Raw genomic sequence first — 113,278 nt, 5'->3', positions numbered from 1 at the left:
TCGGCCTCCACCACCAGCCAGCCCCGATAGCCGGTCTCGCGGAGATACTCGAGGGTGGTCAGGAAATCGATATCGCCGTCGCCGGGCACGGTGAACATGCCGTCGAGCACACCGTCCAGGAAGCTCTTGTCGCGATTGCGCACCGTATCGAGCACCAGGCAGCGCATGTCCTTGCAGTGCACGTGCCGGATCCGCGAGGCATAGCGTTTGGCGATAGCCAGTGGATTGCCGTCAGCCCCGACCAGATGACCGAAGTCGAGCAGCAGGCCTACCGAGTCGCGGGTGCTATCCATCAGCCGCTCCACGTCGGCCTGGCTTTCCACCACCGTGCCCAGATGATGATGGTAGGCCAGGTGCACGCCCTGGTCCGCCAGGTAATCACCGACCACATTCAGCCCCTCGGTGAGGCGCTGCCACTCGTCATCGCTGAGGTGCGGCCGACGGGACAGCGGGGTGCCCTGATCGCCGTGGATACACTGGGAAACCTCGCAGAACACCATCACCTTGGCGCCGCAGGCCTTGAGCAGTTCGAGGTGTTCCTTGACCGCCTCGATCTCTTCCTCCGGGCTACGCTCCAGCAGTCGACTGGAATACCAGCCGGAGACCAGAGACAGATCGTACTCGCCCAGGACCCCCGACAGGGCGTCCGGGGTCCGCGGGAACTTGTGGCCCATCTCGAAGCCACTGAAGCCGGCCACGCGTCCTTCCGAGAGGCACGCCTCGAGCGGTGTGTCACTCCCCAGGCTCGGCAGGTCGTCGTTGGTCCAGGTCAGGGGGTTGATGCCCAGTCGAACGGTACTCATTGGCATACTCCATCTTCGGGGGGCCTCCAGGCCCGCCCCTCTTGTTCGGGTAAACGGGAAGGTCGGCGAACCATTAGGCAATCGGCGATCAACGGTGCTGACGTCGCTTGGCCTCGCGGTAGCCCGCATAGGCCGCGTTGACCTGCTCGCGCGACGACACCTCGGGCACCGCCACGTCCCACCAGGCACCCCCCTCGTCGGTACTGGGCAGGGGGTCGGTGTCCAGGGCAATGACGTAGGTGGTATCGGCCTGACGCGCACGCACCAGCGCCTCTTCCAGTGCCTGAATGCCGTGCACCTTCTCGGCCTCGCAGCCCAGGGCACGGGCATGGGCGGCGAAATCGGTCCGGGGAGCGCCACCCTCGACGGTCAGGCAGTCGTCGAGCAGGTTATTGAAACCGGCCCCCCCGGTGCCTCGCTGCAGACGGTTGATACACCCGTAACCGCGATTGTCGAGTACCACCACGACAAGCTTCCGGCCCAGCATCACCGAGGTGGCGAGCTCCGAGTTGTGCATCAGGTAAGAGCCATCGCCGACCATCACGAATACCTCGCGCTCGGGGCGAGCCATCTTGACCCCAAGGCCCCCGGCAATCTCGTAGCCCATGCAGGAGTAGCCGTATTCCACGTGATAGCTGCCGGGACCGGCACACCGCCACACCTTGTGCAGTTCCCCCGGCAGGCCGCCGGCAGCGCAGACAACGGTATCGTTCTCGCCGGTCTGCCGGTTCACGGCGCCGATCACCTGGGCATCGGTGGGCAACGCACGCCCCTCATCGGCCGTGACACGCGCCACCACCTCGCCCCATTCATGCTTGAGACGACAGGCCTGCTCCCGCCAGGCGGCGGAGGGTCGCCAGTCGGCCAGGCCGTTATCCAGCGCCACCAGCCCGTCGAGGGCATCGCCGATCACCGGCAGGGCACGGTGCTTCTGGCTGTCGAAACGCCCCACGTTCAGGGCCACCAGGGTCAGACCGTCCCGCTCGAAAAGCGCTCGCGAGCCGGTGGTGAAATCCTGCAGACGGGTCCCCACGGCCAGGATGACGTCGGCCTGCTCGGCAAGTTGATTGGCGGCCTCGCTACCGGTGACGCCGATGGCCCCTACCGAGCAGGGGTGAACATCGGGCAGAGCGCCCTTGCCGGCTTGCGTCTCGGCCACCGGCACGCTGTGCGTGCGGGCGAACTCGCCGAGTCGCTCGCAGGCCCCGGCGTAGTGCACCCCGCCACCGGCGATGACCAGGGGACGCTCGGCGCGCGCCAGGGCAGCGATGGCCGTTTCCAGCTCGCTGGGGTCCGGCTGAGGACGACGGATCCGATGTACCCGGGGCGCAAAGAAGTTCTCGGGATAATCGTGAGCGAAGGTCTGGACGTCCTGAGGCAGCGCCAGGGTCGCCGGGCCGCAGTGTTCCGGGTCGAGCAGGGTCGCGATGGCCTGGGGCAGGCTGGTCAACAGTTGTTCCGGCCGGGTGATGCGATCGAAGTAGCGCGACACCGGCCGGAAACAGTCATTGACCGTGATGGTCGGATCGCCGAAATGCTCCACCTGCTGCAGTACCGGATCAGGATCACGCGTCGCGAACGTATCCCCCGGCAGCAGCAGGATCGGCAACCGATTAGCATGCGCCAGCCCGGCGGCGGTCACCATGTTGGTGGCGCCGGGCCCGACGGAACTGGTGGCGGCCATCAGCCGACGCCGTCCCTGCGCCTTGGCGAAGGCAATGGCGGCATGCGCCATGGTCTGTTCGTTGTGGGCGCGGTAAGTAGGGAGATCCTCCCGGGCGTGATAGAGCGCCTCGCCCAGGCCGGCCACGTTGCCGTGGCCGAAGATGCCGAACACGCCCTCGAATAGCGCCACCTCACGGCCTTCGCACTCGATACGCTGAGCCGCCAGATACTTGACCAGGGCCTGCGCCATGGTGAGTCGAATGGTGCTCATGTCAGACTCCCTCCCCTCGTGACCGGGACGCTGTGCAGGCGTCGCCACTCCTCGATCAATTCGGCGTAATTGCCGGCGACCTTGTCGATCAGCCGAGCGTCGTCGATGGTCCCGGCCAGCCATTCACGGCTGGGCCCGGCAAACAGGGTGCGGCCCACGGTGAAGCCCTTGCACCAGTCGTTACGGGCGGCGGCCGCGAAGCCGCGCTTCATGTCGTCCATCGGGGCATCCAGGCCCAGCAGCACCACACCACGGCAGTGTGGGTCATTGTCGTCGATGGCCTGACTGACCGCCCCCCAGGCGGCGTCCGACATGGACGGCAGCTTCCACCAGTCGGGACGGATCCCCAGGTGATACAGGCGTCGCAGGGAGCGCGCCAGGGTCTGGTCGTCCACCTCCGAGGTATCGGGCGGAATCACCTCGATCAGCAATTCCAGGGCATTGGCGCAGGCCGCCTGATAGAGCTGACGCAACCGCGCCTCCTGTTCCAGGCGCAGCGCTATCGGGTCATCCGGGTGATAGAACAGCAGGCACTTGATGACATGCTCCCGCGGCCAATGCCGCAGGCGACTGCCCAGGTCATCGCCATGCTGGAAGTGCAGCGGCCGGGAGCTCGGCAGTTCCACCGGACGGCCGATCCACCAGCCCTTGCCGGTGGCATCGTTCAGCGCATCCTGACCGAAGACGTCATCGACCAGGATCGCCGGCCTCTCGAGCCCGGTGCGTCGCGCGCCCTCTTCGGCGGCCTGGACGAGCAGCCGCTTGAGCGCCGGGATACGAGCCGGATCGGCCTTGACGTCGCGGGCCATGTCGGTGAGCTGACGGCGATGGTCGAAGGCCAGGCCGCAGACCTGAGGCCAATCCCTGACAGTGCGGGTGGTCACTCGATGAAGATGGTTGAGGCGTTCATCCTGATCGGGTCGAGGCACCTCGGCGCGGCGGCCCAGGTAATCGAACAGCTCTTCCTCGGTAGGCATCGCCGGAGCGCAGCCGTGACGCGAGACCACCAGAGCACCGCAGGCGTTGGCATAGCCGGCGCTGGTCTCCCAGTCTTCCCCGCGTAACCACCCCCTCAAGAGGCCGCTCATGAAGGCATCGCCGGCGCCCAGCACGTTGAGCACCTCGACCTTGACGCCTTCCACCAGGATGCCGTCTTCGATGCGATCGGGAATCTCGTCCTCGAAGACCACGCAGCCCAGGGCGCCGAGCTTGCAGACCAGGGTGGCATCGCTGACGTTGCGCACCGCGCGCAGCGATTCGAGGGTATCGGTGCTGCCGCCAGCGATATGGAATTCCTCCTCGGTACCGACGATCAGGTCGAAGTCGCCGAGCCAGGCCTGGAGATCCTCGGTCACCTTGTCGTCGGCGACAAAACGGGTTTCCCCGTCGCCCGGCGTGGTCAGGCCCCACAATACCGGCCGGTAGTCGATGTCCAGTACTCGCTTGACACCGTGCTCGGCGGCGGCGTCGAGCGCCTTGCGGCAGGCCCGCCCGGTCGTCTCGGTGGAAAGATGGGTACCGGTGATCGCCAGCGCTCTCGCGCGGGCGATGAAGGCCGGATCGATGGCCTCGGCGTCGATGGCCATGTCGGCACAGTCACGACGATAGAAGAGCAGCGGAAAGGAGTCGCGATCCTTGAGCGCCAGCAACACCAGACCGGTATGCCGCTCGGGGTCGGTCTGCAGGGCACTGGTATCGACGCCCGCGCGCTCGAGTTCCTCGCGCACGAAGTTGCCCATCTGCTCGTTGCCGACCCGCGACAGCATGGCCGACTCGAGGCCCAGGCGGGCGGTGCCATAGGCCATGTTGCCGGAACTGCCGCCGAGGTACTTGGCGAAGCTCGAGACATCTTCCAGACGACTGCCGATCTGCTCCGAATAGAGGTCGACGGCGACGCGGCCAAGGCAGATCAGATCCAGTGATCGGTTATCGGGTTTCATCTCTTGCATAGCGTTTCTCCGCGTCGCTTGTCACATGGCGTCTGGGCGCCAGGACGCTGATCCAGTCAAAGAATTAAAGGGTGAACGCATCCCGGAAACGTTTCAGGGCCAGTTCATCGTCACCGGAGGCCCAGCCTTCCAGGCCGACGGTGCCCCGATAGCCGATCTCGTTCAGTGCACGGGCAATGGCCGGATAGTGGATTTCACCGCTACCGGGTTCACAGCGGCCCGGAACATCGGCGACCTGAACTTCGCCGATATAGGGGGCGCAGCGGCGCACCAGGTCGATCAGGTTTCCCTCGCCGATCTGGGCGTGATAGAGGTCGAGCATGATGCGCACCTCCGGGCGATCGACGCTCGCCACCAGGGCCAGCACGTCTTCGGCACGGGCGAAGGGCACGCCGGGATGGTCGACCGCAGTGTTGAGGTTCTCCAGCACGAAGGTCACGCCATGCTGCTCGCCGAGATCGGCCAGGCGATTCAGCGTATCCGCCGCTCTTATCCACATCGGCCCGGTCATTTCGGCCCCCGGCTTGATCGGCAGCCCCTGGCCATCCAGCCCGGTGCCGTGCAGGTTGAGCCTCGGGATACCCAGTTCCTTGGCCACGGCAACCGACGCCCGAGCCGTCTCCACCAGCCGCTCGGCGCCGCCCCTGTCCGACAGAGTGCCCTCGAGATAGCCGGTCATGGAGGAAAACGTTGCCCCGGTGGCTGCCAGCGCCTTGAGGTCGTGGCGACTCCAGTCCCAGATTTCCACCTGGAAGCCCAGGGCATCGATCCGCTTGACTCTTTCGGTGATCGGCAGGCCGCGAAACAGCATCTCGGCGCAGGCCGCCAGGGTGAAGGGTGCCGGTACCATCATGGCCGTCGCGCCTATCTCACTGGCCGGCAGCGAGGCGGGTACCGGATGCCTCGCTTCCATCGGCATCGGCTTTCCGCTCACTGTCGCTGCGTTGAAACTCGGCCAGCTCGGCGTCCAGGCTCTCCAGCTCGGCGCCGCCGGCCATCATGTTGAGCACCTCTTCGCGAGTGGTCTCCTCCTTGCGGAAGGTGCCCAGACTGCCCCCGCGGGCCAGCAGGGTGAAGGCATCGGCTACCGGGAAGGCGTGATGGACGTTGTGGGTGATGAAGATCACCGCCAGGCCATCGGCCCGCGCCTTGGCGATATAGCGCAGCACCACCGAGGCCTGCTTGACCCCCAGCGCCGAGGTCGGCTCGTCGAGGATCAGCACCTTGGCGCCGAAGTAGACCGCCCGGGCGATGGCCACACATTGACGCTCACCACCGGAAAGGGTCCCGACAGGCTGGCTGGGATCGCGCACATCGATACCGATCTTGGCCATCTCCTGCTTGGCGATCCTGTCGGCATACTTCCAGTCGATGCGCTTCATTGGCCCCCAACCCACGGTAGGCTCGCGTCCCATGAAGAAGTTACGGGTGATCGACATCAACGGGATCATCGCCAGGTCCTGGAAGACGGTGGCGATGCCGGCATCCAGGGCATAGGCCGGCGACTTGAAGCGCGTCGCCTCCCCCCCCAGCAACAGCTCCCCATGGGTCGGCTGGTGCACCCCCGAGAGGGTCTTGATCAGGGTCGACTTGCCGGCGCCGTTGTCACCCAGCAGGCACATGACCTCGCCGGAATACACTTCCATCGAGATGTCACTCAGGGCGATGACACTGCCGAAGTGCTTGCTGACGTTGCGCATCTCGATCATTGGCATACGTTCGCTCATCTCACTTGGCCTCCATCGCCTTCTTGCGCATGAAATTGTTGAAGAGCACGGCCACCAACAGCATCGCGCCGAGGAAGACCTGGAACCAGTCGGTATTGACGCCGGTATAGAAAATGCCCATCTGCACCAGGCCGAAGATCAGCGCACCAAGCGCCGCACCGATGGCCGAACCATATCCCCCCGTGAGCAGGGCACCACCGATGACCACCGCGATGATCGCCTCCAGCTCCTTGAGCAGGCCGCGAATGGTGTCCGCCGAACCGGTATCCATCACCTGGAGGCAAGCGAAGATGGTCGCGGAGAAGGCGGTGAACATGAACAGCGAGATCTTGACGCGGTGGACCGGCACGCCAGAGTTGCGCGCGGCATTGGCGTCCCCGCCGCTGGCGAAGATCCAGTTGCCGTAAGGGGTACAGAGCAGTACCCAGGTCGCCAGGGCCGTAAGCGCCAGCCACCAGACGATAGATACCGGAATGCCGGTGACCACCGGATTGCCGGCGAAGTTGGTCGCGATCCAGCCCTGGGAGGCCATCCAGGCGAAGAGCCCCGTGGCCACCTCGCCCGAGAACAGGGTGGCGAACCAGTCACCCGGGATATGGTCATGGACGCCGCCGACCTGGGTACGCCCGGTCAGCAGTCGGCTCACGCCGATCGCCAGGCCACGCAGGATGAACAGAAAGCCCAGGGTCACGATGAACGATGGCAGGCCCGTCCTGTTGACCAGGTTGCCGTTGATCCAGCCGACGAGCGCTGCACAGCAGAAGGCCAACAGGATGGCCGCCCACAGGGGCCAGCCGTACTCCACGGCGGGAATGGCGATCAGGATCCCCGCCAGGCCGATCATCGAGCCGATGGAGAGGTCGAATTCACCACCGATCATCAACAGGGAGGCGGCGGTGGCGATGATGCCCAGCTGTGCCGCCACCTCGAGGAAGTTGAGAATGCCCGCCGGGGTGAACATGCCGGTGCCACTGGACGCGACGATGAAGAAGGCGAGCACCAGGACAGTACCGGCCAGGGCGCCGAACTCGGGACGGCTCAAGGCCTTCTTCCAGAACGACACCTTCTGGATACGCTCATCCTGCGGTTCCACCGCGTCGGCTTGGGGGGATGGATTGGACTTCATGACGGTCGACTCCCGGGGCCCGACGGACGGGCCCCTGCATACATGGTGGTGTTCAGCGGATGCCCTGCTCGCTCAGCTCAATGACCTGTGCAGCGTTTTCCGGCGTCACGAAACCGGGGCCGGTCGGCACATCGCCCGCAGGGAGCAAACCGTTCTCGGCATACTGGTCGAGGAACATCACCGGCAGGTAACCCTGCAGGTACTGTTGCTGGTCGATGGCGAAATTCAGATCTTCGGCCTCGAGGGCCTCGAGGATCCCGGGCGACAGATCGAAGGTACCGAGCGTGAACATGTCGGTGGCACCCTGTTCGCGCATGGCCTGAAGCATGGGTTCGGCGGCCAGGGCGCCCAGCGTCAGGATGCCGCGCACGTCGCTGTTCTCGTTGAGGTAGGCGACGATGGCATTGCGGATCGACGTCGGGTCATAGGTCGTCGCCAGCTGCTCGGCGTTGCCGTCGAACCCCTCGAGGAAGCCGTCGCAGCGCTGGTCGAGCCCCTGGTTGCCCTGTTCATGATTGACGCAGACCCCCTTCTCGACGCCCATTTCCTGCATGCGCTCGGCGGCCTGCTTACCTGCCTCGTACTCGCTCTGGCCGATATGCAGGCGAGTCCCGTACTTGTGCGCGACATCGCCACCGGAGTTGATGGTGAGCACCGGAATGCCATTGTTGGTAGCTTCCTGGACAATCCCTCCCAACGCATCTTCATCAGTAAAGGAGACGATCAACCCATCCGGGTCCGAGGCCACCGCCGCTTCGACCAGTTGCTGCATCTTGGCCATGTCGAAGGAAGAGGGCGCACGATACTCCAGCTCCGCTCCTACGGTGTCGGCCGCGGCCTCGGCGCCGTTCTTGACCACGGACCAGAAGGGATCGGAGGGAACGCCATGGGTCACCATGACGAAGCGATTCGGTTCTTGTGCCTGAGCGGTGCCGGCCATGAGTGCCGCAGCAGTGGTCGAAGCCAGCAACCAATGAGATAGACGTGCCATGGATGAACTTCCTCTCTCGATTATCGTTGTGTGGGAGATACGTCAGCGCGATGACGTTATGGAATATAGATTCCACCATAGAGTTTTTCCAAATATTTTGTTCTATACTTTGGTATGAATGGAACATCCATTTCATTTCGCCTAGACTGCCTCCAGACGAACGCACCGCAAGTCAACGCCACCACGGCGACGGCGAGGAACCTCACATGAACCAAACGCCCCAGGATTTCGAGGAACTGGAAACTCGCATCACGGCCGATTACCCGGGCCTGAGCCGCCGTTTGCAACAGACGGCCCGTTTCCTGCTCGACCACCCCCAGGAAGTGGCCTTCGCCACCGTCGCCCAGCTTGCCGAGCAGGCCGGCGTCACGCCCTCGACCCTGATTCGCTTCGCCAACAGCTTCGGGTTCACCGGATTCTCCGAGATGCAACGCCTGTTCCGCTCGCGTCTGGTGGACGAGCTCCCCAACTACAACGAGCGTATTCGCGCCGTGCGTTCTGCCACCGGGGAGACACCGGACAGCACCCAGCTGTTGTGGGAGTTTGCCGATGCCAATCGCGAGGTACTGGAACACCTCCCGGGCCGCACCGACCCTCGCCACCTGGAGCGCGCCCTGGACATCTTCGAACAGGCGAATGCCATCCACGTGATGGGCGTACGGCGCAGCTTCGTGGTGGCCAGCTACATAACTTATGCACTCCACCACATCGACAAGCGCACCTTCCTGGTCAATGGCCTGGGGGGCATGTATGGCGAACAGCTCAAGGCCATCGGCGATGATGATGCCCTGCTGGTGGTGAGCTTCTCGCCCTATGCCCAGGAAACACGCGAAATGGCGGACGAGGCCCGCAAGCGTGGTATCCCGCTGGTCGTGATCACCGATTCCAACCTCAGCCCTCTGGCCCGCATCGCCGACGTCTCGCTGGTGGTGCACGAGGCAGAGGTCAAGAGCTTCCGCGGTCTGACCGCCTCGCTGTGCCTGACCCAGACCCTGGCCATTTCGCTGGGCATTCGACAGGACAAGGCTCGGGATCAACCCTCGTCTGACGGCGCACAGCCATTCACCGACAACCAGAGGACACCGCTATGAGACTCGCCCTGATCGGCGCCGGTCGCATCGGCAAGGTGCATGCACAGGCCATCGCCGCGCACCCCGAAGCGACCCTCTCGGCCGTGGCCGACTTCCACGCTCCCGCCGCCGAGGCCCTGGCCGCCGAGTGCGGCGCCCGGCCGCTCGATGTCGACGCCGTCTTCGAAGACGACGAGATCGATGCCGTGCTGATCGCCTCCAGCACGCCGACCCATGCCGACTACCTGGAGCGTGCCGCTCGCGCAGGCAAGGCGGTACTCTGCGAGAAACCCATCGCGCTCGACCTGGCCCGCACCGTCGAGGCCATCCGGGTACTGGCGTCGCACCCCGTGACCTGCTCCCTGGGCTTCAATCGTCGCCATGACCCGCAATTCGCCGCCCTCAAACACGCCCTGGAGGAAGGACGGATCGGGGATCTCGAGACGCTCACCATCATCAGCCGCGACCCGGCACCGCCGCCTGCCGAGTATGTCGGCGCCTCCGGCGGCATCTTTCGCGACATGACGATCCATGACTTCGACATGGCCCGCTGGCTGCTCGACGAGCCCATCGCCACGGTCCACGCCGAGGGTAGCTGCCTGATCGATCCGGCCATCGGCGAGGCAGGCGACATGGATACCGTCATGGTCACCCTGACCACCATCAGCGGCCGGCTCTGCCATATCAACAACTCCCGCCGGGCCTGCTACGGCTACGACCAGCGCATCGAGGCATTCGGCAGCGCCGGCATGCTCCAGGCCCAGAACGAGACCGAGACACGCCTGCGCTTTACCGGTACACCCGGCCAGATGGAGGAGACTCCCAAGTGGTTCTTCCTCGAGCGCTACGCCGACGCCTATCGCCTGGAAATCGGCGACTTCGTCGGTGCCTGGAAACAGCAGCGAGCCCCGCTGGCCGGCGCCGACGACGGCCTCCAGGCACTGCGCCTGGCCGAGGCCGCCGAGCGTTCGCGACAAGAAGGCCGCCGCATCGCGCTGGACGAGATCGACTGAGACCCACGACGATTCGAGGAGAGTAACGATGACTTCGCTTCTGGTTCGACCCCACGCGCCCGATACCCAGGGCAAGGTACTCGAGGTGACCCCGGAATCCGCCGGCTGGAACCATGTCGGCTTCCGCGTGCATAGACTGGCCAAGGGACAGACGATCGAGGGCAACACCGGCGACCGGGAACACTGCCTGGTGCTGTTGTCCGGGCACGCCACCATCGCCAGCGGCGAACATCGCTGGGAGAATATCGGTGAGCGCATGGATATCTTCGAGAAGGTGCCGCCCTATGCCGTCTACCTGCCCGACGAAGCGGACTACGCCGTCGAGGCTACCACCGACATGGAGCTCGCGGTGTGCAGCGCTCCCGGGCACGGCAACCACGAACCGCGACTGATCGCCCCCGACCAGATCAAGAAAAGCACCCGCGGCGGGGGCACCAACACCCGCCACATCCAGGACATCCTGCCGGAGACCGAGCCGGCCGACAGTCTGTTGGTGGTCGAGGTCTACACGCCGGCGGGCAACTGGTCCAGCTACCCGCCGCACAAGCACGATGTGGATAACCTGCCCGAGGAATCGATCCTCGAGGAGACCTACTACCACCGCCTGGCCCCGTCACAAGGCTTCGCCTTCCAGCGGGTCTATACCGACGACCGCAGCCTGGACGAGACCATGGCGGTGGAGAACGGCTGCTGCGTAATGGTACCGCGCGGCTATCACCCGGTCGGTGCTCCCCACGGCTACGAGCTCTACTACCTCAACGTGATGGCCGGCCCCAAGCGGGAATGGAAGTTCCAGAACGATCCGGCCCACGAGTGGATCGTCAGGCAGTAACCATCCGGGTCATTCGGACGTCTCTCTTGCCCCGCCTCGGCGGGGCCTTTTTCGCCCGAGCCGACGAACCGGGCCACCTCAGGAAAGCGCCTTGACGATCAACTGTACGCCGACGAGCGCCATGGCCAGCACCACCAGCCGATAGAACAGCCGCTCGTTGACCCGATGCTGCAGCCACAGCCCGCTGCGCACCCCGACCCAGGCCACCGGCACCAGTACCGCCGAGGCCCAGGCGCTGGTCAAGTTGATCTCGCCGAGCCACAGGTAGGGCGGCAGCTTCATCAGGTTGACGGCGGCGAACACCAGGGTGGTGGTGGCGATGAAGGTCATCTTGGGCAGGCGCCGGGGCACCAGATAGAGATTCATCGGCGGCGCCCCGGCATGGGCGATGAAGCTGGTGATGCCGGTGGCGATCCCCGCCGGCCAGGCCCAGAAGGCCCGGATCGGCCGTGATGCGGTGGGCTTGACGATCATGTAGGCCACGAACAGCAGCGAGATCACGCCCAGCAGCAGCCGCACGTGATTCTCGTCCAGGCTGCCCGCCACCAGCGTCGCCGCCACCACGCCGATGGCCAGGCCGGGAATCAGGCGTTTCACCTCGGCCATGTCCTGGTGGCCCCACCAGGCCTTGACCGCCAGCACATCCATTACCAGCAACAGCGGCAGCAGTAGCCCCGCCGCCTCGATGGGACCGATGGCCAGGGCCATCAACGGTACCGAGAGGGTGCCGAAGCCACCGGCGAAGCCGCCCTTGGACACACCGGTCAGATAGGTGGAGAGAATGATCAGCGTCCAGGCCAGCCAGCCATAGTCGGGCAGCATGAGAGTCGTCCTTGCACACGATTGACCCGACATGACGGCTTGCCGGATGCCGGATCAACAAGACGCCGGGGCGGCAACCGCCCCGGCGTCGGGTCGTTCGATGGCGAACGGGGATCAGGCGACGTTGCGCTCGCCGTTGCTCGCGGCGTGCATGGCCAGGGCGGTATCGAGCATGCGGTTGGAGAAGCCCCACTCGTTGTCGTACCAGGCCATCACCTTCACCAGACGCCCGTTGACTCGGGTATGGTTAGCGTCGAATGTAGACGAATTGGCGTCGTGATTGAAGTCGATGGACACCAGCGGCTGGGCGTTGACGCGCATGACCGGAGACGCCATCGCGGCTTCCTCGACGATGGCATTGATCTCCTCGGCGCTGGTCTCCCGCGAGGCGGTGAAGGTCAGATCGACCAGGGAGACATTGATCACCGGCACGCGCACCGCCAGGCCATCCAGCCGTCCATCGAGTTCAGGCAGCACCAGCCCCACGGCCGCTGCCGCACCGGTCTTGGTCGGGATCATCGAATGGGTGGCACTGCGGGCGCGATAGGGGTCCTTGTGATAGACATCGGACAGGTTCTGATCATTGGTGTAGGCATGCACCGTGGTCATCAGGCCATTGTCGATGCCGACCTTCTCGTGCAGCGCCTGCGCCACCGGCGCCAGGCAATTGGTGGTGCAGGACGCATTGGAGACCACTTTGTGCTCCGGCGTCAGTACGTCCTCGTTGACGCCGAACACGATGGTGGCATCGGCATCGGGGCTGGGCGCCGAGACCAGCACGCGGTCGGCGCCGGCGGTAATGTGCTGGGCGGCAGCATCACGCTTGGTGAACAGGCCGGTGCACTCCATGACCAGATCGACGCCGAGATCGCCCCAGGGCAATTTCGACGGATCACGTTCGGAGAGGATCTCGATACGCTGACCATCGACGCTGAGGCTCGTTTCGTCGTGCTCCACCGCGAAGGGGAAGTGGCCATGGACCGTATCGTGACGCAACAGGTGCGCGTTGAGGGCGGGATCCCCCAGATCATTGATGGCCACGACACGCACACGGTCGCGATAGCCCCCTTCATGCAGCGCGCGTAGAACGTTGCGGCCGATGCGGCCGAAGCCATTGATGGCGATCTTGAGTGTCATGGTGTCGTCCTCTCGATTCGGTGCCGTCTCATGGATGTGGCTGAGCCGATGGGCGGAAGGGCTCCGGGGTGTCCCGACATCCCCGGCCGGACAGGCCGACGGCTCATGTTTCCCCACAATGTGAATCACGATGGCGCTGGACACAAGCCATTTTTAGTAACTTTACAACAAACCATAAAACCATCTTATCCCCGCCTCTGGCGCAAAATGCTATAAAACAAGAAAAAAATCCGAAAAATCGGCTATCACATAGCACGCCTAGACCTTAGTCGAAAGACTCGTCCTTAGTAAAAAAACCACACATAGGCTATGGTGACAGGATTCTGCACCACCGAATGGCCGATACCTTTCGCACGGCCCACAGGAGACCCCGGCATGCCTCATTCCGCCCTACCCGCTCGCCGCACCAAGATCGTCGCCACCCTCGGGCCCGCCAGTGACAGGCCCGGCGTGCTCGAACGGATGATCGCCGCCGGCGTCGATGTGGTACGCCTCAACTTCTCCCATGGCGTCCCCGACGACCACCGCCGCCGGCTCACCGAGGTGCGCGAGATCGCCACGCGCCTCGGCCGCAGCGTCGCCGCCCTGGGCGACCTGCAAGGCCCCAAGATCCGCATCGCCCGCTTCCGCGACGGTGTCGTGGACCTCGAGGAAGGCCAGGCCTTCGTGCTCGATGTCGCCCTGGACGGCGAGGCCGGCGACGCCGGTCGGGTCGGCTGCGACTACAAGGCCCTGGCCGACGATGTCGTGGCCGGGGATCGCCTGCTGCTCGACGATGGCCGTCTGGTGCTCGACGTCGTGCGCGTGGCCGGCAGCGAGATTCACACCACCGTGGTGCAGGGCGGCCGGCTCTCCAACAACAAGGGCATCAACAAGCAGGGCGGCGGGCTCTCCGCCCCGGCGCTGACCGACAAGGACAAGGCCGATCTGGAGACCGCCATCGACATCGGTGTCGACTACCTGGCGGTGTCCTTCCCGCGCAGCGCCGCCGACATGCACGAGGCCCGCGAGCGGCTCGGCGAGGCCGGCGCCGAGATCGGCCTGGTGGCCAAGCTCGAGCGCGCCGAAGCCGTGGCCGATGACGCCACCCTGGACGGCATCATCGAGGCCAGCCAGGCGGTGATGGTGGCCCGCGGAGATCTCGGTGTGGAAATCGGCGACGAAGCGCTGATCGGCACTCAGAAGCGCATCATCAAGCATGCCCGCAGCCACAACCGGGCGGTGATCACCGCGACCCAGATGATGGAGTCGATGATCGAGTCGCCGCTGCCGACCCGCGCCGAGGTGTTCGACGTGGCCAATGCCGTGCTCGATGCCACCGATGCGGTGATGCTCTCCGCCGAGACCGCCGCCGGCGACTTCCCGGCGGAGACCGTGGAGGCCATGGCACGGGTCTGCCTGGGCGCCGAGCGCGAGCGCATCGCCCAGGAATCCGGGCACCGCATCCACGAGGGCTTCTCGCGGATCGACGAGACCATCGCCCTGTCGGCGATGTACGCCGCCAATCACCTTTCCGGCGTGGCGGCCATCGCCTGCATGACGGCCACCGGCTATACGCCGCTGATCGCCTCGCGCATCCGCTCGGGCCTGCCGATCGTCGGCCTGGCCCACAACCCCGTCGCCCAGCGCCGCATGGCGTTGTATCGTGGGGTGATATCCCTGCCCTTCGACACCAGCGCGATGTCGGCCGGCGAGCTCAACGATCGCGCGCTGGAGCGCCTGGTGGCCCAGGGCATCGCCGAGCCGGGCGACCACGTGATCCTGACCCGAGGGGATCACATGAACGCCCACGGCGGCACCGATACCCTGAAGATCCTGGCCGTGGAGACCCGCCATGCCTGACGCACGCCCGCAACGCAACGCCCGTCGCACCCTGCCGGCCCGCAAGCGTATTGCCTTGATCGCCCACGACGGCAAGAAGGAAGAGATGCTGGAGTGGGCCGGACGCTGGCGAGACACCCTGGCCGAACACGAATTGGTCGGCACCGGCACCACGGCCAACCGCATCTCGCGCCAACTGGAACTCGAGGTGGAGCCATTGATGAGTGGCCCCCTGGGCGGCGACCAGCAGATCGGCGCGCGCATCGCCGAGCAGGGGCTCGACCTGCTGGTCTTCTTCTGGGACCCCTTCGCGCCCCAGCCCCATGATCCGGACGTCAAGGCCCTGCTGCGCCTGGCCGCCCTGTGGAACATCCCGGTGGCCTGCAACCCGGCCAGTGCAGACTTCCTGCTCAGCTCCCCCTGGCTCGCCCGGGACTACGAGATGAACGTGCCCGATGCCGGCAGCTGGGTCTCGGCACGCAATCCCTGACATCACGACATCGGTGCACGACAGCAATCCCGACAACAGTCCACGACGACAACGCACGACAACCGAGAGGAACATTGGCATGTTTCAGCTCACCCGCAGCGTCACCTGGCAGGCGCTGAAGCAGCTCCAGGCCCAGACCGCCGGGGACCGCATCCGCGACTACTTCAGCGCCGATCCGCAACGCTTCGAACGCATGAGCCTGCGCGTCGGCGGACTCTTCCTCGACTATTCCAAGCACCACATCTCGGACGCGGTGCTCGACAAGCTGCTCGAACTGGCCGATCACTCCGCGCTGGTCCAGCGCCGTGCCCAGATGTTCTCCGGCGACATCATCAACGTCACCGAGAACCGGCCGGTGCTGCATACCGCGCTGCGCAACCTGAGCGAAGGCCCGCTGATGGTCGACGGCCAGGACGTGATGCCGGAGATCCACAGCACCCGCGAACAGATCAGGCGCTTCTCCGAAGCCGTGCGCAGTGGCGAGTGGAAGGGCTACAGTGGCGAACGCATCCGCGACGTGGTCAACATCGGCATCGGCGGCTCGGATCTCGGCCCCAACATGGCCTGTCGGGCCCTGCTGAAGCAGCGCCATCCGGAGCTCAGCTTCCACTTCGTGTCCAATGTCGATGGCACCCATATCCAGAAGGTGCTGTCGCGCCTGGACCCGGCCACCACCCTGTTCATCGTCTCGACCAAGACCTTTTCCACCCAGGAAACGCTGCTCAACGCCAAGACGGCGCGCCGCTGGTTCCTGGAAAACGCCGGCGAGGATGCCGACGTGGGTGCCCACTTCGTCGCCGCCTCGACCAATCGCAAGGCCGCCATGGAATTCGGCATCCGCGAGGAGAACGTCTTCGAGTTCTGGGCCTGGGTCGGCGGGCGTTACTCCATGTGGTCATCGATCGGGCTGCCCATCGCGCTTTCCATCGGCTTCGACGGCTTCATGGAAATGCTCGAGGGGGCACACGAGATGGACCAGCATTTCCTCAACGCGCCCAACGACGCCAACATGCCCGTGCTGATGGCGCTGATCGGCATCTGGTACATCAACTTCCAGGGTGCCGAAACGCACGCCATCGTGCCCTACGATCAGGCACTGCATCAGCTTCCCGCCTTCCTCCAGCAGCTCGACATGGAGTCCAACGGCAAGTCGGTGGATATCTTCGGCCATCCTGTCGACTACAAGACCGGCCCCATCGTCTGGGGGCAGACCGGCTCCAATGGCCAGCATGCCTTCTTCCAGTTGCTCCACCAGGGCACCCGCTATGTGCCGATCGACTTCATTGCCTCGCTGAAGCCGGAACCGGGAGTCGAAGATCACCACTTCGCGCTGCTCACCAACATGCTGGCCCAGGCCAACGCCTTCATGGAGGGCAGCCAGGAGAGCAGCCGACTCGACCCCTACAGCTGCCCGGGCAACCGCCCCTCCAGCACCCTGCTGCTCGACGAGCTGACGCCACGCAACCTGGGTGCTCTCATCGCCCTGTACGAGCACAAGGTATTCGTGCAGGGCGTAATCTGGAACATCAACTCCTTCGATCAGTGGGGCGTCCAACTGGGCAAGCGCATCGCTGGCGAGATCAGCGAGCGCATCGACGAACAGAGTCAGGACTTCGATGCCTCCACTCAGGGGCTGCTGAAGCTGGTCCGCGAGCGGTTCACCACGAGTCAGGGTGCCGGTGGCGACACGACACCCGCGGATCCGCCTGCCAAGAAAAACACGCGGAGCAAGCGAAAGGCATGACGACCGGCCGGCACGCCACTCAATGCGGCGTGCCGGCCCGCTGCCCGAGCCAGGCCGCACCCAGCCACAAGGGCACGCTGCCGACGCCATGGCTCAGTGCCAGCCAGGGGTGGCCGGTATTCAGCAGATAGAAGGTTTCCAGCCCGAACAGCGAGAAGGTGGTGAAGCCCCCACAGAAGCCGGCGACCAGGAATGGCTGCCAGCGTGCCGCACGCCCGGTGATTCGGTGGGACGCCCGGGCGGCGAAGGCGGCGATCAGCCAGGAACCGAGCAGATTGACGACCAGGGTGCCCCAGACGAAGGCGCTGCCCCATAGCGTCCAGGCCCCCTGGGCGACCAGCAGGCGCAGAGAAGCACCCAGACCGCTGCCCAGCCCGACGGACAGGTAGCCACGCCAGCCGGTCATGCACCGCCTCCCATGACCCGCCAGCCCAGGCCCGCCAGGGCGACACCCGGCACCAGAGTCGCCACGATATTGACCATGGCGGTGCCATGCCGGCCTTCCTGGAAAAGCGTCAGGGTCTGAAGGCTGAACGAGGACACCGTGGTGAAACCGCCCAGCACGCCGACCGCCAGGAATCCCCAGGCGGCCGCCCCCCCTTCGGGCCAACCCACCAGGGCGGCCAGCATACCGATCCCCAGGGTTCCGCTCAGGTTGACGACCAGGGTGCCCCAGGGAAAGGCGCGCCCCCACCATAGCCCCGTCAGTTCCGTGACGGCCAGGCGCGCCATGCCGCCCAGGGCGCCACCGAGCGCCACCAGCAGCCAATCCATCGGGCCGAGAGTCATCGTGGTGTCCTCCAGAAATCCGTCGTCATGTTAGCGAAGCTGATGGACGGGAACAAAGCCACCCCATGCCATGTCTGCACGACGCCACAGTATTCTTGTCTTGTACAGGTTTCGTACACTGCTTTAGGGTCATGTGGGAATGCCCGTCCGTGATAGCCTGGCCGGCTTTTATTTCCACCCACTCTACGCCCTGACACGGAGGCCATAGCGTGAGCAAGACACGACTCCTACCCCTGGCCCTCGGCTGGCTGATGCTCGCCCTGCTGGCGTTTGCCGGCCCGGCCCTGGCGCAGTCGGACCCGGGAGCCAATGCCCCCGCCAACGCAGCCCTGGCCGACATGCTCGAGAACCCCGAGACACGCCAGCAACTGATCGACCAGTTGCGCGGCATGGCCGATGCCAGCGCCGACCAGCCGGATGGCGAGCAGGCCGACGCCGGCACGACCCCCTCGGTGCAAGAGCCCTCCCTGCCTCGCCGGCTGGCGGAACTCACCAGCCATGTAGCGGGTAATATCGGCCTCCAGGTCAGCCTGCTGTACGGCAGCCTGGCCAACCTCTTCACCGGCGGGGAAGAGGGGGCCTCCATCGACCTGAGTGTCGTGACCAGCGCCGTCATCAACCTCGGCCTGGTCATCCTGGCCACCTTTGCGCTGTTCCTGCTCATCCGGCGACTGGTCCGGCCGGTGTTCGCACGGCTGAGCCTCTGGTCGCTCAACGGGCCGGCCCTTCAGCCCCTGCTCCGGCTGGTCGTCTGCGTGGCACTGGCTGCGCTGGCCGACGTCCTGGTCGTGGCACTGGCCTATGTCGGCGGCAACCTGCTGGCCACCTTCGTGGTGGGGGAAAGTGGGGAGCTGACCACTCGCGCCTCGTTGTTCCTCAACGCCTTCCTGGTGATCGAGCTGCTCAAGGCCGGCGTCCGCATGTTGTTCGCCTCGCGCTACGAAGGCCTGCGCCTGATGCCCGTGAGTGCCGGGGACGCCTCCTACTGGAATCGCTGGATCGCTCGCCTGATCGGCCTGGCCGGCTATGGCCTGATGGTGGTGGTGCCCCTGATCAATGCCTACCTCTCGCCGACCCTGGGCCAGAGCGTCGGCACCCTGATCATGATCGGCGCCTTCATCTATGCCGTTGCCGTGGTCCTGCGCAACCGCCAGCGCCTGCGCGACGCCCTGCATCGCCAGGCGGCCCGGGCCAGCCTGTCCGCTTCGCGCGTGGCACTGACCCTACTGGGGCGCATCTGGCACCTGCTGGCCATCGCCTATTTCTTCATGGTGCTGGTGCTGACCCTGACCCGTCCCGAGGATGCCCTGCCCTTCGTTCTGCTGGCGACTCTGCAGACCCTGGCCGCGATCCTGGTGGGCCTCGGTCTGTCGAAACTCCTGACCCAGACCATCGGTCGTCGCATTACGCTCAGAGACGAACTGCGGCAGAAGCTGCCGCTGCTGGAAGCGCGCCTCAATGCCTATGTTCCCAAGGCACTCAGGGTCGTGCGCATCGTCCTGCTGGTCCTGGTGGTCATGGTATCGCTGCATGCCTGGCAGGTCTTCGACCTGACCGCCTGGTACGCCTCCGAGGCAGGCCGCGGCCTGGTCGCGCGCCTGTTCAGCATCGCCGTGATCCTGGTGGTCGCGCTCGCCATCTGGCTGGTCCTGGCCAGCCTGATCGAGCACAAGCTCAACCCCGCCACCGGCAGCGGCGAGCCGTCCTCACGTGCCCAGACGCTGCTCTCGCTATTCCGCAACGCCATTGCCATCGCCCTGATCACCGTGACCATCATGGTGGTGCTGGCCGAGATCGGCATCAATATCGGCCCGCTGATCGCCGGCGCCGGGGTGCTGGGTCTGGCCATCGGTTTCGGCGCGCAGAAGCTGGTTCAGGACATCATCACCGGTGTCTTCATCCAGGTGGAGAATGCCCTGAACGTCGGCGACGTGGTGACGGTCGGTGGCATCACCGGGACGGCCGAGCGCCTGAGCATTCGCTCGGTGGGGATCCGCGACCTCAGCGGCACCTACCACATCGTGCCCTTCTCCAGCGTCGACACCGTATCCAACTACATGCGCGAGTTCGCCTATCACGTCGGCGAATACGGCATCGCCTATCGCGAGAACATCGACGAGGCGATCCAGGCCCTGCATGCGGCCTTCGATGATCTCTCCGAAGACGAGGAGCAGAAGGTCAACCTGCTCGAGCCGCTGGAGGTGGCCGGCGTGATCGCCCTGGCCGACAGCTCGGTGAACATCCGGGTACGCATCAAGACCACGCCGGGAACACAATGGGCCGTGGGTCGCGCCTACAACCGCCTGGTCAAGTATCACTTCGACGATGCCGGCATCGAGATCCCCTTCCCGCATACCACCCTCTATTTCGGGGCGGACAAGGAAGGCGGTGCACCGCCCGCCAACCTGCGCATCATGCAGGAGGATTTCACCATCGACGGCAGCCCCGCCGGCCAGCCGAAGCACCCCGAGACGCCGACACGCACCACGCCACCGGTATCTCAGGAGGTCCACAATCAGGACGACGATGGTGGCGTCGACAACCCGGGTGGCGGCAACTGAGCCACCCTCCCCGCCGCGCCAGCGGCGGGGCACCCACCAGAGAACCCACGACAGGGGCCGCCGACAGGCGGCCCCTTTTCATGGTGCGCTGACGTGCACGACGCGCCGGGTGCCGCTCGCCCCCGAGACACCGTCACGCGACGGCGCCCGGTCAAGACGGAGTGCCCGGTGATGCGTGCCAACGCCGGAAACGACGACGGGGCGACCCGAAGGCCGCCCCGTCGCGGGCAATGTCATGCCGAAGCGGCATCGGAGGGCATCAGGACGCTTTCCGTGTGCTCCGTGACAACGTGTCTTCCGGTTCAGTGGGTTGCGGCAGCGAGGGAAGCGACTTGTCGAGCAGTTCGACACTCTGTCGATAGTAGAGCTGACTCTTGTTGTGCTCGCCCAGGCTGGCATAGAGCCGCGCCAGCTCCGCGCAGACCACGCCGCTGGGACGCTGGCGATGGCTGGCCTCGAAATACTCCTGTGCCTTGCCCCAGTAGGCGTTGCGCAACGACAGGCGCCCCAGGGTCAGCAACAGGTCCGGATCATTGGGACGCTCCTGCAGCCATTTCTCGGCCACCACCAGCTGACGCGCCGCATCCACCTCGAGCAGCCCGTAACGCAGCACCAGGCGGCTATCCCAGTGGTCCTTGAGCGACTGGCGCAGCAGACGCTCGGCGATGGCCTGCTGATCGCCACGCACCAGGGCCTCGGCATAGAGCACGACCAGATCGACGTTGCCGCGCAAGTGATCGGGCATATCGGCCCAGAGGGTACGCACCCGCTCGATATCGCCGGCCTCCCTCGCCTCCTGGGCGATCAACTCGCGATAGGCCCGTTGCTCGAGCTGATCGCGCTCTTCCTGGGAGATCAGCTGCTGGGCGCCCAGGCGAGGCATCAGGCGACGCAGGCCGTCCCAGTCGCTGACGCTGAGGTAGGCCTGCTTGAGTTGCTTGAGAACCTGCGGATGGTTGGGCAGATGGCGGTCCAGGCGCGTCAGGATCGCCAGGGCTTCTTCGTACTGCTGGCGGTCCAGCATCAGTTGAGCCTGCATCATGCCCACCGCCGTATCGGCGCCCTCGGTACTCAGATGGGCCCGCTTGAGCAGGGTATCGGCCTGCTCATAGCGCCCCTGGTAATGGGCCGCCAGAGCGGCGGAGAGGTAGTTGACCAGCGGGGTGCTGGAGTCGTCGGCGGCCTTGACCAGCGCCTTCTCGGCACGCTTCCAGCGCCCCTCGGCCAGGGCCACCAGGCCACGCACGGTCCGGCGCATGGCGCTGCGATTGCGCGACCGACTGCTCCAGCCCTTGAAACGGCTGACCGGCCGGGAGAGGCGCATGAGCAGCCTCAGCACGAAATGCAGCACCACGAAGGCCGCCAGCAACAGTACCAGGCCGAACCAGAAGGTGGTCTGGTAGGAGGTGTCACCGACCCGCACCAGCCAGTAGCCGGGTACCGACATCATCAACTGGCCGAGCAGCGCCCCGATCGCGAGGCCGACGACCACGATCAGAATCAGCTTCCTCATGCCTCGTCTCCCTGGCCGTCGCCACCCGCCTCGAAGCGGTTCTCGATGAATGTCTGCAGCGCCTGTTGCGAGCCGCTGATATCCGGCAGTTCAGGACGAATATGGCGCCCCTTGAGTTCCTCGAGCCGTGACAGGACGCCTTGAACGCCGCTGTCGTCGGTATCGTAGTAACCGCGGATCAGCGTCAACGCCTTGTCGAGGCTGGCGTCATACAGTTCCTGTTCTTCCTTGAGCAGCGCCAGCTGGACCTGTTCCAGCACCAGGCGCACGCTCTGCCGCAGGTAGGACTCCTGCTCCGGCGAGATCAGGGCCTCCAGCGCCTCGTCATGCTTGCGCACCGTCACCAGGTCCTTGAGCTCCCCGCCGACCTTCGACAGCTGCTCCTGCCAGCCACCGGAAGGCGCCTCCTCGATCGAGGCATCGCCGGTGACCTCCTCGACATCCTGGGCCAGGGGACGCCCGGCGATCTGTTCCTGAAGGGCGTTGAGCGAAAGGTACAGGCCGGTACGGTCGATATCCGGCACCGAACGCAGGGCGGCCAGTTCCGAGGCGATCTCGCGGCGCACCGGCATCAACGCCGGGTTGTCGGCTTCCTTGAGTCGGGCGTCGGCGGTACGCAGCAGCGCGGCGGAACCCTCGACGTCGCGCTCCAGTTGCAGACGCTGGTTGGCCAGGCGCAGCAGATAGGCGGCCTCGGCGTGCAGCCATTCCCGCTCGTCGGTCTGCTGCTGCCGGGACAGTTGCTGGAGGACCCTGTCGAGATTGGCGTCGACGTTGCCACGATACGACTCGAACTCCTCGCGCAACGAGGCAACCGCCGATTCACGCTCGCTCTGGCCGCTCTGCAGCCGGTTCGAGAGCTCGCTCACCTGCCCCTGGGTCGCCGGCTGCTCGGGCACCTCGGCCAACCGCTGCTGCTGGGCCTGCAGTCGCTGCCATCCCAGCCAGCCGAAGATGCCAACGGCGATCGCCAGCAGGATCACCAGCACCAGGGCCAGGGCTCCGGCCTTGCCACGCTTGTCGCCATTGCCATCGCTGCCGCTGCCGCTGCCGCTGCCGCTGCCGCTGCCGCTGCCACCGGATTGTCCGGTGCCGGCGCTCGTCTTGCCACTCGCCGATCTGCTCGTTCCCTTGCCGGCCGTGCTCTTGCTGCCACCAGAGCGGGAAGCGCTCGCGGCGGCTGCCGAGCCGGACGACTTGCTGGCGTCCTTTTTCTCGGCACTTTTCTCTGTACCCGTTGCACCGGCCTTCTCGGTATCGCCAGCGGACGTGGCGGCCGTTCCACCGGCCTTGTCCGACGGTTGGGCAGAGACCCCGGCATCGCTGGACGCGCTACCGGCCTTGGCATGGGTCGTGGAAGACGTCGTCGCCTCGCCACCCCCCTTGCCGCGTCGACGCGAGCGTCGCGACGGCGATGAGCTCCCGGTCTTGCCGCTCTCTTCCGGCTGGCGCTCCGTGGTCCCTGCATCGGCACCGCCCTGGGCTTCGCCGGAGGGCGCCTGCTGTTCATCCTGATCTTGTGATTGCTTGCTCATCTGTCGCTAGCCCTTTTCGAGATCGTCATGATCGACATCGGCCTCCTCCGGGTCCCGGGCCCGTGCCACGGCGGCCGCGAGTGCGGCGGGCGTGGCTCCCGATGCCACGACGGGAACACGAAACCCCAGTGTGCCGGCCAGTGTAGCCAACCGGTGACTGGATACGATTAACGGTTGGTCCAAGGCGGTACGCGAACACCATCTTGCCAGATGTTCGAGGATTTCTCCGCTACTCACCACCAACGCATGATAGTCGCCCTCGCGCAACCGACGCTGCAACACCGGCGACGGCTCGAGAAGACGCCGCCGATAGATCGCCAGATGCGTCAACCGCGCACCACGCTCGGCCAGCGTCTCGGCCAGCAGCGTGCGTCCCCCTTCGCCGGCGACCAGCAAGGTACGCTGCCCCTCCAGCCGTTGCAGCGACCCCAATGAGAGCAGCGTCTCGCTGGAGTGTTCCCCGGCCCGTGGCGGCGGCACATGAACACGCGCCCCCAGCGCGTCGTGCAGGGCCTCGGCGGTGCTCGGTCCCACGCCGTAATATTCGATCCCCACGGGCAACTGGGGCCAATACCGGTCCAGCGCCTCGGCGAGGCATTCGGCGGCGAAGGGGCTGGTCACCACCACTCGCTGGAACTGGTCGAAATCCAGCCAGGCATTGCGCATCGCCCGGGTCTCGGGCAACGCCTCCAGCGCCATCACCTCGCCGCGCTCGACGGCGAAGCCCGCAGCCTCGATGGCCTCGGCCAGCGGGGCGGCACGCGCCCCCGGGCGGCAGATCACGACCGGCATGCTCACCATCAGCCGGCGCCGTAGACCTCGGCGAGAATTTCACCGGCGCCCTGATCGAGCAACTCTTCCGCCACACGGATGCCCAGGGCCTCGGGTTCGTGGATGGAACCGCGCCCCTCGGCACGCAGCACCTGGGTCCCCTCGGGGTTGCCGACCAGGGCACGCAGCCAGAGCGTCTGGCCATCGTCCTCGAACACCGCATGGCCGGCGATCGGCACCTGGCAGCCTCCCTCGAGGCGGGTATTCATGGCCCGTTCGGCACGCACCCGAGTCGCGGTATCCGGGTCATCCAGCGGCGCCAGCAAGCCGATCAGCTCGGCGTCGTGCATGCGACACTCGATACCCAGCGCCCCCTGCCCGCAGGCCGGCAGGCAGACCTCCGGCGGCAGCTCCTGGGTGATGCGCGCCTCGAGTCCCAGGCGCTTGAGGCCTGAGGTGGCCAGCAGGATGGCATCGAACTCGCCATCGTCGAGCTTGCCGAGCCGCGTCTGGACGTTGCCACGCAGGCTCAACACTTCCAGGTCGGGGCGTCGTTCACGCATCTGCAGGCCGCGCCTCAGGCTCGAGGTACCGATTCGTGCGCCCTCGGGCAGCTCGTCGATCGAGGCGTAATGATGGGAGATGAAGGCATCGGTCGGCTCGGCCCCGGCCAGAATCACCGACAGGCCGAGGCTCTCGGGAAACTGCATGGGCACGTCCTTCATGGAGTGCACGGCGATATCGGCCCGGCCGTCGAGCATCGCCTCCTCGAGTTCTTTGACGAACAACCCCTTGCCGCCCACCTTGGCCAGCGGCGTGTCGAGAATCTGGTCCCCGCGAGTGGACAGGGCCACCAGTTCCACCTTCAGCGCCGGATGGACTTCCATCAAACGGTCGCGGACATGTTCGGCCTGCCACATGGCCAACTGACTCTTGCGAGTGGCGATACGCAGCGTCTGCATGGCTTGCACCTGGTTCCCCCGTACCGGTTCGCGCATCGCGGCGGTGCCGCGACCGGGCCCGGTGGTGATGACATGATTTTCCATCATCATAAAGTACCGGAGGGAACAGGAAAAATCGCCGCCTGCGGGCAATGTCGGCGATAGCCGCCCCTCGCCTGCCCTTCGGACTCTGGTACACTTCCGGCATGTCAACCAGCGCGGCCGGGGGCACCGCCGGCACCGTCACCCACCGAACAGTCAGCAGGATGTCAGCCGATGAGCTCAAGCCCGACGAGCAACAGTACCAACCAGTCCTGGGGCGGCCGCTTCAGCGAGCCCACCGACGCCTTCGTCGCCCGCTTCACCGCCTCGGTCGACTTCGACCGTCGTCTGGCCCTGCACGACATCCAGGGCTCGCGCGCCCATGCCACCATGCTTGCCCGGGTGGGCGTGCTCACCGAGGATGAGCGCGACGCCATCCTCGGCGGCCTCGACGAGGTCGCCGGCGAGATCGAGGCCGACAGCTTCGCCTGGTCGGTGGATCTCGAGGACGTGCACATGAACATCGAGGCGCGCCTGACCGAGAAGATCGGCATCATCGGCAAGAAGCTGCACACCGGTCGTTCGCGCAACGATCAGGTGGCCACCGACATCCGCCTGTTCCTGCGCGACGAGATCGACTCCGTGGCCGCCGAGCTGGCCCGACTGCGCGAGGGGCTCATCGAGCTCGCGGATCGCGAGGCCGATACCATCATGCCCGGCTTCACCCACCTGCAGACCGCCCAGCCGGTGACCTTCGGTCATCATCTGCTGGCCTGGCAGGAGATGCTGGCCCGCGATCACGAGCGGCTGCTCGACTGCCGCAAGCGGGTCAACGTGCTGCCGCTGGGCGCCGCCGCCCTGGCCGGCACCACCTACCCCATCGACCGCCATGTCACCGCCGAGCTGCTGGGCTTCGAACGCCCCGCCGAGAACAGCCTCGATGCCGTGAGCGATCGCGATTTCGCCATCGAATTCACCAGCTTCGCCAGCGTGCTGCTGATGCATCTGTCACGCATGAGCGAGGAGCTGGTGCTGTGGACCAGCGCCCAGTTCGATTTCATCGACCTGCCCGACCGTTTCTGCACCGGCTCGTCGATCATGCCGCAGAAGAAGAATCCGGATGTGCCGGAACTCGTGCGCGGCAAGTCCGGCCGTGTCTACGGCCACCTGATGAGCCTGCTGACGCTGATGAAGTCGCAGCCACTGGCCTACAACAAGGACAACCAGGAAGACAAGGAGCCGCTGTTCGATACCGTCGCCACCGTGCAGGACTGCCTCAAGGCCTTCGCCGACATGGTGCCGGCCATCGAGGCCAAGTCGGACAACATGTTCGAGGCGGCCCGCAAGGGCTTCTCCACCGCCACCGACCTGGCCGACTACCTGGTGCGCAAGGGCGTGGCCTTTCGCGATGCCCACGAGATCGTCGGTCAGTCCGTGGCACATGGCCTGCGCGAGGGTAAGGATCTCTCGGAGATGAGCCTCGAGGAGCTGCAGGGCTTCTCCGCCACGATCGGCGAAGACGTCTTCGAGGTGCTGACGCTGGAAGGCTCGGTGGCCGCCCGCAACCACATCGGTGGCACCGCCCCGGATCAGGTACGCGCCGCCGCCCAGCGGGCCCGCGAAGCACTCGCGGCGCCGAGGAGCCGTGACTGATGCGCCGGCTCGTGCCCATTCTCCTGTTCCTGGCCGTCGCGCTGGCCGGCTGCGGCCAGAAGGGGCCGCTCTACCAGCCCGACAACGAGGCCGCCGCGGAGCGCTACAGCCCGCGTGACGAGGCCACGACCGAACGCAACGACGCCACCACGCCCGAGCGGGCCGCCGACGAAGAAGGCGACTAGACATGGATCATTTCGACTACCGGGACGGCGTCCTGCACGGCGAGGATGTCGACCTCACGCACATCGCCGACGCGTTCGGCACGCCCTGCTACGTCTATTCCAAGGCCACCCTGGCGCGCCACTTCCGCGCCTATACCGAGGCACTGGGCGGCCATCCCCACCTGATCTGCTATGCCGTCAAGGCCAACGCCAACCTGGCGGTGCTGGGCCTGCTGGCACGCCTCGGCGCCGGCTTCGATATCGTCTCGGTGGGCGAACTGGAGCGCGTGCTGACCGCCGGCGGCGACCCCGCCAAGGTTGTCTTCTCCGGCGTCGCCAAGCAGGAGAACGAACTGGCCCGGGCACTGGAGGTCGGCATCAAGTGCTTCAATGTCGAATCCCGGGCCGAGCTGGAACGCCTCGATGCCGTGGCCCGGGGGCTCGGCAAGGTGGCGCCGGTGTCGCTGCGCGTCAATCCGGATGTCGACGCCGGCACCCACCCTTATATTTCCACCGGTCTGAAGGACAACAAGTTCGGTATCCCGGTGGACGAGGCCTTCGAGGTCTATCGTCAGGCCGCCGCGCTGGAAAACGTGCGCGTCGCCGGCCTGGACTGTCATATCGGCTCCCAGCTCACCGAACTCTCGCCGTTCCTCGACGCCCTGGACCGCCTGCTGACTCTGCTCGAGCGCCTGCGCGATGCCGGCATCGAGGTCGAGCATCTCGACCTGGGCGGGGGGCTGGGCGTGCCCTATCAGGACGAGAACCCTCCCCAGCCCTTCGACTACGCCACCTCGCTGCTCGAACGGCTGTCGCGCTGGCCGGGCAGCGAGCGGTTGACACTGCTGTTCGAACCGGGGCGTTCCATCGCCGCCAACGCCGGCGTCCTGCTGACCCGGGTGGAATTCCTCAAGCCCGGCGAAACCAAGAACTTCGCCATCGTCGACGCTGCCATGAATGACCTGATTCGCCCGGCGCTCTATCAAGCCTGGCAGGCGATCCTGCCGGTGGATACCCGCCCGACGCGAGAGGCCGACACCTACGATGTGGTCGGCCCGGTCTGCGAGACCGGCGATTTCCTCGGCAAGGAACGCCGTCTCGCCATCGCCGCCGGCGATTTGCTGGCGGTGCGCTCCGCTGGCGCCTACGGTTTCGTCATGGCCTCGAACTACAATAGCCGTCCGCGTCCTCCCGAAGTGATGGTGGACGGGGACCGCGTTCACCTGGTGCGCCGCCGCGAGCGCCTCGAGGATCTCTGGGCCGGTGAATCAACGCTGCCGGACGACGCAACGACCGGGGGAGACTCGCCCTGATGTTGCTGCAGTTCACCAAGATGCACGGCCTGGGCAACGACTTCATGGTCGTCGACCTGGTCACCCAGCGAGCCAGGTTGCGCGACGAGCAGATCCGCAGCCTGGCCGACCGGCGTTTCGGCATCGGTTTCGACCAGCTGCTGGTGGTCGAGCCACCCCGTGACCCGGACATGGACTTCCGCTACCGCATCTATAATGCCGACGGCAGCGAGGTGGAAAACTGCGGCAACGGCGCGCGGTGCTTCGCGCGCTTCGTGCTCGACCAGCGCCTGACCCACAAGCGGGAAATTCGCGTCGAGACCGCCGGCGGCCCGCTGACCCTGGTCGTCGGCGATGACGACCATGTCAGCGTGGACATGGGCAGGCCACGCTTCGCACCGCAGGACCTGCCCTTCGAGGCCGATGGCGAGCGCCCCTTGCACGACCTGGAGGTGGACGGACAACGCCTTTCGATCGGCGTGGCCTCGCTGGGCAACCCCCATGCGGTGCTGCGCGTGGATGACGTGGCAATCGCCCCGGTCGCGACCCTGGGCCCGGCCATCGAGGGCCATCCGCGCTTTCCCCGGCGCGTCAATGCGGGCTTCATGCAGGTCGTGTCTTCCCACGAGATACGCCTGAGGGTCTACGAGCGGGGCAGCGGCGAGACTCTGGCCTGCGGCACCGGCGCCTGCGCCGCCGTGGCCTGCGGTATTCGCCAGGGCCTGCTCGAGAGCCCGGTCACCGTGCATCTGCCCGGCGGCCAACTGAGGATCGACTGGCCCGACGCCGGGGCGAACCTGATCATGACAGGTCCCGCCGAGCGCATCTTCGAGGGACGCGTGGCCATCAACTGATGCCCAGGCCCGACAGCCACACCAAGGAGAACCCGCCATGACTCGAGCCGCTCCCGAGCCGCGCAAGACCCTGGACCCGGATGTCGTGGCCCAGTGGCTGGCCCGGCACCCCGACTTCTTCGTCGGCCGTGAAGGCCTGTTGCAGCAACTCCGGGTACCTCACCCCGAGGCCCGGGGGGCGACCTCCCTGCTCGAACGCCTGGTGGCCGACCTGCGCAGTCGCGCCGAGCATGCCGAGGGCCGCCTCGAGCAGCTGCTGGACTCCGCCCGTCACAACGAGGCCCAGTATCGTCGCACGCGAGAGCTGGTCCTGGCGCTGCTGGAAGCCGAGGATGGCGATGCTCTGGGGCAGGCCCTGGCCACTCAGTTGAGCGAGCACTTCCAGACACCGGCGGTGGCCCTCTGGTGCTCGCCCAGCCTCACCGACCGCGAGCCCCAGCCACCTCAACCGCCGCGCCATGTCCTCGACGACCATACGGCACAGCGCCTGTCCGCCCTGCTCGACGACCGCACCAGCCGCTGCACCCGGCTGACGCGTTCCGACTGGCAACGCCTGCTGCCCCATGCCACGCCACCCGAGAAGAGTGGCTCCTGCGCCCTGACACGACTCGCGGTGGGTGAGCCCGTGGGCTATCTGGTGCTGGCCAGCCCCGCGTCGGATCACTTCCGCGCCAGCATGGACACCCTGTTCACCGAATATGTCGGGGATGTGATGGCCCGGCTGCTGGTGCGATTGACGCCACCGGATCATGGCTAGGCTCCTTGACGCCTCGACGCCGCTCGGGCGAGAGGCGAACGCCTTTCTCGAGGCCCTTGCCCGCACCGCCAGTCCGGCCACGGTGGACGCCTACCGTCGCGACCTGGCGGCGTTGCTCGAGTTTCTCGAGCGGCATGACGTCGAGGACCCCGCCGCCCTGGACGCCGCGCTGCTGCGTCGCTTCCTCGGTGGCGAGCGAGCGAGGGGCCTGGCCCCGCGTAGCCTGGCGCGGCGCCGCGCGGCCCTGTCGCGCTTCGCCGAGCACCTGATGGCCCAGGGGCACCTGGATCACAACCCGGCATCGCTGGTCCGCACGCCGCGCGTGCCCCGCGATCTTCCCCGCCCCGTGGATGTGGATGCCCTGGCGCACTTTCTCGACACGCCCCATGATGGCTCGCCCCTGGCGTGCCGCGACCAGGCCATGCTGGAACTCTTCTATTCCAGCGGCCTGCGCCTGGCCGAACTGGCCGCCCTCGATCTCGACGACCTCCATGCCCAGCGGGTTCACGTACTCGGCAAGGGACGCAAGCCTCGCCAGGTGCCGGTAGGTCGACGCGCCGATCAGGCCCTCACGGCCTGGTTGTCGCTGCGGGGTGCCCTGGCCGCCGACGGCGAATCGGCCCTGTTCGTCGGCGCCCGAGGCCACCGCCTCGGCCATCGGGCGATCCAGCAACGCCTGAGGCAACTGGCGCTCACCCGAGGGCTCGCGGAGCATCTGCATCCACATCGGCTGCGCCACTCCTTCGCCAGCCATCTGCTCGAATCCAGCCAGGATCTGCGCGCGGTTCAGGAACTGCTCGGCCACGCCAACCTTTCCACTACCCAGGTCTATACGCGACTCGACTGGCAACACCTGGCGGCCGGCTACGACGCCGCCCACCCTCGTGCCCGCCGTCGACGCGACACCGACGACACATGACGCGATATCTCGATACCCGGCTCCGCGCCCTGACCTTCGACCTCGACGACACCCTCTGGGACAACCAGGGCGTGATGGCCCGCACCGAGGAGGCACACTACGCCTGGCTCGACGAACAGCTGGCCGACTGGCTGGCCCACCATGACGGCGAGTGCCGGCGATTCTCGGCGGCCATGCCCATCGAGCGCTATCAGGCCCACCGCCAGCACCTGGCCAAGGCGCATCCACTGCGCCGCGGCGACTTCACCTGGATACGCGAGCGTGCCCTGGTCGACCTGCTGGAGGCGTTCGGCCTGTCGCGGGCGTCGGCCTGGCTCTGGGCCTCGCGCACCATGGCACGCTTCCATGCCCTGCGTCTGGAGGTCTCGCCCTATCCCGAGACGGAACCGATGCTCGAAACCCTCGCACAGCGGTTCCGCCTGGGGGCCATCACCAACGGCAACCTGGCCTTCCATCGATTGGCGCTGTCGCGTCACTTCGACGTGGTCATCGCTGCCGGCGAGATGCCGGCCCCCAAGCCCGACGCCCGCCCCTTCCTTGCGACGCTCAGCCGCCTGGGCGCGACACCGGCCCAGGCACTGCACGTGGGCGATTCCTGGCAGGAGGACATCCTGCCGGCGCTCCGGCTGGGCATGCAGGCAGCCTGGATCGCCCCGCACGCCCCGGCCGACACGCCCATGCCCGCGGGCACGTATCGGCTGGAGCATGTCAGGGAACTACCGGACCTGCTGGAGTGGATGGAGCGGGAGCAGGACATCGCCACGGGAGACTAACTGGCTGATGAAAACAGCAGGCCAAAAACACAGCGCCTCTGCACGACACCGACCTCCGGAGGCAGGTGTAGCGAGGGTCATCCGCCATGGATGGCGGATGTAGCGCCCAGGGAAGGGTTCACAGCGCCCTCACGAAAGCCTGCCTCCGGATGCCCCAATGCACTAGCTGGTAGGTGTTTCGCTCAGCAACCAGTCGTCGAGGCGCTGATGCACCTCGTCGACGCCTTGCTTCTTGAGCGCCGAGAACAACTGGATGGAAACCAGGTCCTCCCACTCGCGCAGCTGGGACCGCACCTGCTGCAGGGCGTTCTTGGCGGCGCCGCTCTTCAGCTTGTCGGCCTTGGTCAGCAGGATGTGCACGGGCATGTCCTGCTCATCGGCCCACCCCAGCATGGTCTGATCGAATTCGGTGAGCGGATGACGCACGTCCATCAGCAGCACCAGGCCACGCAACGAGGCGCGACGTTGCAGGTAATCGGCCAGATGGCGTTGCCACTCCAGCTTGACGGAATCGGGTACCTTGGCATACCCATAACCAGGCAGGTCGACCAGACGGAGCTCGGTGTCGTCTCCCAGCGTGAAGAAGTTGATCAACTGGGTTCGGCCGGGTGTCTTGGAAGTTCGTGCCAAGGCCTTCTGACGAGTCAGGACGTTGATGGCACTGGACTTTCCGGCGTTGGAGCGGCCAGCGAAGGCGACCTCGGCACCCGTGTCCGTCGGGCATTTCGCCAGGGTCGGCGCACTGGTGAGAAAACGGGCGGCCTGGTAATTGAGTCGCGACATGGCAGATCCTGATGTTGGTCGAGGAAAGCGTGAAACGGTGTCGTTTCCGCGTTCCGGGGGCTCCGTTATACTGCAGCATCATGTGTCTGCGACCCGGGCATCGAGATTATATCACCGGGTCCGCGCCGACGACGACCGGCGAGGCAAGTGTCGAAACCATAATAATCCGGACGCCCCGGCGGCCGGGACAAGACAACGACATAAGTGGAACAGCGATGAGACAGCTACTGGCAAGCCTGGTCATGTTCATGGCCGCATGGAACGCCGTCGCGGCGGACACCGTCATGGAAGCGGATACCGCTGCCGGCCGCGAAAAGGCCGCCCCCTGCGCCGCCTGCCACGGCCAGACCGGCGTCAGCCCCTCCGGCCTGTTTCCCAACCTCGCCGGCCAGAAGGCCACTTACCTGGTCAAGCAACTCGAGGAAATCCGCGACGGCGACCGCCAGGTGCCGCAGATGACCGGACAACTGGACGACTTTTCCGATCAGGACATCCGCAATGTGGCGGCCTTCTACGCCGAGCAGACACCGGAACTGGGTCAGGCCGACCCGGACGAGGCCCTGGTGGCCCACGGTCGCGAGCTCTACCGCGCCGGCGATCTGGAACGCGGCCTGCCCGCCTGCAGTGCCTGTCATACGCCCACCGGGGCCGGCATCGGCAGCGCCGCCTATCCGGCGTTGTCGGGCCAGAAGACCGACTATACCATCGCCGCACTGAAGGCCTTCGCCGAGGGGAGTCGCGACAACGACCCCAACGGTATCATGCGTGACATCGCTGCCAGGTTGAGCGAACGTGACATGAATGCCCTGGCGAATTATGTGCTCGGCCTGCATTGAGGAAACACTGCTTAAATGCCTGCGCATGCAAATCGCTTCGTTGCGCGGTGCTCGAAAGCTCGCCTAACCCCTCGTTATGTCTCGCTTTCTGTGCTCCGTGCGCCTTGCGCTTCACTATGCTCGGCGATTTATTCAGTATTTCCTTGAGTCCGGCATCGCCGCCGCGCAGGATCGACTCGAATGCGGCTCATGGGGAACCCCCGCGCCGTGTCGGACTCCAAGCCGGCGATGCCACCCTGATGGCTGACCCTGGAACCTGAATCACGCAAGGAGAGATTCGCATCATGCTCAAGTCCCTGATGGTCGCGCTGGCGGGCCTCGGCCTGTCCACCATCGCCACTGCCGCTCCCCTCGTGGAAGGCCAGCATTACAGCACCCTGGACGAGCCGGTGAAGACCCACGTCGAGGATGGCAAGATCGAGGTCACCGAGGCATTCTGGTACGGCTGCCCGCACTGCTATGACCTGGAAGACACGCTCAATGCCTGGGTCGATGGACTGCCCGACGACGTCGTATTCGAGCGCATGCCGGCTACCATGGGCGGTGCCTGGAACAAGCACGCCGCCGCCTTCTACGCCGCCAGGGAGCTGGGCATCCAGCAGGACCTGCATGCCGATTTCTTCGATGCCATCCATGAGCAGGACCGCCAGTTGACCGAACCCGAGGCGGTCGCGGCCTTCTTCAGCGATTACGGCGTCAGCGAGGACGAGGCCCTGGAAGCACTGAACTCTTTCGGCGTGAAGAGCCAGGTCAACCAGGCCCACGCGCGCATGCGCAACATGCAGCTGATGGGCGTACCGGCACTGATCATCGATGGCCGCTACGTGGTGACGCCGAGCAGCGCCGGCAGCCTCGACAACATGCCCCGGATCGCCGGTGACCTGGTGGACAAGGTGCGCGAGGAGCGAGCGAACTGACGATGGGATCGTCCCTGGCCGAGGCACGATGGCCGGCCCTCGAGGATGGCCATCTCAAGCTGCTGACCTTCAATCTTCAGGTAGGCATCCAGACCTCGGCCTACCATCATTACCTCACGCGTAGCTGGCAGCATCTGCTGCCGCACCCGCAACGACTCAAGCGGCTCGACATGATCGGCGAGGTGTTGAGTCGCTTCGACGTCGTCGGCCTCCAGGAAGTCGACGGCGGCAGCTTCCGCTCGGGTCGCGTCAATCAGGTCGAGTACCTGGCCAGCCGCGCCGGCTTTCCCCATCACTTCCAGCAACTCAACCGCAACCTGGGCCAGCTCGCCCAGCACAGCAACGGCCTGCTGTCGAGGTTGACGCCCCGGCACATCGAAGAGCACAGCCTGCCCGGCCCGATGCCCGGACGAGGGGCCATCCATGCCCGTTTCGGCGACGGCCCGGACGCCCTGCACCTGTTTGTCGCGCACCTGGCATTGAGCCACCGCGCCCGGGTGCGCCAGCTCGACTATCTCAGCGAGCTGGTCCAGCCACTGCGCCATGTGGTGGTGATGGGGGACCTAAACTGCACGCCGGACCAGTTGCACGCCCATTCGCGTTTCCGCGACTCGTTGCCGTTGCATCCCGTTCGACCGGCGCTCAGCTATCCGTCCTGGCAGCCGCGCCGTGCCCTGGACCACATCCTGCTGTCCGACTCCCTGCAGGCCGACCGCGTCGAGGTGCTGGAGCACCTGTTCTCCGACCACCTGCCGGTAGCGATCGATGTGTGTCTGCCGGATGCCTGTCGCGATACCTTGCTGAACCGCGACACGCCTGCCTGATACCAAGATTGACCCAGGGCATCGCCTTCAAGCTTTGTCGCTCGGGCTGATCCGTCGACAGATCCCACTGCAATAGCCCTAAAGGTTAATCCGCCTCGCCTGACAGAATCTCGCCCTTTCCCGTATAGTCTGCGTTGACTGCGTCGGCGCGTCGCGCCGGTTCGACGCCAATGGCTGCCCAGCGAGAACCTCATGTCCCAAACACGCGAGTTGCCGCGCCTCCTCGCCCGGCTAGATCATCTCTCCGAATGGCTCGGCAGGAGCCTGTCATGGCTGATCCTGGCCATGATGCTGATCCAGTTCCTGATCGTGGTGCTGCGCTATGCCTTCAGCATCAACAGCATTCCCATGCAGGAATCGGTGATGTACCTGCACGCCACGGTCTTCATGCTCGCCGCTGCCTACACCCTGCGCCATGACGGCCATGTGCGAGTGGACATCTTCTACCGAGGCATGTCGGCCCGTCGCAAGGCGCTGGTCGATCTGCTCGGCACCCTGCTGCTGTTGCTGCCGGTGATGGTCTTCACGATCCTCGTCAGCCTCGGCTATGTGGGCAAGTCCTGGGCGATTCTCGAGGGCTCGCCCGACTCCGGCGGCATTCCCGGCGTCTTTCTGCTCAAGACGCTGATCCCGCTGTTCGCCATCCTGATGAGCCTGCAGGGTCTGGTAGAGGCCGGCCGCAATGTCCTGATCCTGACGGGGCGACTCGATCCCGACGACGACACCCCGAACCACGAGGAGCACCTGTGATGCTGGAATTCATGCCGCTGGTGCTGTTCGCGGTCATCTGCACCGTGCTGATGTTCGGCTATCCGGTTGCCCTGTCTCTGGCCGGGACTGCCCTGGCCTTCGCCGGCATGGGTTTCGGGCTCGAGGCCCTGGGCATCGACGCCAATTTCGACGGTGGCTACCTGTCCGCCTTCCCCAACCGCCTCTACGGCATCATGACCAACCAGACACTGCTGGCGGTGCCGCTTTTCGTGTTGATGGGCGTGCTGCTGGAGAAATCCCGGGTCGCCGAGACCCTGCTCGACGCCATGGCGCTGCTGTTCGGCTCGTTGCGCGGCGGGCTCGGTATCTCGGTGACTCTGGTCGGCATGCTGCTGGCGGCCTCCACCGGTATCGTCGGCGCCACCGTGGTGACCATGGGCCTGATGTCGCTGCCGACCATGCTCAAGCGTCACTACAGCCCTTCGCTGGCCACCGGCACCATCTGTGCCACCGGCACCCTGGGACAGATCATTCCCCCCTCCATCGCCCTGGTGCTGCTCGGCGACGTGCTGTCCTCGGCCTATCAACAGGCCCAGTTGTCCATGGGCATCTTCAGCCCCAAGACGGTATCGGTGGGCGACCTCTTCATGGGCGCCCTGGTGCCGGGCCTGATTCTGGTCGTGCTGTATATCGCTTATGTCACCGTCATTGCCTGGCTCAAGCCAAGCGCCGCACCGGCCGCCGACCGTCAGGAATTGATGGCGGAGCTCGGCCACGAAGGCGGGCTGGGCTGGCTGTTGCTGAAAGGGCTGGTGCCGCCCATCGTGCTGATCGTGGTGGTACTCGGCTCGATTCTCGGCGGCTTCGCCACGCCCACCGAGGCCTCGGCGGTCGGGGCCTTCGGCGCCCTGACGCTGGCCCTGGCCTATCGCCGCCTGGATCTGGCCACCCTCCGGGAGGCGCTCCGCTCCACGGCCAACGTCACCACCATGGTCTTCCTGATCCTGATCGGTGCGGCACTGTTCTCGCTGGTCTTCCGCGCCTATGGCGGTGAAGAGCTGGTGACGCATCTTTTCGAGAACATGCCCGGCGGGGTCGTCGGCGCGACGCTGGTCGTCATGCTGGTGATCTTCCTGCTCGGCTTCATTCTCGACTTCATCGAAATCACCTTCGTGGTGGTGCCGATCGTCGGCCCGATCCTGCTGGCCATGGGCCTGGATCCCATCTGGCTGGGCATCATGATCGCCATCAACCTGCAGACATCATTCCTCACGCCGCCCTTCGGTTTTGCGCTCTTCTACCTGCGCGGCGTGGCACCGGATTCGGTGGCAACCTCATCCATCTACCGAGGGGTCATTCCCTTCATCTTGATCCAGTTGGGCATGCTGCTGGCCCTGGCGTTCTTCCCGGAACTGGCCACCTGGCTGCCCGATCAGTTCTGAGCCAGGGCAGAGCATGGACAAGGGACAGACGGTCCAACGCTCGCGGCCGGCTATAGTGTCCCGGGCGAGCTTCATCACGAGGCAGGGATACATCACCTGTCTGACCCTGGCCCACAAGGGCCTCTCCGCAAGGCAAACAACACCAACAAGGGGAGCATTCACATGCAACCGAAAGCACTCGTCATGGCCATGGCCGGCGTCGGCCTGACCCTGGCCGCCGGCGCCACCCAGGCCCAGGAAACCTTCGAATGGAAGCTGGTGACCTCCTGGCCGAAGAACTTTCCCGGCGTCGGCCAGGGCCCCGAGCGCCTCGCCAAGCTGGTCGAGGAAATGTCCGATGGTCGACTGCAGATCGAGGTCTTCGGTGCCGGCCAACTGGTACCCGGCTTCGAGGTCTTCGATGCCGTCTCCGAGGGTACCGCCGAGATCGGCCATTCCGCCTCCTACTACTGGAAGGGCAAGGCACCGGCGGCACAGTTCTTCGCCGCCGTCCCCTTCGGCATGAACGCTCAGGAGATGAACGCCTGGCTGCATTACGGCGACGGCCTCGAGCTGTGGAACGAGCTCTATGCCGACTTCGGCGTCGACGTCATGGCGGCCGGTGCCTCCGGCGTGCAGATGGGCGGCTGGTACAACAAGGAAATCAACTCGGTCGACGACCTGGACGGCCTGAAGATGCGCATGCCGGGCCTGGGCGGCGAGGTCATGAACCGCATGGGCGTGGCCATCGTCAACATGCCGGGCGGCGAGATCTTCACGTCCCTGCAATCCGGCGCCATCGACGCCACCGAGTGGATCGGTCCCTACAACGACCTGGCCTTCGGCCTGCATCAGGCCGCCGACTATTACTATTACCCGGGCTGGCACGAGCCGACGGTGATGTTCGAGGCCATCATCAACGAAGAAGCCATGGCCTCGCTGCCATCGGATCTGCAGGCCATCCTGCGCACCGCCGTGCGCGACGTGAACCAGGACGTGCTCGACGAGTACACCGCGCGCAACAACGATGCCCTGCAGACCCTGATCAACGAGCACGACGTCGAACTGCGCCGCCTGCCGGACGATGTCCTCGCCGAAGCCCAGAAGCACTCTGCCGACGTGGTCGCCGAACTGGCCGAGTCCAGCGACATGGCGAGCAAGATCCACGACTCCTATCGGGCTTTCCAGGACAAGGTGGTGAACTATCACGCCATCTCCGAGCAGGCCTACTACAACGCCCGCAACCCGGACGGCGATACCACCCAGTAGCCGCTGGCCGTCACGCTTCCACGGGCCACCTTCGGGTGGCCCGTCGCGTTGCCGACATGGCCGGCACCCGGCCGTGTACAGTATGCTGAATGCCACTTTCGGCGACTCCCGACAGCACGGACAACGCGACCATGCCAGCCTCGAAGACTCTTCCTCATACCCTGACCATTGCCGGCTCCGACCCGTCCGGCGGTGCCGGCCTGCAAGGCGATATCAAGACCCTCTCTGCCCTGGGCACCTATGCCACCAACGTCATCACCGCGGTGATCGCCCAGAACACCCAGGGGGTGGCCCGGGTGCATCCAGTAGCCGCCGCGGCGATCGGCGAGCAGCTCGACAACCTGCTCGACGACGTGCGTATCGACGCCGTGAAGATCGGCATGGTGGCCAGTCGCGAGGTGGCCGAGACGATCGGTGCGGCCCTGAGCCGCCATCGCCCGCGCTGGATCGTGCTCGACCCGGTGATGGTCGCCAAGAGTGGCGACATCCTGGTGGACAATGCCGGCATCGGCGCGGTGCGCGACATCCTGGTGCCGCTGGCCGACGTGATCACGCCCAACCTGCCGGAAGCCGCCGTGCTGCTCGATACCCGAGCGCCCCGCAGCCCCGATGCCATGGAAACCATGCTCCCCGGCCTGCAGGCACTCTCGGTCCCCTATGTGCTGCTCAAGGGGGGGCACCTGCCGGGCGAGGCATGCCCCGACCTGCTGGCCACGCCCACCGACAGCGCCTGGCTGCCGGCCCCGCGCATCGATACCGACAACCTGCACGGCACCGGCTGTGCGCTCTCTTCCGCCATCACCGCGCACCTGGCGCACCTGCCGACAGACGCCGGCCACACCGAGGTCGTCGCCGCCATCGGCGAAGCCAAGCAATGGCTGCATCGCGCCCTGGACGCCAGCCACCGCCTCGCGGTGGGCCACGGCCGAGGCCCGGTGCACCACTTTCACGCCTGGTGGTGACGCCCGTCACTTGCACGGGGCGCCGGGGCCACCCATCCTGAAGGTCTCTCCCGGCATCAAGAGGGCTGTGCCATGACCCGCACCCTGCTGTTCGCCTGCGACCTCTCCGCCGAGAACCGTGCCGCCTTCGCCCGAGCCATTCGACTGGCCGGCGAGACAGGTGCGCGTCTCGACATCGTCCACGTGCTCGACCCCTATCTGCCGAGGCGGGTACTGCATGACCTCGAGGAAGCCGTGGTGACGGACATCGGGGTCACCCTCACCGATATCCGCGAGGACTACGCCCTGGCCGAACCGGCCAGCCTGATCCAGACCGTGGCCGGTGCTCCCTATGCCGAGATCATTCGCGAGGCCCACGAGCGCGAAGCGGACATGATCATCCTCGGTGCCCACCGCAAGCGTGGCCATCCCGATCTCGTGCACGGCACCACCCTGGCCAGGGTCCTGCGCAGCGCCCCCTGTCCGGTACTCTCCGTCAGCCAGCCTGCCAACCGTGACTGGAACGACATCCTGGTTCCGGTGGATTTCTCGCTGACCTCGCGACATACCCTGCGCGAGACCCTCAAGCGCTTTCCCGAAGGCCGCCTGACACTGCTGCACGCCTGGAACATTCCCGGCGAACGGGAGCTCGGCTCCGACACCGGTTACGCACGCTGGCGAGACCACGAGGTCGAACGTCTGAGACGCCACCTGGAGCAGGAAACCGAACAACTGATGGCCGAACTCGACGACGTGCCGGAACTCACCCTCGAGCTGCAACAGGGCGAACCACTGGAAGTGCTGATGACGCAGCTGCGACGGCAGTCGCCGGACCTGCTGGCCCTGGGCAGCCGCGGCCAGCTGGGGCGCCACAGTCAGATCACCGAACGTCTGCTGGCCGAGCCCCATTGCGATATCATGCTGTGCCGACCCTGGTGATGCCCTGAACGACCCGGCAGAGCTATCGGACGCCCTGCTGGGTCGCCGAACCGTGGCCATGCTAGGCTCTCGGGCGATACCCCAGCCGCCCGGAGTTCGCCCCATGAAAGCCCTGATCCAGCGCGTCAGCCACGCCAGTGTCAGCGTCGACAATGAATGTGTCGGCGCCATCGAGCATGGCCTGCTGGCCTTGATCGGTGTGGAGCGGGAAGACGACGAGGCCCGAGCCGATCGACTCCTGCACAAGCTGCTGCACTATCGCGTCTTCGCCGACGAAGCGGGCCGCATGAACCACAACCTGCAACAGGCCGACGGTAGCCTGCTGCTGATTTCGCAATTCACGCTCGCCGCCGACACCCGCAAGGGATTGCGTCCCGGCTTTTCCAGCGCCGCGCCACCGGATGACGGCGAGCGTCTCTTCCAGTACCTCGTCGAACGGGCCCGGGGCACCTGGCCCCACGTGGCCACCGGCAGATTCGGCGCCGACATGCAGGTATCCCTGGTCAACGATGGCCCCGTGACCTTCCTGCTCGAGAGTCGTTGACCTTCTCCCTATCGCACGTCACTCGAACCTGCCGATAACCACGGAATCGCCGAATCGGCCGTCATCCCGGCATGTCGTCATCGACCCCTCCTTTAGTTGTACACAAAATTCATGGAAATATATTACACAAAGTGGACAATGGGCCCTGGATAAATTGTGTACAAAAACAAGCGGTGATTGTCCTCATGCCAGATTCCGGCCACAGCACTTCCGTTTTCGAATTCCGGGGGCGCCCCCCCATGACACGCGCCCTGCCCCTTTCGCTCCAGCATATCCTGGCAATGATCATGGGCACGGTCACCGTCCCCATCATCGTCGCCGGTACCGTGGGGGCGAGCCTCGAAGAAAAGATGCTGCTGATCCAGATCTCGCTGCTCGCCTCCGGGATATCGACGCTGCTGCAGCTCTACGGCATCCGACGCTTCGGTGCCCGGCTGCCTACCATTTTCGGGGTCGGCTTCGCCTATGTGCCGACCCTGACGGCAGTGGGTGCCCAGTATGGCCTGGGAGGCATCCTCGGCGCCCAGATCATCGGTGGGGGGGCCATGATCCTGGTGGGGCTCTTCATTCACCGCATTCGTCACTTCTTCCCACCGGTGGTCGCCGGTACCGTGGTGCTGGTGATCGGTCTGTCGCTCTATGACATTGCCGTCAACTACATGGCGGGAGGTATCGGCCAGCCCGGTTTCGGCGAGCCTCGCCAGTGGCTGGTGGCGCTCCTCACCCTGGTGGTGGTACTGGTCGTCTCGCAGTTCGCGCGCGGTTTTCTCAAGCTCTCGGCGATCATCTGCGGCATCCTGGTGGGCTATGTCCTGGCATTGGCGATGGGCATGGTGGATTTTGCCCCGGTCCGCGACGCCAACTGGTTCAGCGCACCGACGTTGATGCCTTTCGAGCTGGCCTTTCATCCCGCGGCCATTCTTTCCATGGTGATCATCTGCGTGATCAACTCGGTACAGACCATCGGCGACCTCTCGGCCACCACGGTGGGCGGCATGGATCGCGAACTGGATCGCAAGGAACTCGCCGGCGGACTGCTCGGCAATGGCCTGTGCACCGCCGTGGGTTCGGTGTTCGGTGCCCTGCCGACCGCCTCGTTCAGCCAGAACGTCGGCATCGTGGCCATGACCAAGGTCATCAGCCGCACGGTGCTGGCTCTCGCCGCCATCTTCATCCTGCTGGCCGGCCTGATGCCCAAGTTCGGTGCCCTGATGACCACCATTCCCTATCCGGTACTCGGTGGCGCGACCATCACCGTCTTCGGCATGATCACCATGACCGGTATCCAGTTGCTGATTCGCGACGAGCTGTCATCCCGCAACGTCACCATCGTCAGCCTGGCCCTGGCACTGAGCCTGGGCATCTACGCTGCCCCGGACGCCATCGCCGGCCTGCCACAGATGCTGCAACTGGTGCTCGGCGGTTCGCCCATCGTGGTGGCGGCCCTGGTCTCGATCACCCTGAACCTGATCCTGCCGCGTCGCAGTCTCGACGACGAGCGCCGCGAGCGGGAAGCGATTGCCGAACAGATGCGTGATGAACCCGGCCCCACCTCGCCCCGTCGGGAGGCCGGTCGCGCCTCATCCTGACGCCCCAGTCCTGGGGCCTCAATCTTGCCCCCCGAAAGGATCGGTCAGGAGGCCTGAAGTTCGGCCTCCAGCCGCTCCAGCGCCTCCTCGGCGGCCAGCCAGTGCTGCTCGAGTTCCTCGAGACGCGAGGCCAGCTCACCCCGTCGCGCCAGCTGCGCATTCAGCTCATCCTTGCGCGCCTCGTCGGTATACAGGTCGGCATCGGCCAGGGCCGCCTCGACCTCCTCCAGCGACGCTTGCGTCTTCTCCATGTCATGTTCCGCACGGTCACGGTCGCGCTTGAGCGGTCGCAGCTTGTCACGCAGTTCGGCGGCGGCCCGGCGCGAGGCCTTGCGGTCCTCCTTCGATCCGACCTCGTCGCCTTGTCGCTCGGCCTTGTCGGCTCGGGCCTCGCGGCGCTGTTCCTCCAGGCGCGACTTGAGCCAGGCGCGGTAATCCTCCAGATCACCATCGAAGGGCGTCACCCGATGGTCCGCCACCCGCCAGAATTCATCCACCGTGGCCCGCAGCAGATGGCGATCGTGGGAAACCACGATCACCGCGCCCTCGAAACTGGCCAGCGCCTCGGTCAAGGCCTCGCGCATCTCCAGATCGAGATGGTTGGTCGGCTCGTCCAACAGCAGCAGGTTGGGACGCTGCCAGGCGACCAGGGCCAGCGCCAGCCGCGCCTTCTCGCCACCCGAGAAGCGTGCCACCTCCTCGAAGACATCGTCGCCATGGAAGCCGAAACCGCCCAGGAAGCGCCGAATCTCTGCATCGGCGGCCCTGGGCGAAAGGCGCTGCACATGCAGGAAGGGCGAAGCCGACAGGTCCAGTCCCTCGAGCTGATGCTGGGCGAAGTAGCCGATGGCCAGGTGCTCACCCTCGACGCGATGGCCATCCAGCAGCGGCAGCTCGGTGGTCAGCGACTTGATCAGGGTCGACTTGCCCGCGCCGTTGGGCCCCAGCAGGCCGATCCGCTGCCCCGGCTGCAGCGCCAGATTAACGGCCTCGAGCTGCCGTGTCTCGCCGCTTTCATGGCGATAGCCGAGCACGGCGTCATCCAGCACGATCAGGGGATACGACACCTTGTCCGACGCGGGAATGCGAAAGTGAAAGGGCGAGTCGGCATGCGCCACGGCAATGTCGCCCATGCGTTCGAGCATCTTCAGACGACTCTGGGCCTGGCGTGCCTTGGTGGCCTTGTAGCGGAAACGCGCCACGAAACGCTCGATCTCCGCCTTGCGTGCCTGCTGCTTGGCGGCCTCGGCCTGCTGCAGGGCCAACTTCTCTGCCCGCGTCCGCTCGAAGGTGGTGTAGTTGCCTCGATAGAGCACCAGGCAGCGCTGTTCGAAATGCACGATGTGGTCGCACACCGCATCGAGGAAATCGCGATCGTGGGAGATCAACAGCAGGGTGCCCGGATAGCGGGACAACCATTGTTCGAGCCACAGCAGGGCATCCAGATCCAGGTGGTTGGTCGGCTCGTCGAGCAGCAGCACATCGGACGGCGTAAACAGGGTACGCGCCAGGTTGACACGCATCCGCCATCCACCTGAGAACGATGCCAGGGGTCGATCCAGGTCGGCCTGGCCGAAGCCCAGGCCGACCAGCAACTGAGCGGCTCGGGCCGGCGCACTGTAGCCATCCAGCGACTCGATGGCGCCGTGCAGCTCGGCCTCGCGGTGTGCATCACCACGCTCGCGGGCCTCGTCCAGGGCCGCCTCGGCATCGCGCAGTGCCCGGTCACCATCGAGCACATAGTCGATGATGCTACGCTCGAGTGCCTCCACCTCCTGAGCCATGTGCGCGATACGTTGACCACCGCTCATCTCCAGTTCGCCGCGGTCCGGCGACAGCTCGCCCAACAGCAACCCGAACAGGCTCGACTTGCCCGCGCCATTGGCACCGACGATGCCCGCCTTGTAGCCGGCGTGCAGGGTCAGGTCGGCCGCATCGAGCAGGCTCTGGGGGCCGCGTTGCAGGGATACTTGGCGCAGTGCGATCATGCGGACTCCACTCGTCTGCGTGAGATCGCCGCCTGGAGGCGGCCACCGTGTCATGATGAATGACGATTCTACCGAATTATCCACGCACTTGCGGTCACGTCTCGACGGCGATTCGCTCTGGGACTTCGCCCTGACGCTCTATGCCCGTGACGGCGTCGAGCCGGCCTGCCTGACACTGCAGGACGAGGCCGGGGTCGAGGTCACCGAACTGCTATGGCGTTGCTGGCTGTATCACCATGGCCTGCGCGCCGGCACCATGCCCCCGGACGTAAGGGCATGGCAACACGATGTCATCTCGCCCCTGCGACACTTGCGCCGAGATCTCAAGCCGGCCGCACGGGAACGACCGAGCGTGGCCAGCCTGCGGCAACGCATCAAGCAGGCCGAACTCGATGCCGAATGCGAGTGCCTGCTTCGCCTGGAAACCCACAGCCACAACGGCCTTGTCAGCCTTTCCGAGATTTCCCCGCCTCCCCCGCCTCTCGAAAAAGTTCTGCCCTTCGGCCCCCAACTGCAGAAAAAATCACACCTTTTGGCCCTGGGAAAGCTGCAAAGCCAGCTTGACCCCTTATGACCCCCACGCTAGCCTGAAATTAACTGCGTGAACGGCGAGAAAACGGCACTTTCGATTTTGCGCCGGTCGATGAGTCATTGATTTCCCGGCAAAACCTGCAGAGGAACCACAAGAATGAAGGCATACAAGCTGCTGACTACCGCGAGCATCGGCGCCCTGATGCTCGGCATGTCCACCGCCGCCTATTCCGACAACTGGCGTTACGCCCACGAGGAATACGAGGGCGACGTCCAGGATGTCTTCGCCCAGGCTTTCAAGGGTTATGTCGAAGATAATTCCGATCACACCGTACAGGTCTATCGCTTCGGCGAACTGGGCGAGTCCGACGACATCATGGAGCAGACCCAGAACGGGATCCTGCAGTTCGTGAACCAGTCGCCCGGCTTCACCGGCTCGCTCATCCCCTCGGCTCAGATCTTCTTCATTCCCTATCTGATGCCCACGGACATGGATACCGTCCTGGAGTTCTTCGACGAGAGCAAGGCCATCAACGAGATGTTCCCCGAGCTCTATGCCGAGCATGGGCTGGAACTGCTCAAGATGTACCCGGAAGGCGAGATGGTGGTGACCGCCGACGAGCCGATCACCTCGCCCTCGGACTTCGACAACAAGAAGATCCGTACCATGACCAACCCGCTGCTGGCCGAAACCTACAACGCCTTCGGTGCCACCCCGACACCACTGCCCTGGGGTGAAGTCTACGGCGGCCTGCAGACCGGCATCATCGACGGCCAGGAAAACCCGATCTTCTGGATCGAGTCCGGCGGCCTCTACGAGGTTTCACCGCACCTGACCTTCACCAGCCATGGCTGGTTCACCACCGCGATGATGGCCAATCAGGACTTCTACGAAGGCCTCTCCGAAGAAGACCAGCAATTGGTACAGGACGCCTCCGACGCGGCCTACGACCATACCATCGAGCACATCCAGGGCCTGTCCGAGGAGTCCCTCGAGAAGATTCAGGAAGCTTCCGACGAGGTCACCGTCACTCGTCTGGACGATGAGCAGATCCAGGCCTTCAAGGAGCGTGCTCCCCAGGTCGAGGAAAAGTTCATCGAAATGACCGGCGAGCAAGGCCAGGAGCTGCTCGACCAGTTCAAGGCCGACCTCGAGGCCGTACAGGGTGAGGGCGAGGCCAGCCAGGACGAAGGCTGATCGCGAACCTTTCCCGCATCAACCGGGGGCAGCCACGCTGCCCCCGACTTGTTTACGGCCCCTGAAGCGGGCGTTGACAGACATCACGAGCAACGGCCAGGGCCTGGGCCGCTGCCGACGAGCCGTCCCCTCCCCCGTCGGGGCTCGAGGCGGGATACGGCAAGCTGTCGACACTCTTTCCAGCGTTCACCCAACGTTGACCTGACGCACACCGCGCGACGTCGGCAACGGTTACGCTGCTCAATGGGGCATCCACATTTCGCCATGTCTGCTGAAGGGAGCGCGGCCATGACCGACGATGAATCCGACAAGCACTATCATTCAGGCCTGCCCGGCATACTGGGCTCCATCGACACCCTGATCAGCAAGCTCGAAGCGATCATCCTCGCCATCGGTGTGCTGCTGATGGCCACCAATACCATCGCCAATGTCATCGGGCGCTTCTTGCTCGGCGAGAGTCTGTTCTTCACTGGCGAGGTCAACCGCATCCTGATCATCATGATCACCTTCGCGGGCATCGGTTACGCGGCGCGCCATGGCCGCCACATCCGCATGTCGGCGATCTACGATGCCTTGCCGGTAGGCGGTCGTCGTGCCCTGATGGTGGCAATCGCGCTGTTCACCTCTCTGATCATGTTCTTCCTGGCGTACTACTCGGTCCTCTACATCCTCGACCTGTACGACAAGGGACGCATCCTGCCGGCGCTCGGCTTCCCCATCTTCATCATCTATGTCTGGGTGCCGCTGGGCTTCATCATCACCGGCCTCCAGTACCTGTTCACGGCCATCAAGAACCTGACGTCGCGCGATGTCTACCTGTCGACCTCGGTGGTCGACGGTTACAAGGATACGGAAACGGAAGTCTGACGCAGGGCGCTTCGCCCGGGGGAATGCAAGATGACGACAATAATGGTTGTGACCATGATCGCCCTGCTGTTGCTGGGCTTTCCCATGATGATTCCGCTGGCCACTGCGGCGATCATCGGGTTCTTCATGATGTTCGGCGGGCTGGGCCAGATGGAGACGCTGATCCAGCAGTTGATGGCCGGCATACGGCCGGCATCGCTGATTGCGGTCCCCATGTTCATCCTCGCCGCGGATATCATGACCCGCGGCCAGTCGGCCAATCGGCTGATCAATATGGTGATGGCCTTCATCGGCCATATAAAAGGCGGCCTGGCGGTCAGTACCGCGGCCTCCTGCACGCTGTTCGGCGCCGTCTCCGGCTCCACCCAGGCCACCGTGGTCGCGGTAGGCTCGCCGCTGCGTCCACGCATGCTCAAGGCCGGCTACTCGGATTCCTTCAGCCTGGCGTTGATCATCAATTCCAGTGACATCGCCTTCTTGATCCCCCCGAGCATCGGCATGATCATCTACGGGATCATCTCCGGCACCTCCATCGGCGAGCTGTTCATCGCCGGGATCGGCCCGGGCCTGATGATCCTGACCATGTTCGCCATCTACTGCGTGATCTATGCCGTCGTGCGTGGCGTACCCACAGAGCCCAAGGCCAGCTGGGGAGAACGCTTGTCGGCCGTGCGCCTGGCACTCTGGCCACTGGGCTTCCCGGTGATCATCATCGGCGGCATCTATGGCGGTATCTTCAGCCCCACCGAAGCCGCGGCGGCCTGCGTGCTCTACGCCATCCTGCTGGAATTCGTGGTATTCCGATCGCTGAAGATCAATGATATCTACGCCATCGCCAAGTCCACCGGCCTGATCACCGCCGTGGTGTTCATCCTGGTGGCAGTGGGCAACAGCTTCTCGTGGATCATCTCCTTCGCCCAGATTCCCCAGGCCATCCTCGAGGCCGTCGGCATCAACGAGGCGGGGCCGACAGGCGTGCTGATCGCCATCTGTATTGCCTTCTTCGTCGCCTGCATGTTCGTCGATCCCATCGTGGTGATCCTGGTCCTGACGCCGGTCTTCGCGCCTGCCATCGAGGCCACCGGTCTCGATCCGGTACTCGTCGGTATCCTGATCACGCTGCAGGTGGCCATCGGGTCGGCGACGCCGCCTTTCGGCTGCGACATCTTCACCGCCATCGCCATCTTCAAGCGTCCCTACCTGGACGTGATCAAGGGCACGCCGCCCTTCATCTTCATGCTGGTGCTGGCGGCCGCGTTGCTGATCCTGTTCCCGCAGATCGCCCTGTTCCTGCGCGACCTCGCCTTCAGGTAAGCGGTTCTACCCGGACACAAGGAGTAAGGTGACGATGTTCAATCGGATCATGGTGCCGGTCGACGGCTCCAAGGGCGCCGTCAAGGCGCTGGAAAAGGGCGTGGGCTTGCAGCAGTTGACCGGCGCCGAACTCTACGTCCTGTGCGTGTTCAAGCACCACAGCCTGCTCGAGGCCTCGCTGTCGATGGTTCGCCCCGAGCAACTGGACATCCCGGACGACGCTCTCAAGGATTACGCCACCGAGATCGCCGTCCAGGCCAAGGCGCGCGCCACCGAGCTGGGCGTTCCGGCCGACAAGGTGCGGGCGTTCGTCAAGGGCGGGCGCCCTTCACGCACCATCGTGCGCTTCGCCCGCAAGCGAGAGTGCGACCTGATCGTGATCGGCGCCCAGGGCACCAACGGCGACAAGAGTCTGCTGCTGGGCAGTGTCGCCCAGCGTGTCGCCGGCTCCGCACACTGCCCCGTCATGGTCGTTTGACGCCATTACCGCATTGTCTCACCGGGCCGGATGCCTACCCGCAGGGCTATCGCAGTTAAAGCTTTGTCGCTCGGGCTGATCCGTCGACAGATCCAACTGCGATAGGCCCTACCAGGTGGGTGGATGCGGAACCGGGCCGGCCCTGTTAGAGTCCCATGGGTTCCATACACTCTTGGCGCCAAGGCGCCGGACCACAAGGCTTTTTCATGAAGACACTGCTGACTTCCGCGTCACTGGCGGCCCTGTTGACCGCCGCTCCCTTGGCACTTGCCGCCCCCGAATCCGACCAGGAGCGCCTGGGCTACAGCCTCGGTGTGACCCTGGGCCAGAGCATCCAGCAAGACGTCTCCGATCTCGACATCGACGCCTTCACCCAGGCTATCCGCGATGTCTACGCCGACGATGAGCTGGCCATGAGCGATCAGGAAATGGCCGACACCCTGGCTCAGTTCCAGCAACAGGCTCAGCAGAAGCGCGCCGCCGAAGCAGAGAAGCGTGCCGAGGCCAATCAAGCCGAAGGCGAGGCCTTCCTGGAAGAGAACGCCGAGAAGGATGGCGTCACGGTCACCGACTCAGGCCTGCAGTATCGTGAGCTGGAGTCCGGCGATGGCGCCACGCCGAGTGCCGAAGACACCGTCCAGGTCAACTATGAAGGCAAGCTGATCGACGGCACCGTCTTCGACAGTTCCTACGAGCGCGGCGAGCCGGTGAGCTTTCGTGTCGGGCAGGTCATCGACGGCTGGCAGGAAGCCCTGCAACTGATGAGCGTGGGCGACACCTGGGAAGTCGCCATTCCCTCCGACCTGGCCTACGGCGCCCAGGGTCAGGGCCCCATCGGCCCCCATGAGACACTGATCTTCGAGGTCGAGCTGCTCGACGTCACCTCCGCGGACGAGGCAGAAAATGCCGACGCCGGACAGAGCGGTGACGCTGGAAGCACCGCTGCATCCGAGTGATCATCCCTCGTAAGTGATCACGCCTCGCGCGGCCGGCTCCCATGAGCCGGCCGTCGTCGTTCTGCGGATCAAAAAACATCTCACATGGCGCCGAGCGTCTCGTCCAGGGCAGCCTCGAGCGGGCCCGACGTCGGCGAGTGGAGGACACGCCGACGAATCTCGCCATGGCGGTCCACCAGATAGAGCGACGCGGTATGGTCAACGGTATAGTCCATGGCCGAGTCCGGCGCCTCGACCTTGCGCCACACCACCCCATAACGCTCGGCGATGTCCTCGAGCTGCTCGGCACTGCCGGTCGCACCGATGAAATCGTCGCCGAAGGACGCGAGGTACGTCTCGAGCCTCGCCAGGGTATCGCGCTCGGGATCGACGGAAATCAACACCGGCACCACCTTGTCACGACGCTGGGCGGACAGCTGCTGGCGTGCCTGGCGAACCACCGCCAGGCTCATGGGACAGACATCCGGGCACCAAGTATAGCCGAAGAAAATCACCGCGAGCTGACCCTCGTCCAGTTGCGAGAGCGAAAACTCGCCATGGGTCGACGACAGCGAAATTGGCCCGCCCTCCAGTTCAGCCTCCTTTTCCCCGGCACTCCACCACTGATAGGCCAGCAGAACACATGCCGCCAGCAGCACGACGCTCCCTGCCGCCAGATATCGCCAACGCCGTGTCATCATGGCTACTCCCTGTCTCCTCGACGCCAGACCGGCGTCATGATCGGTCTCCGGCTCGAGCGTGACGATGCAGTCACGCCGCCGATGATGGCAAGATAGTTCTTCAGCGGCAGCGAATCCAAGCGATTCCCGAGCGTATCCGGCATTGCCGCCATGGAAATGAGGAGGTGTCATGGAAGGCGTGGCGGGAGCCCTGGGGCCCCTCTTCCTGTTGATCCTGCTGGGCGCGTTGCTCGGCCGTCTCGACCAGCCGGGAGGAGATTTCTGGCCGCGGATGGAACGGCTGATCTATTTCCTGCTGTTTCCCGCCATGCTGGTCTCGACCCTGGCCGATGCCGATATTCAGCAAGTGCCGGTGGGACGCATGGCCCTCGCACTGCTCGGCGCCATGGGCTTGCTCGGCGTGGCTCTCTGGCTCGCGAACCGTCGGCTGGGCCTGACGGCAGCGGCCTTCACCTCGGTGTTTCAGGGTGCGCTGCGTTTCAATACCTACGTCGGTGTGGCCGGCGCCGCCGCGTTGCATGGCGAGGCCGGCGCCACCGTCGCGGCGGTGGCCGTGGCATTGATGGTGCCGATCGTGAACGTCCTGTGCGTGGCCAGCTTCATCGCCGCCGGCACGCTCGGCACCGGCGGCATGCGCGCCAGCCTTGCCGCCCTGATACGCAATCCCCTGATCCTGGCCTGCCTGCTGGGCATCGGCCTGAATCTCAGCGGTATCGGCCTGCCCGGCTGGAGCGCTCCCATGACGGAGCTGCTCGGCCGGGCCGCCTTGCCGCTCGGTCTGGTGGCCGTGGGCGTCGCCCTGCGACCACGGGCGCTATTGCGACTCGACCCCGGCGTCTGGACCGCCAACCTGGCCAAGTTGATCCTGATGCCGGCCCTGGTGCTCGGCCTATCCCTGGTGCTCCACCTGGATCCGGTGAGTCGCGACATCGCCCTGTTGTTCGCCGCCCTGCCCACCGCGACTTCCGCCTATATTCTGGCCCGCCAGCTCGGAGGCGATGCCGAACTGATGGCCGCCCTGATTACCGGCCAGACCCTGATCGCCATGGCCTCACTGCCCCTCTGGCTACGTCTGGTCGGCTGATCATGCTCGGCCACCGAAACTTAATAAAAAAAATTCTCGTTTGCGTTGACGGAACAAATGAGAATGATTTACTCTACACCCATGGCGTTGATGAGGCGCCATGCCTGGGCAAGGTTCCTGCCAGTTTCTTGCCCAGGTTTCTCCTCCTCATTGCTAGTCACGGTCTTTTGCCGCCCCGCCCAGGGCGGCTTTCTTTTTTTTGGTCCCACGCCTTTCACAGCCCTCTAACTATCGTCATTCCCGCTGCCCGAGCTGGCGCTTGACCAGTTCGCCCAGCGCTTCCACCGCCGGCCAGGACGCGGCGGAGACCCGGCGCCCGTAGTGCAGCTGTGCCTCGCAGCCCCGCAGCACGGGCAGGCCTTCCGCTGCACCGAGCTCCCTCATGGCCGGCGTCAGGCGATCACGCTCGAGAATGCTCACCGCCAGCCCCGACTCCACCGCGGTTTCCACCGCATGGATACTGGTACTGGTGAAGACCGCGTGCCAGGGGCGATCGATCGTGCCCAGCGCCTCGACGCCCAACTGGCGGTAAGGACAATCCTCGGGATGCAGCGCCAATGGCAAGGGATGATCCGCCGTCAACACGAGTTCCCGGGCCCCGGCCCAGACCGGCGTGGAGCGCCACAGCGGCTCGCCGCCGCTGAGCCGATGGGGACGGTCCAGGGCCACGATCAGTGACAGTTCCCCCCTCTCGAGGCGACGCGCCAGCTCGCCGCTGGGTGCCGTGACCGCTTCCATGACCACGTCCGGATGCCGCGCCAGGAAATCCGGCAGCAGACGCCCGACCAGGCGACTGGCGTAATCTTCCGGCATGCCGAAACGCACCTGCCCGCTCAGTCCCCGCCCACTGATCCTTGCCACCAGGCCATCGTGCCGACGCAACAGCTCCCGTGCTTCACCCAGCAAGGCCTCGCCATTGGGGGTCGGGCTCACGCCTCGTGCACCGCGTATCAACAGCGTGGTATCCAGTCGCGCCTCCAGTCGCTTGATCTGCATGCTCAACGCGCTGACGGTGCGATGGCGTTGCTCGGCCGCCGCGGCCAGGCTACCCAAGCGCACGACCGCCACGAAGCTGCGCAGCGCCTCGAGATCCAGCGAGTCCGACAAGACTTCAGCCATATTGAATGCTCGGTCCAATAAGTTTCGATTCACGAAACACTCTAGACCCGTCAGTCTATCCAGACCACCCCCCAAGGTCCGGAGGCGCCATGACGGGCACCACCCATCGGCTACGACATATCGCGCTATCACGCTTTTCACCGGCCCTGGGCGGCCTGGCCGTGGCCATCGGCTTCGTGATGTGCTGGAGCAGCGGTTTCGTGGGAAGTCGACTGGCGGTCGCCATCGACACGCCGGTACTGGCGCTCTACGCCTGGCGTTTCGCCCTGGCCACATTGCTGGCAGGCGGCTGGTGGTGGTGGCGGTCCCGGCCATGCACCGTACGCGGCCTGAATCATCGAGCACTGGCACACGAGGCCCTGGTCGGCAGCCTGACCGTGGGCGGCTACCTGCTGACCATGCTGCTGGCCATCAAGGCGGGGGTCAGCGCCGAGGTGGCGGCACTGATCGGCGCGCTACAGCCGCTGGCTGCCATTACCCTGGCCAGCGGGTGGCTCGGCGAGCGCACCCGCCCTCTCCAGTGGCTGGGCATGACGGTGGCCACTCTAGGCGCCGCATTGAGCGTGCTGGGCGACCTGCGAAACGTCGGCGGCGCACCGTTCTGGGCCTATGGCCTGCCGTTGATGGCCGTGGCCTGTGTGACCCTGGGCAGCGCCCTCACGACGCGACAGCCGGTGACGCTTCCCCTGGAGGCCCGCCTGACCGCACAGCTGACGGCCGCCACCGGCGTCTTCTTCCTCGCCGCCCTCGGCATGGGAAGCTCCCTGGCGCCACCGGCGCCGAGCCCGGAGACCCTGACGGCCCTGGCCTGGCTGATCGTGCTGGCCACCTTCGGCGGTTACGGTTTCTTCGTGGAGAGCCTGCGGCGCTTCGGTGTGGGACACAGCGCCGGCCTGGTCGCGCTGACACCGGCCATGACGCTCGCCTGGACGGCACTGATGTTCGGCGAACTCCCGGACTCGATGGGAGCCATCGGCATGCTGCTCGGGCTCATGGGTGCCGGCGTCGCCCTGTATGCCGGCCGCCGTCAGGGACGCGGCGCCGGCGGTCATGACGACACGGCGAGTCCGGCCGGCCGCCGGAGCGAGCGCCCTGCCATTCGGCCCGGCGCCCCGGCATCGACTCTCGACCGCGGTGGCGTCAGCCGTCGTCGCGACAATGAATCAGATCCCAGACACCATGTCCCAGGCGCTCCCCGCGGGCCTCGAACTTGGTGAGCGGCCGATAGGCGGGACGCGGCACATAGGGCGCGGTGTCCGCATCGGCGATATTGGCATAGCCCGGCGCGTCCGCCATGACCTCGGCCATCCACTCGGCATAGGCTTCCCAGTCGGTGGCCATATGCAGGGTGCCACCCGGCTTGAGACGCGTACGTACCAGTTCGACGAAGGCCGGCTGGACGATCCGCCGCTTGTGATGCTTCTTCTTCGGCCAGGGATCGGGAAAGAACAGTTGAACGGTATCCAGACTGGCCTCGGGCAGGCAACGTTCGAGCACCGCCAGGGCATCCTCGCGATAGACCCGCAGGTTGGCGAGGCCCCGCTTGTCGGCCTCGTCGAGCAATTTGCCGACGCCGGGCGCGTGCACTTCGATGCCGATGAAGTCGGTATCGGGATGTGACGCTGCCTGTTCGATCAGCGACGCTCCCATGCCGAAGCCGACCTCCACCACGCGAGGTGCTCGGCGCCCGAACAGGGCATCCAGATCCTGACGCCCCGCGTCGAGCGTCATCCCCAGACGCGGCCAGACCTCATCGAGGCCACGGGTCTGGGCGGTGGTCATGCGACCAGCGCGCAACACATAACTCTTGATGCCGCGACGATGCAGCGGGGCGTCCGGACGTTCGGGGCCTGTGGTATCGGGTTCGTTCATGCGTGGTTCACTATCGGGTCGCTGAATCGGGAAACGGTGTCGGAAGACCGAACACCGGATCGGGAAAGGGAACGGGGGTCAGACGTTGATACGGCCCGCCATGGGCGACGACGCTTCGGCTTCCTGGCGGCGCGGCATGCGACCGGCCAGGAAGGCCTCGCGCCCGGCACTCACCGCCTGCCGCATGGCACTGGCCATCAGCACCGGCTGACGGGCATGGGCGATGGCGGAATTCATCAGCACACCGTCGCACCCCAGTTCCATGGCCTGGGCCGCTTCGGAGGCTGTGCCGATACCGGCATCGATCAGCACCGGCACGCCGGCCTGCTCGATGATCAAGCGAGTGTTGTAAGGGTTCTGGATACCATGGCCGGAACCGATCAGCGAGCCGAGCGGCATCACGGCACAGCAGCCCAGACGCTCGAGCTCGCGTGCGACGATGGGATCGTCGCTGGTGTACACCATGACGTCGAAGCCATCGTTGACCAGCGTCTCGGCGGCGGACAGGGTCTCCACGACATTGGGATAGAGGGTCGACTCATCGCCCAGCACCTCGAGCTTGACCAGGTTGTGGCCATCGAGCAGTTCCCTGGCCAGGCGGCAGGTACGCACCGCATCCTTGGCGGTGAAGCAGCCGGCGGTATTGGGCAACAGGGTATAACGTTCCGGGGACACCACATCGAGCAGATTGGGCGCCGACGCATCCTGCCCCAGATTGGTGCGACGGACCGCGAAGGTCACCACCTCGGTGCCGCTGGCGGCGATCGCCGCGCCGGCCTCGTCGAAGTCGCGATACTTGCCGGTGCCCACCAGCAACCGCGAGCTGAATTCACGGCCGGCGACCCGCAGCGGCGTATCCTGGGTGAAATCGGTCATGCGTGTATTTCTCCTATGGCTCAGAGGAAAGCGCTGATGTGTATGGCGAGCGAAGATGGGTCGGGTGCCGCCGGAGCGCGGCGGAGAGAACGTCCGAAGGACGGCCCCCCGGGAGCGAGAGCCGCCGGCTTCGCGTCAATACCGGCGTTTACACGCCAGCCAATGAGGATATTGACCGAGCGCGCACCAGTACCGCCGCCCGCCAGGATCGCTCCAGACGGACCAACGCACTTCCCGCATCCCCCGGGTCGTCGAGCGCAGCGATAACGTCGTGTTTTCCTTCAGCCGCCGCCGATCGCATGAACAATCTCCACCCGATCCCCATCGGCCAGGCGCGTATCACCATGGACACTCTTCGGCACGATCTCCTCGTTGATCTCCACGGCGATACGGCGACCGGTCAGGCCGAGGGTCTCGACCAGCCTGGCCACCGACATTTCGCCGTCCAGGTGTTTCGCTTCGCCATTGAGATGGATCTGCATGGCATCCTCTTGCATCTTCGACTATGGCATTGGGGAGTCACTGTACAAATGTCTCCGCGGGCAAACCACTGCGTTGCCCGGTGCTCGACCCTCTCGCCGACACCCTTGGCTCCGGTCTCCGTGCTCCCGGCACCTTGTGTGCCCCACATGGAAGCAGGACATGGATGGCCCGTCGTCGGAAAGGGCCCCGCCTCTGCGCCGCTCGTCGATCTGTTCGGCGCTTCCCTTGCGGACACTATTGTAGCGCCTCAGCCTCGCGCCGGGTACGGTATGCGCGTCACCGATGGAGGACCCACGATGCACGACCGACCCTGGTGGTTGACGACGGCGCTGTCCGGCGCCCTGATGGTGATGATCGGTGCCTTCGGCGCCCATGTCCTGACCAACGAGCTGACACCGCGCTTGATGACCGCCTTCGAGACCGGCGTGCGCTATCAGGCCTGGCACACCCTGGCGATGCTCGGCGTGCTGGCCTGGCGCTCGGTCGTGCCCTTGCCCGGCCAGCGCCTGGCACTGGCCCTCTGGGCGGCCGGCATGCTGCTGTTCAGCGGATCACTATACGGCCTGGCACTCTCCGGCCTGGACTGGCTCGGCCCGCTCACCCCGCTGGGTGGTCTGTTGCTGATACTGGGATGGCTGGCCCTGGCCGGTATCGTGCTGCGAACCCGGTCCCGTGTCTGATGGCGCTCGCGACAGGCGTCAGTCGCCGTCGGGCAACGCATAGGTCGCCGTCACCAGCGCCACCGGCGCCTCGTCCCCGGCGGAGAACAATTGTACCTCGCCGACGGCCAGGCGACTGCCCAGCTTTACGAGCCGCGCATTGGCAATGAGGTCACGATCGCCTCGAGCCCGCCGCAGGAAGCGGCAATGCAGGTCACTGGTGACCGCCATCGGCTCCGGCCCGATCTGCGCCAGGATCGCCACATAGAGACAGACATCGGCCAGCCCCATCATGGTCGGCCCGGAGACGCAGGCCCCGGGCCGCAGGTGCTCGTCCTCGATGGCCAGACTCATGGTGGCGCGCATCTCATCGACGCCCTCGATGGTGCCAGCCCGTTGCGGAAAGACCTCGTCGAGAAACTCCTCGATGGCGGTGGCGGTCATCACGGTCATGGGGCTCTCCTGCGGCGGTTGATCAAGCATTGGCCCCAAAGATAGCCCAGCGACGAGCGACGAGCGACGAGCGACGAGCGACGAGCGACGAGCGACGAGCGACGAGCGACGAGCGACGAGCATCAGGGTATCCCGCTACCCGAAGGTCGCAACCCTCATCATCTCGTATCTCGTATCTCGTATCTCGTCGCCCGTATCTCGCAGCCGATCAGGCGCCCTTGTGGACCGCTCGCCAGTGGTGCAACAGCGGCTCCGTGTAGCCAGCCGGCTGCTCGAGCCCCTTGAAGATCAGGTCGGAGGCGGCCTGGAAAGCATGCGAGGCCGAGAAATCGGCACTCATCGCCGTATAGGCCGGATCGCCAGCGTTCTGCTCGTCGACGATCTTCGCCATGCGCTCCAGGGCGTCCCGCACCCGGGCTTCGTCCACCACGCCGTGGTGCAGCCAGTTGGCCACATGCTGGCTGGAGATCCGCAGGGTCGCGCGATCCTCCATCAAGCCGACATCATGGATGTCCAGCACCTTGGAGCATCCCACGCCGTGCTCGACCCAGCGCACCACATAGCCGAGGATCCCCTGGCAGTTGTTGTCGAGCTCCTGCTGAATATCGTCATCGCTCCAGTCCGGACGCTCGGCCACCGGCACGGTCAGCAGATCATCCAGGAAGGTGTCGTGCAGGTCGGGATCACCCTTGGCTTCGAGCCCGCGCTGCACCTCGGCCACGCTGACCTGATGATAGTGCAAGGCATGCAGGGTGGCCGCCGTGGGGGATGGCACCCAGGCGGTGTTGGCACCGGCCTCGGGATGGCCGACCTTCTGCTCGAGCATGGCCGCCATCAGGTCCGGCATGGCCCACATCCCCTTGCCGATCTGGGCATGGCCACGCAGACCGCAGGCCAGGCCGGTCTGCACATTGCTGCGCTCATAGGCACCGATCCAGGCGCTGTTCTTCATGTCGCCCTTGCGAATCATCGGGCCGGCCTCCATGGCGGAGTGCATCTCGTCGCCGGTGCGATCGAGGAAGCCGGTATTGATGAACACCACCCGCGAGGTGGCCTCGGCGATACACGCCTTGAGATTGACCGAGGTCCGGCGCTCCTCGTCCATGATGCCCATCTTCAGGGTATCGCGGGCCATGCCCAGCAGGTCCTCGACACGCGCGAAGAGCGCATCGGCGAAGGCCACTTCCCGCGGACCGTGCATCTTGGGCTTGACGATATACACCGAGCCCTCACGGGAGTTGCGCGGTTCCCCCTCGCCCTTGGCCAGATCATGCAGGGCGATCAGGCTGGTGACGACGGCATCGAGGATACCCTCCGGCAATTCGTTGCTGTCGGCATCGAGTACCGCCGGCGTGGTCATGAGGTGGCCAACGTTGCGCACGAACAGCAGGGAACGCCCTGGCAGGGTCACCTCGCCACCCTCGGGATTGCGCCAGGTGCGATCGCCGTTGAGTCGACGGGTGTAGGTCTTGCCGCCCTTCTCGATCTGGGTTTCCAGGTCGCCCTTCATCAGGCCCAGCCAGTTGGCGTAGACCTCGACCTTGTCTTCAGCATCCACCGCGGCCACGGAGTCCTCGCAGTCCATGATGGAGGTCAGCGCCGCCTCCACGACCACGTCCTTGACGCCGGCGGGGTCAGTCTTGCCGATAGGATGGCCGGCATCGATCCGGATCTCCAGATGCAGGTCGTGATTGGCCAGCAGCACCGCATCGGGTGCCTCGGCCTCCCCCTGGAAGCCCACCAGCTTGCCGGGGTCCTCGAGCCCGGTCTCGCGGCCACCTTCCAGGGTCACGACGAGATGGCCATCGCGCAGCGCATACTTGATCGCCTCGCGATGAGAGCCGGTGGCCAGTGGGGCGGCACGATCCAGCACACCCCGGGCATAGGCGACGACCATCTCGGCACGCCTGGGGTTGAAGCTCTCGCCCCGCTCGGCACCCTCCGTATCGGCGATGGCATCGGTGCCATACAGAGCGTCGTAGAGGCTGCCCCAGCGCGCGTTGGCGGCGTTCAGGGCATAGCGGGCATTGTTGACCGGCACCACCAGTTGCGGCCCGGCCTGCACGGCGATCTCGCGATCGACGTTGGTGGTGGTGACCTCGACATTCTTCGGCGCCTCCACCAGATAACCGATCTCCTCGAGGAAGGCACGATACGCCGTCATGTCACGTACCGGCCCCGCATGATCACGGTGCCAGGCATCCAGCTCGGCCTGCAGGCGATCACGCTCGGCGAGCAATTCGCGGTTCTCTGGTGTCAGATCGTGAAAGAGGGCATCCACGCCGGTCCAGAAGGCTTCGGGGTCGACACCGGTTCCCGGCAGAGCCTGTTCATTGATGAAACGGTCCAGCTCGGCGGCCACCTGAAGGCGATGGCGGGTAATGCGTTGGGTCATGGGTCGTTCTCCTTATGCGTGGCGGTTCGGCGCCCCCTGGCACCGAGCGGCCGGACAGCGAAGGGTGACTGCTCGCGAATAATTTTGTGGAAAATTATTCCACATGTAAAGCCGAGGAAAACGTGCCACGCCTCGATATCGACCAAATGACGAGACGTGGCCACCCGCCTTCACTTCGATATCATGGCTGGCTCCGCCGCCGGCATGACGCTAGCATGGGCGGGCACAGCAGAGGATGCGATGAGCGACTTCACTCCCTTACAGGAACTCGGCCCCCTCGCGCCGGCCAAGCATGCCGGCCAGGCGCTGGAGCACTACCTCGACCATTATGGCCTGAGTCCGTTGCTCGCCGAGACGATGGGCCTCCACGTGGGCTACGTGGATACCCACGGCTTCCGGCTATGGACCCAGGTATGGACGCCCAGGGAGCCCATCGGCACGGTCTGGGTCGTGCATGGTTATTATGACCACCTGGGACTCTATCGCCACCTGCTCGAATGCCTGCTGGAACGCAACTGGCGCGTCGTGCTCTGGGACCTCCCCGGGCACGGCCTCTCCAGCGGCCCCCGCGCGTCCATCGGCGACTTCGACGAATACGGCGCCTGCCTGATCGACCTGCGCCAGGAACTCGAGGCCCGCGACCTGGCCGCGCCTCCCTGGGTCGGAATCGGCCAGAGCACCGGCGCCGCCATACTGGCCACCGATGCCCTGACACGAGGCAACGACGGCCACTGGCATGGCCTCGCCCTGCTGGCCCCGCTGGTACGCCCCTGGGGCTGGCCGCAGTCCAGCTGGCTGCACCGGCTGGTAGGCCCCTTCGTGCGCTCGGTACCGCGTCGCTTCCGCGACAATTCCACCGACAGCGACTTCTCCACCTTTCTGAGGGAAGGCGACCCGCTGCAGCCGGAACGCCTGACCATGGAATGGGTCGATGCCATGCGTCGCTGGATGCCCCGCCTGCTGGCCTTGCCCCCAAGCCGAGTGCCCACCCTCATCCTGCAGGGCGAACAGGATTCGACCGTGGACTGGGAATGGAACCTCGACGTGCTCGACCGCAAGTTCCCCAATGCCGAAATCTGTCGCCACCCCGAAGCCCGACATCACCTGGTCAACGAGGCCGAACCGATACGCCGCACACTGTTCGCGGATCTGGCGCGCTTCCTCGCCGACCTGGAGGAAAGTTTCGAGGCCCTGCCTCCCGAAAGGCGCCGCTGCTCATGAACACGCGCCGACGGACACTCCTGGTGCTGTTGCTGCTCGCCCTCACCGGTTGCGCCGCCGCCCCGGAGCGCCCCGAGACCATGCGCCAGGCGCTGTTCGGGTTGAGCGAACGCGTCGCCGAGCAGGTGGCCGCCTCACCGACCCTGCCCAGACCGGCTACCGACCAGGTACTGTTACTGGCCATGCCGGAGATCGACCCCGACCTGGGCCTCTCCGACGAACGCCTGATGGAAAGTCTGACCCGCGCCCTGCTGGGGCTCGATGACGGTCCCCAGGTACTCGACTGGCGCCCCTCCCTCGCCGACGGCGCGGGACGCAATCAGTGGCGCCTCGACAGCCGATTGAGTGCCTCGGCGCCACGCCTGCAACTCTCCGACCGAGAACTGCTGCCCTACCGCCTGACCCTGACCCTGCGCCGCCCCGGCCATGACCAGGCACTCTGGCAGACCCATATCGACGGCGCTCTCGACGCTACCGCGCTGTAGCCTCGCCGACCGCAAGGCCGACCACCGTCCTGTATCGGACGTCGACCGGAGAACCCTGGCGGCCCCCTGGGCCACCATCTCTTCAACGAACCTCCGAAACAGAGACCTAGCCTTGCCGGAACCGAGCCGCCTCCCCAAGCAACCAGTCGATGAATCGCTGCACCCTGGGCGGCGCCTCGCCTGTGGCGGGCAGGATCAGCTCATAGGCGAAGGGAGAGTCGAGCCTATAGTGGTCACCGAAGGGGCGCGTCAGCACACCACTGGCGAGACGGTCCGCCACCACCGGATAGCTGGCCAGCATCACGCCGCGCCCCGCAATGGCCTGATCCAGGGCCAGGCTATAGAGGGAATAATGCCGTTGGCGCGGCATCTCGATGCCTGACAGGCCGGCGGCATCGAACCAACCTCGCCAACCCGGGAAATCGCCTGCCTGTCTCGAGCACCAGCCCACCTCGAACAGGGTCTGATCGAGCAGATCAGCGGGAGTCTCGATGGAGGCGTGCTCCATCAGGCCGGGAGCGCAAACCGGGACGAGGGTGTCCTCGAACAGTTTGACGGACCGCGAGCCAGGCCAGGGGCCTCGGCCATAGCGGAGCGCGAGCCGTGCACCGTCATGCTGCCAGGCGGGCAAGGTCAATGCCTGGCTGGCATCCAGAGAAATTTCCACGCGGGTTTCGCGTGCCTCGAACGCCGCCAGTCGCGGCAACAACCAGAGCTGGGCAAACGATGGCGGCGCGCTGAGCAGCAGCGTGGTCGCGGCATGCGCCTGCTGCCCCACGGCCGTGACACCGGCCGCGATACGCTCCAGACCGACATCGACATCGTCGGCCAGACGACGCCCGGCGGCGTTGACACTCACGCCATTGGCATGGCGCTCGAACAACACGGTGCCCAACCGCTCCTCGAGCTGCCTGACCTGTCGGCTGACGGCGCCGGGCGTCACCCCGAGCCGGTCGGCGGCGGACTTGAAGCTGCCCTCCCGCGCCGCTTCCGCGAAGGCGCGCAGGGCATTGAGTGGGAGTCGCTCGATCGCCATGACGTGAGTTTTCCTGAGCCTAGAGCGGCAGAATAATCGTTTGGTCCCGAGCATCGCAAATGCTGAACTGAGCGCTATCCATCAAGAGGAAAGACGCCATGAACAGCCCTCGGACCGCGCCCGTCGACGCTCCTGCAGCATTGAGTTCGACTGATCCTCGTCGCTCCATCGACCTCTTCGCCGGCCTGGCCATGATCCTCTTCTGCCTGGCCCTCGGCCTGCAGCAGGTCGCCATCAAGGGCGTGGCCGAGGATATTTCCCCGCTCGCCCAGATCGCCTTGCGCTCATCCCTGGCGGCGATACTGGTAGGCGCACTGGCCTATTGGCGGGGCACGAGACTCACCGATTTTCGTGACCGGCTCGGCCCGGGCCTGCTGGTCGGGCTCGGCTTCACCGGGGAATTCGTGTTCGTGGCACTGGGCCTGAACTACACATTGGCCTCCCACATGTCGGTGTTCCTCTATACGGCGCCGGTCTTTGCCGCCCTCGGCCTGCATTGGCTGGTCCCCGGGGAACAGCTGGCCCGTCGACAGTGGCTGGGCATCGCCCTGGCATTCACCGGCATGGTCATCGCCATGTCACCCGAATCGGGGCAAGCCAATACGTCGGCGCTGCTACTGGGCGACGCACTGGGTCTGCTGGCAGGACTGTGCTGGGCGGCCACCACGCTGGTGCTGCGCCGCTCCTCGCTTTCCGAAGCCCCGCCGCTGCAGACATTGACATATCAATTGGCAACCGCTGGCCTGTTGCTGTTGCCCATCACGGCCCTGAGCGGGGACCTGGGTGCCCTCGAGGCCACACCGCTGGCCCTGGCGAGCCTGGGTTTCCAGGCGCTGGTGATCTCCGTCGGTGCCCTGCTGCTCTGGTTCACGTTACTACGCCGTTACTGGGCATCGCAGCTGGGCGTGTTCTCCTTCCTGTCACCGATCTTCGGTGTGCTCTTCGGCGCCCTGCTGCTCGACGAACCACTGACACTGCCCTTCCTGTTCGGGGGCGGTATCCTTCTGGGTGGCCTCGTCCTGGTCAGCCGGCAGGCTTGAACCCATCGCCGGGGAGCAAGCACCGGGGCAGCACCTCAGCCCCCCTTGAGCAGCCGGTCGAGCTGGCGGTACCCGATGGCCTCGATCAGGTGTTCACGGGCGGGCCGCGGTGCCCCGGCCAGGTCGGCGAGGGTCAGGGCCACCCGCAGCACCCGGTGAAAGGCACGCGCCGAAAGCTGCAGCCGTTCCAGCACTTCAGCGAGCCAGGCGCGATCCTCGGCACCCAGTGCACAAGCGGCCTCCAGGTCGGGGCCCGCCAGGTGAGCGTTGAGTGCCCCCCTCGCCCATTGGCGCTCGCGCGCCGCCAGGACCCTTTGGCGTACCGTCGCCGAATCCTCCCCCGACTCCCGCGAGGTCAGTTGTTCCGCCGGCAACGCCGGCACTTCCACCTGCAGGTCGATGCGATCCAGAAGCGGCCCCGACAACCGCGCCTGATAGCGCTGGATCTGAGCGGCCGTGCAATGGCAGGCCTGGCGAGGATCGCCGAGGTGTCCGCAGGGACAGGGATTCATCGCCGCCACCAGCTGGAAGCGTGCCGGATAGCGCCGCTCGTGGCTCGCCCGGGCGATATGGATCTGCCCGGACTCCATGGGCTCGCGCATCACCTCCAGCACGTGCCGCGAAAATTCCGGCAGCTCGTCGAGAAACAGCACACCATGGTGCGCCAGGGAGATTTCCCCCGGCTTGGGGCGTGAGCCGCCTCCGACCAGGGCCACGGCGCTCGCGGTATGATGCGGCGCTCGAAAGGGGCGACGTCCCCACTGTTCGGCCAGCGGCAAGCCACTGACCGAGCGCACCGCCGCCACGTCGAGGGCTTCGTCCTCGCCGAGCGGCGGCAGGATACCGGGCAGGCGACTGGCCAGCATGGTCTTGCCGGTGCCGGGTGGACCGGCAAACAACAGGTTATGCCCGCCCGCCGCCGCGACCTCCAGGGCCCGGCGCGCCTGGTGCTGCCCTCTGACTTCGCGCAGGTCCGGCTCCGCGGTATCTCGCCGTGGCGGCGCCTGTAACCGGTGGGCGACGATGGGCGCCTGACCGAGAAGATGCGCCACCACCTCCAGCAGATGCTCGGCGGGCAGGACCTCCAGCTCACCGGCCAGGGCCGCTTCGTCGGCGTTGGCGCGGGGCACGATCAAGTGCCGTCCCGCTCGCCGCGTGGCCATGGCCAGCGGTAGTACCCCGCTCGCCGGGCGCAGGCCGCCGTCCAGTGCCAGTTCACCCACGCACTCCACCTCCGCCAGAGCCTCGGGAGGAATCTGCCCCGAAGCGACCAGCAGCCCCAGGGCGATGGGGAGGTCGAAACGCCCGCCGTCCTTGGGCAGGTCGGCGGGCGCCAGATTCAGGGTGATACGCCGCAACGGAAACTCGAAGCCGGCATTGACCAGGGCGCTGCGCACCCGTTCACGGCTTTCCTTCACGGCGGTTTCCGGCAAGCCGACCAGGGTGATGCCGGGCAGGCCGTTGGCCAGGTGTACCTCGACAAGCACCTCGGGCGCCTCAAGGCCGAGGCTCGCCCGGGTGCGAATGATCGCCAGCGTCATCGGCGTTCCCTCGCGCCACTGTTGTCCTGAGTGCGACGTCCTTGTCTCGCTATCTCAGGCTAGACCAGTGACACAACACACGCCCGGGGTTTCAACGGCCTGTCTCGCCGGCACCGGCATCTTCCTCGGGGGAGTTGGCGTCCGCCGCAGTTTCCCGGACTTCTTCGGCGTCCTCGTCGGCGGCGGCGGAGGCATCCAGCGCGTCTTCCAGGGCGGCGACCTGCTTCTCGAGGGCCTCGACTCGCCCCCGTGTACGCTGCAGGACATCCATCAGGATGTCGAAATCCTCCCGCGACACGAGCTCGAGACGGTCGAAGGCCCCCTTCACCACCTGCTGCACGCCTTTCTGCACGTCCTCCGGAGCCTGGGAGGCACCCTGAAGGCGCTCACCGATCTGTTGGGCCAAGCGGCCGATGCGATCCTGGCTGACCATGCTGCTTCTCCTGAACGATAGTAGGGAACCTCACAACAGGATACGCAAGGCGTCCTCTCACCGCATTCCTCCCACCCGCCACCTTCTGGGGCACGGCCGCGCCATCGAAGCACCAAACAAGTGCACAACGCCCGTATCACCGTGCATCACCTCCGATGGTTACCGGCTTCCCCCTGACCCAGAAGCATGAAAATAAAGAACTAACCAAAAGCTTGGCACGGTTTGCGCTACATCAGGGAAAGCATGCACCGCGCGGCAACGTGCCGCACTCACCGAACAAGGGAGAATCCGGATGAAGCTGATTACTGCCGTCATCAAGCCCTTCAAGCTCGACGATGTCCGCGAGGCACTCGCCGACAACGGCGTCCAGGGCATCACCGTCACCGAGGTCAAGGGCTTCGGTCGCCAGAAGGGACATACCGAGCTATATCGTGGCGCCGAATACGTCGTCGATTTCCTGCCCAAGGTCAAGGTCGAGGTCGCGGTGGACGACGACCGCCTGGATACCGTGCTGGACGCGATCTGCAATGCCGCCAACAGCGGCAAGATCGGTGACGGCAAGGTCTTCGTGACCCCGCTGGAAGACGTCATCCGCATCCGCACCGGCGAGCGTGGCGCCGACGCCGTCTGATCGCCGACCGCCTTCCTGCCTGTTCCCGATACGGAGACCTTCGTCATGACAGAGCTTGCTTATGCGCTCGATACTTTCTACTTCCTGATCTGCGGTGCCCTGGTGATGTGGATGGCCGCCGGTTTCTCGATGCTCGAGGCCGGCCTGGTCCGTTCCAAGAACACCGCCGAGATCCTGACCAAGAACATCGCCCTGTTCGCCATCGCCTGTACCATGTACCTGCTGGTGGGCTACTACCTCATGTACTCCAGCAGTGCCGGCGGCGTCCTGCCCAGCCTGGGCTTCCTGCTGGGTGGCGAGAATTCGGTGGACGCGGTGTTGGCCGGCGGTGACGACGCTCCCTACTACTCCGCCCGCGCCGACTTCTTCTTCCAGGTCGTGTTCGTGGCCACTGCCATGTCGATCGTCTCCGGTGCGGTCGCCGAACGCATGAAACTCTGGGCCTTCCTGATCTTCGCCGTGATTCTGACCGGCTTCATCTACCCGGTCTCCGGCTACTGGACCTGGGGCGGCGGCTGGCTTGCCGAGATCGGGTTCTCCGATTATGCCGGCTCCGGCATCGTGCACATGGCAGGTGCTTCCGCCGCACTGGCCGGTGTGCTGGTCCTCGGCCCCCGCAAGGGCAAGTACGGCAAGGACGGGGCGATCTACGCCATCCCGGGCGCCAACATGCCGCTGGCGACACTGGGCACCTTCATCCTGTGGCTGGGCTGGTTCGGCTTCAACGGCGGCTCCGAGCTGAAGGTGTCCGACGTGGCGTCCGCCAACAACATGGCGCAGGTCCTGGTCAACACCAACGCGGCCGCCGCCGGTGGCGTGATCGCCGCCCTGATCCTGGCCAAGACCTGGTTCCGCAAGGCCGACCTGACCATGGCACTGAACGGCGCCATCGCCGGCCTGGTGTCCATCACCGCCGACCCGCTGTCGCCCAGCGCCCTGGGCGCCACCCTGATCGGTGGTTTCGGCGGCCTGCTGGTTGTCGTCTCCATCGTCAGTCTCGACAAGCTCAAGCTCGATGATCCGGTCGGTGCGATCTCCGCCCACGGCGTGGTCGGCATCTGGGGCGTGCTGGCGGTTCCGCTGTCCAACGGCAGTGCCAGCTTCGGTGCCCAGATCATCGGCATTCTCGGCATCTTCATCTGGGTGTTCGTGGCCAGCCTGATCGTCTGGCTGATCCTCAAGGCCGTGATGGGCGTGCGGGTCAGCGAGGAAGAAGAATATGAAGGCGTCGACCTGGCCGAGTGCGGCCTCGAGGCCTACCCCGAGTTCAACGTCGCCAAGAAGTGAAGCGACCCCGAGTGAGCTGGCGTGCTCCCACTGGCCCCCGCAAGGGGGCCTTTTTTATTCTGTTCGCAGCGGGTGTATGCTCTGTCACAATGAAGCCAGCGAGGGCGGCGCCCGGCGCCGTCGGCACACGAACCACGCGAGGACAAGACCATGAAACTGGTGACCGCCATCATCAAGCCGTTCAAGCTCGACGACGTACGCGAATCGCTCTCCGAGATCGGCGTACAGGGCATCACCGTCACCGAGGTCAAGGGCTTCGGCCGCCAGAAGGGCCATACCGAGCTCTATCGCGGCGCCGAATACGTGGTCGACTTCCTGCCCAAGGTCAAGCTCGAGGTCGCGGTGGACGACGACATGACCGAGCAGGTCATCGACGCCATCACTCAGGTGGCCAATACCGGCAAGATCGGCGACGGCAAGATCTTCGTCACGCCGCTCGAGCAGGTCATTCGCATCCGCACCGGCGAGACCGACAAGGACGCCGTCTAAGCTCGAAGCTCGAAGCTCGAAGCTCGAAGCTCGAAGCTCGAAGCTCGAAGCTCGAAGCTCGAAGCTCGAAGCTCGAAGGCAGTATAACGACCCTTGCCACCCAGACATCAAACCCTCCGAGGTGCTGCCTCGGAGGGTTTTTCTTGCCCTCTGCCCCGGTGTGATGACGACGAAAAAGTGCCGCCCCCTCAGGAGTCGGCACAAAGCAAGCTGGTCAACGGAACGTCTTGCCGTGACGTCTAGAACTGGAACTTTGCACTAGCCTGAAGGCGACTGGCGTCCACCGTCTCGCCACTGACCCTTTCGAGATCGACGTACTGGTATTCCATGCCCACGGCCAGACGCTCGGTCACGTCCCAGATCAGATTCGCATGGGAAAACTGGACAGTGTCTGCCATGCCCTGGAAGGCTGGGGCGTCGTCCGGCAGGTCCTGGTGAACCAACGAGGTCCCGATGGAGCTCGACCAGTCGCTGTTCCAGCGATGCTCCAGGGAAACGCCATAGCTGCGCATGTCGACGGTTTCGAGAGATCCATCGGCGGCCAGATAGGCATCGGGCGTACGGAACTTGGCTCCGGACGCCGGCACATAGTCCAGATAGCTCCCCAGGCCACTGCCTACCATCAGGTTGCCCTTGAGCGTCGTGTTGCCCATGGGCAAGGCAGCCTGTGCGGCCACCCCATAGCCGGTCACACTCTCGTCCTGTCCACTGACGGCCGAATCGCTGGAAACCTGACGCACCACACCGGAAAAACCGACATTGCGCTTGTAGCGGTAACGCAGCGTCAGGTCCGGCAGCTCCGTGTTCTCGTCGACAGCACCGCCGGGGCCCAGATCGGACACCGAATATTCGGGGTTCTCGAGGGCCACCGCAAAGGTGTTGCCACCCGACTCATGGGTATAACGCACCTGCTCGGGGCGCCCGGTGGCATAGCCGATCGGCCCGCCCAGCTTGAGGATGCGCGGTGTACCGAGGAAGTGCATGAAGTTGGTCCAGGACTGACCCGCCAGGAAGCCGTTGTACTCACCGTAAGCGTGGCGCAGGTTGAACGTGTTGTCGGGGGCGAAATGGCCTTCGAAGTAGGTTTTCAGCATCCCGAGACCGGTCTGCGTCTGGGTACGGAAGTTCAGGCGCGTTTCCTGAGCGGTGAAGGTGGTCTTGCCGTCGGTGGCATTGTCCTCACTGGCAACCGCCAGGGGATCGGTGATTTCGCCCAGGTTGTAATCGAAGTCATAAAGCGCATCGAACTTGACGTAACCGCCGAAGGCAATGTCGGTGTTCGTGCCGGGAATGTTGAAGGTGCTTCGATGGTTCCAGGGCGCTCCGACACGGCTCGGCTCGCCCGTGACAACGGGCTCGCCAGCCGGTACCACATCGAAGGCCTGGGATGTCATGGCACTAGTCAGCCCTGCCGGCAATATAGCTGCCAGCATCAGCGTCTTTTTATACATCATGGGACAACTCTCGTTTGTTGTGTTTGTACGTCGTTGGCAATGTGACGTGGGATGCAGTCGCTAGAAACTCTCTCTGGACACTCGGGTGTCTCGTGGCCTCCTCTTGTCCGATGAACGAAAGGACAACGCCGCTGGCTCATCAAAAGCCACGACGCATGTCCGCCTGTTCAGTAAAGCGTCTTCTGTGGAGGCCCGGAGAACTCGAGCGGCCCCACACGGCCCATGTCCACCTCGACCAGTGCCGGCCCGCTTTTCCCCACGGCTTCGGCCAGCACAGCGTGAAAATCCTCGCCCCTCTCTACCTTCCAGTGCGGTAACGCCAGAGATTCCGCAAAGGCCTGGAAGTCCGGTGTCTCGAGGTCGTTGTAGTACTGGCGACCCTCGAAATACTTGTCCTGGATGCCGCGCATCACGCCGTAGCCACCGTCGTTCATGACGAGCAGCGTCATGTCGATGTTTTCCTGGGCCAGCGTGGCCAGCTCGCCGACCATCAGCATCAGACCGCCATCGCCGACCAGGGTGACCACCTTTCGCCCCTGCGCACCCACGGCACAGCCAATGCCGGTGGCCAGTCCCTGACCGATGGCGCCCGCGAGTGAATGGATATTGGTCAAGGGCCGTTCGATCGGCAGCAGCCGGCTGCCCCAGGTGCTGCCGGAGACAGTAATGTCGCGCACGAAGATACCGTCGTCGGGCAGCGCCTCGCGCACCGCGTCACTGAGCCTGGCATACTCGCCGACCTGGTCGCGCAACGCCCGCTCAGCGGCCGCCACGGCCTGGGCGACGTCGCGATCGAGCGCGGCGTCGGGGGCACGCTTGCCTTCCAGGCGATCGGCCAGGCGCGATAGCACGTCGCCGCACTCGCCGCACAAGAAGGCGTCGGCCGGGTAGTTGCGGTGAGCCGCCGCCGGGTCGACGTCGATCTGCACCAGCGGCCGCGGCAGGGCCACCGAGTAGGTGCGGGTCTCGTTGCTGCGCAGCCGCGAGCCGGCTACCAGCATCAGGTCGCTGGCGGCGAACAGCTCCTCCACCGCCGGGGCGCTGTGGAAGGCGCGCAGGCTGCGCGGATGGCTGTCGGGCAGCACGCCGCGGGCATGGGTGCTAGAGACCACCGGGATGCCGGCGTCGGCCAGGCGACGCACGGCGTCGCCCGCCTCCAGGCAGCCACCGCCGATCCACAGAACCGGGCGCTCGGCCGACAGGACACGCTCGGCAAGCGCCTCGATCTCGACATCGGCGACCCGGGCTGGGGCGGCGGGCTCGGCGGGAGGTGTCTCTACCCACTCGACCTGGCTGGCCTGGATATCGATCGGAATCTCCAGGCTCACCGGCCCCCGGGGCAGGGTCATGGCCTCCTGGATGGCGCGGTGCAGCAGCGGCACCACCTGCTCTGGGGTACAGGCCCGATAGGCACGCTTGGAGCAAGCCTGAAGGAAGCCCATCTGGTCGCGGGTCTCGTGGATGAAGCCGGCGTCGCGATCCAGGTAGGCCTTCTCGACCTGGCCAGTGATGTGCAGCAGCGGGGTGCCGGCGTTGAGCGCCTCGAGCATGGCGCCCACGGCATTGCCGGCACCGGCGCCGGTGCTGGTCAGCGCCACGCCCAGGCTCCCTACGCGGGTGTGTCCGTCGGCCATCGTCACGGCGCCTGCCTCGCCGCGTGTCGGTACGAAACGCAGTTGCCCACGCTGACCGATGGCGTCGGCGATCGGCAGGTTGTGGATGGAAATCACGCCATAAACGGCCGATACCGCATAGGCTTCCAGTGTGCGGGCGACGGCGTCGCCCACGGTCATAGTGGTCATGTTCGATTCCTTGTTGGCCGTTGGCGCTCAGTCGCTCCAGGCGATGGGCTCGTGGTCGAGCCCCAGGTACAGGCTCTTCTGCTGCATGTAGGCCTGAATGCCCTGGCGGCCCTTCTCGCGGCCCAGACCGCTCTCCTTGTAGCCACCGAATGGCGTCGAAATGGAAAACTTCTTGTAGGTATTGATCCACACCGTGCCGGCCTCGAGCCGGCCGGCCAGACGCAGGGCGCGTCGATAGTCGGCGCTCCAGATGCCGGCCGCCAGGCCGTAGACGTTGTCATTGGCCAGGCCTACCAGCTCGTCCTCGTCGTCATAGGGCAGCGCCACCAGCACCGGGCCGAAGATCTCCTCCTGGCAGACCGCGCTGTCGTGGGGCAGGCCCTCGATCAGGGTCGGCGGATAGAAGCTCCCCGCGGCCAGCTCGCCCTCGGAGGGGATCACGCCACCGCAGCGGATGCGGCCGCCTTCCTCGCGGGCCCGCTCGACGTAGGCCGCCACACCGTCGCGGTGCGCCTCGCTGATCAGCGGGCCCAGGTGCACGCCGGGAGTCTCGGGGTGGCCGACGCGCAGCTCGCGGGCGATGGTCTCCAGGCGCGCCATGACCTCGTCGTAGCGGCGGCGGTGGATGAACAGCCGCGAGCCGGCGATGCAGGCCTGGCCGGCGGAGCTGAAGATGCCGTACGCCACGCCCTTGGTCGCCTGTTCCAGATCGGCATCCTCGCAGATGATGGTCGGCGACTTGCCACCCAGCTCCAGGGAGGTGCCGATCAGCTTGTCGGCGGCCACGTGGGCCAGGTGACGGCCGGTGCTGGTGCCGCCGGTGAAGGAGATTTTGCGCACCTTGGGATGGCGCACGAGGGCCTCGCCGATCACGCTGCCGCGGCCCGGCAGCACGCTGAGCAGCCCCTTGGGCAGGCCGGCTTCCTCGAACAGCTCGGCGAGCTTCAGCGCCATCAGCGGGGTGGCCTCAGCGGGCTTGAGCACCACGGCGTTGCCGCCGGCCAGCGCCGGGGCGACCTTCTGCATCTCGCTGGCGATCGGCGAGTTCCAGGGTGTGATGGCGGCGATCACCCCGAGCGGCTCGTACTGGCTCAGGGTCATGAAGTCGACATTGCGCTGGGTGGGCAGCTCGCCCTCCAGGGTCTCGCAGGCCGCCGCGAAGTATCGGGCGGTGCCGGCGGCGCTGGCGACCAGGCCCCGGGCTTCGGCCAACGGCTTGCCGTTGTCGCGGGTCTGCAGGGCGGCGAGTTCGTCGAGGCGCTCGCGGATCAAGTCGCTGACGCGATACAGCACCTCGGCCCGCTCGTGGGGCATGCGGTCCCGCCAGGCAGGAGCGCGCCAGGCCGCGTCGGCGGCGGCGATCGCCTCCTCGACGTCGTCGAGGCCAGCGGCATTGAGTTCGGCATTGATCGAGCCGTCGGCGGGGAAGCGCGACACCATGGGGTCGCCGCGGCCCTCGCGCCATTCGCCGGCAACGAAAATCTTCAGGGTCATCTCGGACACCTCCCTTAGAACGAGACCGGCTCGAGCGCCTGGCGACAGGCGCGCACCACCGACAGGGCGGCGAGGGTCGAGGTCTTGGGATTGCTTTCCAGGGGATGGCCGTTGAGCTCGATGGTGAACTCGCCGAAGCGCCCCCTGGCGTGAATGCGATGGGTGTTGCGCGTGGTCGCCGGATCGACGGTCAGCTTCACCCGGGTGGCGCGCATGCCAACCCCGGCCAGGGCGATGGTGGCCGCGACGTTGGAGTTGGCCGGGAACAGTCGCGCGGCCTCGCCGGCGTCGCCCTCGAAGAACACCGTCTTCTCGACGATGGCGTCCAGGTCGACGAGTTGCTCGGCGTGGCTGCCCTTCCAGCTGCGCGGCGCCTTGCAAGCCTCGTAGGTGACCTCGTCCAGGCCACCCTCGCGGGCCGCTGCCAGGCCATCCATGCCGGCGATGGCCCCCGACAGCAGCTGCATGCGCCCGCCGCCCTCGCGGGCCGCAGCGGCGAGCCGCTCATACAGGGCCTCGTCGGCCAGGGCGCCGGTGGCCACCACCGCCAGGGTCAGGCCACGGCGCAATACCGCCTCGCCATGCTCGGCGAGCCCCGGTTGGCCGGCACACTCCACCACCAGGTCGGGGCGTTCGGCGCATTGATCGATGGCGGTCAGGACCTCGGCCTGGCCGGCCAGGCGGTCGCGCACCCCGACGGCGAAGGCCTCCGGCACCACTACCCAGGCCAGCTCCAGGCCCTCGGGCAGCAGGCGATGCACCTCGCTGCCCATGGCGCCGTAGCCGATCATCATCAGTCGTTGAGTCATGGGGTTCTCCATGTCGTCACAGGTGGCGGCTGAAGCCACCGGAGACGTCCAGGGCGGCGCCGGTGGTGAAGGAAGCCATCGGGGAGGCCAGGAAGACCAGCGCGCGGGCCGGCTCCTGCGGGCGACCCAGGCGGCCCATGGGGATGCCGCGCTTGGCGGCGATGGCACCGACCCACTCCTCCCAGCTCTGGGCCGGATCGTCGCGCTGCTCGAAGCGGCGCCGCCACTGGCCGGACTCGACCATCCCCAGCAGGATGGAGTTGACCCGGATGCCATCATCGATCAGCTCGTGGGACAGCGAGTGGGTCATGTTGAGCAGCGCCGCCCGGGCCGCCGAGGTGGCGATCATGTGCGGCTCGGGCTGCAGTGCCAGCAGCGAGTTGACGCAGGTCAACGACCCGATATCGGAGGCCGCCAGCTGGTCGCGGAAGGCACCCAGCGGATTGATGACCCCGAACAGCTTGAGGTTGGCCTCGGACAGCCAGGCATCGCGCGGGGTGTCATCGAAATGGGCCACATAGCCCTGGCCGGCGTTGGCGATCAGCATGTCGGCGCCGCCGAATCGGCCACGCACCGCCTCGGCGAAGGCCGCGCAGGACGCCTCATCGAGCACGTCGCAAGTCTCGGCCAGCAGCTCGGCGGCGGAAAATTCCTCCTGGAGAGCGGCACGGGCCGCTTCGAGGCGCTCGGCGTTGCGGCCACACAGCGCCACCCGGGCGCCATGAGTCAGCAGCAGGCGCACGGTCTCGAGACCGATCCCGGAGGATCCGCCGGTGACCACCGCCACCCGGCCTTCGATCATAAAGCTCATGGTGTCGTCCTCGTCTCAGTTCCGGGTAGATGGTGCCGACAGCGGCCCGGCGAAGGCCTCGACAGCCGCGGCGAAGGCCTCGGGCGCATCGATATAGCTGGCATGCCCGGCGTGCGGAATGTCGCGATAGGGCAATCCCAGGCGCTCGGCCAGGGCCCGGGAGGCCTGCGGCGTGGTGATGGCGTCTTCGTCGCCGCACAGCACCGTGGCCGGCACCGACAGGCCCTTGGGCAGATAGCCCTCCAGATCGTCGTTGGCCAGCATCCAACTGGCCTGGGCGAAGCCCGCGACGTGCAGGCGCTGCATGCCCTCGCGCACCCGGGCGACGTCGGCCTCATCGGCGCCATCACGCAACAGCCGCGGTGCGCGCGCCGCGGCATAGGCGTCATGACCCTGCTCGACAAGCATCGTCCAGCGGCTGCGGTAGACCTGGTCACGTTTGGCGTCGTCGGCATCGCGATACCCGAGCGCCGGGTCGGCCAGGATCACCCCGGCCAGCCGCTCGGGCTGGCGGGCGGCAAAGGCGCCGGCCATCATCGCCCCCAGCGAGTGGCCGACCAGCACGCAGCGCGCGATGCCCAGGGCGTCGAGCCAGGCCTCGAGGCGCGCGGCATAGTCGGCCGCCGTGGGCTCGACCGCGGCCAGCGGCTGGCTATCGCCGTAGCCCGGGGCGTCCCAGGCCAGCAGCCGATAGCCGGCCAGGGGCGCGGCCAGCGGTGCCCAGGAGGCGGCCCCGGAGCTGATGCCGTGGAGCAGCACGATGGCGGGGCCCTCGCCCGTCTCGCGATAGGCCTGGCGGCCGGCATCGAGCGTCAGCTGCCTGGATGTCATGGCCTGGGGTGGCATGGCCGGCTCCCTCATCCGTCGCGCTTGACCTTGGACAGCGGGTGATCGTCCGGATAGGTCGGGATCTGCGGCCTGGGCGTGCCCAGCATCACGCACATCAGGGCCTCTTCCTCGCTCTCGTTGAGCAGGCCGCGATAGATGCCCGGGGGTACGGAGACCACGTCACGCTCCTCGAGCACGGTCTCGGTGTAGTGATCGCCGTCCTTGAGGAAAAGGCGGATGGAGCCCTTGAGCACGAAGAACACTTCCTCCACGTCGTCATGCACGTGCAGCGGGCCCTCGCACCTTGACGGCAGCACCATGGTCGAGAAGGTGAAGTGCTCGGCCGGGATGGTGTTGGTGTCATCGGCCACGCCGGTGGCGCCGGTGCCGATGTAACGCATCTGGGCCCGGCGGTACTTGGGGTCGTAGTCGGCCTGGAACTTCAGGGCGTTCCAGTCATACTTGCGGCCCTTGAAACGCGCAACGCGCGATTCGATCCAGTCGGCAAAAGACAGATCGTCGGGCTTTTTCCAGGTTTCAAACTGTGCGGACATGCTGTGTCTCCTCGGGATGGCGCGGTTCTCGTCGGTGTCCGGGAAATACCTTCCTGCACGCCGAATGTCGGAACAAAGGTTCCCCGGACCGGCCGCCCACGGGCGACCGGCTCTGATTCTTGTCTGTCGATTATCGGGCCGTCAGGTGCCCGACCGGATTCAGGCTTCGGGCTGCTTCTGGCGCCGGGTATCGGCGTCGATACCGCCCTCGATGGCCCATTCGGTAAAGGATTCCAGCGAATGCTGCATCTCTCTCGGCTCCCAGGCTTCGGTCAGATAGTCCTCGTTGGTGTAATACTCGAAAGCGCCGCCCAACGGGCTGTTGAAGTACCAGAAGTAGGCCGAGGAAACGGGGTGCCGTCCGGGCCCGATGAAGGTGCTCCACTGGCGTCGGTTCATGGCCAGGCCGCCCCCGATCACCTCATGAATGTCGCGCACCGTGAAGGCCACGTGGTTCAAGCCCGCCCCCCGATGCGGCAGTTTGAGGAGGAAGAGGTTGTGATGCCCCCCGCGTGCCTGCATGCGCAGAAAGACGGCGCGGTCGATATAGCGGTCGGAGACCGAGAACCCCAGCAGCTCACGGTAAAATCGCTCGCTCGCCTCCAGGTCATCGACGAAGAAGACCGCATGGCCGATGCTGGCCGGCGTAGCCCGTTCGTACACCGGACTCGGCTGATCGACCCGGCGCATGTCACCCCATTGGTTGATCGGTGTCACTTCCAGCTCGACATCGCGCAGCGACGTAGGCTGAATGCGTACGGTCAGCCCATTGGGGTCGCGACACTCGAGACTGTCGCCATTGTCGACAAAGCCCGGCTGATCGCGCAGCCGCTCGCGCAATTCCGCCAGCGCCGCCACATCGGCCACGCCCCAGGTCATGCGGCGCAGGGTCGATCCTGACTCGAATGCCTCGGGCAACGCCGGGTCATCAATGCCACGGATCACCAATTGCCCTCCGTTGAGCGCTTCGAAGGTCGCGCTCTCGGCCTCTTCCTCGATACTGGCCAGCCCGAAATCCTCGGCGAACCGCTTGCCGGTCTCGATGTCCTCGGCGCCGAACTCCAGCGCTTCGATACCCACGATACTCATGTCGATCTCCTGCTAATGTGACCTCGACCGTCACTCTTGTTGGACGTTTCAGACACACGAAGCCCCTCTTCGCGATGCATGAGCATCGCGACGACTGCGCGGTGATCTGTGGTGATGACCGGATGCGCTCCAGGTGAAGCACCCGGCGGATTGAATCAGCCCGGGGTCATCTCATCTTGTAGTGCTCCCCGGGATGGCACTGATATCCCAGCAGGTTCGATATGTTGTCGGCCGCCTCGGCAACATCGTGGCGCAGGCGGTCGCGATCACTTTCCGGAATCTCGTGCACCGGGACCATGATGCTGACCACGCCCTCGACCTCGCCGTCATGGTTGAACAGCGGATAGACGATGGAGGAGATACCGAACTGGAAGAAGGATTCGCCGATTACATAGCCGCGCTGGCGGTCCTCCTGAACCAGCTGCCAGAGCGTCTCCCGGTCCTCAGGCGCACCAGGCTCATTGTCCGGCAGCGCCTCCTCTGGATAGAGCGCCTCGAATGCCTCGCGACTCATGCCGGTCAACAGCACACGCCCGAGGGAGGTACGATGCACCGGCAGCCGAGTCCCCACGCTGACCCGCCGAATCGTGGCGTTGGCTGCACTGACCCTGGCCACGTAGATGACATCCTGCCCATCCCGAATGGCGATGTGGCTCGAGCAACCGGTCTTGTCGCGCAACGACTCGATCACCGGCTGACCGACCTGGACGACATCCAGGGACGCGACGTATTCGAACCCCAGACGAAGAACATTGACACCGAGCGTATACAGCCCAGTGGAGGGATGACGCCGGATGAACCCCATGTACTCGAGGGTCTGGATCGCACGATAGGCCGTGGCCTTGGGAATATCGACACGCTTGACGATCTCGGCGAAGCTCATCTCCCGATGGTTGCGGCTCAGCTCCATCAGGATGATCAAGCCGCGCTCCAGGCCCGGAATCATGTATTTGCGTGCATCCTTTTCGCTACCGTTCATGGCGTCCTCGTCACTTGGTGTCGGAATCCGTTCGCGCCGACCTTACTGTTCTCACATCGCATGTGGCGCTCCTGAACCCAAGATACCGGATTGCAACCTGCGAGCCGATGCACCCTGGTCGATGCCGATCCTTCATGGTTCATATTTAAAACTATATTTCTTATTTGATACAACCTAAAAATAGCCTTCTAAAGCCCCGTTGTCAAGGTGTGTTCATCTTCGCCGGAATAACTGTAACCGCATGAAATTAAAGAGATTTTGCAGAAGGCAAGGGCCCGGTCACGGGTCGGTTCTCCCGTGATCCCATCAGGCTCTGGCCGATGCCGAGAGTCGCTTGTCTCGAAGCTCAGCCATGCGTCGTGCCAGGCACTCGAGCAGTAATGCCTTCTGCGCCTGACAGCCCGGATCCGTCCAGAGGTTGCGCGTCTCATGCGGGTCCTCGGCCAGGTCGTAGAGCTCTCCGCCCGCCTCGCCCTCGAAGAGGCTGAGTCGCCAGCCATCCGTCACCAGCGTGGAGATGCCACTGCCGGCATCTCCATCACGAAACACCTCGATACCGGCATCCTCGATGAGCACCGGGGCAGCCGGCGCCTCACCGAAGAGATCGCGCCCCTGCATGCCGACCGGGATGCGCAGTCCGGCTCGCTGCAGCAGGGTCGGGGCCAGATCGATGGCACTGCCCAGCCGAGAGGACCTGCTCCCCCTCGACTCGACGGTTCGGGGATCACGCCAGATCAAGGGCACGCGCACGACACTCTGAAAGTGCAGGCCGAGCTTGAGCACGGTGCCGTGATCCCCCATGTAATCGCCATGGTCGGACGTGAAGGCCACTACGGTATCCTCGTTCAACCCCAGGGCCTCGAGACGCCCCATCACCTCACCCACGGCATCATCGATCATGCTGATACTGCCGTAGTTGAGGGCGATGATTTCGCGGATCTGACGCTCGGATAACGTCAGCGGCCAATGACTTTCCGGCTCGACCTCCCCCCAGCGGTAGGCCGTCAGCGCCGAGGCGGGCAGACCCGGGATACCATCGACGGACTCGTCGGCGTTAGGGGGCAACACGACGTCATCGGGGTCGTACATGGACCAGTAACGCCCCGGCGGCGTGAAGGGATGATGAGGGTCGGGAAAGGACACCACGAGCACGAAGGGCGTCTCGCCATCCTGCTCTCCCAGGAAATCACACGCCTGCTCGGCGACGTAGCGAGTCGGGTAGTCGGCCTCCGGCAGTGCCGTGCGCCAGCATTGTGGCGCCGTGACGCGCTCGTCGGGCAGGGCGTTGGCCGGGCCGCGCAGCGCATCCGGGTCGGCATGGCGCTCGCGCAGCCAGGCGGTATAGTGCCCCTCCACCTGGTCGCCGTGGCCGATGCACAGGCGCACATGATCGAAGCCGTAATAAGGCGTCGGCAGTTCCAGATCGGGACGGTCAGCCCAGCGTCGACGCACTTCCCAACGATAGGCATCGCCCGTGCGCTGTCGACGCAGACTATGACCGAGCTCGTCGGGCAGGGTCTCCCCCTGCCCTCCCTGGCGCCGCTCGGGCGCCGGAATGTCGGTGACGTTCTGAAAGTGGGCCTTGCCGATATAACCGGTGTTATAGCCGGCATCGCGCAACACATCGGCAAAGGTGACGCTGTCCAGATCCAGCGGAATCCCGTTCTGACGCACGCCATTGACCGACGGTTGCTGCCCGGTGACCAGGCAGGCCCGATTGGGCTGACAGATTGGTGTAGCGACATGGAAACGTTCGAAGCACACACCGTCGGCGGCCAGGCCATCCAGGTTAGGCGTCCGCACGGTCGGATCGCCATAGCAGCCCAGGTGCTCGGCACGCTGCTGGTCGGTGACGAAGATGACGAAGTTGGGACGTCGCATGATAGCTTCCTCAGACATATGTCCGGCGTCGCCCACCGGGCATCGATTCAGTCGAACATCAGGCCAACCGGCCAGGTGACGATCTCGGGAAAGGCGAAAACGATACCGATGGCCAGGAAGTCACAGACCAGAAAGGGCAACGCCGACTTGTAGATGCTGCCCATGCGGGTTCCCTCGGGCGCCACGGCCTTCATCACGAACAATGCGGCACCCAGCGGCGGTGAGGTGGAGCCGGTCTCGATGGCGATCAGGAAGAGCACGGAAAACCAGAGGGGATCGAAGCCGAACTGCTCCACCACCGGCACGAAGATCGGCAGGGTAATCATCATGATCGGCAATGGCCCCATGAACATGCCGAGCACCACGATGGTCAGCACCATGGCCAGCACGATGGTCTTGTCGTCGAAGGGCAACCCGAGCACGGCATCCATCAGGCCGAAGGTCGCCCCGGTGAAGGACAGCAACTGGGTGAAGGCGATGGCACCGGCGACGATCAGCAGTACCATCACCGAGATGGCAGCACTCTCGAACATCGAGCTCTTGAAGATATCGAAGCTCAGACGACGCTTGAACAGTGCCAGCAGCACCGTCGCCACGGCGCCCGAGGCGGCCGCCTCGGTGGGTGTAGCCAGGCCCAGGAAGATCACGCCGACCACGGCGAAGACGATGATGCCGATGGGCAGGATGTTGCGCGCCCCGGCCTCGAGCTTGACCCGTACCGAGGTGGGTGCGACGTCGAAGGACGGCGCCACCTCCGGCTGCAGGGTACAGCGACCGAGAATGTAGGCGGTATAGAGCACCGCCATCAACAAGCCGGGCAGGATGATGGCAATCAATAGCCGACCGATCGGCAATTCAGCCACAACGCCCAGCACGACGGCCAGTGAACTCGGCGGAATCATGATCGCCAGGCCGGCGGAACCGAGGATCGGCCCCAGCGACATGGGTTTCTGGTAGCCACGTTTCTCCATTTCCGGCACCAGGCTGGAACCCAGCAGCGCGATCGAGCCCATGCTGTTACCGGTCAGGGTGGAGAACAGCACCCCGCCGCCCACGGCCATGAAGGCCAGGCGACCGCGAAGCTTGCCGAACCACTTGTCGAGCGTGTCCAGCAGATCATTGGCGATACCCGATCGGAACATCACCTCGCCCATGATCATGAACATGGCGATGGGCACCAGCGTGAAACTGGTCAGCGCACCGGTGGTGTTGATCACCAGCTGTTCGACCCCCGACATGCCACCCAGCAGCACATAGGCGCCTACCAGGTTGACGACCAGGAAGGCGAATGCCACCGGCATGCCAAGCATCATCAGTAGCAGGAGCGGTCCCATGAGCAGGAGCAGCGTCAGCCACCAGTCCATATCAGCCTCCAGGGGAGATTATTGTCTTTGCGCGAGCCACTCGGGGCTCAGCGCTTGAAACTGTCGAGCGTCTGCGCCACGAACTGGATCGCGAGCAGCAGCATGCCGAGGGGGAAGACCAGGGTGATCAGATAGCTCGGCGGTCGCATCAGGGTGGTCTCGCGCATCCCGTGCTCGAGCTGGTCGAGTGTCACCACACCGCCGACCCAGGCGCAGTAGCCACAGGCCACCGCCGCCAGCGCACTCAGTGCCGCGACCAGCAGACGCCGCGGCCACGCCGGCAGGGCATCGGTCACCAGGTCAATGGCCACATGTCGATGCTTTTCGAGCAGGTAGGGGGCACCGAGGAAGGTCATGTAGAGCAACGCATACTCACTGAGCTCGACGACCCAGACCAGGGAGCGATCGAAGATCAGTCGTGACAGGATCTCCAGGAATACCAGCCCGGTCGCGATCACCAGCACCAGGCCACTGAGCCAGGCCAACCACAGGTTGAGTCGGCTGACGCCACGCATGAAGGCGTTGGACGTCGCATGCTCGACGGAGAGAGAGTCATCCATAGCGAAAGCCCCGGGAGGTGGATGAATACCGGCGCCACGACGACTGACACCGGTATCGGGTCACGTTCAGTCGACCAGCATGGCCTTGAGCTCGGCGTGCAGATCAGGGTCGACATCTTCGGCGAGATGCTGCCAGGCGGCCTCGATCGCGGTATCCAGGTACTCATCGGCGGCTTCCCCGCTCAGCCTGACCTCCTGGAACCCGGCATCCTCCATCTGTGTCTGGGCCGTGGCCATCGTCTCCTCCCAGCTCCGATCGATCTGCGGCGCCAGCTCCTCGCGCAGATAGGCCTGCACACGTTCGCGCAGCCCCTCGGGAAGCTCTTCCCAGGCCTCGGGATTGACCAGCACATTGAACCCGGCACGATAGAAACGCGGGGTGATGTAATAGTTCACCACATCCTTGAACTGATCGACCCAGCCAAGATTGCTCTGGGCGAAGCCATCGATGACACCACGCTCCATGGCGGTATAGATCTCGCCCATGGGCATCACCAGGGGCTCGGCACCCAGCGATTCCACGAACGGCAGGATGGTCGGGAAGACACGAATGCGCTTGCCCTCCAGATCATCGATGCCGGCGACTTCATCCTTGAAGAACAGGAAGAACTTCACCGGACTGGCCGGAATCTCGCCGAGGAAATGCAAGCCACGCTCTGCATGCACCTGGGTCATGCGCTCCAGGTAGTCGGTTTCGGCAATTTCCTCGTAGGTCTTGAAGGAAAGGTTGGACGCCGTGGCCGATGGCACGAGTCCTGAATAGTAACTGGGGCTGGTCAGCGCCATGTCGATGGAACCGTTGCGCACGGCATCGGCCAGCCGGAAGGGCGGCATCACCTCGGGGCCACCACGCCAGTTGATCTCGAGCTCGCCATCGAACTTCTCGTTGATGGCCGCGACGAACTCTTCGAAGCCATGGGAGACCACCGCCGTCTTGGGGGTGAAGGAGATGGCGTTGAGTCTTATCTCCTCGGCCTGAACGACACTGGTCGCCCCGATCAGGGACAGGCTCAACAGGGACTTGAGCAGGAGCTGCTTGGTCATGGTCGGTCTTTCCTCGCGTGTTGTTATTGAATTCGATGAATCGAACGCCCCGGTAGCATCAGGGCAGTTCCAGGCCCCAGGCATCATAGCCATAGACCCAGTCGGCATTGCCTTCACCCTTGAGCCAGTCATTGGCACGTGAACCGCGCTGCACCTGGGCGGTACGCTCTTTCCTGGCCAGCTCATAGCGCTCCAGGGCCGCCGGCAGATCATCGCGACCGGCACCTTCCAGGCAACGCGACAACACCACGGCATCCTCGATGGCCATGCAGGCGCCCTGGGCCATGAAAGGCACCATGGGATGGGCGGCATCGCCGAGCAAGGTCGCATCGCCCAAGGACCAGCGCTCCATGGGTTCGCGCACGTAAAGAGCCGATTTGGTCACGCTGTCACAGGCCGCCAGCAAGGCTCGGACATCGGGATGGAAATCCTTGTAGACCCCCCTCAACTCCTCGACGTCGCCGGGCAGTGTCCAGGATTCATCGCGCCAGTCGTCCTGAGGGGTGGTCGCGAAGACGAAGACCTCCTCGCCACGCGTCAAGGGGAAGACCACCACCTGGATGTCGGGCGTCGGCCCCCACCACTTGGTGAACGCATCCAGGTTCTCGACCTCGGGCACCGCGGTACGTGGTACCACGGCCCGATAGGACACCAGACCGGTGAACTCGGGCTGATCCTCGCCGAACAGCTCACGACGCACGGCCGAATGGATACCATCGCCGCCGATCACCAGGTCGACGTCATCATGGCTGCCATCGGCGAAGTGAATACGCATCGGCTTGCCGTGCTCGATACGCTCGGCCTGCTTGCCCAGCCGGATGCTCTCCTTCGGGAGCGCTTCCTCGAGGGCCCGGAGCAGATCACCACGGTGGATCGTCAGCTGCGGAGCGCCATAACGCTGCTCGGCGGCCTCGCTCATGGGCAGACGCGAGGTTTCCTCGCCGGTGTCCCAGGTACGACTGATGCGATGGGTCGGACGCGCCGCCGTCTCGCGCAGGATTTCGCCGACGCCCAAGCGATCCAGGGCGCGCACGGCATTGGGCGTGAGATTCACGTCGGCACCGATGCGCAGGAACTGCTTGGCGCGTTCGAAGACGACAGCCTCATGGCCCTGCTGGCGTAGCGCCAGCGCCGCACAAAGCCCACCGATACCACCACCACATATTCCGATCTTCAGATTTGTCATGTTCTTGTTCCTATCCACGAATGCGGACTGATAACTCATATTTGAAACTTTGTTTATTATTTGATTAACGTGAAGATAAGTCGCCCTACCTCCGTTGTCAAACGGCGGTTTCGACACGAAGCAGGCTCGACACCCTGCTGGAACATGGTCAGGCATACCGGCGGAGCGCCGGCAGGGGTACAGCCCGGTAATGATGAGCAAGGGAAGGGGCACGCCGGCCCCCATGACGTCGACGAACATGTCGCCGGGGAAGACGGAGGGCAACAGAGCAGTACCGGGATCAGAGGCCGGGGTGGTGGAATCGGGCAACTCGTGACCCTGGCACGCGGCGCCGGGCCAGGCTCAGCGCAGCTGCATCAGGTTGTATTCGGGATCCCCCAGGGCGTCCGGGTCGAGGACCCGCTCGGCGGCCAACCAGCGCTTGCCGAGCTTGATGGCACGCGGCTGGTCGAAGGCGACCATCTGTACCAGCCGCTGCTCGCCATCCAGATAGAAGAACACCGGCCCCTGGGGATCGCGACGCACCACGCAATGCAGCTCGCCGCTCGGCACGCCGAGGATCTGGATGTTGACGCCGTGCTGATCCGACCACAGCCAGGCCGGCTCGTCGTAGTGGGCCGCCTTGCCGAGCATGGCGTCGGCCACCACCCGAGCCTGATTCTGGGCGTAGGCCCAGGACTGCAGGCAGAGTCCCAGGTGGGGATGCTGGGCCACATCGCCGGCGGCGAAGATCCGCGGATCCGAGGTGTGCCCGGCGGCGTCGATGACGATGCCCTGCTCGGTCGCGAGCCCCGCCTCACGAGCCAGTTCCAGGTTGATCTCGACGCCCGCGCCCACCACCACCAGGTCGTAGGGCTCGCGGGACTCGCCGTCGGCCACGACGCTCACCCGGCCGTCGCCCTCCTCGCTCAGCGCGATGTCCTGACGGTCGAGCGCGAGGCCGACGCCATGACGCTCGTGGAGCTCGCGGATCGCCTCGGCCACCTCGGGTCCCACGCTGCGACCGCACAGCGCCGGGGCCCGCTCGAAGACATCCACCTCGACGCCCAGCTTCCGGGCACTGGAGGCCACCTCGAGGCCGATCCAGCCGCCGCCGATGATGCCGATCCGGCGGCTCTGCTCGAGCTTGGCCTTGAGCCGGGCGGCATCGTCCCAGGTGCGCAGGGTCATGACGTTGGCGATCTCCGCCCAGTCGGCCACCGGCAGCCTCGGCCGGCTGCCGGTGGCGATCAACAGGCGATCGTAGGGCAGCCGTTCGCCGTCGTCGAGCACCACTTCGTCGGCCGCGCGGTCGATCTCGACGGCCCGACGCGGGCGCCGCCAGTCGATGTCGAGGGCCGCCAGGCTGTCCGCCGGGAACAGCCGTGGCAGTGGTTCGCTGTCGGTGACCACGCCCTTGGACAGCGGCGGCCGTTCGTAGAAGTCGTGGGGCTCGTCGGCGACCACGGTCAGGCGGCCCTCGAAGCCCTCGCCGCGCAGCGCCTTGCAGGCATAGCCGCCGGCCTGGCCGCCACCGATCACCACGATGTGCTGGATATCGCTTGCCATGTGCACCACCTCAGTTGAAGACGAAACCGCCATTGACCGGAATCACCTGCCCGGTGACGAAGGTCGACCAGTCCGACAGCAGGTAGAGGATGGTGCCGTCCACGTCGTCGGGCTGCTGTTCGCGTTTCAGGGCTCGGCCCTGGGCATAGAAGTCGTAGCGCTCCCGGGGGACATACTCGGTGGCCTCGCAGTGGGTCAGCCCCGGGGCTACGGCGTTGACGCCGATGCCACGCTCGCCGAGCTCGCGGGCCATGGAGCGGGTCATGGAGATCACCGCACCCTTGCTGGCGACGTAGGCCATCAGCCTGGGGGCTCCCCACAGGGCGGTGTCCGAGGCCAGGTTGACCACCCGGCCGCCGCCATCGCCCTCGAGCAGCGGCACGGCGGCCCGGGTCATCAGCCAGGTGCCGCGCACGTTGACCGCCATCACCCGGTCCCACAGGGCCATGTCGTAGTCCATCAGGGTCTCGCCGCCGACGCCGGTGGCGATGGCCGCGTTGTTGACCAGGCCATCCAGACTTCCGCCCTCGGCGACCCGGGCCATGCCCGCCTCGATGGAAGCGGGATCGGCCTGGTCGATGACTCGCGCCTCGACCTCGGCGCCGCGCTCGCGCAGTGCCGCAGCGGTCGCTTCCAGCTCGGCCTCGAGGATGTCGCTGATCACCAGCCGCGCGCCCTCGGCGGCGGCGGCCTCGGCGACGCTGCGACCCAGGCCACGGGCGGCCCCGGTCACCAGGATGCGCTTGCCGTTGAGCATCTGGGTCATGTCAGGCCGCCTGCTGGCGCTCGGCCAGCTGCTTCTTGGCCGTCTTCAGCATCACCCGACGCAGCCGCGAGAGGCCCACGTCGTGCTGGTAGAGATTCTCGTGCAGGCGGGCGTCCGGGGCCAGGTTCTCGAGGATGATGCGATCCTGCTCCAGCACGTCCCAGTGCAGCTGCTCGAGCTTGGTGCGGTAGAAGAAGCGCCACACCTGGCGCTGCCAGCCGTCCACCTTGCGCACCCGCCAGAAGAACACCCGGGTGTGCTCCTTGTCCTCGGGCACCGCCATGCCGACGATCCAGAAGGGCCCGCCCGGGCCGAAGCGCTGCTGGTAGGGAATCGACAGGCGCAGCCAGAGGGCGTTGGTGTTGCCGAACTCCACCCAGTCGAAGTTGACGCCGGTCTGGCCGGTCTTCTTGAAGATGAAACCGCTCTCGGTGGGCTCGAGCACCATCTCGGCCTGGCGGTCGCCCTCGGCCATGGAGTGGGAGTCCGAGTGCAGGTAGGTGCCGTGCATGGGGTCCATGACATTGTCGATGGCGTACTGGTAGTTGCACTTCCAGGTGGCGGTGCACAGGAAATGACCGTAGGTCTCGCCGTCGGTCAGTTGTTCCGGCAGTTTGAGTTCGCCGGGCGCCTCGTCCGGAGTGGTGCCGAAGTAGACGAAGATGGCGCCGTGGGCCTCCTGGATCGGATAGCGACGCACGCAGGCCTGGCCGACCAGCGGGCTGTTGCTGATCGCCGGCACGTCGCAGACCTCGCCCTCGCCGTTGACTTCGACGCCGTGATACCAGCAGGCCAGGCGATCGCCCAGGTTCCAGCCCTTGGACAGGCGGGCGCCGCGGTGGGGGCAGCGGTCCTCGACGGCATGCAGGGTGCCGTCGAAGCCGCGCCACAGCACCAGGTTCTCGCCCAACCGGGTGATGCCGACGGGGTTGCTGCCGACCTCCCAGCTGGCGGCGACGGGATACCAGAGGGAACGCAGGCCGCTGTCCAGATAGTCCTGGACGGCGGTATCGACGGAGGATGCACTAGTCATGTCTCGACCTCGTTATGTCTTGTACTGGCAAAGGGGCGTAGCCCCGAGGCGGTTCACTGTCCGAGCACCGCCATCTCCTGAAGGAAACTTTCCTGGGTCCAGGACTGGCCATTGCGATCGTGACGATGGCGAGCATTGAGGCCCTCGACCACGGCGTCCAGCTCGGTCGCGCCGTCGGCGAAGACCTCTTCGAGGGCTTCCACCAGGGCGTGTTCGAAGGCGCCCGGCGCACTGGCACGGGTCTGCCAGACGGGATTGGCGAAGCCACCGGGCGCCTCGATGTAACCCTGGCCAGGTTCGCTGGAGGGGATGATGCGTTGCCATTGCTTCAGTTGGGGGTTGTAGTCCTGCTGGGCCATGGTTCAGCTCTCCTCGCTGGTCTGGAGTTGCACTTCGTCATCGATGATCCGCACCGGGTAGACGTGGAGGTCGCGGTCGGCGGGCTCGCGCAGGCACTTGCCGCTCTTGATGTCGAAGGTCGCCTCGTGCAGCGGGCACTCCACCTGACCGTCCTCGACAAACCCCTGGGACAGAAGGGCATAGGCGTGGGGACAGACGTCCTCGAGGGCGTAGTACTCGCCATCCAGCACATACACACCGACTTCCTTGCCATCGAGCTTGGCGGAATAGGGAAAGTCTTCCTGCACCTGGTCGGTCTTGCAGACGGTTGTCCAACTCATGACGTAGTCCTCATCGGTCGGATGCATCAGTCAAAATGCATCAATTATGGAACCTTGTTTTTTATATGATCCTGTACGGCAGTATAGAGGCGTCGCCACACCTGTCAATACTATATAGTATTCATGGTGCATGAAACGAGCATGACGCCTAAGCTCTGTACGAACAGTCGACGAGCGACGGCCGGGGCCAGGCCCGCTCCCGGCGGGCCAACGCATTTCCCGCCTCCATGTGGGTCACCAGGCAACAATCGGCGACAAATCGTCAGGATGAACGATCCGGGCTGCTCGAAGCGCGAGTGATACGGGTGCCACAAGTCAAAAGAGCCGAGCTGTCTCGACGATCTAACGCAGCTCGGTGTGCAGCGAGAGAGAGTAATCGTTGGCGGGGATATGCATGACCTGCCAGGCGACGGCCGAACCATCCTGGAGGCGATAGAGGGTGTCGAGCCGCAGCCCTGGTGCCGACGGCCCCGCATCGGGTGCGATGGCCTTGGCTACCGCTCTGGGGAGGCGCACCATACGTACTCGGTTATCGGCATGGTCGACGACCATACGCGTCCGCGCCTGCAAAAGGGGCAGGACACTCTCGTGCTCGAATGCCTCGACCGGCGCTTCGAGCAGGGCCTCGGCTTGATCCGCCCGCAGATAGATCTCGGTGTGGCAGTCGAAGGCGCCATCGATACGGTCCTGGCGCACCAGGCGGATATAGCCTGCCTCACAGGGCCCGAGCGCTTCGCACCACTTACCGGGACGGTCCATCCTGACCCGCTCACGCTTCATCAGGCGAATGAAGACCATGCGCACCCGCGAGCCATCGGGGCGCAGGAAGCTGAAGGCCGGCGTGGTGATCTCGCGCCGATGGTCGCCTCCGGCGACGAAGGTGCCCAGGCGGCGGCGCCGATACAGCTCGCCGCTATCCACCAGGTCCCGCAGTGCTTTCTGCACCGTACCGAGGCTGAGGGGAAGTGCCTCGGCCAATGCCTGCTCGGTGGGCAAGCGCGTACCCTCGCTCAACCGCCCTTCGACGATCAGCTCGATGAGCGCATCACGCATGCACAGATACTTGGGGGACTTGGGGAAGCGCTCGAGATGTCGCGAGACACGCTCGGCAAGCAGCGTCAACACGGCAACGTCCTGACCGGGAACATGAAGGAGAGACATGGTAGCAAGGTTGGCGCCGCGCGTAAGCTCGAAACCCAAAGCATACGAGCAGCAAGATGCAAGATCCGAACCCCGACAACCGCCTCCAGAGCGGCAACTCCCTGCTCGAAGCTCGAAGCTCGAAGCTCGAAGCTCGAAGCTCGAAGCTCGAAGCTCGAAGCTCGAAGCTCGAAGCTCGAAGGCAGCATGAACCCCGACAACATGGGGTCAAGGTTTTTCTTCAAGCTTAAGGCTTATGACTTCCAGCTCCCGGCGCAGACGGGCGGTTTTTTCTTCCAGCTTCAAGCTTACGGCTTACAGCTCTCGGAAGCTCCCGGACGAAGCCCGGGCAACGGTCATTTCTCGACGAAGGCCCGCTCGATGACGTAGTCGCCGGGGTCGCCCATGCGCGGCGAGATATTGAAGCCCAGCTCGTCGAGCAGGGAGCTGGTCTCGTCGAGCATCGCCGGGCTGCCGCAGAGCATGGCACGATCCTGCTTGGGATCGATGGTCGGCAGGTCGGTATCCTCGAACAGCTTTCCCGTCCGGATATGGTCGGTCAGACGGCCGGTGGTGTGGAAGTCTTCCCGCGTTACCGTCGGGTAGTAGACCAGCTTCTCGCTGATCTCCTCGCCCAGGTACTCATGCGCCGGCAGTTCCTTGGAGATGAAGTCGGCGTAGGCAAGCTCGCTGACACTGCGCACGCCATGGACCAGCACGATCTTCTCGAAGCGCTCATAGGCCTCGGGGTCCTGAATCAGGCTCATGAACGGCGCCAGGCCGGTGCCGGTGGACAGCAGGTAAAGATTGCGGCCCGGCAGCAGATCGTCGGTGACCAGCGTGCCGGTAGGCTTGCGGCTGACCATGATCTTGTCGCCGACCTGGAGGTGCTGCAGCCGAGAGGTCAGCGGGCCATCCGGCACCTTGATGCTGAAGAATTCCAGGTGGTCCTCGTAGTTGGGGCTGGCGACGGAGTAGGCGCGCATCAGCGGCTTGCCCTCGACCTCCAGGCCGATCATCACGAACTGACCATTCTTGAAGCGCAGGCTGCGCTCACGAGTGGTACGGAAGCTGAACAGCGTGTCATTCCAGTGATGGACGCTGAGGACCTCTTCCTCGGCAAACTTGCTCATGTCGGCACCCTTATATTCCGGAAACGCATATATAGGCTATCTACTCTTTGCAACAGATTCTAAGGAAGGCCAGAATATCTGTTAAATGAATTGTATGGATAAAGCTTATCTATACTATGGATAAACTGTCCGGGAGCCCGTCGGATGCGTTATACCCTGCGTCAGCTCGAGGTCTTCGTCGCCGTGGCCCAGCACGAGAGTGTCTCCCGAGCCGCCCGATCACTGGCGCTCTCGCAGTCGGCGGCCAGTACCGCCCTGGCCGAGCTCGAACGGCAGTTCGACTGCCGATTGCTGGACCGCCTCGGCAAACGACTCAAGCTGAACGCCCTGGGCTTCCAGCTGCTGCCCAAGGCCGTGGCGTTGCTCGATCGAGCCGAGGAGGTCGAGGAACTGCTGCGCGGCCAGCAGGGCATCGGCACCCTGGACGTGGGCGCCACCCTGACCATCGGCAATTACCTCGCCACCCTGCTGATCAGCGACTTCATGCAGCGCCATCCCGGCAGCCGCGTGCGTCTGCAGGTCCGCAACACGCGTACCATCGTCGAGGAGGTTCGGCAGCACGAACTCGACCTGGGGCTGATCGAAGGCCAGTGCGAAGAGGACGACGTCATTACCCAGCCCTGGGTGGAGGACGAACTGGCGATATTCTGCTCACCGCGCCACCCCTTGGCGAACCAGGGGCCGGTGGAACTGGATCGCCTGCTGCGGGAAGCCTGGATCATGCGCGAGCAGGGGTCGGGCACCCGACTGACACTGGAACAGGCCGCGCGTCATCGCCGCGGGCGTTTCAATACCCTGCTCGAACTGGAACATACCGAAGGCATCAAGCGGGCCGTGGAATCGGGCCTGGGCATCGGCTGCGTCTCCAAGCTGGCCCTGCGTGATGCCTTCCGGCGCGGCAGCCTGGTGCAGATTCCGACACCCGACCTGGACCTGAGTCGCCAGTTCGCCTTCATCTGGCACCGCCACAAGTATCTGGCCACCGGCATGCGGGAATTTCTCAAGCAATGCCGACACATGACGGAGGGCATTCGCAGCAGCGATCAGATCGATCTGCCCTATTACTCCTGATGGACGTCCGGCGCCGCTCATCACGGCCCGGCGACACGGGAGACGGCACCTGGCGACACCCGGCGTCGGTCTTCGCGGACACTGCCCGGCCGCCGCCGTCTAGGGTAGGATGCGGGCTCACCGGCAAGGAGCGCCGGCGCAACCTCGGCCCCCAACCGCCGACGCTATCCGGAGGACTCGACATGCGGCAATTCTTCTTTCCCCGGCACCCCCTGCCGCGACGCACCCTGCTGTTCTGCCACGCCGTCATCCAGCTCGGCCTGCTGGTGGCCGGTGGCCTGTGGCTGGCGCCGCACACCCCCTGGGTCGCCGACACGACCTGGCTAGCCGCCTGGCCACGCCTTGCCCTCGGGGGCGGCGTGCTCTTGCTGGCCATGGTCGGCGTTCGCTTGATCGCCGAACTATGGCTGTTGCCCTACCACCTGGCGAGCCTTCGCGCCGGCTTCGCACCGGGCGATGTGGTGACCCGTTCCTTCGATCGGCGCCCGGCCGTCCACGACACCGAACGCGCCTGGACGTCCTCGGCACGTCCGGTCTCGATGGACGATGAGGTCATCGGCAGCGCCCGCGTCGCCCAGTCGACGTCGACCCGACGCCAGGGTGGCGACGAACCGACATGGAACCCGAGCGACGGCGAGGCGGAGCCCGTTTCCCGTCACGAGCCCCGGCTGTGAAGACACCGCCGGTCCCGGGCCTCAGTCGAACGCCCGGCGCATGAAGGGTGGCAGTGCCAGGGCGCCCCGGTGTACCTCGGCGGTGTAGTAGTCGAGCGGCAGACCGGCGTCCCGCGCATCGCGCTCACGGAAGTCATTCACGTCGCATCCCTTGCCGGCCAGCGTGACGCTCCACCAGCCGGACGGATAGACGGGCTGCGGGAACGGCAGGGTCGCCACGCTGCCGAAACCAGCCTCGCACATGTCGTGACGCAGCTCCCGAATGATCGAACCGCTGTGGTAGAGCGGCGACTCGCTCTGCTGCACCATCACCCCGCCGGGGCGCAGGATACGATGACAACGGCGCAGGAAATCGGTGGTGAACAGCCCTTCCGCTGGCCCCACCGGATCGGTGGAATCGATGATCAGCACATCGACGCTCCCGGCCTCTGCCTCGTCGACCCAGCGCACACCGTCGGTGAAGGCCAGTTCGGCGCGAGGGTCGTCGTTCGCCTCGGTCAGGCAAGGGAAGAAACGCTCGGCGGCCCGGGTCACTTCCTCGTCGATATCGATCTGGGTGACCCTCTCCACGCCGGGATGGCGCAGTACTTCGCGCAGGGTTCCGCAATCACCGCCACCGATGATCACCACTCGCTTCGGATCGGCGTGGGTGAACAAGGCCGGATGCGCAATCATCTCGTGATAAAGAAAATTGTCGCGATCGGTCAGCATCACGCAGCCATCCAGTACCAGCAGGTTGCCGAATGACTCGGTCGCGTAGACCTCGAGATGCTGGTAGTCGCTGTGCACCTCGTGCAGCTTGTCGGTGACCTTCAGCGCGAAGGCGCTGCCCTGGCTGTCGAAGACTTCGGTGAACCAGCCGGAATCAGGAGACGTGCTCATCATGGACCCTCGAGGTAACGAATGGCGGCAGGCCGCGCCCGCATGTCCGCGGCGGCCCGCAGGATAGGTCGACCCCGGCGGGCCTTCATGCCGGGATCATGGCGATACAGGGCCCTGTTGCCGCTGGCCCGGGGCCAGCGCGAGCCCGGGGATTCCCGAGACGCGTGCCGGTCACTGCCGATGATAGGCGGGGCTCAGCTCGTGCAGGGCCTCGATGAAGGCCGTGACACGCTCGGGATCGGTAAACTGGCTGATGCCATGGCCCAGGTTGAAGACATGGCCGGGTCCCGTGCCGTAGCTGTCGAGGATTCGCGCCACTTCGTCACGGATCGCCCGAGGACGGGCGAACAGCACATTGGGGTCCAGGTTGCCCTGCAGCGCGACACGCTGACCAACCCGTTCCCGGGCGCCAGCCAGTTCGGTACTCCAATCCAGCCCCAGGGCATCGGCACCGGTTGCCGCCTGCGCCTCGAGCCACTGGCCACCGTTCTTGGTGAACAGGATCACCGGCACGCGCCGCCCCTCGCGTTCACGGATCAAGCCGTCCACGATCTGCTTCATGTAGCGCAGCGAGAAAGTCTCATAGGCCGGCGTCGACAGCGCACCGCCCCAGGTATCGAAGATCTGCACGACCTGGGCGCCGGCGCGAATCTGGGCATTGAGATAGTCCGTCACCGCCCGGGCCAGAAGGTCGAGCAGTCGATGCATGGTATCCGGCGTGTCATAGAGCATGGCCTTCACATGACGGAAATCCCTGCTCGAGGCGCCTTCCACCATGTAGGTGGCCAGCGTCCAGGGACTGCCGGAAAAGCCGATCAAGGGCACGCGCCCCTTCAGCTCACGACGGATGGTGGTGACGGCATTCATCACGTAGTCCAGATCACGCTCGGCATCGGGGACGGTGAGCGCCTCTACCGCCTCGGGCGTGCGCACCGGCTTGCGGAATTTCGGGCCCTCGCCGGTCTCGAAGTACAGTCCCAGCCCCATGGCATCAGGAATGGTCAGGATATCCGAGAACAGGATGGCGGCATCCAGCGGGTAGCGCTCCAGTGGCTGCAGCGTCACCTCACAAGCCCTGTCACGATCACGACAGAGATCCATGAAGCTGCCCGCCTCGGCGCGTACTTCGCGATACTCCGGCAGGTAGCGGCCCGCCTGACGCATCATCCAGACCGGTGTGCGGTCAACGGGCTGACGCGCCAGGGCGCGCAGCAGGCGGTCGTTCTCGAGTTCCATGCGTTCGCTCATCCACGGAAAATGTGGTCGCCATTGTAACCCATCAGGCTCGACCGTGAGCCCGACTCGCCTTCCTGATAGAATGACATCATCCCGACGGCCACGCCCGGTCCTTCATCGAGGTACATCGTGACGATTCGCTACATCGCCGCCTCCCGGCTCCCCACTCCATGGGCCACCTTCACCATGCACGGCTTCGAAGACGAAGCTACCGGCAAGGATCATGTCGTCCTCACCCTGGGCGATGTCGCCGATGGCCAGCCGGTGCTCGGCCGCGTGCATTCCGAATGTCTCACTGGCGACGCCCTGTTCTCGATGCGCTGCGACTGCGGCTACCAGCTCCAGGAGGCGCTCAAGCGCATCGCCGAGGCAGGACGCGGCGTGCTGCTCTACCTGCGCCAGGAAGGTCGCGGCATCGGCCTGCTCAACAAGATCCGCGCCTACCATCTCCAGGACCAGGGCGCCGACACTGTCGAGGCCAACGAGCAGCTTGGCTTCTCTGCCGACCTGCGCCGCTACGACCTCTGTCTGCCGATGCTCGAGCACCTGGGCATCGACTCGCTCCGGCTGATGACCAACAACCCCCGCAAGGTCGAAGCCCTGACCCGGGTCGGCGTGGACGTGGTCGAACGAGTGGGTCTGACCACGGGCCTCAACCCGCACAACGAGCACTACCTGTCCACCAAGGCCGGCAAGCTCGGCCACATGATGGCGCTAGGCGATTTCACTCCGGCCGGCGATGTGGATATAGAACGAAAGCCCTGACACCGCTTCCCGACGATATCAATAGTCTGGAACGATCGCATCGATCGATAGTTTTCTCTGGCTTTACACTTAGCTCGCTAATAAAATGCATGTTATCAAAACATCGCAAGCGAGGTACCCGAGATGAAAACCAAACTGATGACCGCCAGCCTGCTGCTCGCCGCCCTGCCCCTGGCCGCCCAGGCCGACCCGGCCACCGAGCGCGCCCTGCAGCTCAACGAGCCGCTGTCCGCCGTCAGCCAGCATGCACCGACGTCCCAGGTCCAGGCGGACGCCTCTGCCGATCTGGTCGCCAGCAGCGGCAGTGCCGCCATGGCCAAGGCCCGCCTCAAGCTGCGTGCCCAGCAGCAGCATGAGACAGACATTGCCGTGACAGAGGATCCGCTGAAGCCGGCTCGGGAAGCCACTACCTGAAAACTCCGTTTTCCGACAGGCTCCTCGACGCAAGAAGGCCCCTCCAGAAGGGGCCTTTTTCATGCTCGCAGGACAGGGCGGCGCCGTCTTCTCAATCGACGAATGCCTCGTCGCGCGATGTCGTCCTGCCCCAGAGAGCACGCAGCACTACCGCCATCACCACCAGCGCCACGACGCCGGCGAGGCCGCCGACCAGCGCACTGTCGGCGAGGCCGGCGATGAAGAAGGCCAGGATGCCGGCCAACCCGGCGCATACCGCGTAGGGCAGCTGGGTGCGCACATGGTCGATATGATCGCAGGAGGAGCCCGCCGAGGAGAGAATGGTGGTATCGGAGATCGGCGAGCAGTGGTCGCCGAAGATGCCGCCACTGAGAACGGCGGCAATCGCCAGCGACAATGACAGATCCATTGCCATCGCCACCGGCATGGCAATGGGGATCATGATCGCGAAGGTGCCGTAGGATGTCCCGGTCGTGAAGGCGACCAGGGCGCCGATCAGGAACAGCAGCACCGGTACCAGGCTGGGTGCGATGTTCGCCTCCGCCAGGGTCACCAGATAATCGGCGGTCCCCAGTTCCGAGGTCACGCTGCCGATCGACCAGGCCAGCGTCAGAATGATGTAGACCAGCGTCATGCTCTTGATACCGGAGACGACGATATCCATGGACTCACGGAAGTCGAAGAGCTTCTGCTGCATCCCCATGACCAGGCCGACGACCACCGCCACGAAGGTGGCGATCAGGATCGACAGGCCACCATTGGCCTCGCCCACGGCGGTGACCAGGTCATTCTCGGGGTAATTGCCGGTCCACAGGAACATCGGGGGAATCATCAGCACCAGCACGGCGATCGGCACCAGCATGTTGCGCTTGCGCGCCTGGGCTTCCGGGATAACGTCCATCTCGGCGACCTCCCGATCGGAAGGCGGCGTGGCATCCTTGGCCAGCACCTCGCCGGTGGTCCGGGCACGATGCTCGGCGCGCGCCATGGGACCGAAATCCCACTGGGTGATGACGATGAAGGCGATCAGTCCAAGTGCCAGCCAGGCATAGAAATTCAGCGGGATGGAGGAGAGATAGATCAGGTACTCGGACCCACTGATGTCCATCTCGGTCAACTGCGTGCCGATCAGCCCCATCACGAAGACCACCCAGGTGGATACCGGGCCCAGCAGGCACATGGGGGCCGAGGTCGAATCGACGATATAGGCCAGCTTCTCCCGGGAGACCTTCATGCGATCGGTGATCGGGCGCATCACGCTGCCCACCGTCAGGGCATTGAAGTAGTCCTCGAAGAAGATCAGCATGCCGAGCCCCAGGGTCGCTCCCTGGGCCCCACGGCGCGAGGCGACCCGCTCGGAAATGGCCCGGGCGATGGCCTGGGCACCGCCGGTGCGCTGGAGCACCGTGATCAACACGCCGAAAAGACCGCAGTAGATCAGGACGGTGACGCTCCATTCATCCCCCACGCTCGGGATGATGAAGTCGTTGAAACTGTCGTAGAGGCCAGCGGCCGGATTGCCGCCACTGAGCATGGTGGCGCCCAGCCAGACGCCGCAGAACAGCGCCGGTATCACGTTGCGCGTCGCCAGCGCCAGCACGATGGCCAGCACGGGCGGCAGGAGGGAAAGCGGACCGAAAGACATCAGGGGTCTCCTTGGAATTCTTGTCGATCACCACAAGAATGCCTCGGCATCGCTTGGCCGGACCGAGGCAGAGGCGTCGTCCCCACCGGGCCGGCGGGTCGCCGCGCATCCTAGGCCGGTCCAGGCGGCCCGGCAACCACCATGTCACATTCCGGAAAGCGCGGGCCGTCGTGACGAAAGAATGCCGCCGCAGGAATCAGGCCGCGTCGGCGGAGCGCGCCTTGCGAATACGCTCGTAGGCGTTGCCGATCTCGCTGGTGCGTTCCTTGGCCACTTCGCGCATGTTCTCCGGCAGGCCCTTGGCGGCCAGCTTGTCGGGGTGGTTCTCGCTCATCAGGCGCCGATAGCAGCGTTTGATCTCGGCGTCGCTGGCATCGGATGACACGCCCAGCACCTGGTAGGCATCCTCCAGCGAGATTTCATGCGTCGTGGCACCTCCCTCGGCAGAGCTCCGCAGCATGGCTTCGATCTGGGCGATCTCGGCCTCAGAACAGCCCAGTCCACGCACCACTCGCATCAACATGTCGCGCTCGGCGGGGTGGAGCTCGCCATCGGCGGCGATGGCCGCGAGCTGCACCTGCAGGAACACCTGCCGCAGAGCGGGCTGGGTGCCCACGATCTGCCGGATCTTGGCCAGCTCCGCCTCGAGGTCGAAATCCGCACCCTTGCCCCGGGTGAAATCGGCCCGCGCCTTAGCACGCTGCTCCTCGCTCAGCCGCAGGCGATCCCACAACTGCCGGGATGCATCGAGTTCCGCCTCGGAGACCTGGCCATCGGCCTTGCACATGCAGCCCATGACCGCGAAGGTCGATTCGAGAAACTGCGCCTGCACCCCGGCCAATCGACCCAGCATGCTCCGACGCAGACGCCGGACGAGCCAGTAGCCGAGGCCACCCCCGATCAGCAGACCCACCGGGCCGCCGACCAGAAATCCCAGCAACCCACCGATCAGCACCATGGCCAGCATGTCGACTCCTTGAAACACGTCTCGCAAAGATGGCGGGGAGCATAGCACCCCGGGCAGGACGGGCGCGATGCGGCTGTCCCATGACGCCGATCCCCCGACGGTGATGGCAGGCGTCCGTCGGAGAGCTCACGGCAATCAGCCGAGGCGATGCCTGATCGAGGCCTCGATCCCCTCGGCATCGAGCCCGCACTCGGCGAGCAGCTCCGCCGGCTTGCCATGCTCGACGAAGGCATCGGGCAGGCCGAGATGCAGCAGCGCCGTCCGGCGCCCTTCTGCGGCCAACAGCTCGCCGACGCTACTTCCGGCACCACCGGCCACCACGTTTTCCTCCAGGGTCACCAGCAGGTCATGCTCGTCGGCCGCCGCCAGTACCGCCTCACGATCCAGCGGCTTGATCGACCGCATGTTGAGATGGGTGGCATCGAGGCGCTCGGCCACCTCGGCGGCTGGCCCATTGAGGCTACCGAAGGCCAGCAGCGCCACCCTCGGGCCATCGCCATCGGCACGACGACGCATCTCGGCCTCACCGATGGGCAGCGCCTCGAGATGCTCGGGAATCACCGTACCGGGACCGGTACCCCGCGGGTAGCGCACGGCAGCCGGACCGGGATGATGATAGGCGGCACTGAGCAGCGCGCGGCACTCGGCCTCGTCGGCGGGCGCCAGCACCACCATGCCCGGCACGCAGCGCAGGTAACTCAGATCCAGCGCCCCGTGGTGGGTGGGGCCATCCTCACCCACCACGCCGGCACGATCGATGGCGAAGGTCACGTCCAGCGCCTGCACCGCCACGTCATGGATGAGCTGATCGTAACCACGCTGCAGGAAGGTGGAATAGATGGCCACGACCGGCTTCATCGCCTCGCAGGCCAGGCCGGCGGCCAGGGTCACCGCATGCTGCTCGGCGATCGCCACGTCGTAGTAGCGCCCCGGGTACTCCTGGGAGAACCGGACCAGGTCGGAACCCTCGCGCATCGCCGGCGTGATACCGACCAGCCGCTCGTCGGCGGCCGCCATGTCGCACAGCCAGTCGCCGAAGACGTTGCAATACTTGCGCGGCTTCGGGCGCGATAAATCGTTGCGCGGCTTCGAGTGCGATGCCTCGTTCTTCTCCCCGAGCGCGACAGCCGGCTGAGTCGGCTTGAGCGGCGGCGGCGTTTCGCCGTTCTTCTCCAGTTTGGTGATGGCGTGATAGCCGATGGGGTCGGCCTCGGCGGGCAGGAAACCACGCCCCTTGCGCGTCTTCACGTGAAGGAACTGGGGCCCGTCCATATCGCGCATGTTGCGCAGGGTCTGGACCAGGGTCGGCAGATCATGACCATCGAGCGGGCCGATATAGTTGAAGCCCATTTCCTCGAACAGCGTCGCCGGGCTGACCATGCCCTTCATGTGCTCCTCGGTTCGCCGGGCCAGCTCCAGGGCGCCGGGCAGGTGCGACAGCACCTTCTTGCCGCCCTCGCGCATGCTGGTGTAGGGCTTGCTGGCCAGAATCCGAGCCAGGTAGCTGGCCATGCCGCCGACGTTCTCGGAGATCGACATCTCGTTGTCGTTGAGGATCACCAGCAGGTTGGCATCCACATGGCCGGCGTGGGCCAGGGCCTCGAAGGCCATGCCGGCGGACAGGGCGCCGTCGCCGATCACCGCGCAGACCCGACGCTTCTCGTCTCGCGTGCGGGCGGCCAGCGCCATGCCCAGAGCAGCGGAAACGGAGGTGCTGGAATGCCCTACCCCGAAGGTGTCATAGGGCGATTCGCTGCGGCGCGGAAACGCCGCCAGGCCACCGAACTGGCGAATATGCTGCATCGCTTCACGGCGACCGGTGAGAATCTTGTGCGGATACGCCTGGTGACCCACATCCCAGACGAGGCGGTCATGGGGCGTCTCCAGGGCATGGTGCAGTGCCACCGTCAGCTCCACGACGCCGAGTCCAGCGCCGAAATGGCCACCGGAGACGCCCACGCTGTAGAGCAGATAGGCACGTAACTCGTCGGCCACCTGCACCAGCTGAGCCTCGTCCATGGCACGCAGCGCGGCCGGTGTTTCCAGGGTGTCGAGCAGCGGCGTGGCCGGACGCTCGACCGGAATGTCATCGAACAGCTTCATGTTGGCCCTGTGGTTCAGTGGTCACGCTCGATCATGTATCGGGCCAGGGTGGCCAGCACGGTGCCGGCCTCGCCCAGCGGCGCCAGGGCCGATACGGCCTCGTCCACCAAGGATCGGGCCTTGTCATCGGCCCCCTCCAGCCCCAGCAGAGTGGGATAGGTCGGCTTGTCACGGGCGGCATCCGCCCCCGAGGCCTTGCCGAGAACGGTCGTATCGCCGGTCACGTCGAGCACGTCATCGCGAATCTGGAACGCCAGCCCGATGGCGGCGGCGTAGCGTTCCAGCGCCAGCAGGCGCTCGTCGCCCTCGGCCACCGCAGCCAGCCCACCCAGCCGCACGGCGGCATGGATCAGCGCACCGGTCTTGTGACGATGCATGGTCGCCAGCGCCGTCAGGTCGGGATGGCCTCCCACCGCATCCAGGTCCAGTGCCTGGCCGGCCGCCATGCCATCGCGTCCGGCGGCACGGGCCAGGGTACCGACCATCGCCGAAAGACGCGGATGACCGGTATCGGCCAGCACTTCGAAGGCCAGGGTCTGCAGTGCATCGCCGGCCAGAATGGCGGTGGCCTCGTCATAGGCACGATGCACGGTGGGCCGGCCACGGCGTACGTCATCGTCATCCATGGCCGGCAGGTCGTCGTGCACCAGCGAGTAGGCATGCACCAGTTCCACGGCCATCGCCGGCCCATCGAGGGCCTCGTCACCGGCCCCCAGGGCACGGCCCGCGGCATAGACCAGCACCGGCCGCAGGCGCTTGCCGCCGACCAGTACGCCATGGCGCATGGCCGCGTCCAGACGCGCCGAGGGCGCCGCCTCGCCGCGCGCGAAGAGCCTTTCCAGACGCTCGTCCACTCGGCGCCGATCCTCGATCATCACGCGCTCAATGTTCACCGTCATCCTCCTCGGGTGACGCGAAGGGCTTGAGATCGATGCCGCCTTCCTCGCCCTCGGTCAGGGTGCGAACCTTGAGCTCGGCCTCGTCGAGTCGGCGCTGGGCATCACGGGTCAGGCGAACGCCCTGCTCGAAGGCCGTCAACGACGCCTCCAGCGACAACTCACCGGATTCCAGTTGTTCCACCAACGCCTCCAGACGCTCCACGGTCGCCGCAAAATCCGCCGGTGCCGTTTCCTCGGTGTCCTGTCGCTGCTTGTCCTGTCCCGCCATGGCTGCCCTCGTCGCCATCTCACCATGAGGGCGATAGTATACACGCTCCCCCCCGGGGGTCGTCTGCCCCGCGCCCGGACGCGCGCCCCATCATGCAAGCCGCTCATCCAGGCCACGCGGCATTTTCATCCGCAGCGGGTCGTGCTGTGGTAAGATATCGGCCCTTGTTTAGGTAAACACTGCTTAAATGCCTGCGCGTGTGAATCGCTGTGTTGTGCGATGCTCGAAAGCTCGCCTAACAGACTGTTATGTCTCGCTTTCTGTGCTCCGCGCGCCTTGCGCTTCATCACGCTCGGCGATTTATTCAGCGTTTCCTTAGCGCCTGAGGTTGCCGGGCAGATGCCCCGACAACCCAGACGTCACCTTCCTGAAACGCATGCGGCGCGCACCATAGAAGGGGTTGATTCGACCATGGCCAAAACGTCCCTGGACAAGAGCAAGATCAAGATCCTGCTGCTCGAGGGCGTCCACCAGAGCGCAGTGGACAATTTCCTGAATGCCGGGTACACCAACATCGAACACCTGTCGACCTCGCTGGACGAGGAATCGCTGATCGAAAAGATCCGTGACGTCCACTTCATCGGCATCCGTTCCCGTACCCAGCTCAACGAGCGCGTCTTCGCCGCCGCCGAGAAGCTCGTGGCCGTGGGCTGTTTCTGCATCGGCACCAACCAGGTCGACCTCGATGCGGCCCTGGTGCGGGGTATCCCCGTCTTCAATGCCCCCTACTCCAACACCCGTTCGGTAGCCGAGCTGGTGCTGGCCGAGTCGATCATGCTGCTGCGCGGTATCCCCGAGAAAAGCGCCAGCGCCCATCAGGGAGGCTGGCTGAAGTCGGCCAGGAACGCCCATGAGGCCCGGGGCAAGACATTGGGCATCATCGGCTATGGCAGCATCGGCGCCCAGCTTTCGGTGCTGTCCGAGGCACTGGGCTTCGACGTCATCTACTACGATGTGGTGACCAAGCTCGGCATGGGCAATGCCCGTCAGGTGGGCAGTCTCGAGGAATTGCTGGCGCGTGCCGATATCGTCAGCCTGCACGTTCCGGACCTGCCCTCCACCCGCTGGATGATCGGTGAAGAGCAGATCGGCCTGATGAAGCCGGGCAGCATCCTGATCAACGCCTCCCGCGGCAGCGTGGTGGTGATCGAGGCACTGGCGGAGGCCCTCCGGGCCGGCCGACTCAACGGGGCGGCCATCGATGTCTTCCCGGTCGAGCCCAAGGGCAACAACGAGGAGTTCGTCAGCCCGCTGCGCGGCCTGAACAACGTCATCCTCACCCCACACATCGGTGGCTCCACCCTGGAGGCCCAGGAGAACATCGGCATCGAGGTATCCGAAAAGCTGGTGACCTTCTCCGACAACGGCACCACCATCACCTCGGTGAACTTCCCCGAGGTCGCCCTGCCGGCCCACCCCGGCAAGCACCGCCTGCTGCACATCCACGAGAACGTGCCCGGCGTGATGTCCGAGATCAACCGGGTCCTCTCCGAGGACGACATCAATATCCTCGGCCAGTACCTGCAGACCAACGAGCGCATCGGCTACGTGGTCATCGACGTGGACAAGGAATACGGCCCCCGCGCCCTGGAGGCACTGAGCAAGGTGACGCATACCCTGCGCGTGCGGGTACTCTACTCGGAAACCAGCTTCGAAGGCTGATCCGTTGCAGGCGCTGCCACGGGCGGCGCCTGCCACTCCCTCCTAGAACGCCACCTCCACGACGACCGAATCCGTATAGACGCCGGCCGATGGCGTCGGCTGATTCTCGTCGATAATGCCGCGATAGATGAATCCCTGGGCGGTCACGCCGTCATGGTTGCCCGGCGCACTGTCCGCCTGGGTCGAATCGCGTCGCTCCGCCCCCTGGCTTCCCCAGCGTGACAGCCCGCTGGCCCCCTTGTAGAGCTCATAGCGTAGATACTCGCCCGAGGACGCCATGCGCCGCTGGCCGGAGGCGGCATGCTGGCCATCGCTCAACCCCACGCTGTAGGCCTGCCCCTTGGTGCAGCGCACCGAGAGCGTCCGGGTCACCGGGCTGAACCCCGCCACCAGCGGCGCTGAGCCGAAATCCAGGTCGGAGGCGTCGATCACGCAGTCCGGCAGGACCTCGAGCTGCAGGGTGATGGTGCTGGTGCCGCTCCCGTTGTCCCGGCCGAGGCAGAGCCCCCCGATGCCGAGTCCCTCGCAGACGGACCAATTCCAGCTGACGGTCAGGGTATCGGTATAGAGACCGGCGGCGACATTGCCGGCGGAGCCCGGCAGAGTGCGGTAATACATCGGCAGCTCGATCGGGCCATTGCTCCCCAGCAGGCCGAGCAGATCCAGCAGGGTGGTGTTGTAGTAATCGTAGGTGGTGCCCAGCGTCAGCGGCACCTGACCGCCGGGATCGGCAAAGATGTCATAGTCGATGGCATCCCCCGTGGGTGCCACGAGCTGACCGCCACTGGCGCTGGAGAGCGTTGCATTCACGTAGTCGGTATCGAGTACCGACAGCAACGGTGCCGAGCACTCCACACCGGCGTTGGGCTGCGCCGATGTCTGCTGGACACTGCTGGCCACCGTCAGCGAGCTCACGTTACCGAAACTCGCCAATGGATTCGGCGCCACCACATCGCAGGCTCGGGCGGAGGTCGCACCGAACGCCACGACCAGCAGCAGGAAGAGGGTAATGCTCCCCCGCCAGGCAGGGTTGATGAAGGTCCCCATCACGTCTCCTCGTCATGGCAGGTCACGGGCGCCAGATCCAGGCGCCCCTCCGCATCATCGGGCAACGACGGTGTCGCCAGGCACTGGCGACCATCCGGCAGCGCCACGCGCAGGCGCATTCCCGCCGATACCGTCTCGAGATAGGTCATGCCGTCCCAGCCAACCACCGCATGCTCGCCATTCGATGCGTGCACCCTCGCACCGAGCGGAAGCTCCTCGCCATCGACATCCACCAGGCGCAGGCTGACGGACGTGCGACGCGGCAGCTCGAACGACAGTAGATAGCCGCTACGCGACGCGACGGCCACGCGTCGCTCGACCTCCGGTGTCGCCACCTCGGCGGGCAGTGCGAGTGGGTCGATCTCATACTTGCCGGGATAATAGGCCGTCCCCCAGGGCACCAGCAGGTAACCCTCCTCATCGGTGCGTCCGACCGTCTGGTTCTCGTAGCGCACCGGCACATCGGCCTCGCCATCGGTGGACACCACCACGAAACTGTCGTTGACCTCGTTGGCTAGAAAGCCGCGTCTGGCCATGAAGACAGCCGAGCCGCTCAGACCGCCGAAATAGGTGTCGTCCTCTCCGGTCCCCTGCATCCCCAGCCGCCAGGTGGCCCTGTCACCGCGGCGGCGGACATCCACCTGGCGATAGATCGCCTGGCCTTCACGGCGGCGTACCCCAAGGTCCCAGCCCCAGCCACCCTCCAGCGGTGCGGCACGCGAGTACTGCAGCTGCTGGGCCGGCTCGCCATCCGCATCGTGCTGGATGCCGGCACTCGCGACACCCTGGCCATGGCCGAGGGCTAGCGTGACCTGCAAGAGCCCGCCCCAATCCCCGCCGATCTCACGGTTGGCGCTCAGCGACAGATGTGCCTTGCGCCACAGCGGACGCTGATAGGACAGGTTCAGCAACCGGGTCGACACACCGTCATCGACCTCGAAGTAACCGGCCGCGACATTGCCCCAGTCACCCAGCGAGGCGCCAGCGGTCACCTGCGTCCGCGTGCGGGCACGCTCGGGGGCCTGGCGAGCCACGACATCGGACAGATCGGCGAACCCCGCCTCCCGGCGTTCATGCCGAGCGCCGAGACTGAGGTGCCGGCCTCGATACTGATACCCCAGGCTATGGGCCGCCCCTTTGCCGAACTCCCCCTCCGCGTGTTGATACGCCAACGCCAGGGTGCCGGCACGCCAGAGCCCGAGGGTCACGCCCGCACCGCCCAGGGTCAGGGAGTCGGCCAGTTCGGCGTGTCCACCGAGCGTCAGCGTCTCGGTGATCCCGATGCGCTGAGAGGCACTGACCGCCGCTTCGCCGTAGTCGAAACTGCGCTGTCCATAGCCTCGCCGCAGGGCACCGGCACCGGCACTGAAACTGGCCAGCCCCGGCTTGAGCAGCTCATTGGTCACATAGAAGGGCAGGGTCCTGACCTGACGACGTCCCTGGATATCCTCGGTCACCAGTCTCGCCTCGCCGGCCCCGTTGATGCTCGGCACATCAGACAGCGTGAAGGGGCCGGGCTCGAGCTCACGACGCTCGACCCGATTGCCATTGACGAACAGGTCCAGGGTGGTGGGCACCTCGGCCTCGCCGGAGAAGCTCGGCAACGGATAGGTGATCAGGTCCGGGCGGATCGCGAAATCGCGCGACACCTGCACGCCCCCCAGCCGCACGGCCCGCGTCCAGCTCAGGGGGCGAGTGACGACATCCCCTGCCTCGTAGCTCAACAAGCGCCGCTGATCATCGTGGCGCCAGGTCGTGTCGAAGCGGACATAGGCTGATTCGTCGACCGCGTCGCCGGATGCCGATCCCAGCCGCTCGCGCCAGGCACCGGTACTGCGCCAGCTGCCTCCCAGTCCGAACAGCCGAGCCTCATGCCATAGCGAAGCACGTGTGGTGCCGCGGCGCGCCTCGCTGACATGCAGGTCGTAATTGACCAGTGCACCGGGGCTGCTGAGCGCTTCGGAGGACGCGCGCCCCCGCCGACCGCCCAACTGCTGTCGAGGCAGCCATGCCGCAGGCACCGTCACTTCCAGCCGCTGGTGCGGCGCATCATAGTGCGCCTCGACCGATTCGAGCCGTGTCAGGTCGAGGCGCTCCGCCGACGTCAGCTGCTCGGGCAGTCTGATCGCACCGAGCGTCTCCGGCGCGATCAGTAGCCCCGTCCCACGGCGAGTCACCGCGACCACCCGTCCGGTCGGTCGTTGGTTGAGCACCAGTTCCAGGTGCAGCGGGGTCTCTCGTTCCAGGGCGGCATCGGCGGCCGGCGGCGGTGGCAGGTCCTGGCCCTCGACGAGCGGCGGCATGACCAACCACCACAGGCAGATACCCTCTCGGCACAGTCGTCGGAGACTCCGCATCGGCATACCCTGTCCGGATCCGGGTTCAAGGTACCGATGACCATCTCGCAAGACGCACCGGCTCCCCGCCATTGACCCGGGCGAACAGAGCGTCACCCGGGGTCACCCCCTCCAGCGGCCAACGGCGATGGCTGTCGGCCAGCACGTACCCCAGTAGCCCATCGGTAACGGTGGTTCGCCGATCGAACGCCACCTCGGTGAGACGCGCATGCCGCTCGCCACGATTGCGCACCTCCAGGTAACGACGGCCACTCTCGCTGATGACACGCCAGTCGAGCATGGACGCGGCCTCATCGCCGTGCTCGGGCACGACACCTGCGCCGTGATCGAACAACGGCAAGGAGTAGCGCATCTGCAACGCGACACCGGCCCGAGGCTGTCCGGCCGGCTCATCGGATGCAGAGGATGTCGGAATCTCGTCCAGGATGACGCGCCAGGCCCGTTCCCCCTCCGAGGGTGGCGGTGCTCGACGAATCAGACGCACCAGCTGACGCTGTCCTGGCGCTATCTCCATCATGGGGGGGCTGCCCACGAGATCGGACTGACGCCGGTAATGGTCCTCGCCATCTCGTTGTTGCCAGCCGAAGATACGCAACTGAATCAGCACCGGCTCGCTGCCACGGTTCTCCAGCCACAACGCCGTTGCCGACTGGCCATCCTCGATGACCGGATGGATCGGCCAGATCATCAGGGCACTGGCACCGGCCGGCAGCGCCGCTGCCAGAAGGCCGGCCACCACAAGGCCTCTCACCGCATGGAACCATCGCCGTCTCATCGCCATCACCACTCCAGAGTCACCGTCAAACGGTCCGTGTAGACGCCCGGAGGCCGTGCGCCGGGCAGTGTCAGCCGTCCATGTACCGGCAAGGCAATATCGTTCGGGTCGGCAAGGGTATCGACGGCGAGCGGCGAGTCGATGCCGATAGCCTGCTGATGACCGGCATCGGCAAACAGGGCATAGGCCAGAACCGCCCCCTCGCCGTTTTCCATGTGGCGAACGCCGCCGCTGGCATGGAGGCCACCATTGATACGCATGGTCAGGTCGAGCCCCGGCGTGCAGCTCAGGGTTACACCGGTAGCATCGACCAGCGCGGAGGCATGAGTCTGCTGCGACAGCGAGGAGGCAGTGCCGAAGTCCAGCCGCCCCAGCTCGCCCAGTGATGCGACCCCCTCAGGGATGTCGCTGTTGACCAGGCACCCCTCGCTGATGGTGGCCGAGACCTGAAAGCTGGCCTGGGGTGCCGCCTGCGCCACCCCCTCCTGAACCGGCATCAGGCTTGCCAACAGCGCCGTTGTCCACGACGCGCCGCGCCTCAAAATGACAGTTCAACGTTCAGGGTGTCGCTGTAGCTGCCCGCCGCCAGCCCCGGCTGACCATAGGCCCGGCCATACAGCGCCAGGGTCTGGGGGGTGATGCCATCGGCCGTGCCGGATAGCGCATGAGGCGTGCCGGCATCGAGAACGCTGGTTCGCGCGGCATCGGTGAAAATCGAATAAGGCACGAAATTGCCGCCGCCATCGGCCATGGCGTGATTCTGCGAACCACTGTCGCCGTCGTTCGCCCCGCCGGAAATCTGGAAGGACGGCGTGACCCCGGGCGAGCACAGTACTTCGATGGCAGAGCCACCGTTGAGCACCTCGGCGTCGGCATCGACGAACAGCGTGGAGTGGCTGCCGAAATCCAGGCTGCCGAAATCCACGCCACTGGTGGACGTCGACTCATTGACCTCGCAGGCTGCCGTCAACTCGATCGATACGTCGATGGTCCCGGTGACGTTCTGAGCGAACGCTGAACCGCTCACCAGGAATGGAATGAGAAAACCGCTCTTGAACAGTCGACCATGCTGCCATTTCGACATGACATTCCCTCCAGTCTCCTGCACTCGGTTCATGCGCCAACCGATACTACCGGCATGGACCAGTGTCGTATGATGAACCATTTAGTAATTGTTAATTCAGCTATGGTGAGAAACTCCATACCTGTCAAGGTTAACTTCGACTCATGCTATACCCATGGTTTCCCGCAGGATCCGAGTAAACCAAACCTTTTCATCACGTTACGCATGGACAATGCCCGTTGACGCCCGCCCTCGCCGGAATGACTTGACAGTCGAGCCTTCGGCTCTCATTTTGTACACAATAATTACCCGTAATTGTTTAACCACGGGTACACACAAACACAAAGGCACCTGAACCAAGCCTCAGGTCGGTTGCGAGACTTGGGTAACCCTTTGCCACTGGCAGGGGCCGCGTGCACGCGGGACCCGAGGAGGACTCCACTGATGAACTCGAATGAACAGACACTCTGGATACAGCACCCACTCGCCTGCAGCGAGGCAAGCGCCGCCGGCGGCGTGGTCGTCCAGGGCTCACGGATCGTCGAGGCGGTACCGGCGGGAGGACGCCCCGAGAGCCGGGTCGATGCCACCTTCGATGCCTCGCGTCATGTCCTGTTGCCGGGGCTGGTCAACACCCATCATCACTTCTACCAGACCTTGACCCGGGCCTATTCGCCGGCCCTGAACAAGGAACTCTTTCCCTGGCTGACCACGCTCTACGATGTCTGGGCCAACCTCGACGAGTCACAGATGGCCCTGGCCAGCGAGCTGGCCATGGTCGAGCTGCTGATGTCCGGCTGCACCACGGTGGCCGACCACCATTACGTCTTCTCCGGGGCCCTGACCCGGGCCATCGACGTGCAGGTAGAAACCGCCCGTCGCCTCGGCGTGCGCGCCGCCCTGACACGCGGCTCGATGAGCGTGGGCCGCGACGATGGCGGCCTTCCGCCACAGTCGGTGGTACAGGACGAAGCGACGATCCTCGACGAGAGCGCGCGCCTGATCGACGCCTATCATGAGCGTGGTGATGGCGCCATGATCACCCTGGCGCTGGCCCCCTGCTCCCCCTTTTCGGTCAGTCGCGAACTGATGCAGGAAAGCGCCCGCCTGGCCGAGACGCGCGATGTGCGACTGCATACCCACCTGGCGGAGACCGAGGACGAAACGGCCTACTGCCAGCGCCTGTTCGGCATGCGCCCGCTGGACTACCTCGAGGCGACCGGCTGGCTTGGCGACCGCACCTGGCTGGCCCATGGCATCCACTTCAACGACGATGAGGTGGCACGCCTCGGCCAGGCCGGTACCGGCATCGCTCATTGCCCCTCGTCGAACATGGTGCTGGGCTCCGGCATGTGCCGCACCCTGGATCTGGAAGCCGCCGGCTGTCCGGTGGGACTGGCCGTGGACGGATCCGCTTCCAACGATCATTCCAATCTCGCCGAAGAAATGCGCCAGGCACTGTTGCTCGGACGACTGCGCTATTCGCCGAGCCGGGTGACCCACGACGATGTGATCCGCTGGGCGACCCGCGGCTCCGCCGCCTGCCTGGGTCGCACCGACATCGGTGGTCTCGCCCCCGGCCAACAGGCCGACCTGGCAATGTTCACCCTGGACGAGGCCCGCTTTTCCGGTGCCGATAACCCCATCGCCGCCCTGCTGCTGTGCGGTGCCCATCGCGCGGACCGCGTGATGGTCGCCGGGCAATGGCGGGTGACCGAGGGCCGGCCGGTGGGCGTCGATCTCGACGCCCTGCTGGCCCAGCACGACGCCGCCGCCGCCACCCTCAGGCGAGCGCTCTGAGACAGCGCCGTCGCGCGGCGGCTCATCAACGGGTTCCCAACAACGACAACAGGAGATACCCAATGTCGACACCCGATGTCGCCACCGAGGCCAACCAGACGCAGGTGCGCAGCACCCACGACGTCAACGCCATGCCCCCCCTGGCACGGGCCATCCCGCTGGGCATCCAGCACGTACTGGCGATGTTCGTCAGCAACGTCACCGTGCCCATCATCATTGCCGGCGCCGCTGATCTCTCGGACGCCCAGACCACGCTGATGATCCAGGCGGCGATGTTCGTGGCCGGGGTTGCCACTCTGGTGCAGTCGCTGGGGCTCGGTCCCATCGGCGCCCGCCTGCCCATCGTGATGGGCACCAGCTTCGGTTTCGTGCCGGTCCTGATCCCCATCGCCGTGGGCATGGGCGTACCCGCGGCGCTCGGTGCCGCGCTGTGTGGCGGGGTCGCCATGGCCCTGGTAGGCCTGTTTCTGCCCTGGGTACGCTTCCTGTTCCCGCCGGTGGTGACCGGTACCTTCGTGATCATGATCGGCACCCTGCTGATGCCGGTCGGCTTCGCCTACGCCGCCGGCGGCTTCGGCGCCGAGGACTTCGGGGCTGCCCACAACCTGTTGCTCGCCGCCCTGGTGCTGGTGATCATCCTGGGTCTGCACCAGTTCGGCCGAGGCATCTGGTCCGAAACCGCACCCCTGATCGGGCTGGTCATCGGCTTCATCGTCGCCGCCGCCCTGGGCTACGTGGACTTCGGCTCGGTCGCCCAGGCAGACTGGTTCTCGCTCCCGGTGCCCTTCGCCATCGGCATCGAGTTCCACCTGGCCGCCATCGTGCCGGTAGTCCTGCTGGCGGTGGTCACCTGCGCCGAATCCATCGGCGACATCGTCGGCACCACCTCGGGCGGCATGGACCGCGAGCCGACCAAGAAGGAGCTGTCCGGCGGGGTGATGGCCGATGGCCTGTCCAGCGTCTTCGCCGCCATCTTCAACGCCTATCCGCAGATCAGCTTCAGCCAGAACGTCGGTATCGTCGCCCTGACCGGGGTGGTCAGTCGCTATGTGGTGGCCATCGGCGGCGGCTTCCTGATGCTGGCCGGCCTGCTGCCCAAGCTGGGTGGCCTGGTCTCGGGCATCCCGAATGCCGTGCTGGGCGGCACGGTGCTGATCATGTTCGGCATGATCGCCAGTGCCGGTATCAAGATGCTGTCCCATATCGACTTCAACAAGCGCAATATGGTGATCATCGGGATCTCGCTGTCGGCGGCCATCGGCCTGCCGGCCCAGGAAGGCATCTACGCCGCCTACAGCGAGAACGTTCAGGCCATCATCGAGTCGGGCCTGATCCCCGGCGCGCTGTGCGCCATCGTGCTCAATCTCGTGCTGCCGCGTCAGGATCGTGCCTTCCGCAGCGACGTCTGAACGACGTCTCTACCCTTCGACGCAACGGGGCCTCGCGCGCAGCGAGGCCCCGTTTTTCGTGGGCATGCCCCGAACGCCGCTATTTCGCCGGCGCCGCCTCGGGGTGCGTGTTCTCCACATGATGCCGCTCACCCACCGGACGAATGAACAGGTTGGCGAAAAAGGCGATCACCAGCAGCGCCGCCATGGCATACATGGTCGTGTTGTAGAGGCTGGACGTCGGATCCACCGTGTCGGGCGGCACGATCTCCATCAAGCGTGCGATGGTGACCGTGTTCGCCTCCACCAGCGCATCCAGTTGGGCCACCGGCGCGCCGAAGGCCTCGCGGAACGCCGCCGGATCGACCTTGGCGACCAGCTCGGTGATGGCGTTGTGACGCGACATGTCGCGCAGGAAGGTAATGGCGAAGGGCCCCAGGATGCCGGCAGTCGACCAAGCCGTGAGTATGCGGCCGTGAATCCCCCCGACATGCAAGGTGCCGAAGACATCGGCCAGATAGGCCGGAATGGTCGCAAAACCGCCCCCGTACATGGTGAAGATCACCATCGTCGCCGCATAGAACCCCGCCAGATAGATGACATTCGGGTTGCTGCTGACGGCCGAGGCCAGGAAAGGAATCGACATGTAGAGCAGGGTGCCCAGCACAAAGAAGCAATGGTAGGTGTTCTTGCGACCGATATAGTCCGATGTCGAGGCCCAGAAGAAACGCCCTACCATGTTGAAGACCGAGATCATCAGCACATAGGTCGAGGCGAAGGCCGCGGTGACGATGCCCGGCATCGTGGAGCCGAAGATCTCGGTCATCATGGTCTTGGCCACCCCGATGACCCCGATCCCCGCGGTCACGTTGAAGCACAGCATGATCCACATCTGCCAGAACTGCCGTGTCTTCAGCGACTGATTGATATGCACGTGATGGCGGGTAATCATCGACTTGCTCTCCCGCGCCTCGGGCGGGGTCCAACCCTCCGGCTTCCAGTCGGCCGGCGGCACCCGATAGCTGAAGGACGCGATCATCATGATGACGAAATAGACGACCCCGAGGGTCACGAAGGTCGCGGCGGCCCCGGTATTCCCCGTGCCCACCGCATAGACGCCGGCTTCGCCTCCGCCCGGCAGCTCGGCGGCCTGGGCCGCCGAAGCGACGACCACCTCGACCTGGCCATTGGCCGTCTCGGCGAAACGCCGCCCCGCCTCGGTCATCAGCTCTACCGTCTCCGCACTGCCGAGATAGGTCGGCGCCTCGGCGAAGGCGTTGAGCAGATAGCCGATCAGCGGGGCACCGATCATCGCGCCACCTCCGAAACCCATGATCGCCATGCCGGTCGCCATGCCCCGACGATCGGGAAACCAGCGAATCAGGGTCGAGACGGGCGAGACGTAGGCCAGCCCCAGCCCACAGCCGCCGATGACCCCATAGCCGAGATAGATCAGCCACAGTTGATGACTGACGATGCCCAACGAGCCGACCAGGAAGCCACCGCCCCAGCAGAAGGCGGAGACCACACCGACCATGCGCGGCCCGACCTCCTCGAGCCACTTGCCGCCAAAAGCCGCTGCGAGCCCGAGAGTGAAGATGGCCACGGAAAAGATCCAGACGACGGATGACAGGTTCCAGTCGCCGGCGGCCGGCGCCACCCCCCCGATCTGGCGGGTCAGGGCGGGGTTGAAGACGGACCAGGCGTACACCGACCCGATGCACAGATGGATCGCGATGGAGGCCAGCGGCACAAGCCAGCGATTGAACCCAGGTTTGGCGACAATGTGCTCCTTCAGCAGGAAGGAGAACATGCCGCGAGAGTTGGCGTTGCTCATTGTTGTAATGTCTCCCGTGTTGACCGCGCGTCCTGCCCGGGCGCGCTTGCAGTCGTGATGCGACAAGCGGTCACATCCACGGAAGAATGGGACTCCGCCCCACCGACGTCAAACAAAAATCCTTTATTATCAGATAGATAAAAGGACATCTTGTCACGATCGCTGCACCGGAGATGGCATGGATGTGGCCGAATTGTCCCCCCCGCCACCAGGCGATCACGGCAAAACGAGACATTCTGACTTTCTTAGGGAAGCGCTGAACAAATCGACGAGCGGAACGAAGGCTAGGCCCGTTCCCGACGGGCCATCGCATTTCCCACATCCATGTGGGTCACGCAAGGCGCACGGAGCACAG

The 113,278-nt window shown here is 65.4% G+C and carries 107 protein-coding genes (1 of these 107 cut by a window edge); 46 read left to right on the top strand and 61 right to left on the bottom strand.

Annotated features, from left to right (window positions below):
• From iolE to LU493_RS04390, 7 genes are all read right to left on the bottom strand, one after another.
• Positions 1–803, bottom strand: partial view of a myo-inosose-2 dehydratase gene (gene iolE, locus LU493_RS04420; RefSeq protein WP_275286580.1) — the 5' portion only. It extends 100 nt beyond the left edge of the window; 803 of the gene's 903 nt are visible here — the first part of the coding sequence; it begins with the start codon at positions 801–803; its stop codon lies off the left edge, out of view.
• 88 nt (positions 804–891) lie between these two features.
• Positions 892–2,739 (bottom strand): 3D-(3,5/4)-trihydroxycyclohexane-1,2-dione acylhydrolase (decyclizing), encoded by a 1,848-nt coding sequence (gene iolD / locus LU493_RS04415; RefSeq protein WP_275286579.1) that lies wholly within the window; start codon positions 2,737–2,739, stop codon positions 892–894.
• On the bottom strand, positions 2,736–4,688 hold the full coding sequence (locus tag LU493_RS04410) for a bifunctional 5-dehydro-2-deoxygluconokinase/5-dehydro-2-deoxyphosphogluconate aldolase (protein WP_275286578.1): 1,953 nt from the start codon (positions 4,686–4,688) through the stop codon (positions 2,736–2,738). The genes iolD and LU493_RS04410 overlap by 4 nt, the downstream gene beginning before the upstream one ends.
• A 64-nt stretch (positions 4,689–4,752) precedes the next feature.
• The gene (locus tag LU493_RS04405; protein WP_275286577.1) at positions 4,753–5,607 is read right to left on the bottom strand and encodes a TIM barrel protein; all 855 of its coding nucleotides are present in this window, start codon (positions 5,605–5,607) and stop codon (positions 4,753–4,755) included.
• Entirely contained in the window at positions 5,558–6,415 is an 858-nt protein-coding gene (locus LU493_RS04400) for an ATP-binding cassette domain-containing protein (RefSeq protein ID WP_275286576.1), read from the bottom strand. Before LU493_RS04400 ends, LU493_RS04405 begins: the two co-directional genes overlap by 50 nt.
• A 1-nt stretch (position 6,416) precedes the next feature.
• The gene (locus tag LU493_RS04395; RefSeq protein WP_275286575.1) at positions 6,417–7,541 is read right to left on the bottom strand and encodes an ABC transporter permease; all 1,125 of its coding nucleotides are present in this window, start codon (positions 7,539–7,541) and stop codon (positions 6,417–6,419) included.
• A gap of 52 nt (positions 7,542–7,593) precedes the next feature.
• On the bottom strand, positions 7,594–8,532 hold the full coding sequence (locus LU493_RS04390; protein WP_275286574.1) for a sugar ABC transporter substrate-binding protein: 939 nt from the start codon (positions 8,530–8,532) through the stop codon (positions 7,594–7,596).
• A gap of 206 nt (positions 8,533–8,738) precedes the next feature.
• Here LU493_RS04390 and LU493_RS04385 point away from each other — a divergent pair, with 206 nt between their 5' ends.
• The 3 genes from LU493_RS04385 to iolB are packed head-to-tail and all read left to right on the top strand — an operon-like array spanning position 8,739 to position 11,447.
• Complete coding sequence (locus LU493_RS04385) at positions 8,739–9,623, top strand: MurR/RpiR family transcriptional regulator (protein ID WP_275286573.1); 885 nt, start codon at positions 8,739–8,741, stop codon at positions 9,621–9,623.
• Positions 9,620–10,615, top strand: coding sequence for an inositol 2-dehydrogenase (gene iolG, locus LU493_RS04380; RefSeq protein ID WP_275286572.1), 996 nt, complete (start codon positions 9,620–9,622; stop codon positions 10,613–10,615). Before LU493_RS04385 ends, iolG begins: the two co-directional genes overlap by 4 nt.
• A 28-nt stretch (positions 10,616–10,643) precedes the next feature.
• Entirely contained in the window at positions 10,644–11,447 is an 804-nt protein-coding gene (gene iolB, locus LU493_RS04375; protein WP_275286571.1) for a 5-deoxy-glucuronate isomerase, read from the top strand.
• Between the two features lie 78 nt (positions 11,448–11,525).
• Here the strand turns inward: iolB and LU493_RS04370 are convergent, their stop codons facing one another.
• Positions 11,526–12,269: a sulfite exporter TauE/SafE family protein gene (locus LU493_RS04370; protein ID WP_275286570.1), complete on the bottom strand. Its 744-nt coding sequence runs from the start codon at positions 12,267–12,269 to the stop codon at positions 11,526–11,528.
• A gap of 114 nt (positions 12,270–12,383) precedes the next feature.
• Complete coding sequence (gap, locus tag LU493_RS04365; protein ID WP_275286569.1) at positions 12,384–13,406, bottom strand: type I glyceraldehyde-3-phosphate dehydrogenase; 1,023 nt, start codon at positions 13,404–13,406, stop codon at positions 12,384–12,386.
• 375 nt (positions 13,407–13,781) lie between these two features.
• Between gap and pyk the strand changes: the two genes are divergently transcribed.
• The 3 genes from pyk to pgi all read left to right on the top strand — a co-directional run bounded on the left by pyk (position 13,782) and on the right by pgi (position 17,461).
• The gene (pyk, locus tag LU493_RS04360; protein WP_275286568.1) at positions 13,782–15,248 is read left to right on the top strand and encodes a pyruvate kinase; all 1,467 of its coding nucleotides are present in this window, start codon (positions 13,782–13,784) and stop codon (positions 15,246–15,248) included.
• On the top strand, positions 15,241–15,717 hold the full coding sequence (locus LU493_RS04355) for a methylglyoxal synthase (RefSeq protein WP_275286567.1): 477 nt from the start codon (positions 15,241–15,243) through the stop codon (positions 15,715–15,717). Before pyk ends, LU493_RS04355 begins: the two co-directional genes overlap by 8 nt.
• 79 nt (positions 15,718–15,796) lie before the next feature.
• A complete protein-coding gene (gene pgi, locus LU493_RS04350) occupies positions 15,797–17,461 on the top strand; it encodes a glucose-6-phosphate isomerase (RefSeq protein WP_275286566.1) in 1,665 nt (554 codons plus the stop codon).
• A gap of 19 nt (positions 17,462–17,480) precedes the next feature.
• Here the strand turns inward: pgi and LU493_RS04345 are convergent, their stop codons facing one another.
• The gene (locus LU493_RS04345; protein ID WP_275286565.1) at positions 17,481–17,867 is read right to left on the bottom strand and encodes a fluoride efflux transporter FluC; all 387 of its coding nucleotides are present in this window, start codon (positions 17,865–17,867) and stop codon (positions 17,481–17,483) included.
• Positions 17,864–18,250 (bottom strand): fluoride efflux transporter FluC, encoded by a 387-nt coding sequence (locus LU493_RS04340; protein WP_275286564.1) that lies wholly within the window; start codon positions 18,248–18,250, stop codon positions 17,864–17,866. Before LU493_RS04340 ends, LU493_RS04345 begins: the two co-directional genes overlap by 4 nt.
• A gap of 209 nt (positions 18,251–18,459) precedes the next feature.
• Between LU493_RS04340 and LU493_RS04335 the strand changes: the two genes are divergently transcribed.
• On the top strand, positions 18,460–20,811 hold the full coding sequence (locus LU493_RS04335; protein ID WP_275286563.1) for a mechanosensitive ion channel domain-containing protein: 2,352 nt from the start codon (positions 18,460–18,462) through the stop codon (positions 20,809–20,811).
• Positions 20,812–21,070: 259 nt separating this feature from the next.
• Here the strand turns inward: LU493_RS04335 and LU493_RS04330 are convergent, their stop codons facing one another.
• The 4 genes from LU493_RS04330 to hemC are packed head-to-tail and all read right to left on the bottom strand — an operon-like array spanning position 21,071 to position 25,592.
• On the bottom strand, positions 21,071–22,324 hold the full coding sequence (locus tag LU493_RS04330) for a heme biosynthesis HemY N-terminal domain-containing protein (protein WP_275286562.1): 1,254 nt from the start codon (positions 22,322–22,324) through the stop codon (positions 21,071–21,073).
• Positions 22,321–23,859, bottom strand: a complete 1,539-nt coding sequence (locus LU493_RS04325) for a uroporphyrinogen-III C-methyltransferase (protein WP_275286561.1) — start codon at positions 23,857–23,859, stop codon at positions 22,321–22,323. Before LU493_RS04325 ends, LU493_RS04330 begins: the two co-directional genes overlap by 4 nt.
• Before the next feature lie 6 nt (positions 23,860–23,865).
• Positions 23,866–24,660: a uroporphyrinogen-III synthase gene (locus tag LU493_RS04320; RefSeq protein WP_275286560.1), complete on the bottom strand. Its 795-nt coding sequence runs from the start codon at positions 24,658–24,660 to the stop codon at positions 23,866–23,868.
• Positions 24,660–25,592 carry a hydroxymethylbilane synthase gene (gene hemC, locus LU493_RS04315; protein ID WP_428994521.1) on the bottom strand — a complete coding sequence of 311 codons (933 nt, stop codon included), beginning with the start codon at positions 25,590–25,592 and terminating at the stop codon, positions 24,660–24,662. The genes LU493_RS04320 and hemC overlap by 1 nt, the downstream gene beginning before the upstream one ends.
• Before the next feature lie 255 nt (positions 25,593–25,847).
• On the opposite strand from hemC, the gene argH reads away from it, so the two are divergent.
• Genes argH through LU493_RS04280 form a run of 7 tightly spaced genes read left to right on the top strand, consistent with a single transcriptional unit; the run spans position 25,848 to position 32,025 of the window.
• Positions 25,848–27,266: an argininosuccinate lyase gene (gene argH / locus LU493_RS04310; protein ID WP_275286559.1), complete on the top strand. Its 1,419-nt coding sequence runs from the start codon at positions 25,848–25,850 to the stop codon at positions 27,264–27,266.
• Between the two features lie 11 nt (positions 27,267–27,277).
• Entirely contained in the window at positions 27,278–27,451 is a 174-nt protein-coding gene (lptM, locus tag LU493_RS20010) for an LPS translocon maturation chaperone LptM (RefSeq protein ID WP_428994519.1), read from the top strand.
• A gap of 2 nt (positions 27,452–27,453) precedes the next feature.
• Positions 27,454–28,743 carry a diaminopimelate decarboxylase gene (gene lysA / locus LU493_RS04300; protein WP_275286558.1) on the top strand — a complete coding sequence of 430 codons (1,290 nt, stop codon included), beginning with the start codon at positions 27,454–27,456 and terminating at the stop codon, positions 28,741–28,743.
• On the top strand, positions 28,743–29,576 hold the full coding sequence (gene dapF / locus LU493_RS04295) for a diaminopimelate epimerase (RefSeq protein WP_275286557.1): 834 nt from the start codon (positions 28,743–28,745) through the stop codon (positions 29,574–29,576). The genes lysA and dapF overlap by 1 nt, the downstream gene beginning before the upstream one ends.
• A gap of 37 nt (positions 29,577–29,613) precedes the next feature.
• Positions 29,614–30,333 (top strand): DUF484 family protein, encoded by a 720-nt coding sequence (locus LU493_RS04290; protein WP_275286556.1) that lies wholly within the window; start codon positions 29,614–29,616, stop codon positions 30,331–30,333.
• On the top strand, positions 30,326–31,252 hold the full coding sequence (locus LU493_RS04285; RefSeq protein ID WP_275286555.1) for a tyrosine recombinase XerC: 927 nt from the start codon (positions 30,326–30,328) through the stop codon (positions 31,250–31,252). The genes LU493_RS04290 and LU493_RS04285 overlap by 8 nt, the downstream gene beginning before the upstream one ends.
• Entirely contained in the window at positions 31,249–32,025 is a 777-nt protein-coding gene (locus tag LU493_RS04280) for an HAD family hydrolase (RefSeq protein WP_275286554.1), read from the top strand. Before LU493_RS04285 ends, LU493_RS04280 begins: the two co-directional genes overlap by 4 nt.
• A gap of 162 nt (positions 32,026–32,187) precedes the next feature.
• On the opposite strand, the gene yihA is transcribed toward LU493_RS04280, so the two are convergent.
• Complete coding sequence (gene yihA, locus LU493_RS04275) at positions 32,188–32,808, bottom strand: ribosome biogenesis GTP-binding protein YihA/YsxC (RefSeq protein ID WP_275286553.1); 621 nt, start codon at positions 32,806–32,808, stop codon at positions 32,188–32,190.
• Between the two features lie 215 nt (positions 32,809–33,023).
• Between yihA and LU493_RS04270 the strand changes: the two genes are divergently transcribed.
• The 10 genes from LU493_RS04270 (at position 33,024) to LU493_RS04225 (ending at position 42,799) form a co-directional block, all read left to right on the top strand.
• A complete protein-coding gene (locus LU493_RS04270) occupies positions 33,024–33,644 on the top strand; it encodes a c-type cytochrome (RefSeq protein WP_275286552.1) in 621 nt (206 codons plus the stop codon).
• A gap of 284 nt (positions 33,645–33,928) precedes the next feature.
• Entirely contained in the window at positions 33,929–34,561 is a 633-nt protein-coding gene (locus tag LU493_RS04265; RefSeq protein WP_275286551.1) for a thiol:disulfide interchange protein DsbA/DsbL, read from the top strand.
• Between the two features lie 2 nt (positions 34,562–34,563).
• The gene (locus LU493_RS04260) at positions 34,564–35,385 is read left to right on the top strand and encodes an endonuclease/exonuclease/phosphatase family protein (RefSeq protein ID WP_275286550.1); all 822 of its coding nucleotides are present in this window, start codon (positions 34,564–34,566) and stop codon (positions 35,383–35,385) included.
• A gap of 192 nt (positions 35,386–35,577) precedes the next feature.
• Positions 35,578–36,135 (top strand): TRAP transporter small permease subunit, encoded by a 558-nt coding sequence (locus LU493_RS04255; RefSeq protein WP_275286549.1) that lies wholly within the window; start codon positions 35,578–35,580, stop codon positions 36,133–36,135.
• The gene (locus LU493_RS04250) at positions 36,135–37,538 is read left to right on the top strand and encodes a TRAP transporter large permease (protein WP_275286548.1); all 1,404 of its coding nucleotides are present in this window, start codon (positions 36,135–36,137) and stop codon (positions 37,536–37,538) included. The genes LU493_RS04255 and LU493_RS04250 overlap by 1 nt, the downstream gene beginning before the upstream one ends.
• Before the next feature lie 162 nt (positions 37,539–37,700).
• On the top strand, positions 37,701–38,786 hold the full coding sequence (locus LU493_RS04245; RefSeq protein ID WP_275286547.1) for a TRAP transporter substrate-binding protein: 1,086 nt from the start codon (positions 37,701–37,703) through the stop codon (positions 38,784–38,786).
• A 131-nt stretch (positions 38,787–38,917) separates the two neighbouring features.
• The gene (gene thiD, locus LU493_RS04240) at positions 38,918–39,748 is read left to right on the top strand and encodes a bifunctional hydroxymethylpyrimidine kinase/phosphomethylpyrimidine kinase (protein ID WP_275286546.1); all 831 of its coding nucleotides are present in this window, start codon (positions 38,918–38,920) and stop codon (positions 39,746–39,748) included.
• A 72-nt stretch (positions 39,749–39,820) separates the two neighbouring features.
• On the top strand, positions 39,821–40,666 hold the full coding sequence (locus tag LU493_RS04235) for a universal stress protein (RefSeq protein ID WP_275286545.1): 846 nt from the start codon (positions 39,821–39,823) through the stop codon (positions 40,664–40,666).
• A 103-nt stretch (positions 40,667–40,769) separates the two neighbouring features.
• A complete protein-coding gene (gene dtd, locus LU493_RS04230; protein ID WP_275286544.1) occupies positions 40,770–41,210 on the top strand; it encodes a D-aminoacyl-tRNA deacylase in 441 nt (146 codons plus the stop codon).
• Positions 41,211–41,449: 239 nt separating this feature from the next.
• On the top strand, positions 41,450–42,799 hold the full coding sequence (locus LU493_RS04225; protein WP_343076079.1) for a uracil-xanthine permease family protein: 1,350 nt from the start codon (positions 41,450–41,452) through the stop codon (positions 42,797–42,799).
• Positions 42,800–42,843: 44 nt separating this feature from the next.
• Here LU493_RS04225 and LU493_RS04220 read toward each other — a convergent pair whose 3' ends face one another.
• On the bottom strand, positions 42,844–44,787 hold the full coding sequence (locus tag LU493_RS04220; protein ID WP_275286542.1) for an ATP-binding cassette domain-containing protein: 1,944 nt from the start codon (positions 44,785–44,787) through the stop codon (positions 42,844–42,846).
• 52 nt (positions 44,788–44,839) lie between these two features.
• Here LU493_RS04220 and LU493_RS04215 point away from each other — a divergent pair, with 52 nt between their 5' ends.
• From LU493_RS04215 to LU493_RS04190, 6 genes are all read left to right on the top strand, one after another.
• Complete coding sequence (locus LU493_RS04215) at positions 44,840–45,361, top strand: TIGR02444 family protein (RefSeq protein WP_275286541.1); 522 nt, start codon at positions 44,840–44,842, stop codon at positions 45,359–45,361.
• A 114-nt stretch (positions 45,362–45,475) separates the two neighbouring features.
• Positions 45,476–46,516, top strand: coding sequence for a TRAP transporter substrate-binding protein DctP (dctP, locus tag LU493_RS04210; protein ID WP_275286540.1), 1,041 nt, complete (start codon positions 45,476–45,478; stop codon positions 46,514–46,516).
• Positions 46,517–46,804: 288 nt separating this feature from the next.
• Positions 46,805–47,383, top strand: coding sequence for a TRAP transporter small permease (locus LU493_RS04205; RefSeq protein ID WP_275286539.1), 579 nt, complete (start codon positions 46,805–46,807; stop codon positions 47,381–47,383).
• 30 nt (positions 47,384–47,413) lie between these two features.
• Positions 47,414–48,697, top strand: a complete 1,284-nt coding sequence (locus LU493_RS04200) for a TRAP transporter large permease (RefSeq protein ID WP_275286538.1) — start codon at positions 47,414–47,416, stop codon at positions 48,695–48,697.
• Positions 48,698–48,731: 34 nt separating this feature from the next.
• Positions 48,732–49,175 carry a universal stress protein gene (locus tag LU493_RS04195; RefSeq protein ID WP_275286537.1) on the top strand — a complete coding sequence of 148 codons (444 nt, stop codon included), beginning with the start codon at positions 48,732–48,734 and terminating at the stop codon, positions 49,173–49,175.
• A gap of 206 nt (positions 49,176–49,381) precedes the next feature.
• Positions 49,382–50,131 carry an FKBP-type peptidyl-prolyl cis-trans isomerase gene (locus LU493_RS04190; RefSeq protein WP_275286536.1) on the top strand — a complete coding sequence of 250 codons (750 nt, stop codon included), beginning with the start codon at positions 49,382–49,384 and terminating at the stop codon, positions 50,129–50,131.
• Between the two features lie 80 nt (positions 50,132–50,211).
• On the opposite strand, the gene LU493_RS04185 is transcribed toward LU493_RS04190, so the two are convergent.
• On the bottom strand, positions 50,212–50,811 hold the full coding sequence (locus tag LU493_RS04185; RefSeq protein WP_275286535.1) for an SCO family protein: 600 nt from the start codon (positions 50,809–50,811) through the stop codon (positions 50,212–50,214).
• A 169-nt stretch (positions 50,812–50,980) separates the two neighbouring features.
• Here LU493_RS04185 and LU493_RS04180 point away from each other — a divergent pair, with 169 nt between their 5' ends.
• Positions 50,981–51,895: an AEC family transporter gene (locus LU493_RS04180; RefSeq protein WP_275286534.1), complete on the top strand. Its 915-nt coding sequence runs from the start codon at positions 50,981–50,983 to the stop codon at positions 51,893–51,895.
• A gap of 234 nt (positions 51,896–52,129) precedes the next feature.
• Here the strand turns inward: LU493_RS04180 and LU493_RS04175 are convergent, their stop codons facing one another.
• A complete protein-coding gene (locus LU493_RS04175; protein ID WP_275286533.1) occupies positions 52,130–53,014 on the bottom strand; it encodes a LysR substrate-binding domain-containing protein in 885 nt (294 codons plus the stop codon).
• Between the two features lie 89 nt (positions 53,015–53,103).
• Between LU493_RS04175 and LU493_RS04170 the strand changes: the two genes are divergently transcribed.
• The gene (locus tag LU493_RS04170) at positions 53,104–54,231 is read left to right on the top strand and encodes a DMT family transporter (protein ID WP_275286532.1); all 1,128 of its coding nucleotides are present in this window, start codon (positions 53,104–53,106) and stop codon (positions 54,229–54,231) included.
• Here LU493_RS04170 and trmB read toward each other — a convergent pair.
• The 3 genes from trmB to thiS form a co-directional block, all read right to left on the bottom strand.
• On the bottom strand, positions 54,155–54,886 hold the full coding sequence (trmB, locus tag LU493_RS04165; RefSeq protein ID WP_275286531.1) for a tRNA (guanosine(46)-N7)-methyltransferase TrmB: 732 nt from the start codon (positions 54,884–54,886) through the stop codon (positions 54,155–54,157). The two genes, LU493_RS04170 and trmB, sit on opposite strands and share 77 nt — an antisense overlap.
• A gap of 78 nt (positions 54,887–54,964) precedes the next feature.
• Positions 54,965–55,762 carry a thiazole synthase gene (locus LU493_RS04160; RefSeq protein ID WP_275286530.1) on the bottom strand — a complete coding sequence of 266 codons (798 nt, stop codon included), beginning with the start codon at positions 55,760–55,762 and terminating at the stop codon, positions 54,965–54,967.
• Positions 55,763–56,043: 281 nt separating this feature from the next.
• The gene (gene thiS, locus LU493_RS04155; protein WP_275286529.1) at positions 56,044–56,244 is read right to left on the bottom strand and encodes a sulfur carrier protein ThiS; all 201 of its coding nucleotides are present in this window, start codon (positions 56,242–56,244) and stop codon (positions 56,044–56,046) included.
• 297 nt (positions 56,245–56,541) lie between these two features.
• On the opposite strand from thiS, the gene LU493_RS04150 reads away from it, so the two are divergent.
• Positions 56,542–56,925 carry a DUF423 domain-containing protein gene (locus LU493_RS04150; protein WP_275286528.1) on the top strand — a complete coding sequence of 128 codons (384 nt, stop codon included), beginning with the start codon at positions 56,542–56,544 and terminating at the stop codon, positions 56,923–56,925.
• A gap of 18 nt (positions 56,926–56,943) precedes the next feature.
• Here the strand turns inward: LU493_RS04150 and LU493_RS04145 are convergent, their stop codons facing one another.
• Both LU493_RS04145 and LU493_RS04140 read right to left on the bottom strand, forming a co-directional pair.
• A complete protein-coding gene (locus LU493_RS04145) occupies positions 56,944–57,357 on the bottom strand; it encodes a PaaI family thioesterase (RefSeq protein WP_275286527.1) in 414 nt (137 codons plus the stop codon).
• A 208-nt stretch (positions 57,358–57,565) separates the two neighbouring features.
• The gene (locus tag LU493_RS04140; protein WP_275286526.1) at positions 57,566–59,752 is read right to left on the bottom strand and encodes a malate synthase G; all 2,187 of its coding nucleotides are present in this window, start codon (positions 59,750–59,752) and stop codon (positions 57,566–57,568) included.
• 240 nt (positions 59,753–59,992) lie between these two features.
• On the opposite strand from LU493_RS04140, the gene LU493_RS04135 reads away from it, so the two are divergent.
• Positions 59,993–60,973: an alpha/beta hydrolase gene (locus tag LU493_RS04135; protein ID WP_275286525.1), complete on the top strand. Its 981-nt coding sequence runs from the start codon at positions 59,993–59,995 to the stop codon at positions 60,971–60,973.
• Complete coding sequence (locus tag LU493_RS04130; RefSeq protein WP_275286524.1) at positions 60,970–61,458, top strand: hypothetical protein; 489 nt, start codon at positions 60,970–60,972, stop codon at positions 61,456–61,458. The genes LU493_RS04135 and LU493_RS04130 overlap by 4 nt, the downstream gene beginning before the upstream one ends.
• A gap of 106 nt (positions 61,459–61,564) precedes the next feature.
• Here the strand turns inward: LU493_RS04130 and LU493_RS04125 are convergent, their stop codons facing one another.
• On the bottom strand, positions 61,565–62,494 hold the full coding sequence (locus LU493_RS04125) for a LysR substrate-binding domain-containing protein (protein ID WP_275286523.1): 930 nt from the start codon (positions 62,492–62,494) through the stop codon (positions 61,565–61,567).
• Between the two features lie 98 nt (positions 62,495–62,592).
• On the opposite strand from LU493_RS04125, the gene LU493_RS04120 reads away from it, so the two are divergent.
• On the top strand, positions 62,593–63,534 hold the full coding sequence (locus tag LU493_RS04120) for a DMT family transporter (RefSeq protein ID WP_275286522.1): 942 nt from the start codon (positions 62,593–62,595) through the stop codon (positions 63,532–63,534).
• Positions 63,535–63,569: 35 nt separating this feature from the next.
• On the opposite strand, the gene LU493_RS04115 is transcribed toward LU493_RS04120, so the two are convergent.
• Positions 63,570–65,075 carry a YifB family Mg chelatase-like AAA ATPase gene (locus tag LU493_RS04115; RefSeq protein ID WP_275286521.1) on the bottom strand — a complete coding sequence of 502 codons (1,506 nt, stop codon included), beginning with the start codon at positions 65,073–65,075 and terminating at the stop codon, positions 63,570–63,572.
• 91 nt (positions 65,076–65,166) lie between these two features.
• A complete protein-coding gene (locus LU493_RS04110; RefSeq protein ID WP_275286520.1) occupies positions 65,167–65,508 on the bottom strand; it encodes an accessory factor UbiK family protein in 342 nt (113 codons plus the stop codon).
• Positions 65,509–65,800: 292 nt separating this feature from the next.
• Here LU493_RS04110 and LU493_RS04105 point away from each other — a divergent pair, with 292 nt between their 5' ends.
• The 3 genes from LU493_RS04105 (at position 65,801) to glnK (ending at position 67,915) form a co-directional block, all read left to right on the top strand.
• On the top strand, positions 65,801–66,139 hold the full coding sequence (locus LU493_RS04105) for a P-II family nitrogen regulator (protein ID WP_013330858.1): 339 nt from the start codon (positions 65,801–65,803) through the stop codon (positions 66,137–66,139).
• Positions 66,140–66,184: 45 nt separating this feature from the next.
• Positions 66,185–67,426 (top strand): ammonium transporter, encoded by a 1,242-nt coding sequence (locus tag LU493_RS04100; protein WP_275286519.1) that lies wholly within the window; start codon positions 66,185–66,187, stop codon positions 67,424–67,426.
• A gap of 150 nt (positions 67,427–67,576) precedes the next feature.
• Positions 67,577–67,915: a P-II family nitrogen regulator gene (glnK, locus tag LU493_RS04095; RefSeq protein WP_064699844.1), complete on the top strand. Its 339-nt coding sequence runs from the start codon at positions 67,577–67,579 to the stop codon at positions 67,913–67,915.
• A 239-nt stretch (positions 67,916–68,154) separates the two neighbouring features.
• On the opposite strand, the gene LU493_RS04090 is transcribed toward glnK, so the two are convergent.
• From LU493_RS04090 to LU493_RS03990, 21 genes are all read right to left on the bottom strand, one after another.
• On the bottom strand, positions 68,155–69,369 hold the full coding sequence (locus tag LU493_RS04090) for a DcaP family trimeric outer membrane transporter (protein WP_275286518.1): 1,215 nt from the start codon (positions 69,367–69,369) through the stop codon (positions 68,155–68,157).
• A 167-nt stretch (positions 69,370–69,536) separates the two neighbouring features.
• On the bottom strand, positions 69,537–71,171 hold the full coding sequence (locus LU493_RS04085) for a thiamine pyrophosphate-binding protein (RefSeq protein WP_275286517.1): 1,635 nt from the start codon (positions 71,169–71,171) through the stop codon (positions 69,537–69,539).
• Between the two features lie 27 nt (positions 71,172–71,198).
• Positions 71,199–72,665: an aldehyde dehydrogenase gene (locus LU493_RS04080; RefSeq protein ID WP_275286516.1), complete on the bottom strand. Its 1,467-nt coding sequence runs from the start codon at positions 72,663–72,665 to the stop codon at positions 71,199–71,201.
• A 14-nt stretch (positions 72,666–72,679) separates the two neighbouring features.
• On the bottom strand, positions 72,680–73,474 hold the full coding sequence (locus LU493_RS04075; protein WP_275286515.1) for an aspartate dehydrogenase: 795 nt from the start codon (positions 73,472–73,474) through the stop codon (positions 72,680–72,682).
• A gap of 16 nt (positions 73,475–73,490) precedes the next feature.
• Positions 73,491–74,285 (bottom strand): SDR family oxidoreductase, encoded by a 795-nt coding sequence (locus LU493_RS04070; RefSeq protein WP_275286514.1) that lies wholly within the window; start codon positions 74,283–74,285, stop codon positions 73,491–73,493.
• Positions 74,286–74,300: 15 nt separating this feature from the next.
• On the bottom strand, positions 74,301–75,131 hold the full coding sequence (locus LU493_RS04065) for an alpha/beta fold hydrolase (protein ID WP_275286513.1): 831 nt from the start codon (positions 75,129–75,131) through the stop codon (positions 74,301–74,303).
• A gap of 11 nt (positions 75,132–75,142) precedes the next feature.
• Positions 75,143–75,667: a cupin domain-containing protein gene (locus tag LU493_RS04060; RefSeq protein ID WP_275286512.1), complete on the bottom strand. Its 525-nt coding sequence runs from the start codon at positions 75,665–75,667 to the stop codon at positions 75,143–75,145.
• A gap of 159 nt (positions 75,668–75,826) precedes the next feature.
• Entirely contained in the window at positions 75,827–76,756 is a 930-nt protein-coding gene (locus LU493_RS04055; RefSeq protein WP_275286511.1) for a VOC family protein, read from the bottom strand.
• Positions 76,757–76,922: 166 nt separating this feature from the next.
• Positions 76,923–77,735, bottom strand: a complete 813-nt coding sequence (locus LU493_RS04050; protein ID WP_275286510.1) for an IclR family transcriptional regulator — start codon at positions 77,733–77,735, stop codon at positions 76,923–76,925.
• 306 nt (positions 77,736–78,041) lie between these two features.
• Entirely contained in the window at positions 78,042–79,616 is a 1,575-nt protein-coding gene (locus LU493_RS04045) for a sulfatase family protein (protein ID WP_275286509.1), read from the bottom strand.
• 47 nt (positions 79,617–79,663) lie between these two features.
• Positions 79,664–80,980 (bottom strand): TRAP transporter large permease, encoded by a 1,317-nt coding sequence (locus LU493_RS04040; RefSeq protein ID WP_275286508.1) that lies wholly within the window; start codon positions 80,978–80,980, stop codon positions 79,664–79,666.
• 47 nt (positions 80,981–81,027) lie between these two features.
• The gene (locus tag LU493_RS04035) at positions 81,028–81,540 is read right to left on the bottom strand and encodes a TRAP transporter small permease (protein WP_275286507.1); all 513 of its coding nucleotides are present in this window, start codon (positions 81,538–81,540) and stop codon (positions 81,028–81,030) included.
• A 66-nt stretch (positions 81,541–81,606) separates the two neighbouring features.
• Entirely contained in the window at positions 81,607–82,584 is a 978-nt protein-coding gene (gene dctP, locus LU493_RS04030; protein WP_275286506.1) for a TRAP transporter substrate-binding protein DctP, read from the bottom strand.
• 58 nt (positions 82,585–82,642) lie between these two features.
• Complete coding sequence (locus LU493_RS04025) at positions 82,643–83,770, bottom strand: FAD-dependent monooxygenase (protein ID WP_275286505.1); 1,128 nt, start codon at positions 83,768–83,770, stop codon at positions 82,643–82,645.
• 342 nt (positions 83,771–84,112) lie between these two features.
• Positions 84,113–85,318, bottom strand: a complete 1,206-nt coding sequence (locus tag LU493_RS04020; protein WP_275286504.1) for an NAD(P)/FAD-dependent oxidoreductase — start codon at positions 85,316–85,318, stop codon at positions 84,113–84,115.
• A gap of 10 nt (positions 85,319–85,328) precedes the next feature.
• Positions 85,329–86,084, bottom strand: coding sequence for an SDR family oxidoreductase (locus LU493_RS04015; protein ID WP_275286503.1), 756 nt, complete (start codon positions 86,082–86,084; stop codon positions 85,329–85,331).
• Position 86,085: 1 nt separating this feature from the next.
• Positions 86,086–87,117: an aromatic ring-hydroxylating oxygenase subunit alpha gene (locus tag LU493_RS04010; protein WP_275286502.1), complete on the bottom strand. Its 1,032-nt coding sequence runs from the start codon at positions 87,115–87,117 to the stop codon at positions 86,086–86,088.
• A 53-nt stretch (positions 87,118–87,170) separates the two neighbouring features.
• Entirely contained in the window at positions 87,171–87,476 is a 306-nt protein-coding gene (locus LU493_RS04005; RefSeq protein WP_275286501.1) for a recombinase-like helix-turn-helix domain-containing protein, read from the bottom strand.
• A gap of 3 nt (positions 87,477–87,479) precedes the next feature.
• Positions 87,480–87,797 (bottom strand): nitrite reductase small subunit NirD, encoded by a 318-nt coding sequence (gene nirD / locus LU493_RS04000; RefSeq protein WP_275286500.1) that lies wholly within the window; start codon positions 87,795–87,797, stop codon positions 87,480–87,482.
• A 342-nt stretch (positions 87,798–88,139) separates the two neighbouring features.
• A complete protein-coding gene (locus tag LU493_RS03995) occupies positions 88,140–88,922 on the bottom strand; it encodes a GntR family transcriptional regulator (protein ID WP_275286499.1) in 783 nt (260 codons plus the stop codon).
• Positions 88,923–89,293: 371 nt separating this feature from the next.
• Positions 89,294–90,070: a ferredoxin--NADP reductase gene (locus LU493_RS03990; RefSeq protein ID WP_275286498.1), complete on the bottom strand. Its 777-nt coding sequence runs from the start codon at positions 90,068–90,070 to the stop codon at positions 89,294–89,296.
• Positions 90,071–90,214: 144 nt separating this feature from the next.
• On the opposite strand from LU493_RS03990, the gene LU493_RS03985 reads away from it, so the two are divergent.
• Positions 90,215–91,141: a LysR family transcriptional regulator gene (locus tag LU493_RS03985; protein WP_275286497.1), complete on the top strand. Its 927-nt coding sequence runs from the start codon at positions 90,215–90,217 to the stop codon at positions 91,139–91,141.
• Between the two features lie 182 nt (positions 91,142–91,323).
• The gene (locus tag LU493_RS03980; protein WP_275286496.1) at positions 91,324–91,815 is read left to right on the top strand and encodes a hypothetical protein; all 492 of its coding nucleotides are present in this window, start codon (positions 91,324–91,326) and stop codon (positions 91,813–91,815) included.
• A gap of 21 nt (positions 91,816–91,836) precedes the next feature.
• On the opposite strand, the gene speE is transcribed toward LU493_RS03980, so the two are convergent.
• Together speE and hemE are read right to left on the bottom strand one after the other, a co-directional pair.
• On the bottom strand, positions 91,837–92,697 hold the full coding sequence (gene speE, locus LU493_RS03975; RefSeq protein ID WP_275286675.1) for a polyamine aminopropyltransferase: 861 nt from the start codon (positions 92,695–92,697) through the stop codon (positions 91,837–91,839).
• 171 nt (positions 92,698–92,868) lie between these two features.
• Positions 92,869–93,933 (bottom strand): uroporphyrinogen decarboxylase, encoded by a 1,065-nt coding sequence (gene hemE / locus LU493_RS03970; RefSeq protein WP_275286495.1) that lies wholly within the window; start codon positions 93,931–93,933, stop codon positions 92,869–92,871.
• A gap of 129 nt (positions 93,934–94,062) precedes the next feature.
• Between hemE and ribA the strand changes: the two genes are divergently transcribed.
• Together ribA and LU493_RS03960 are read left to right on the top strand one after the other, a co-directional pair.
• Positions 94,063–94,698 carry a GTP cyclohydrolase II gene (gene ribA / locus LU493_RS03965; RefSeq protein WP_275286494.1) on the top strand — a complete coding sequence of 212 codons (636 nt, stop codon included), beginning with the start codon at positions 94,063–94,065 and terminating at the stop codon, positions 94,696–94,698.
• Between the two features lie 123 nt (positions 94,699–94,821).
• Complete coding sequence (locus LU493_RS03960; protein ID WP_275286493.1) at positions 94,822–95,112, top strand: hypothetical protein; 291 nt, start codon at positions 94,822–94,824, stop codon at positions 95,110–95,112.
• Between the two features lie 91 nt (positions 95,113–95,203).
• On the opposite strand, the gene LU493_RS03955 is transcribed toward LU493_RS03960, so the two are convergent.
• The 5 genes from LU493_RS03955 to LU493_RS03935 all read right to left on the bottom strand — a co-directional run bounded on the left by LU493_RS03955 (position 95,204) and on the right by LU493_RS03935 (position 100,994).
• A complete protein-coding gene (locus tag LU493_RS03955; protein ID WP_275286492.1) occupies positions 95,204–96,757 on the bottom strand; it encodes a Na+/H+ antiporter NhaC family protein in 1,554 nt (517 codons plus the stop codon).
• A gap of 196 nt (positions 96,758–96,953) precedes the next feature.
• Positions 96,954–97,724: a co-chaperone DjlA gene (gene djlA / locus LU493_RS03950; protein WP_275286491.1), complete on the bottom strand. Its 771-nt coding sequence runs from the start codon at positions 97,722–97,724 to the stop codon at positions 96,954–96,956.
• Positions 97,725–97,859: 135 nt separating this feature from the next.
• Positions 97,860–99,827, bottom strand: coding sequence for a 1-deoxy-D-xylulose-5-phosphate synthase (locus LU493_RS03945; protein WP_275286490.1), 1,968 nt, complete (start codon positions 99,825–99,827; stop codon positions 97,860–97,862).
• 14 nt (positions 99,828–99,841) lie between these two features.
• Positions 99,842–100,726 (bottom strand): (2E,6E)-farnesyl diphosphate synthase, encoded by an 885-nt coding sequence (ispA, locus tag LU493_RS03940; protein ID WP_275286489.1) that lies wholly within the window; start codon positions 100,724–100,726, stop codon positions 99,842–99,844.
• Positions 100,710–100,994: an exodeoxyribonuclease VII small subunit gene (locus tag LU493_RS03935; RefSeq protein ID WP_275286488.1), complete on the bottom strand. Its 285-nt coding sequence runs from the start codon at positions 100,992–100,994 to the stop codon at positions 100,710–100,712. Before LU493_RS03935 ends, ispA begins: the two co-directional genes overlap by 17 nt.
• 411 nt (positions 100,995–101,405) lie before the next feature.
• Here LU493_RS03935 and serA point away from each other — a divergent pair, with 411 nt between their 5' ends.
• Positions 101,406–102,656, top strand: coding sequence for a phosphoglycerate dehydrogenase (gene serA / locus LU493_RS03930; protein WP_275286487.1), 1,251 nt, complete (start codon positions 101,406–101,408; stop codon positions 102,654–102,656).
• 42 nt (positions 102,657–102,698) lie between these two features.
• Here the strand turns inward: serA and LU493_RS03925 are convergent, their stop codons facing one another.
• From LU493_RS03925 to LU493_RS03905, 5 genes are read right to left on the bottom strand one after another with little or no spacing between them, the layout of a single operon-like run.
• Entirely contained in the window at positions 102,699–103,703 is a 1,005-nt protein-coding gene (locus tag LU493_RS03925) for a Csu type fimbrial protein (RefSeq protein ID WP_275286486.1), read from the bottom strand.
• Entirely contained in the window at positions 103,703–106,060 is a 2,358-nt protein-coding gene (locus LU493_RS03920; protein WP_275286485.1) for a fimbria/pilus outer membrane usher protein, read from the bottom strand. Before LU493_RS03920 ends, LU493_RS03925 begins: the two co-directional genes overlap by 1 nt.
• Before the next feature lie 25 nt (positions 106,061–106,085).
• Complete coding sequence (locus tag LU493_RS03915; RefSeq protein WP_275286484.1) at positions 106,086–106,835, bottom strand: fimbrial biogenesis chaperone; 750 nt, start codon at positions 106,833–106,835, stop codon at positions 106,086–106,088.
• A 5-nt stretch (positions 106,836–106,840) separates the two neighbouring features.
• Complete coding sequence (locus tag LU493_RS03910; RefSeq protein WP_275286483.1) at positions 106,841–107,344, bottom strand: Csu type fimbrial protein; 504 nt, start codon at positions 107,342–107,344, stop codon at positions 106,841–106,843.
• Positions 107,345–107,373: 29 nt separating this feature from the next.
• Entirely contained in the window at positions 107,374–107,919 is a 546-nt protein-coding gene (locus tag LU493_RS03905) for a Csu type fimbrial protein (RefSeq protein ID WP_275286482.1), read from the bottom strand.
• A gap of 423 nt (positions 107,920–108,342) precedes the next feature.
• Between LU493_RS03905 and LU493_RS03900 the strand changes: the two genes are divergently transcribed.
• Positions 108,343–109,698 (top strand): 8-oxoguanine deaminase, encoded by a 1,356-nt coding sequence (locus LU493_RS03900; RefSeq protein WP_275286481.1) that lies wholly within the window; start codon positions 108,343–108,345, stop codon positions 109,696–109,698.
• A gap of 62 nt (positions 109,699–109,760) precedes the next feature.
• On the top strand, positions 109,761–111,107 hold the full coding sequence (locus tag LU493_RS03895) for a uracil-xanthine permease family protein (protein ID WP_275286480.1): 1,347 nt from the start codon (positions 109,761–109,763) through the stop codon (positions 111,105–111,107).
• A 79-nt stretch (positions 111,108–111,186) separates the two neighbouring features.
• On the opposite strand, the gene LU493_RS03890 is transcribed toward LU493_RS03895, so the two are convergent.
• Positions 111,187–112,923: an OFA family MFS transporter gene (locus tag LU493_RS03890; protein ID WP_275286479.1), complete on the bottom strand. Its 1,737-nt coding sequence runs from the start codon at positions 112,921–112,923 to the stop codon at positions 111,187–111,189.
• Between the last annotated feature and the right edge of the window lie 355 nt (positions 112,924–113,278).

Origin of the sequence: Halomonas elongata (genome assembly GCF_029081005.1) — a bacterium.
In the GTDB taxonomy this organism is placed as follows: domain Bacteria; phylum Pseudomonadota; class Gammaproteobacteria; order Pseudomonadales; family Halomonadaceae; genus Halomonas; species Halomonas elongata_B.
This window is presented reverse-complemented; position numbering and strand designations above follow the sequence as displayed.

Coding starts and splice junctions, on each gene's coding strand:
- LU493_RS04410 (WP_275286578.1), bottom strand. CDS start 4,688: ATGCAAGAGATGAAACCCGATAACCGATCACTGGATCTGATCTGCCTT.
- LU493_RS04290 (WP_275286556.1), top strand. CDS start 29,614: ATGACTCGAGCCGCTCCCGAGCCGCGCAAGACCCTGGACCCGGATGTC.
- LU493_RS04005 (WP_275286501.1), bottom strand. CDS start 87,476: ATGGCCCAGCAGGACTACAACCCCCAACTGAAGCAATGGCAACGCATC.
- LU493_RS04205 (WP_275286539.1), top strand. CDS start 46,805: ATGACCGACGATGAATCCGACAAGCACTATCATTCAGGCCTGCCCGGC.
- LU493_RS03915 (WP_275286484.1), bottom strand. CDS start 106,835: ATGAGACGGCGATGGTTCCATGCGGTGAGAGGCCTTGTGGTGGCCGGC.
- LU493_RS03990 (WP_275286498.1), bottom strand. CDS start 90,070: ATGAGCAAGTTTGCCGAGGAAGAGGTCCTCAGCGTCCATCACTGGAAT.
- dctP (WP_275286506.1), bottom strand. CDS start 82,584: ATGACCAAGCAGCTCCTGCTCAAGTCCCTGTTGAGCCTGTCCCTGATC.
- dtd (WP_275286544.1), top strand. CDS start 40,770: ATGAAAGCCCTGATCCAGCGCGTCAGCCACGCCAGTGTCAGCGTCGAC.
- LU493_RS04010 (WP_275286502.1), bottom strand. CDS start 87,117: ATGACTAGTGCATCCTCCGTCGATACCGCCGTCCAGGACTATCTGGAC.
- LU493_RS04215 (WP_275286541.1), top strand. CDS start 44,840: ATGATGAATGACGATTCTACCGAATTATCCACGCACTTGCGGTCACGT.
- yihA (WP_275286553.1), bottom strand. CDS start 32,808: ATGTCGCGACTCAATTACCAGGCCGCCCGTTTTCTCACCAGTGCGCCG.
- LU493_RS04065 (WP_275286513.1), bottom strand. CDS start 75,131: ATGCCACCCCAGGCCATGACATCCAGGCAGCTGACGCTCGATGCCGGC.
- LU493_RS03900 (WP_275286481.1), top strand. CDS start 108,343: ATGAACTCGAATGAACAGACACTCTGGATACAGCACCCACTCGCCTGC.
- LU493_RS04185 (WP_275286535.1), bottom strand. CDS start 50,811: ATGATGACACGGCGTTGGCGATATCTGGCGGCAGGGAGCGTCGTGCTG.
- serA (WP_275286487.1), top strand. CDS start 101,406: ATGGCCAAAACGTCCCTGGACAAGAGCAAGATCAAGATCCTGCTGCTC.
- LU493_RS04280 (WP_275286554.1), top strand. CDS start 31,249: ATGACGCGATATCTCGATACCCGGCTCCGCGCCCTGACCTTCGACCTC.
- iolB (WP_275286571.1), top strand. CDS start 10,644: ATGACTTCGCTTCTGGTTCGACCCCACGCGCCCGATACCCAGGGCAAG.
- LU493_RS04110 (WP_275286520.1), bottom strand. CDS start 65,508: ATGGTCAGCCAGGATCGCATCGGCCGCTTGGCCCAACAGATCGGTGAG.
- LU493_RS04195 (WP_275286537.1), top strand. CDS start 48,732: ATGTTCAATCGGATCATGGTGCCGGTCGACGGCTCCAAGGGCGCCGTC.
- LU493_RS04040 (WP_275286508.1), bottom strand. CDS start 80,980: ATGGACTGGTGGCTGACGCTGCTCCTGCTCATGGGACCGCTCCTGCTA.
- LU493_RS04105 (WP_013330858.1), top strand. CDS start 65,801: ATGAAGCTGATTACTGCCGTCATCAAGCCCTTCAAGCTCGACGATGTC.
- LU493_RS04085 (WP_275286517.1), bottom strand. CDS start 71,171: ATGACCACTATGACCGTGGGCGACGCCGTCGCCCGCACACTGGAAGCC.
- LU493_RS04340 (WP_275286564.1), bottom strand. CDS start 18,250: ATGACTCTCGGCCCGATGGATTGGCTGCTGGTGGCGCTCGGTGGCGCC.
- LU493_RS04330 (WP_275286562.1), bottom strand. CDS start 22,324: ATGAGGAAGCTGATTCTGATCGTGGTCGTCGGCCTCGCGATCGGGGCG.
- LU493_RS03890 (WP_275286479.1), bottom strand. CDS start 112,923: ATGAGCAACGCCAACTCTCGCGGCATGTTCTCCTTCCTGCTGAAGGAG.
- gap (WP_275286569.1), bottom strand. CDS start 13,406: ATGACACTCAAGATCGCCATCAATGGCTTCGGCCGCATCGGCCGCAAC.
- LU493_RS04020 (WP_275286504.1), bottom strand. CDS start 85,318: ATGGCAAGCGATATCCAGCACATCGTGGTGATCGGTGGCGGCCAGGCC.
- pyk (WP_275286568.1), top strand. CDS start 13,782: ATGCCTCATTCCGCCCTACCCGCTCGCCGCACCAAGATCGTCGCCACC.
- LU493_RS04150 (WP_275286528.1), top strand. CDS start 56,542: ATGCACGACCGACCCTGGTGGTTGACGACGGCGCTGTCCGGCGCCCTG.
- LU493_RS04370 (WP_275286570.1), bottom strand. CDS start 12,269: ATGCTGCCCGACTATGGCTGGCTGGCCTGGACGCTGATCATTCTCTCC.
- LU493_RS03920 (WP_275286485.1), bottom strand. CDS start 106,060: ATGCGGAGTCTCCGACGACTGTGCCGAGAGGGTATCTGCCTGTGGTGG.
- LU493_RS04175 (WP_275286533.1), bottom strand. CDS start 53,014: ATGGCTGAAGTCTTGTCGGACTCGCTGGATCTCGAGGCGCTGCGCAGC.
- trmB (WP_275286531.1), bottom strand. CDS start 54,886: ATGAACGAACCCGATACCACAGGCCCCGAACGTCCGGACGCCCCGCTG.
- dapF (WP_275286557.1), top strand. CDS start 28,743: ATGTTGCTGCAGTTCACCAAGATGCACGGCCTGGGCAACGACTTCATG.
- thiS (WP_275286529.1), bottom strand. CDS start 56,244: ATGCAGATCCATCTCAATGGCGAAGCGAAACACCTGGACGGCGAAATG.
- pgi (WP_275286566.1), top strand. CDS start 15,797: ATGTTTCAGCTCACCCGCAGCGTCACCTGGCAGGCGCTGAAGCAGCTC.
- LU493_RS04180 (WP_275286534.1), top strand. CDS start 50,981: ATGGAAGGCGTGGCGGGAGCCCTGGGGCCCCTCTTCCTGTTGATCCTG.
- LU493_RS04325 (WP_275286561.1), bottom strand. CDS start 23,859: ATGAGCAAGCAATCACAAGATCAGGATGAACAGCAGGCGCCCTCCGGC.
- LU493_RS04100 (WP_275286519.1), top strand. CDS start 66,185: ATGACAGAGCTTGCTTATGCGCTCGATACTTTCTACTTCCTGATCTGC.
- LU493_RS04140 (WP_275286526.1), bottom strand. CDS start 59,752: ATGACCCAACGCATTACCCGCCATCGCCTTCAGGTGGCCGCCGAGCTG.
- LU493_RS04160 (WP_275286530.1), bottom strand. CDS start 55,762: ATGACCGATTTCACCCAGGATACGCCGCTGCGGGTCGCCGGCCGTGAA.
- LU493_RS04220 (WP_275286542.1), bottom strand. CDS start 44,787: ATGATCGCACTGCGCCAAGTATCCCTGCAACGCGGCCCCCAGAGCCTG.
- LU493_RS04250 (WP_275286548.1), top strand. CDS start 36,135: ATGCTGGAATTCATGCCGCTGGTGCTGTTCGCGGTCATCTGCACCGTG.
- LU493_RS03895 (WP_275286480.1), top strand. CDS start 109,761: ATGTCGACACCCGATGTCGCCACCGAGGCCAACCAGACGCAGGTGCGC.
- LU493_RS04025 (WP_275286505.1), bottom strand. CDS start 83,770: ATGACAAATCTGAAGATCGGAATATGTGGTGGTGGTATCGGTGGGCTT.
- LU493_RS03945 (WP_275286490.1), bottom strand. CDS start 99,827: ATGAAGCTGTTCGATGACATTCCGGTCGAGCGTCCGGCCACGCCGCTG.
- LU493_RS04225 (WP_343076079.1), top strand. CDS start 41,450: ATGACACGCGCCCTGCCCCTTTCGCTCCAGCATATCCTGGCAATGATC.
- lysA (WP_275286558.1), top strand. CDS start 27,454: ATGGATCATTTCGACTACCGGGACGGCGTCCTGCACGGCGAGGATGTC.
- LU493_RS04260 (WP_275286550.1), top strand. CDS start 34,564: ATGGGATCGTCCCTGGCCGAGGCACGATGGCCGGCCCTCGAGGATGGC.
- djlA (WP_275286491.1), bottom strand. CDS start 97,724: ATGCTGGCCATGGTGCTGATCGGTGGGTTGCTGGGATTTCTGGTCGGC.
- LU493_RS04035 (WP_275286507.1), bottom strand. CDS start 81,540: ATGGATGACTCTCTCTCCGTCGAGCATGCGACGTCCAACGCCTTCATG.
- hemE (WP_275286495.1), bottom strand. CDS start 93,933: ATGGAACTCGAGAACGACCGCCTGCTGCGCGCCCTGGCGCGTCAGCCC.
- speE (WP_275286675.1), bottom strand. CDS start 92,697: ATGAGCACGTCTCCTGATTCCGGCTGGTTCACCGAAGTCTTCGACAGC.
- LU493_RS04190 (WP_275286536.1), top strand. CDS start 49,382: ATGAAGACACTGCTGACTTCCGCGTCACTGGCGGCCCTGTTGACCGCC.
- LU493_RS04050 (WP_275286510.1), bottom strand. CDS start 77,735: ATGAACGGTAGCGAAAAGGATGCACGCAAATACATGATTCCGGGCCTG.
- LU493_RS04070 (WP_275286514.1), bottom strand. CDS start 74,285: ATGAGCTTTATGATCGAAGGCCGGGTGGCGGTGGTCACCGGCGGATCC.
- LU493_RS03955 (WP_275286492.1), bottom strand. CDS start 96,757: ATGTCTTTCGGTCCGCTTTCCCTCCTGCCGCCCGTGCTGGCCATCGTG.
- LU493_RS03960 (WP_275286493.1), top strand. CDS start 94,822: ATGAAAACCAAACTGATGACCGCCAGCCTGCTGCTCGCCGCCCTGCCC.
- LU493_RS04385 (WP_275286573.1), top strand. CDS start 8,739: ATGAACCAAACGCCCCAGGATTTCGAGGAACTGGAAACTCGCATCACG.
- LU493_RS03905 (WP_275286482.1), bottom strand. CDS start 107,919: ATGTCGAAATGGCAGCATGGTCGACTGTTCAAGAGCGGTTTTCTCATT.
- LU493_RS04090 (WP_275286518.1), bottom strand. CDS start 69,369: ATGATGTATAAAAAGACGCTGATGCTGGCAGCTATATTGCCGGCAGGG.
- LU493_RS04075 (WP_275286515.1), bottom strand. CDS start 73,474: ATGACTCAACGACTGATGATGATCGGCTACGGCGCCATGGGCAGCGAG.
- LU493_RS04145 (WP_275286527.1), bottom strand. CDS start 57,357: ATGACCGTGATGACCGCCACCGCCATCGAGGAGTTTCTCGACGAGGTC.
- thiD (WP_275286546.1), top strand. CDS start 38,918: ATGCCAGCCTCGAAGACTCTTCCTCATACCCTGACCATTGCCGGCTCC.
- LU493_RS04400 (WP_275286576.1), bottom strand. CDS start 6,415: ATGAGCGAACGTATGCCAATGATCGAGATGCGCAACGTCAGCAAGCAC.
- LU493_RS04115 (WP_275286521.1), bottom strand. CDS start 65,075: ATGACGCTGGCGATCATTCGCACCCGGGCGAGCCTCGGCCTTGAGGCG.
- dctP (WP_275286540.1), top strand. CDS start 45,476: ATGAAGGCATACAAGCTGCTGACTACCGCGAGCATCGGCGCCCTGATG.
- LU493_RS04080 (WP_275286516.1), bottom strand. CDS start 72,665: ATGACCCTGAAGATTTTCGTTGCCGGCGAATGGCGCGAGGGCCGCGGC.
- LU493_RS04235 (WP_275286545.1), top strand. CDS start 39,821: ATGACCCGCACCCTGCTGTTCGCCTGCGACCTCTCCGCCGAGAACCGT.
- ispA (WP_275286489.1), bottom strand. CDS start 100,726: ATGACGGTGAACATTGAGCGCGTGATGATCGAGGATCGGCGCCGAGTG.
- LU493_RS04135 (WP_275286525.1), top strand. CDS start 59,993: ATGAGCGACTTCACTCCCTTACAGGAACTCGGCCCCCTCGCGCCGGCC.
- LU493_RS04265 (WP_275286551.1), top strand. CDS start 33,929: ATGCTCAAGTCCCTGATGGTCGCGCTGGCGGGCCTCGGCCTGTCCACC.
- LU493_RS04255 (WP_275286549.1), top strand. CDS start 35,578: ATGTCCCAAACACGCGAGTTGCCGCGCCTCCTCGCCCGGCTAGATCAT.
- LU493_RS04045 (WP_275286509.1), bottom strand. CDS start 79,616: ATGCGACGTCCCAACTTCGTCATCTTCGTCACCGACCAGCAGCGTGCC.
- LU493_RS04245 (WP_275286547.1), top strand. CDS start 37,701: ATGCAACCGAAAGCACTCGTCATGGCCATGGCCGGCGTCGGCCTGACC.
- LU493_RS04170 (WP_275286532.1), top strand. CDS start 53,104: ATGACGGGCACCACCCATCGGCTACGACATATCGCGCTATCACGCTTT.
- iolG (WP_275286572.1), top strand. CDS start 9,620: ATGAGACTCGCCCTGATCGGCGCCGGTCGCATCGGCAAGGTGCATGCA.
- LU493_RS03935 (WP_275286488.1), bottom strand. CDS start 100,994: ATGGCGGGACAGGACAAGCAGCGACAGGACACCGAGGAAACGGCACCG.
- nirD (WP_275286500.1), bottom strand. CDS start 87,797: ATGAGTTGGACAACCGTCTGCAAGACCGACCAGGTGCAGGAAGACTTT.
- glnK (WP_064699844.1), top strand. CDS start 67,577: ATGAAACTGGTGACCGCCATCATCAAGCCGTTCAAGCTCGACGACGTA.
- LU493_RS03925 (WP_275286486.1), bottom strand. CDS start 103,703: ATGGGGACCTTCATCAACCCTGCCTGGCGGGGGAGCATTACCCTCTTC.
- LU493_RS04200 (WP_275286538.1), top strand. CDS start 47,414: ATGACGACAATAATGGTTGTGACCATGATCGCCCTGCTGTTGCTGGGC.
- LU493_RS04055 (WP_275286511.1), bottom strand. CDS start 76,756: ATGAGTATCGTGGGTATCGAAGCGCTGGAGTTCGGCGCCGAGGACATC.
- LU493_RS04270 (WP_275286552.1), top strand. CDS start 33,024: ATGAGACAGCTACTGGCAAGCCTGGTCATGTTCATGGCCGCATGGAAC.
- LU493_RS04285 (WP_275286555.1), top strand. CDS start 30,326: ATGGCTAGGCTCCTTGACGCCTCGACGCCGCTCGGGCGAGAGGCGAAC.
- LU493_RS04015 (WP_275286503.1), bottom strand. CDS start 86,084: ATGACCCAGATGCTCAACGGCAAGCGCATCCTGGTGACCGGGGCCGCC.
- LU493_RS04395 (WP_275286575.1), bottom strand. CDS start 7,541: ATGAAGTCCAATCCATCCCCCCAAGCCGACGCGGTGGAACCGCAGGAT.
- hemC (WP_428994521.1), bottom strand. CDS start 25,592: ATGCAGACGCTGCGTATCGCCACTCGCAAGAGTCAGTTGGCCATGTGG.
- LU493_RS04345 (WP_275286565.1), bottom strand. CDS start 17,867: ATGACCGGCTGGCGTGGCTACCTGTCCGTCGGGCTGGGCAGCGGTCTG.
- LU493_RS03980 (WP_275286496.1), top strand. CDS start 91,324: ATGCGGCAATTCTTCTTTCCCCGGCACCCCCTGCCGCGACGCACCCTG.
- LU493_RS04405 (WP_275286577.1), bottom strand. CDS start 5,607: ATGCCGATGGAAGCGAGGCATCCGGTACCCGCCTCGCTGCCGGCCAGT.
- LU493_RS04320 (WP_275286560.1), bottom strand. CDS start 24,660: ATGGTGAGCATGCCGGTCGTGATCTGCCGCCCGGGGGCGCGTGCCGCC.
- iolD (WP_275286579.1), bottom strand. CDS start 2,739: ATGAGCACCATTCGACTCACCATGGCGCAGGCCCTGGTCAAGTATCTG.
- argH (WP_275286559.1), top strand. CDS start 25,848: ATGAGCTCAAGCCCGACGAGCAACAGTACCAACCAGTCCTGGGGCGGC.
- LU493_RS04125 (WP_275286523.1), bottom strand. CDS start 62,494: ATGGCGATCGAGCGACTCCCACTCAATGCCCTGCGCGCCTTCGCGGAA.
- LU493_RS03985 (WP_275286497.1), top strand. CDS start 90,215: ATGCGTTATACCCTGCGTCAGCTCGAGGTCTTCGTCGCCGTGGCCCAG.
- LU493_RS04390 (WP_275286574.1), bottom strand. CDS start 8,532: ATGGCACGTCTATCTCATTGGTTGCTGGCTTCGACCACTGCTGCGGCA.
- LU493_RS04130 (WP_275286524.1), top strand. CDS start 60,970: ATGAACACGCGCCGACGGACACTCCTGGTGCTGTTGCTGCTCGCCCTC.
- LU493_RS04060 (WP_275286512.1), bottom strand. CDS start 75,667: ATGTCCGCACAGTTTGAAACCTGGAAAAAGCCCGACGATCTGTCTTTT.
- LU493_RS04355 (WP_275286567.1), top strand. CDS start 15,241: ATGCCTGACGCACGCCCGCAACGCAACGCCCGTCGCACCCTGCCGGCC.
- LU493_RS04120 (WP_275286522.1), top strand. CDS start 62,593: ATGAACAGCCCTCGGACCGCGCCCGTCGACGCTCCTGCAGCATTGAGT.